The 113192-nt window shown below is 62.7% G+C and carries 107 protein-coding genes and 6 tRNA genes (2 of these 113 only partly in view); 74 read left to right on the top strand and 39 right to left on the bottom strand.

The features are described from left to right. Nucleotides 1-303: the start of a ribosome biogenesis factor YjgA gene (yjgA, locus tag ACZCWR_RS14345; RefSeq protein ID WP_487301395.1), read on the bottom strand. The gene continues 318 nt to the left of window position 1, outside the view; only the first 303 of its 621 coding nucleotides appear in the window; the start codon lies at nt 301-303; its stop codon lies beyond the left edge, outside the window. A gap of 246 nt (nt 304-549) precedes the next feature. Here yjgA and pmbA point away from each other — a divergent pair, with 246 nt between their 5' ends. Continuing rightward, nucleotides 550-1920: a metalloprotease PmbA gene (gene pmbA, locus ACZCWR_RS14340; RefSeq protein ID WP_487301394.1), complete on the top strand. Its 1371-nt coding sequence runs from the start codon at nt 550-552 to the stop codon at nt 1918-1920. Nucleotides 1921-1978: 58 nt separating this feature from the next. Here the strand turns inward: pmbA and ACZCWR_RS14335 are convergent, their stop codons facing one another. After that, the gene (locus ACZCWR_RS14335; protein WP_487301393.1) at nt 1979-2485 is read right to left on the bottom strand and encodes a dihydrofolate reductase; all 507 of its coding nucleotides are present in this window, start codon (nt 2483-2485) and stop codon (nt 1979-1981) included. Between the two features lie 52 nt (nt 2486-2537). Beyond that, nucleotides 2538-2774 (bottom strand): hypothetical protein, encoded by a 237-nt coding sequence (locus tag ACZCWR_RS14330; protein WP_487301392.1) that lies wholly within the window; start codon nt 2772-2774, stop codon nt 2538-2540. A gap of 657 nt (nt 2775-3431) precedes the next feature. Between ACZCWR_RS14330 and ACZCWR_RS14325 the strand changes: the two genes are divergently transcribed. Next, nucleotides 3432-4811, top strand: a complete 1380-nt coding sequence (locus ACZCWR_RS14325; protein WP_487301391.1) for a sigma-54 dependent transcriptional regulator — start codon at nt 3432-3434, stop codon at nt 4809-4811. Between the two features lie 146 nt (nt 4812-4957). Continuing rightward, nucleotides 4958-5929 (top strand): thymidylate synthase, encoded by a 972-nt coding sequence (locus tag ACZCWR_RS14320; RefSeq protein WP_487301390.1) that lies wholly within the window; start codon nt 4958-4960, stop codon nt 5927-5929. Nucleotides 5930-5999: 70 nt separating this feature from the next. Here ACZCWR_RS14320 and ACZCWR_RS14315 read toward each other — a convergent pair whose 3' ends face one another. Then, nucleotides 6000-8192, bottom strand: a complete 2193-nt coding sequence (locus ACZCWR_RS14315; protein WP_487301389.1) for a DUF6600 domain-containing protein — start codon at nt 8190-8192, stop codon at nt 6000-6002. 133 nt (nt 8193-8325) lie between these two features. Beyond that, nucleotides 8326-9072, bottom strand: coding sequence for an ArsR/SmtB family transcription factor (locus tag ACZCWR_RS14310; protein ID WP_487301388.1), 747 nt, complete (start codon nt 9070-9072; stop codon nt 8326-8328). 139 nt (nt 9073-9211) lie between these two features. On the opposite strand from ACZCWR_RS14310, the gene ACZCWR_RS14305 reads away from it, so the two are divergent. Together ACZCWR_RS14305 and ACZCWR_RS14300 are read left to right on the top strand one after the other, a co-directional pair. Next, a complete protein-coding gene (locus ACZCWR_RS14305; RefSeq protein WP_487301387.1) occupies nt 9212-9355 on the top strand; it encodes a hypothetical protein in 144 nt (47 codons plus the stop codon). Nucleotides 9356-9426: 71 nt separating this feature from the next. Then, on the top strand, nt 9427-9948 hold the full coding sequence (locus ACZCWR_RS14300) for an acyl-CoA thioesterase (RefSeq protein ID WP_487303333.1): 522 nt from the start codon (nt 9427-9429) through the stop codon (nt 9946-9948). Between the two features lie 13 nt (nt 9949-9961). Here ACZCWR_RS14300 and fumC read toward each other — a convergent pair whose 3' ends face one another. Together fumC and ACZCWR_RS14290 are read right to left on the bottom strand one after the other, a co-directional pair. Then, nucleotides 9962-11350, bottom strand: coding sequence for a class II fumarate hydratase (gene fumC / locus ACZCWR_RS14295; RefSeq protein ID WP_487301386.1), 1389 nt, complete (start codon nt 11348-11350; stop codon nt 9962-9964). A 26-nt stretch (nt 11351-11376) separates the two neighbouring features. Then, on the bottom strand, nt 11377-12969 hold the full coding sequence (locus tag ACZCWR_RS14290; RefSeq protein WP_487303332.1) for a phospholipase D family protein: 1593 nt from the start codon (nt 12967-12969) through the stop codon (nt 11377-11379). 434 nt (nt 12970-13403) lie between these two features. Between ACZCWR_RS14290 and ACZCWR_RS14285 the strand changes: the two genes are divergently transcribed. The 7 genes from ACZCWR_RS14285 (at nt 13404) to ACZCWR_RS14255 (ending at nt 20711) form a co-directional block, all read left to right on the top strand. Next, on the top strand, nt 13404-14876 hold the full coding sequence (locus tag ACZCWR_RS14285) for a sensor histidine kinase (protein WP_487301385.1): 1473 nt from the start codon (nt 13404-13406) through the stop codon (nt 14874-14876). Then, nucleotides 14861-16246 (top strand): sigma-54-dependent transcriptional regulator, encoded by a 1386-nt coding sequence (locus tag ACZCWR_RS14280; RefSeq protein ID WP_487301384.1) that lies wholly within the window; start codon nt 14861-14863, stop codon nt 16244-16246. Before ACZCWR_RS14285 ends, ACZCWR_RS14280 begins: the two co-directional genes overlap by 16 nt. 147 nt (nt 16247-16393) lie before the next feature. Continuing rightward, nucleotides 16394-17128: a hypothetical protein gene (locus ACZCWR_RS14275; protein ID WP_487301383.1), complete on the top strand. Its 735-nt coding sequence runs from the start codon at nt 16394-16396 to the stop codon at nt 17126-17128. A gap of 37 nt (nt 17129-17165) precedes the next feature. Further along, nucleotides 17166-17720 (top strand): hypothetical protein, encoded by a 555-nt coding sequence (locus tag ACZCWR_RS14270; protein ID WP_487301382.1) that lies wholly within the window; start codon nt 17166-17168, stop codon nt 17718-17720. Between the two features lie 7 nt (nt 17721-17727). After that, nucleotides 17728-18984, top strand: a complete 1257-nt coding sequence (locus ACZCWR_RS14265) for an MFS transporter (RefSeq protein WP_487301381.1) — start codon at nt 17728-17730, stop codon at nt 18982-18984. Beyond that, entirely contained in the window at nt 18981-20231 is a 1251-nt protein-coding gene (locus tag ACZCWR_RS14260; protein ID WP_487301380.1) for an arsenic transporter, read from the top strand. The genes ACZCWR_RS14265 and ACZCWR_RS14260 overlap by 4 nt, the downstream gene beginning before the upstream one ends. Before the next feature lie 33 nt (nt 20232-20264). Further along, on the top strand, nt 20265-20711 hold the full coding sequence (locus ACZCWR_RS14255) for a DMT family transporter (protein WP_487301379.1): 447 nt from the start codon (nt 20265-20267) through the stop codon (nt 20709-20711). 13 nt (nt 20712-20724) lie between these two features. Here ACZCWR_RS14255 and ACZCWR_RS14250 read toward each other — a convergent pair whose 3' ends face one another. Both ACZCWR_RS14250 and ACZCWR_RS14245 read right to left on the bottom strand, forming a co-directional pair. Beyond that, nucleotides 20725-22170, bottom strand: a complete 1446-nt coding sequence (locus ACZCWR_RS14250) for an MATE family efflux transporter (RefSeq protein ID WP_487301378.1) — start codon at nt 22168-22170, stop codon at nt 20725-20727. 117 nt (nt 22171-22287) lie between these two features. Next, nucleotides 22288-22509 carry an RNA-binding S4 domain-containing protein gene (locus tag ACZCWR_RS14245; RefSeq protein WP_487301377.1) on the bottom strand — a complete coding sequence of 74 codons (222 nt, stop codon included), beginning with the start codon at nt 22507-22509 and terminating at the stop codon, nt 22288-22290. 303 nt (nt 22510-22812) lie between these two features. Between ACZCWR_RS14245 and ACZCWR_RS14240 the strand changes: the two genes are divergently transcribed. From ACZCWR_RS14240 to ACZCWR_RS14225, 4 genes are all read left to right on the top strand, one after another. After that, nucleotides 22813-23208: a hypothetical protein gene (locus ACZCWR_RS14240; RefSeq protein ID WP_487301376.1), complete on the top strand. Its 396-nt coding sequence runs from the start codon at nt 22813-22815 to the stop codon at nt 23206-23208. 19 nt (nt 23209-23227) lie between these two features. Next, complete coding sequence (locus ACZCWR_RS14235) at nt 23228-23467, top strand: hypothetical protein (protein WP_487301375.1); 240 nt, start codon at nt 23228-23230, stop codon at nt 23465-23467. A gap of 207 nt (nt 23468-23674) precedes the next feature. Beyond that, nucleotides 23675-24001: a hypothetical protein gene (locus ACZCWR_RS14230; RefSeq protein ID WP_487301374.1), complete on the top strand. Its 327-nt coding sequence runs from the start codon at nt 23675-23677 to the stop codon at nt 23999-24001. 204 nt (nt 24002-24205) lie between these two features. Beyond that, entirely contained in the window at nt 24206-26338 is a 2133-nt protein-coding gene (locus ACZCWR_RS14225; RefSeq protein ID WP_487301373.1) for an ATP-dependent helicase, read from the top strand. Between the two features lie 9 nt (nt 26339-26347). Here ACZCWR_RS14225 and ACZCWR_RS14220 read toward each other — a convergent pair whose 3' ends face one another. The 6 genes from ACZCWR_RS14220 to ACZCWR_RS14195 form a co-directional block, all read right to left on the bottom strand. After that, nucleotides 26348-27118 (bottom strand): DUF4088 family protein, encoded by a 771-nt coding sequence (locus ACZCWR_RS14220; RefSeq protein ID WP_487301372.1) that lies wholly within the window; start codon nt 27116-27118, stop codon nt 26348-26350. A gap of 165 nt (nt 27119-27283) precedes the next feature. Continuing rightward, complete coding sequence (locus ACZCWR_RS14215) at nt 27284-27607, bottom strand: AzlD domain-containing protein (protein ID WP_487301371.1); 324 nt, start codon at nt 27605-27607, stop codon at nt 27284-27286. Continuing rightward, nucleotides 27604-28284, bottom strand: coding sequence for an AzlC family ABC transporter permease (locus ACZCWR_RS14210; protein ID WP_487303331.1), 681 nt, complete (start codon nt 28282-28284; stop codon nt 27604-27606). Before ACZCWR_RS14210 ends, ACZCWR_RS14215 begins: the two co-directional genes overlap by 4 nt. Nucleotides 28285-29263: 979 nt before the next feature. After that, nucleotides 29264-30085, bottom strand: a complete 822-nt coding sequence (locus ACZCWR_RS14205; protein WP_487301370.1) for a helix-turn-helix domain-containing protein — start codon at nt 30083-30085, stop codon at nt 29264-29266. Between the two features lie 63 nt (nt 30086-30148). Further along, nucleotides 30149-30622 (bottom strand): CreA family protein, encoded by a 474-nt coding sequence (locus tag ACZCWR_RS14200; RefSeq protein ID WP_487301369.1) that lies wholly within the window; start codon nt 30620-30622, stop codon nt 30149-30151. A 298-nt stretch (nt 30623-30920) separates the two neighbouring features. Further along, on the bottom strand, nt 30921-31691 hold the full coding sequence (locus tag ACZCWR_RS14195) for a FadR/GntR family transcriptional regulator (RefSeq protein ID WP_487301368.1): 771 nt from the start codon (nt 31689-31691) through the stop codon (nt 30921-30923). Nucleotides 31692-31809: 118 nt separating this feature from the next. On the opposite strand from ACZCWR_RS14195, the gene ACZCWR_RS14190 reads away from it, so the two are divergent. From ACZCWR_RS14190 to ACZCWR_RS14180, 3 genes are read left to right on the top strand one after another with little or no spacing between them, the layout of a single operon-like run. Continuing rightward, on the top strand, nt 31810-32553 hold the full coding sequence (locus ACZCWR_RS14190; RefSeq protein ID WP_487301367.1) for a (Fe-S)-binding protein: 744 nt from the start codon (nt 31810-31812) through the stop codon (nt 32551-32553). Beyond that, nucleotides 32550-33941 carry a lactate utilization protein B gene (locus tag ACZCWR_RS14185; protein ID WP_487301366.1) on the top strand — a complete coding sequence of 464 codons (1392 nt, stop codon included), beginning with the start codon at nt 32550-32552 and terminating at the stop codon, nt 33939-33941. The genes ACZCWR_RS14190 and ACZCWR_RS14185 overlap by 4 nt, the downstream gene beginning before the upstream one ends. Continuing rightward, nucleotides 33938-34516 carry a LutC/YkgG family protein gene (locus ACZCWR_RS14180; RefSeq protein WP_487301365.1) on the top strand — a complete coding sequence of 193 codons (579 nt, stop codon included), beginning with the start codon at nt 33938-33940 and terminating at the stop codon, nt 34514-34516. Before ACZCWR_RS14185 ends, ACZCWR_RS14180 begins: the two co-directional genes overlap by 4 nt. Here ACZCWR_RS14180 and lpxO read toward each other — a convergent pair. From lpxO to fdxA, 4 genes are all read right to left on the bottom strand, one after another. Beyond that, complete coding sequence (lpxO, locus tag ACZCWR_RS14175; protein ID WP_487301364.1) at nt 34513-35415, bottom strand: lipid A hydroxylase LpxO; 903 nt, start codon at nt 35413-35415, stop codon at nt 34513-34515. The two genes, ACZCWR_RS14180 and lpxO, sit on opposite strands and share 4 nt — an antisense overlap. 187 nt (nt 35416-35602) lie before the next feature. After that, nucleotides 35603-35678, bottom strand: a tRNA-Asn gene (locus ACZCWR_RS14170). A gap of 89 nt (nt 35679-35767) precedes the next feature. After that, nucleotides 35768-35843: transfer RNA gene (locus ACZCWR_RS14165), tRNA-Asn, on the bottom strand. Between the two features lie 114 nt (nt 35844-35957). Next, nucleotides 35958-36281 carry a ferredoxin FdxA gene (gene fdxA / locus ACZCWR_RS14160; RefSeq protein WP_487301363.1) on the bottom strand — a complete coding sequence of 108 codons (324 nt, stop codon included), beginning with the start codon at nt 36279-36281 and terminating at the stop codon, nt 35958-35960. A gap of 309 nt (nt 36282-36590) precedes the next feature. Between fdxA and pncB the strand changes: the two genes are divergently transcribed. From pncB to ACZCWR_RS14140, 4 genes are all read left to right on the top strand, one after another. Continuing rightward, nucleotides 36591-37781, top strand: coding sequence for a nicotinate phosphoribosyltransferase (pncB, locus tag ACZCWR_RS14155; protein WP_487301362.1), 1191 nt, complete (start codon nt 36591-36593; stop codon nt 37779-37781). A 123-nt stretch (nt 37782-37904) separates the two neighbouring features. After that, complete coding sequence (locus ACZCWR_RS14150; RefSeq protein WP_487301361.1) at nt 37905-39257, top strand: sodium:proton antiporter; 1353 nt, start codon at nt 37905-37907, stop codon at nt 39255-39257. Between the two features lie 9 nt (nt 39258-39266). Then, on the top strand, nt 39267-40247 hold the full coding sequence (locus tag ACZCWR_RS14145) for a 2-hydroxyacid dehydrogenase (protein ID WP_487301360.1): 981 nt from the start codon (nt 39267-39269) through the stop codon (nt 40245-40247). Further along, nucleotides 40244-41695: a DNA recombination protein RmuC gene (locus tag ACZCWR_RS14140; RefSeq protein WP_487301359.1), complete on the top strand. Its 1452-nt coding sequence runs from the start codon at nt 40244-40246 to the stop codon at nt 41693-41695. The genes ACZCWR_RS14145 and ACZCWR_RS14140 overlap by 4 nt, the downstream gene beginning before the upstream one ends. Nucleotides 41696-41699: 4 nt before the next feature. On the opposite strand, the gene ACZCWR_RS14135 is transcribed toward ACZCWR_RS14140, so the two are convergent. The 6 genes from ACZCWR_RS14135 to ACZCWR_RS14110 all read right to left on the bottom strand — a co-directional run bounded on the left by ACZCWR_RS14135 (nt 41700) and on the right by ACZCWR_RS14110 (nt 49119). Next, nucleotides 41700-42179 carry an N-acetyltransferase family protein gene (locus ACZCWR_RS14135; RefSeq protein ID WP_487301358.1) on the bottom strand — a complete coding sequence of 160 codons (480 nt, stop codon included), beginning with the start codon at nt 42177-42179 and terminating at the stop codon, nt 41700-41702. Beyond that, nucleotides 42176-42451, bottom strand: coding sequence for a hypothetical protein (locus ACZCWR_RS14130; RefSeq protein WP_487301357.1), 276 nt, complete (start codon nt 42449-42451; stop codon nt 42176-42178). Before ACZCWR_RS14130 ends, ACZCWR_RS14135 begins: the two co-directional genes overlap by 4 nt. 68 nt (nt 42452-42519) lie before the next feature. Next, the gene (moeA, locus tag ACZCWR_RS14125; protein WP_487301356.1) at nt 42520-43830 is read right to left on the bottom strand and encodes a molybdopterin molybdotransferase MoeA; all 1311 of its coding nucleotides are present in this window, start codon (nt 43828-43830) and stop codon (nt 42520-42522) included. A 120-nt stretch (nt 43831-43950) separates the two neighbouring features. Next, nucleotides 43951-44505 (bottom strand): molybdenum cofactor guanylyltransferase MobA, encoded by a 555-nt coding sequence (mobA, locus tag ACZCWR_RS14120; protein ID WP_487303330.1) that lies wholly within the window; start codon nt 44503-44505, stop codon nt 43951-43953. A gap of 66 nt (nt 44506-44571) precedes the next feature. Next, nucleotides 44572-45678: a GTP 3',8-cyclase MoaA gene (moaA, locus tag ACZCWR_RS14115; protein WP_487301355.1), complete on the bottom strand. Its 1107-nt coding sequence runs from the start codon at nt 45676-45678 to the stop codon at nt 44572-44574. Nucleotides 45679-45915: 237 nt separating this feature from the next. Continuing rightward, a complete protein-coding gene (locus ACZCWR_RS14110; RefSeq protein WP_487301354.1) occupies nt 45916-49119 on the bottom strand; it encodes an Rne/Rng family ribonuclease in 3204 nt (1067 codons plus the stop codon). A gap of 897 nt (nt 49120-50016) precedes the next feature. Here ACZCWR_RS14110 and rluC point away from each other — a divergent pair. Genes rluC through ACZCWR_RS14090 form a run of 4 tightly spaced genes read left to right on the top strand, consistent with a single transcriptional unit; the run spans nt 50017 to nt 53095 of the window. Further along, entirely contained in the window at nt 50017-51036 is a 1020-nt protein-coding gene (gene rluC / locus ACZCWR_RS14105) for a 23S rRNA pseudouridine(955/2504/2580) synthase RluC (RefSeq protein WP_487301353.1), read from the top strand. After that, nucleotides 51037-51696 (top strand): HAD-IA family hydrolase, encoded by a 660-nt coding sequence (locus ACZCWR_RS14100; protein WP_487301352.1) that lies wholly within the window; start codon nt 51037-51039, stop codon nt 51694-51696. Next, complete coding sequence (locus ACZCWR_RS14095; protein ID WP_487301351.1) at nt 51693-52076, top strand: Rieske (2Fe-2S) protein; 384 nt, start codon at nt 51693-51695, stop codon at nt 52074-52076. The genes ACZCWR_RS14100 and ACZCWR_RS14095 overlap by 4 nt, the downstream gene beginning before the upstream one ends. A 26-nt stretch (nt 52077-52102) precedes the next feature. After that, nucleotides 52103-53095: a S49 family peptidase gene (locus ACZCWR_RS14090; protein ID WP_487301350.1), complete on the top strand. Its 993-nt coding sequence runs from the start codon at nt 52103-52105 to the stop codon at nt 53093-53095. A 7-nt stretch (nt 53096-53102) separates the two neighbouring features. On the opposite strand, the gene ACZCWR_RS14085 is transcribed toward ACZCWR_RS14090, so the two are convergent. Next, nucleotides 53103-53822, bottom strand: coding sequence for an SAM-dependent methyltransferase (locus ACZCWR_RS14085; protein ID WP_487301349.1), 720 nt, complete (start codon nt 53820-53822; stop codon nt 53103-53105). Then, entirely contained in the window at nt 53819-54442 is a 624-nt protein-coding gene (locus ACZCWR_RS14080) for a Maf-like protein (protein ID WP_487301348.1), read from the bottom strand. The genes ACZCWR_RS14085 and ACZCWR_RS14080 overlap by 4 nt, the downstream gene beginning before the upstream one ends. Before the next feature lie 305 nt (nt 54443-54747). Here ACZCWR_RS14080 and ACZCWR_RS14075 point away from each other — a divergent pair, with 305 nt between their 5' ends. The 22 genes from ACZCWR_RS14075 (at nt 54748) to nagZ (ending at nt 74665) form a co-directional block, all read left to right on the top strand. Then, nucleotides 54748-55371 carry a DUF177 domain-containing protein gene (locus tag ACZCWR_RS14075; RefSeq protein ID WP_487301347.1) on the top strand — a complete coding sequence of 208 codons (624 nt, stop codon included), beginning with the start codon at nt 54748-54750 and terminating at the stop codon, nt 55369-55371. A 128-nt stretch (nt 55372-55499) separates the two neighbouring features. Beyond that, the gene (gene rpmF / locus ACZCWR_RS14070) at nt 55500-55679 is read left to right on the top strand and encodes a 50S ribosomal protein L32 (RefSeq protein WP_066485423.1); all 180 of its coding nucleotides are present in this window, start codon (nt 55500-55502) and stop codon (nt 55677-55679) included. 136 nt (nt 55680-55815) lie between these two features. Further along, nucleotides 55816-56919, top strand: coding sequence for a phosphate acyltransferase PlsX (plsX, locus tag ACZCWR_RS14065; RefSeq protein WP_487301346.1), 1104 nt, complete (start codon nt 55816-55818; stop codon nt 56917-56919). After that, nucleotides 56919-57908, top strand: a complete 990-nt coding sequence (locus tag ACZCWR_RS14060) for a beta-ketoacyl-ACP synthase III (RefSeq protein WP_487301345.1) — start codon at nt 56919-56921, stop codon at nt 57906-57908. Before plsX ends, ACZCWR_RS14060 begins: the two co-directional genes overlap by 1 nt. 143 nt (nt 57909-58051) lie before the next feature. Further along, nucleotides 58052-58984 (top strand): ACP S-malonyltransferase, encoded by a 933-nt coding sequence (gene fabD, locus ACZCWR_RS14055; protein WP_487301344.1) that lies wholly within the window; start codon nt 58052-58054, stop codon nt 58982-58984. Nucleotides 58985-58994: 10 nt separating this feature from the next. Beyond that, the gene (fabG, locus tag ACZCWR_RS14050; protein WP_487301343.1) at nt 58995-59735 is read left to right on the top strand and encodes a 3-oxoacyl-ACP reductase FabG; all 741 of its coding nucleotides are present in this window, start codon (nt 58995-58997) and stop codon (nt 59733-59735) included. Between the two features lie 249 nt (nt 59736-59984). Next, a complete protein-coding gene (gene acpP / locus ACZCWR_RS14045) occupies nt 59985-60224 on the top strand; it encodes an acyl carrier protein (protein ID WP_004197638.1) in 240 nt (79 codons plus the stop codon). A gap of 155 nt (nt 60225-60379) precedes the next feature. Beyond that, nucleotides 60380-61618, top strand: a complete 1239-nt coding sequence (gene fabF / locus ACZCWR_RS14040; RefSeq protein ID WP_487301342.1) for a beta-ketoacyl-ACP synthase II — start codon at nt 60380-60382, stop codon at nt 61616-61618. 22 nt (nt 61619-61640) lie between these two features. Further along, nucleotides 61641-62093: a protein YgfX gene (locus tag ACZCWR_RS14035; RefSeq protein ID WP_487301341.1), complete on the top strand. Its 453-nt coding sequence runs from the start codon at nt 61641-61643 to the stop codon at nt 62091-62093. 94 nt (nt 62094-62187) lie between these two features. After that, the gene (gene rpoE / locus ACZCWR_RS14030; protein ID WP_277184115.1) at nt 62188-62787 is read left to right on the top strand and encodes an RNA polymerase sigma factor RpoE; all 600 of its coding nucleotides are present in this window, start codon (nt 62188-62190) and stop codon (nt 62785-62787) included. A gap of 84 nt (nt 62788-62871) precedes the next feature. Further along, the gene (locus ACZCWR_RS14025) at nt 62872-63501 is read left to right on the top strand and encodes a sigma-E factor negative regulatory protein (RefSeq protein ID WP_487301340.1); all 630 of its coding nucleotides are present in this window, start codon (nt 62872-62874) and stop codon (nt 63499-63501) included. A 4-nt stretch (nt 63502-63505) separates the two neighbouring features. After that, the gene (locus tag ACZCWR_RS14020; RefSeq protein WP_487301339.1) at nt 63506-64549 is read left to right on the top strand and encodes a MucB/RseB C-terminal domain-containing protein; all 1044 of its coding nucleotides are present in this window, start codon (nt 63506-63508) and stop codon (nt 64547-64549) included. 17 nt (nt 64550-64566) lie between these two features. Next, complete coding sequence (locus tag ACZCWR_RS14015; protein ID WP_487301338.1) at nt 64567-66141, top strand: DegQ family serine endoprotease; 1575 nt, start codon at nt 64567-64569, stop codon at nt 66139-66141. Between the two features lie 7 nt (nt 66142-66148). After that, complete coding sequence (locus ACZCWR_RS14010; RefSeq protein WP_487301337.1) at nt 66149-66409, top strand: glutaredoxin family protein; 261 nt, start codon at nt 66149-66151, stop codon at nt 66407-66409. A 145-nt stretch (nt 66410-66554) separates the two neighbouring features. Next, complete coding sequence (gene lepA / locus ACZCWR_RS14005; RefSeq protein WP_487301336.1) at nt 66555-68345, top strand: translation elongation factor 4; 1791 nt, start codon at nt 66555-66557, stop codon at nt 68343-68345. Between the two features lie 96 nt (nt 68346-68441). Continuing rightward, nucleotides 68442-69335 (top strand): signal peptidase I, encoded by an 894-nt coding sequence (gene lepB, locus ACZCWR_RS14000; protein ID WP_487301335.1) that lies wholly within the window; start codon nt 68442-68444, stop codon nt 69333-69335. A gap of 164 nt (nt 69336-69499) precedes the next feature. After that, nucleotides 69500-70606: a ribonuclease III gene (gene rnc, locus ACZCWR_RS13995; protein ID WP_487301334.1), complete on the top strand. Its 1107-nt coding sequence runs from the start codon at nt 69500-69502 to the stop codon at nt 70604-70606. A 108-nt stretch (nt 70607-70714) separates the two neighbouring features. Further along, nucleotides 70715-71578, top strand: a complete 864-nt coding sequence (gene era / locus ACZCWR_RS13990; protein WP_487303329.1) for a GTPase Era — start codon at nt 70715-70717, stop codon at nt 71576-71578. A 25-nt stretch (nt 71579-71603) separates the two neighbouring features. After that, the gene (gene recO, locus ACZCWR_RS13985; protein WP_487301333.1) at nt 71604-72425 is read left to right on the top strand and encodes a DNA repair protein RecO; all 822 of its coding nucleotides are present in this window, start codon (nt 71604-71606) and stop codon (nt 72423-72425) included. Beyond that, the gene (gene pdxJ, locus ACZCWR_RS13980; protein ID WP_487301332.1) at nt 72422-73192 is read left to right on the top strand and encodes a pyridoxine 5'-phosphate synthase; all 771 of its coding nucleotides are present in this window, start codon (nt 72422-72424) and stop codon (nt 73190-73192) included. Before recO ends, pdxJ begins: the two co-directional genes overlap by 4 nt. A gap of 10 nt (nt 73193-73202) precedes the next feature. Then, nucleotides 73203-73631: a holo-ACP synthase gene (acpS, locus tag ACZCWR_RS13975; protein ID WP_487301331.1), complete on the top strand. Its 429-nt coding sequence runs from the start codon at nt 73203-73205 to the stop codon at nt 73629-73631. A gap of 5 nt (nt 73632-73636) precedes the next feature. Continuing rightward, the gene (nagZ, locus tag ACZCWR_RS13970) at nt 73637-74665 is read left to right on the top strand and encodes a beta-N-acetylhexosaminidase (protein WP_487301330.1); all 1029 of its coding nucleotides are present in this window, start codon (nt 73637-73639) and stop codon (nt 74663-74665) included. Between the two features lie 59 nt (nt 74666-74724). Here the strand turns inward: nagZ and ACZCWR_RS13965 are convergent, their stop codons facing one another. The 4 genes from ACZCWR_RS13965 to earP form a co-directional block, all read right to left on the bottom strand. Further along, a complete protein-coding gene (locus ACZCWR_RS13965; protein WP_487301329.1) occupies nt 74725-76113 on the bottom strand; it encodes a sigma-54-dependent transcriptional regulator in 1389 nt (462 codons plus the stop codon). 258 nt (nt 76114-76371) lie between these two features. Further along, nucleotides 76372-76668, bottom strand: a complete 297-nt coding sequence (locus tag ACZCWR_RS13960) for a BON domain-containing protein (RefSeq protein WP_487303328.1) — start codon at nt 76666-76668, stop codon at nt 76372-76374. A gap of 310 nt (nt 76669-76978) precedes the next feature. Then, on the bottom strand, nt 76979-77536 hold the full coding sequence (gene efp, locus ACZCWR_RS13955) for an elongation factor P (RefSeq protein WP_487301328.1): 558 nt from the start codon (nt 77534-77536) through the stop codon (nt 76979-76981). Between the two features lie 211 nt (nt 77537-77747). After that, nucleotides 77748-78917 carry an elongation factor P maturation arginine rhamnosyltransferase EarP gene (gene earP / locus ACZCWR_RS13950; RefSeq protein ID WP_487301327.1) on the bottom strand — a complete coding sequence of 390 codons (1170 nt, stop codon included), beginning with the start codon at nt 78915-78917 and terminating at the stop codon, nt 77748-77750. A gap of 138 nt (nt 78918-79055) precedes the next feature. Between earP and uvrC the strand changes: the two genes are divergently transcribed. The 6 genes from uvrC (at nt 79056) to ACZCWR_RS13920 (ending at nt 82959) form a co-directional block, all read left to right on the top strand. Further along, nucleotides 79056-81062, top strand: a complete 2007-nt coding sequence (gene uvrC, locus ACZCWR_RS13945) for an excinuclease ABC subunit UvrC (protein WP_487301326.1) — start codon at nt 79056-79058, stop codon at nt 81060-81062. Between the two features lie 124 nt (nt 81063-81186). Then, the gene (pgsA, locus tag ACZCWR_RS13940) at nt 81187-81783 is read left to right on the top strand and encodes a CDP-diacylglycerol--glycerol-3-phosphate 3-phosphatidyltransferase (RefSeq protein ID WP_487301325.1); all 597 of its coding nucleotides are present in this window, start codon (nt 81187-81189) and stop codon (nt 81781-81783) included. Nucleotides 81784-81954: 171 nt separating this feature from the next. Then, nucleotides 81955-82030 (top strand) — tRNA-Gly (locus ACZCWR_RS13935). 94 nt (nt 82031-82124) lie between these two features. Then, a tRNA-Gly gene (locus tag ACZCWR_RS13930) sits at nt 82125-82200 on the top strand. Between the two features lie 82 nt (nt 82201-82282). Continuing rightward, nucleotides 82283-82356: transfer RNA gene (locus tag ACZCWR_RS13925), tRNA-Cys, on the top strand. Between the two features lie 108 nt (nt 82357-82464). Then, nucleotides 82465-82959, top strand: a complete 495-nt coding sequence (locus tag ACZCWR_RS13920) for a GNAT family N-acetyltransferase (protein WP_487301324.1) — start codon at nt 82465-82467, stop codon at nt 82957-82959. On the opposite strand, the gene ACZCWR_RS13915 is transcribed toward ACZCWR_RS13920, so the two are convergent. Beyond that, nucleotides 82954-83826 (bottom strand): cytochrome c oxidase assembly protein, encoded by an 873-nt coding sequence (locus ACZCWR_RS13915; protein ID WP_487301323.1) that lies wholly within the window; start codon nt 83824-83826, stop codon nt 82954-82956. The two genes, ACZCWR_RS13920 and ACZCWR_RS13915, sit on opposite strands and share 6 nt — an antisense overlap. Then, nucleotides 83823-84428 (bottom strand): SCO family protein, encoded by a 606-nt coding sequence (locus ACZCWR_RS13910; RefSeq protein WP_487301322.1) that lies wholly within the window; start codon nt 84426-84428, stop codon nt 83823-83825. Before ACZCWR_RS13910 ends, ACZCWR_RS13915 begins: the two co-directional genes overlap by 4 nt. A 248-nt stretch (nt 84429-84676) precedes the next feature. Between ACZCWR_RS13910 and otsB the strand changes: the two genes are divergently transcribed. Further along, a complete protein-coding gene (otsB, locus tag ACZCWR_RS13905; protein ID WP_487301321.1) occupies nt 84677-85429 on the top strand; it encodes a trehalose-phosphatase in 753 nt (250 codons plus the stop codon). Next, nucleotides 85426-86808 carry an alpha,alpha-trehalose-phosphate synthase (UDP-forming) gene (otsA, locus tag ACZCWR_RS13900; protein WP_487301320.1) on the top strand — a complete coding sequence of 461 codons (1383 nt, stop codon included), beginning with the start codon at nt 85426-85428 and terminating at the stop codon, nt 86806-86808. The genes otsB and otsA overlap by 4 nt, the downstream gene beginning before the upstream one ends. Nucleotides 86809-86869: 61 nt before the next feature. Here otsA and ACZCWR_RS13895 read toward each other — a convergent pair whose 3' ends face one another. Then, nucleotides 86870-88693, bottom strand: coding sequence for an ABC transporter ATP-binding protein (locus ACZCWR_RS13895; protein ID WP_487301319.1), 1824 nt, complete (start codon nt 88691-88693; stop codon nt 86870-86872). 928 nt (nt 88694-89621) lie between these two features. On the opposite strand from ACZCWR_RS13895, the gene ACZCWR_RS13890 reads away from it, so the two are divergent. The 3 genes from ACZCWR_RS13890 to ACZCWR_RS13880 all read left to right on the top strand — a co-directional run bounded on the left by ACZCWR_RS13890 (nt 89622) and on the right by ACZCWR_RS13880 (nt 92283). Next, a complete protein-coding gene (locus ACZCWR_RS13890; protein WP_487301318.1) occupies nt 89622-90686 on the top strand; it encodes a glycosyltransferase family 4 protein in 1065 nt (354 codons plus the stop codon). 249 nt (nt 90687-90935) lie between these two features. Then, a complete protein-coding gene (locus ACZCWR_RS13885) occupies nt 90936-91769 on the top strand; it encodes a hypothetical protein (protein ID WP_487301317.1) in 834 nt (277 codons plus the stop codon). Between the two features lie 40 nt (nt 91770-91809). Beyond that, entirely contained in the window at nt 91810-92283 is a 474-nt protein-coding gene (locus tag ACZCWR_RS13880; protein WP_487301316.1) for a DUF2214 family protein, read from the top strand. Nucleotides 92284-92377: 94 nt separating this feature from the next. Here ACZCWR_RS13880 and ACZCWR_RS13875 read toward each other — a convergent pair. From ACZCWR_RS13875 to ACZCWR_RS13860, 4 genes are all read right to left on the bottom strand, one after another. Then, nucleotides 92378-92452, bottom strand: a tRNA-Val gene (locus tag ACZCWR_RS13875). A 67-nt stretch (nt 92453-92519) separates the two neighbouring features. Beyond that, nucleotides 92520-93260 carry a DNA polymerase III subunit epsilon gene (gene dnaQ / locus ACZCWR_RS13870; RefSeq protein WP_487301315.1) on the bottom strand — a complete coding sequence of 247 codons (741 nt, stop codon included), beginning with the start codon at nt 93258-93260 and terminating at the stop codon, nt 92520-92522. 30 nt (nt 93261-93290) lie between these two features. Then, the gene (gene rnhA / locus ACZCWR_RS13865; RefSeq protein WP_487301314.1) at nt 93291-93749 is read right to left on the bottom strand and encodes a ribonuclease HI; all 459 of its coding nucleotides are present in this window, start codon (nt 93747-93749) and stop codon (nt 93291-93293) included. Next, nucleotides 93742-94569, bottom strand: coding sequence for a class I SAM-dependent methyltransferase (locus ACZCWR_RS13860; protein ID WP_487301313.1), 828 nt, complete (start codon nt 94567-94569; stop codon nt 93742-93744). The genes rnhA and ACZCWR_RS13860 overlap by 8 nt, the downstream gene beginning before the upstream one ends. 64 nt (nt 94570-94633) lie before the next feature. On the opposite strand from ACZCWR_RS13860, the gene gloB reads away from it, so the two are divergent. From gloB to ACZCWR_RS13825, 7 genes are all read left to right on the top strand, one after another. Beyond that, entirely contained in the window at nt 94634-95452 is an 819-nt protein-coding gene (gene gloB, locus ACZCWR_RS13855; RefSeq protein ID WP_487301312.1) for a hydroxyacylglutathione hydrolase, read from the top strand. 159 nt (nt 95453-95611) lie between these two features. After that, nucleotides 95612-97231 carry a transglycosylase SLT domain-containing protein gene (locus ACZCWR_RS13850; protein WP_487301311.1) on the top strand — a complete coding sequence of 540 codons (1620 nt, stop codon included), beginning with the start codon at nt 95612-95614 and terminating at the stop codon, nt 97229-97231. Between the two features lie 113 nt (nt 97232-97344). After that, entirely contained in the window at nt 97345-98589 is a 1245-nt protein-coding gene (locus ACZCWR_RS13845; protein ID WP_487301310.1) for an MFS transporter, read from the top strand. A 346-nt stretch (nt 98590-98935) separates the two neighbouring features. Further along, nucleotides 98936-100078, top strand: coding sequence for a glutamine-hydrolyzing carbamoyl-phosphate synthase small subunit (gene carA, locus ACZCWR_RS13840; RefSeq protein WP_487301309.1), 1143 nt, complete (start codon nt 98936-98938; stop codon nt 100076-100078). A gap of 22 nt (nt 100079-100100) precedes the next feature. Next, nucleotides 100101-103355 (top strand): carbamoyl-phosphate synthase large subunit, encoded by a 3255-nt coding sequence (gene carB / locus ACZCWR_RS13835; RefSeq protein ID WP_487301308.1) that lies wholly within the window; start codon nt 100101-100103, stop codon nt 103353-103355. A gap of 114 nt (nt 103356-103469) precedes the next feature. Then, complete coding sequence (gene greA / locus ACZCWR_RS13830) at nt 103470-103946, top strand: transcription elongation factor GreA (RefSeq protein WP_487301307.1); 477 nt, start codon at nt 103470-103472, stop codon at nt 103944-103946. Beyond that, a complete protein-coding gene (locus tag ACZCWR_RS13825) occupies nt 103946-104461 on the top strand; it encodes a DUF4149 domain-containing protein (protein WP_487301306.1) in 516 nt (171 codons plus the stop codon). The genes greA and ACZCWR_RS13825 overlap by 1 nt, the downstream gene beginning before the upstream one ends. Before the next feature lie 30 nt (nt 104462-104491). Here ACZCWR_RS13825 and ACZCWR_RS13820 read toward each other — a convergent pair whose 3' ends face one another. Beyond that, on the bottom strand, nt 104492-105031 hold the full coding sequence (locus ACZCWR_RS13820) for a YhbY family RNA-binding protein (protein WP_487301305.1): 540 nt from the start codon (nt 105029-105031) through the stop codon (nt 104492-104494). Nucleotides 105032-105306: 275 nt separating this feature from the next. Between ACZCWR_RS13820 and ACZCWR_RS13815 the strand changes: the two genes are divergently transcribed. The 7 genes from ACZCWR_RS13815 to pstA form a co-directional block, all read left to right on the top strand. Continuing rightward, a complete protein-coding gene (locus ACZCWR_RS13815) occupies nt 105307-105981 on the top strand; it encodes an RlmE family RNA methyltransferase (RefSeq protein WP_487301304.1) in 675 nt (224 codons plus the stop codon). Nucleotides 105982-106153: 172 nt separating this feature from the next. Next, complete coding sequence (gene ftsH, locus ACZCWR_RS13810; protein WP_487301303.1) at nt 106154-108040, top strand: ATP-dependent zinc metalloprotease FtsH; 1887 nt, start codon at nt 106154-106156, stop codon at nt 108038-108040. Between the two features lie 130 nt (nt 108041-108170). Next, nucleotides 108171-109046 (top strand): dihydropteroate synthase, encoded by an 876-nt coding sequence (gene folP, locus ACZCWR_RS13805; protein ID WP_487301302.1) that lies wholly within the window; start codon nt 108171-108173, stop codon nt 109044-109046. Nucleotides 109047-109141: 95 nt separating this feature from the next. Further along, nucleotides 109142-110500: a phosphoglucosamine mutase gene (gene glmM / locus ACZCWR_RS13800; RefSeq protein ID WP_487301301.1), complete on the top strand. Its 1359-nt coding sequence runs from the start codon at nt 109142-109144 to the stop codon at nt 110498-110500. 217 nt (nt 110501-110717) lie between these two features. Then, complete coding sequence (pstS, locus tag ACZCWR_RS13795; RefSeq protein WP_487301300.1) at nt 110718-111749, top strand: phosphate ABC transporter substrate-binding protein PstS; 1032 nt, start codon at nt 110718-110720, stop codon at nt 111747-111749. Nucleotides 111750-111877: 128 nt separating this feature from the next. After that, on the top strand, nt 111878-112861 hold the full coding sequence (pstC, locus tag ACZCWR_RS13790; RefSeq protein WP_487301299.1) for a phosphate ABC transporter permease PstC: 984 nt from the start codon (nt 111878-111880) through the stop codon (nt 112859-112861). After that, a protein-coding gene (gene pstA / locus ACZCWR_RS13785) for a phosphate ABC transporter permease PstA (RefSeq protein ID WP_487301298.1) crosses the window boundary here: on the top strand, nt 112858-113192 show its 5' portion. Its footprint extends 553 nt past the window's final position; only the first 335 of its 888 coding nucleotides appear in the window; its start codon is at nt 112858-112860; its stop codon lies off the right edge, out of view. Before pstC ends, pstA begins: the two co-directional genes overlap by 4 nt.

Below are 113192 nucleotides of genomic sequence, written 5' to 3'. Positions count from 1 at the left end.
CAGCGCGGCGATTTCTTCTTCGGCGAGCGAGCGCATGACCTTGCCCACGTACTGCAACTGCCGCCGCCGGCCTTCGTGATCCGTGATGCGGCGTGCTTCGCGCACGGCGTCATCGAGATGTTCGGGCATGGGCATGCGCTTGAGCGCGTCTTTTGGCAGCTCGATGAGCGCCACGCCCAGCTCCTGAAGCGCGTGCATGTCGCGCTTGAGCTGGGATTTGCTCGGCCGGTCGTAGCGCGAATCTTCGGCTTCGTCGCTGGCGTCGTTCGCGCCGATAGGTTGAATGCGGGTTTTACGGTTCATTTCGACATTGTAGCTTGCGCTCCGACGCGCTTCGGCCCACACGCACACATGCGGGCGCGTTTTCAATACGTGAATGGATCGGTGAAGCCGGGCGCTCCTTGCTATGATCGTGCGATGACTCGAAGCACTTGAATTCGCCGCTTGGCCGTTTGAGAGGCAGCGGCAACGGATACCACGGCAGCGGGCGCGACAAGCGCTCGCTCACTCGGGCGCGACCCGGCCAACGAACCTAGGGCAACGACAAAAATGGCAGCAGACATGGATGTCAGGCAACGCTACTTTCCGCATACGCAGGACGAACTCAAGGAGATCGCCTCCGATATCCTGCGCCACGCAAAAGAACTCGGCGGGACCGATGCCGCCACCGAAATCTCCGAAGGCGACGGCCTTTCGGTAAGCGTGCGGCGCGGCGAAGTGGAGACGATCGAGCATAACCGCGACAAGATGGTCGGCGTGACGGTGTTCATCGGCAAGAAGCGCGGCAATGCGAGCACCGCGGACTTCTCGCGTCAGGCGTTGCGCGATACGGTCGCGGCGGCGTACAACATCGCGCGCTTTACAGCAGAGGACAGCGCGGCGGGGCTCGCGGAAGAAGATCTGCTGGAGAAAGCGCCGCAGGATCTCGATCTCTACCATCCGTGGGACATCGACGCGGAAGAAGCCGCCGAGATTGCGCGGCGCGCGGAAGCAGCGGCGTTCGCGGTGGATAAGCGCATCACAAATTCCGAAGGCGCGAGCGTGTCGGCGCAGCATTCGCAGTTCGTGCTGGCCACCTCGCGCGGTTTTCTGGCGGGCTATCCGTATTCGCGGCATTACATTGCGTGCGCGCCGATTGCGGCAAGCGGGCGCGACATGCAGCGCGACGATTGGTACACATCGCGCCGCAGCAGCACCGAGTTGGCCGATCCCGAAGCGGTCGGACGTTACGCCGCCGAACGCGCGCTCGCTCGGCTGAACGCCAGGAGTCTCGACACGCGCAAGTGCCGCGTTTTGTTCGAAGCGCCGCTGGCCGCGGGCATTCTCGGCGCGTTCGTGCAGGCCGTGAGCGGCGGCGCGCTGTATCGCAAGACCACGTTTCTCGTCGATAGCCTCGGCAAGCCGGTGTTCGCGCCGCATGTGCAGATCGTCGAAGATCCGCATGTGAAGGGCGGCATGGGCAGCGCGCCGTTCGACGAGGAAGGCGTGCGCACGCATCAGCGCAGTGTCGTCGAGGATGGCGTCGTGCAGGGCTATTTTCTTTCGACGTACTCCGCGCGCAAGCTCGGCATGAAGACCACGGGCAACGCAGGTGGCTCGCACAACCTGACCATGACGAGTTCGCACACGAAACCCGAAGACGATTTCGAAGCGATGCTCAAGAAGCTCGGCACCGGCCTTCTGCTGACCGAACTGATGGGGCAGGGCGTGAACTACGTCACCGGCGACTATTCGCGCGGCGCGTCGGGTTTTTGGGTGGAGAACGGCAAGATCGTGCACGCGGTGGAGGAAATCACGGTGGCGAGCACGTTGCAGGAGATGTTCCGCCATATCGAAGCCATCGGCGCGGATACGGTCGTGCGCGGCACGAAGGAAATCGGTTCGGTGCTGATCGAGCGGATGACCATCGCGGGACAGTGATTCGCACCGCTTGAAAGAACGAAGGCCCCGGCAATGTCCGGGGCCTTTTTGTTTTTTCTTACGCGCTCGCGAAAGACGACGCGATGCGCTCGTAAGTAACAAACGCGAAGTCGAAGTCATTCGGCGCGCCCGCGCGATGCGCTTCCCGCGCCACTTCACGCCACAACTCATGATCGGGCGCCGGAAAGCGCGTGTCGCCGTCGAAATCGGCGTCGATTTCGGTGACGATCATTTTGTCGGCGCGCGTCAGGCCATCCTGATACAACTGCGCGCCGCCGATCAGAAACGCTTCCTTGACCGGTTCCAGCGCCAGCGCGTCTTCGAGACTCGCCACGACGTCGCAACCTTCATAGCGCCGCGTGGCATCGCGAGAAACGACGATATTGCGCCGTCCCGGCAGCGGCCTGCCGATCGACTCGTGCGTCTTTCGGCCCATGATGATCGGCGCGCCCATCGTCGTGCGCTTGAAGAAAGCGAGGTCTTCGGGCAGGCGCCACGGCAATTGGTTGTCGCGTCCGATCACGCCGTTGCGCGCGCGGGCGACGATCAGGGTCAGCATCGTCATGAAAGTCCGGAAGTGAGCGGGAGTCGCGACGATTCTAACCGACGCGAACCGTTCAACCGTCCGAACGATCTCCAGGCGAATCGCGCATGGCGAGCGGCGCGGGTGCGGCTTCATCCCACAAGGTCACGCTCACCGGCATATCCGAAGTTCGGTCCCGATCCGACGACGCGTTGTCGTGGACATTCATCCGATCTCTCGGATGCGTCCAACTCGTTTCATCCGTGATCTCACGATTTTGCGCGGTGGCGGCGTCGTGTTCGCCGCGTGAGGAAAAACGATCGAAAGACATCTTGACGACAAATCCCGAGGTAACTATTCCCGGAGAAAGAAATCCGGAATAAATCGATCGACCGAATAGTAACCACGTCGGTGGATCAATCGAATGTAATGGTGGGAGCAATAAAGACATGTTTCCGACGAATCCGGTAAGACTCGTCATGCACGAATGTTCGAGCGAGAGGCATGCCAACACCGCGCCATGCCTGTGGGGCTTGCCTGTCGAACAAAGGCGGCAAATTCTTCCTCTTCAAACCGCTTGAAAACGTTTCACACATGAAACATACGGCCAGAAAAACATGAATTCCAGTTGAAAGCGGTATAAGATTTTGTCTTATTAAAGCGGGCGGCAAGCTTTTAATAAAAGTGTGAGAAATTCTTTCTATTGGCACTGGAAGCAGGATTTGTAGCTAATCTCAACCCCTGTGCCGATATTTGTTTGCCAGTTTTCTGGGTTATAGTAGTCTCTCAAAAACAGCTCAGAATCAGACAAAAAGGTTTCGCGAAGGGTGCGCAGAGGAGAGGCGCCGCACCCGCCTCCGGGGCAACAAATCGAGATGCATTTACCGCTCGCCACCACTTCCCATCGGGCGAGGGCTAAGTCTTCAATGCAGCGAGAGCCTGACACACGCGACCTTTTTCAACGAACGTTGAACCAAGGATCTGAATAATGGACGTCGCTCGGCGGCAACTCATCTATGTGACTCGCGACCCCAGCGAGACGCTGTGCGCGCGGTTCCAGGAGCGCGGGTGGCACATCGAAATCGTGTCGAGCGCACGCGAAACGCGCAAGGCGCTGCGTCAGGACATGGCGATCGGCGGCTTGCTGGACCTGTCGAGTCATTTCGAATCGCACGAACTGGCGGCGTTCGAATCGTCGCTGACCATGACAAACGTGGGCTGGGTCGCCGCCACCGTTTCCGGACAACTGGAAGACGCGGCGGTCCGCCGTCTCATCCGCGATTATTGTTTCGATTATGTGACGCTGCCGACGTCGAACGACCGCGTGGTCGATTCGGTCGGTCACGCCTATGGCATGGTCGCGCTGCATGACGCCGCCTCGAACGATGGCCGCAGCGAAGGCCGCGCCGAAGGCGAAATGGTCGGTTCGTGCGATGCCATGCTCGCGTTGTTCCGCTCCATTCGCAAAGTCGCCATGACCGATGCGCCCGTGTTCATTTCCGGCGAATCGGGCACGGGCAAGGAACTCACGGCGGTCGCCATTCACGAACGTTCGGCGCGTCGCGATCAGCCGTTCGTCGCGATCAATTGCGGGGCCATTCCCGCGCATCTGCTGCAATCGGAACTCTTCGGGTACGAACGCGGGGCGTTTACCGGCGCGAATCAGCGCAAGATCGGCCGCGTGGAAGCCGCGAATGGCGGCACCTTGTTCCTCGACGAAATCGGCGATCTGCCGCTCGAAAGCCAGGCGAGCCTGCTGCGTTTCTTGCAAGAGCGCAAGGTCGAGCGTCTCGGCGGCCACGGCTCCACGCCGGTCGATGTGCGCATCATCTCGGCGACGCACGTCGATATGCAGACCGCGATGATCGAAGGGCGGTTTCGCGCCGACTTGTACCACCGCCTTTGCGTGTTGCAGATCGACGAACCGCCGTTGCGCGCACGCGGCAAGGACATCGAACTGCTTGCCAAGCACATGCTCGACCGCTTCAAGAAGGATGCGAGCCGCCGGTTGCGCGGTTTTTCGCCGGACGCCATCGCGGCGATTCACAACTACGGCTGGCCGGGCAATGTGCGCGAGTTGATCAACCGCGTGCGGCGCGCCATCGTCATGTCGGAGGGGCGGCAGATTACCGCGCGCGATCTCGAACTCGGCGAATACGTGGAAGTCGCGCCGGTGTCGCTGGCGCAGGCGCGCGAGGCGGCGGAGCGGCAGGCGATCGAACTGGCGTTGCTGCGGCATCGCGGGCGTCTTGGCGATGCGGCGCACGAATTGGGAATTTCGCGTGTCACACTGTATCGGCTGCTGAGCGCGCACGGCATGCGTCATATCGAAGTCGATGTCCCGCCGGAGCACGCCACGCGGGTCTGATCCGGCTGACGCCATCTTCCGGAACGGGCGCTGCGGCGCCCGTTTTTCATGGTCCGGCGATGAGCGTGCACATCCCGCGCTTGGTAAAATCCGTCTTTCCGCCTCTTTTGCACGGCATCGCACGTCGTGCGCGCAAGGAACATCGAATGAAACAGTACCTCGAGCTCGTCCAGACGATTCTCGATACCGGCACGTGGCAGGAAAACCGCACGGGCATCCGCACCATCAGCATGCCGGGCGCGATGCTCCGCTTCGATCTGCAGCAGGGCTTTCCCGCCGTCACCACCAAGAAGCTCGCGTTCAAGTCGGCCATCGGCGAGATGGTGGGCTTCTTGCGCGCGGCGAAGAGCGCGGCGGATTTTCGCGCGCTCGGCTGCAAGGTGTGGGACGCGAACGCCAACGAGAATCCGCAGTGGCTCGAAAACCCGTATCGGCAGGGCACGGACGATCTCGGCGACGTGTACGGCGTGCAGTGGCGCAAGTGGCCCGCGTACAAGCTCGTCGATGCTCAGGCCAACGATCAGATCGCGGACGCCACCAATCGCGGTTACCAGCTCGTGTCGAGTTTCATGGAGAACGGGCGCGAGCAGGTCTTGCTCTACAAGGCGATCGATCAGTTGCGCCAGTGTCTGGACACGATCATCGAGCGTCCGACCGACCGGCGCATTCTGTTTCATGCGTGGAACCCCGCGAAGCTCGACGAGATCGCGCTGCCTGCGTGCCATTTGCTGTATCAGTTCATCCCGAACACGGTGACGCGCGAGATTTCGCTGTGTCTTTACATTCGTAGCAACGATGTCGGTTTGGGTACGCCGTTCAATCTTGCAGAAGGCGCGGCGTTGCTGCATCTCGTCGGACGGCTGACGGGGTTCACGCCGCGCTGGTTCACGTATTTCATCGGCGATGCGCATATCTACGAGAATCAATTCGACATGCTTCAGCAGCAGTTGAAGCGCGAGCCGTTGCCTGCGCCGCAGCTCATCATCTCGGATCGCGTGCCGGATTATGCGCAGACGAAGCGCTATGAGCCGGAGTGGCTGGAAAAGATCGAGCCTTCAGACTTCGCGCTGGAAGGATATAAGCATCACGAAGCATTGACGGCGCCGATGGCGGTTTAAAGGTATAGCGGTTTCAATGTTGAAAAAGCGCGGCTTGAGGCCGCGCTTTTTTTTCGTGCGTTTGAAATGCTCAACCGTGCGGACGCTCGCCTCCGCCATGCGATTGCTGCGCCTGTTCTGGATGCGGCTGTTGATGCGGCGGTTCCTGGTGAATTTGCGGTTGCGGAGCTTGTGCGTGCATGGGCGCAGGCGCGGGCTGATGTGGCGCTTCCATGTGCTGCGGATGGAATTCCTGCGCGTGGGGTTGCGGCATCGGTCCATGCTCGTTGTTGATGTGCGGCTGCGGCGCTTCATGCGCCTGCATCGGCATATTCGGTGCGGCATGTTGCTGAATATGCGGTTGCTGCGCGGCTTGCATGGGCGGTGCGCCGCGTTCGATACGTGGCGCGTTGGCCGTCGGCTGCGCGGCATGAGGATGCTGAAACGCCTGCTGCGGCGCACGCGGCTCATGCCCTTGCGATACCTCATCGCCCCGATAAACACGCGGTTGCCCTGCGCCAGCCTGCTGCGCATTCTGCGGCGGATGCGGCACGCCATTTCCACTCGCTTGCGGCGCAGGCTGCACGCTCGCGATGCCCGGACGCGGCCCGCCATTTCCAACGGGACGCGGCGCTTCCTGCACGCTCGCGACGCCCGGATGCGGCACGCCATTTCCAACAGGACGCGGCGCTTCCTGCACATTCGCGACACCCGGATGCGGCGCCCCTTCATGCGGCGTGATAACCGCCCGCGCCGGTCCATGCGTCGCGACAACGTGAACGTCATTGAATCCTCGCGGCACCTTCGCGCCTGAATCACGCCCCTGAAACATAACCGGCGCACGCGTCGCCACCACCGGACGCCCGAACCCACCCTGCGGCGGCCGATAATCCGTCCGGCGCACACCCGGCGCATAACTGTCCCGCGTCGGCGCAATCGCAGGCGCGCCCGCCAAAAAGCGCGGGTTGCGCCAGCGCGACGGATCGACCGACACCGGCTGATGCCCCGCCGCCTGTCCGCGCACGAAGCCGCTCGCGGGCATCGCCGTCAATCCACGCGGCGCGCGATAGTTCACGTACGTGTTGTTGATATGCACCGACCGGTCGTTATAGACATTGCGATTCACCTGCTCGTAATAACGCGGACTCCATCCATCGTGATGCGGATGCCACGGTTCGCCCGGCCCGAGCGCGAACCACGCGACGCCCGCCGCCGCGACGCCGCCCACCGTCAGCGCCACGTTCCAGTCCACACCGCCACCGCCATCGCCGACGAAGCCCACCAGCGCGGGCGCATACGCGGGCGGTGGCGCGCTCGCGACCATCGGGCCCGGCACCCATGCCCATTGCGAGCCGACATACGCCCATCGGCCATAGTGATACGGCGCGAAGCCCCACGGCGCATCGTCGATCCACGTCCAGCCCCAGGGCGCTTGCCACACCCAATGACCTTCGCGATACGGCGCCCAGTCCGCCGAGACCGCTGTCGGCGTCCAGATTGCGCCATAGGTCGGGTCGTTGCGCCACGTGCCGTTCGCATCGAGATCCTGATAACCGGGGATGTCGCGCGATACGTAACGCGCCGAGACCGAGCGGTCTTCCGCTGCATCGCGGCTCGCGGTCCATTGATCGAACGCATCGGGTGCGGGCGCGGCGTTGGCGGCCGCTTGCTGGAGATTCGTGCCTTCGAACGTGATCTGCTGACCGGGCGACAGTTGCAGCGAGCCGCCATCGCCATAAGCGACGACGCCGCCACTGCGCACCGTGACCGTGGTCGCGTGCCCGTCCGGCGCGACATCCACGCGCATGTCGGCGGGCTGCGTGACGGTGAACGCAGCGTTCGGCGTGTCGATCTCGTAGCCGCTGCCCGGCGCGTTTTCGCGCACGCGCATCGACAACGTGCCTTGCGAGACCTTCAACTGCGCGTGCGCGTCGTCGAGTGCGAGAACGGCCAGTGACGTAGATGAACCGAGCCGCAACGCCGTCGAGCCGATATGCAGTTCGGAGCGCGCGTTCTGATCGTTCCAGAGTTGATCGCCGGTTGTGAGCGGACGGTTGATCTGCGCATAGGCCCAGTCGGATGCGCCCGCCGGTTCCGTCGTGACCGTGCCCGCCGTGTAGTTCAGACGCGCGACGCGGCCGGGCGGATCGGCCTGAGTCTGGGCTTGCGCCTGAGCCTGCATGTCGGGCGATGCCGCCACCCCGGGCGGCGTTTGCGCCAGCGCGTGAACGGACTGCATGGAAAGCAGCGCGAGCATGGCGGCGGTGAGCGTACGCATCTTCATCTTCTTCTCCGGCGGCCGCGCGTGTTGGCGTGATGTTGTGACGGCCTCCGAATCAATGTATCGCCCGCGCTTGTATCCATGCGATGGCGTTTGTAACCGCCGCACGCTGCGCGTAACAAAGCTTTGCCGCGCGTCATGTTCGCGTCAGGAAGCCCTCGAAATGCTGCCTTCCGGCAGGCGTCACCCGCAGAACGCGCCGCTTCGCCGTGTGTTCGATCCAGCCGTGCGTCGCGCACGCATCGAGAAAGGCCGCGCCCAACGCACCGCCCAGATGCGGCCGCCGCTCGCTCCAGTCGATGCACGTACACGCGAAGCGCCTTCGCCGCGCCCGCTGCGCCTTCATGTCGATGCCGAGTTCCGCGAACGCCCGCGCGCCTTCGGGCGTGGCATCGAGCGGCGTCGCGCCTCGTTCGGCGGTGCGACCTTCGGCGCGCACGAGCCAGTTGCGCGAAAGCATGCCATCGAAGATTTGCACCGCGAGTTCGCCCGCCAGATGGTCGTAACACGTTCGCGCGAAACGCATCTCCACCGGCACCGCGCTTGGCGGGCGCTCCGGCTCGCGCTGCGGCGCGCTCACCCGCGCAAGACTCGCAAGCGATTCGATGGCAGCCGCGATATCCGGCGTCGCGATTCGGTAATAGCGATGCCGTCCGCTCACTTCCAGCGCCAGCAGCCCGCCTTCCGTCAGCCGCGCCAGATGCCCGCTCGCCGCCGATGGCGACACGCCCGCGATCATCGTGAGTTCGCCGGCGGGGCGCGCGGTGCCGTCCATCAGCGACCAGAGCATGGCGGCGCGGCCCGGATCGGCGAGCAGCGCGCCGATGCGCGAGAGACCGGGGAAATGGCGCGAACGCGTGTCTTCATCGAGAAGGGAGTTCATGGTCTGAGCATTCCAGTCGAAGATGTCGATATGCCCACTCTAGCGCGCCCGCGCAACCGATGTTTCACCGCGTGCCGAAATGTCGATGCGAACCGCCTGAGACTAGAATGGAACGCTTGAAAGCAGCAGGAGAGTGCCGATGTCCAGAATCCTTTTCGCGGCCGTGTTCGGCTGCATCGTGCTGTGCGCGGGATGCGCCGGTGCGCCGTCGTCATCCTCGGGCAATGGCGCGAGCATCACCATGTACGGCACCATCGATCAAGGCATCAGCGTGCGGAATTAACGCGCTTTATTGGGTCTTTATAATCGCGATTGCGCGCCTGGCCGGGCGCGCTCATCGAATATAAAATGCCCATGAATACGCCGACCGCTTCGCCCATTCCCGCCGCCCCGAAAAGCCGCGCCGAAACCACTTTCCGCTTTCTCGCCGAACCGACTTCCGTCAATTTCGGCGGCAAGGTCCACGGCGGCGCGCTGATGAAGTGGATCGATGAAACCGCGTACGCGTGCGCCGCCATGTGGTCCGGCCGATACGCGGTGACGGTGAGCGTCGGCAATATCCGCTTCAGGCGGCCGATTCTCGTCGGCAATCTGGTTGAGTTGCGCGCGCGCGTGGTGAGCACGGGCCGCACGAGCATGCACATCCATATTTCCGTGCATGCGGGCGACCCGAAAGTAGGCGAACTGGAACAGACCACCGATTGCCTGATGGTCTTCGTCGCCGTCGATGAAAAAGGCCAGCCCACGCCCGTGCCGTCCTTCGTGCCGGAAACCGACGAAGAAAAGCGCCTTGCCCGCTACGCGATGGACGTGAAAGACGCGCTCGATGCGATCGTCGAACTGAAGCCGGAAGAAGTGGCGGCGGGCAAGGTCTGAGCGGCGAGGGCGGTTACTTCCCGACCATGTCCTGCGGCTTCACCCATTCATCGAACTGCTGTTCGGTGACGAAGCCCAGCTTCAGCGCGGATTCCTTAAGCGTCGTGCCTTCCTTGTGCGCCTGCTTGGCGATCTTCGCGGCCTTGTCATAGCCGATGTGCGGATTCAACGCCGTCACGAGCATCAGCGATTCGTTCAGCAGACTATCGATCCGCTTCTCGTTCGGCTCAATGCCCACCGCGCAGTTATCGTTGAAACTGAGCGCGCCATCCGCGAGCAGGCGGATGGATTGCAGCACGTTGTGCGCGATCATCGGCCGGAACACGTTCAGTTCGAAGTTGCCGCTCGCGCCGCCGAAATTCACCGCCACGTCGTTGCCGAACACCTGACAGCACAGCATGGTGACGGCTTCGGATTGCGTGGGGTTGACCTTGCCCGGCATGATCGAACTGCCGGGTTCGTTCTCCGGAATCGACAGTTCGCCCAGACCGCAGCGCGGGCCGCTCGCGAGCCAGCGGATATCGTTGGCGATCTTCATCATGCTTGCCGCGACGGTCTTCAGCGCGCCGTGCGCCGCCACGAGCGCGTCTGCACCCGCCATCACCTCGAACTTGTTCGGCGCAGTCTCGAACGGCAGACCCGTGAGCTTGCCGATGGCCGCCGCGACCTTCACCGCGAACTCCGGATGCGCGTTCAAACCGGTGCCGACCGCCGTCCCGCCTTGCGCCAGTTGATACAGATGCGGCAGCGTCGCTTCCACATGCCGGATGCCCTGATCCAACTGCGCCACGTAACCTGAAAACTCCTGCCCGAGCGTGAGCGGCGTCGCGTCCTGCAAATGCGTGCGGCCGATTTTCACGATCTTGTCGAACGCCTTAGCCTTCTTGTCGAGCGTATCGCGCAGCGTCTTGAGCGACGGCACCAGATGTTTGACGATGCCCACCGCCGCCGCGATATGCATGGCAGTCGGGAACACGTCGTTGGACGACTGGCCGCGATTCACGTCATCGTTCGGATGCACGAGGCGTTCTTCGCCGCGCTGCCCGCCGAGAATCTCGCTCGCGCGGTTCGCGATGACCTCGTTCAGATTCATGTTGCTCTGCGTGCCCGAACCGGTTTGCCACACCGCCAGCGGGAATTCATCCGGATGCTTGCCGTCGATGATTTCCTTCGCCGCGTCCATGATGGCGCGCGCCTTCTTCGCGTCGAGCACCTTGAGGCCTTCGTTCACTTCGGCGGCGGCGTACTTGACGGTGGCGAGGGCATCGATCAGTTCGGGCGACTGCTTTTCCGTCGAGATCTTGAAGTTTTGCAGCGAGCGCTGCGTTTGCGCGCCCCAGAGTTTGTCGTTCGGCACCGCGATTTCGCCGAACGTGTCTTTCTCCATGCGTACGTTGCTCATGACGATCGATTCCTTGCGAAGTTGGATCAAAGCTGTTTGTCGACGGGCAACAGCGTGAAGATGCCCGTCATCACATTGCGATAAAAGCCGGCCTCGGGATCGTAGTAATACATGACGGGCGCGCCGTTTTCCTCGGTCGTCCAGACGAGTCCCGACTGCGGCGAGCCCGTGCGCGCCAGCGACGCCTGCACCGCCTGACTCGCGAGTTCGACGCGCCAGCTTGCGCCCGGCGTGATGCCGCGATCGAACAGACCGGCGGCTTGCCCGGCGATCGGCTTGCTGTGGATCACCAGCGCCAGTTCGGTATTGAGCGAGGCCGAGCGCGGGTCGAGGTTCATCGAGCCGATCACGAGGATACTCCGATCGATCATATACGCCTTGGCGTGCAGGCTCGCGCGCGACTTCGAGCCGAACAGACCGGCGGTCGGGCGGCCTTCGCCGCGCTCCTGAATCGGCTTGAATTCGTACAACTCCACACCGTTTTGCAGCAGCGGAATGCGGTAGGGCGCGTAGCCCGCCTGCACGGCGACTGCATCGGTGGCGGCGAGCGAGTTGGTCAACACGGCCACGCGCACGTGGCGTTTCGTGAGCGCGGAAAGCGCGTTGACGCCTTCGTCGTGCGGCACGAAGTAGGGCGAGAGGATGAGGAATTCCGTCTGCGCCTGTTTGACGAGTTCGGCCAGACGATCCATCGGCGGGCTTTTGTAGTCGTCGCTCGGATGCGAGATTTTGGTGGGCGAATCCGCCCAGAATTCGGTTTGCGCCCAGGTCAGGCCGAGTTCGTCGCGCGCGATTTGTTGCGCGAGCGGCGTCGCGTTGAGCGGACGCGCGTTCAGCGGATCAGCCTGCGCTCGCCAGTGCGCGCGCAGGTCTTCGCGGGTGCGGTCGAGTTCGGCGGCATCGAACTGTTGCTTGTTGAGCGCGCGCAGCGGATAAGCGATCGAACTGTTCCAGTACTCGTCGAAGCTCGCGGAGATTTTTTGCGTCACCGGGCCCGCGCAGAACACGTCGAGATCGCGGAACTGGAGCGTCGGGCTGGCGCTGAAGTATTCGTCGCCGAGATTGCGTCCGCCGACGATGGCGATCTGGTTGTCCGCGATCATCGCCTTGTTGTGCATGCGGCGCGTGAAGTGATCGATCTGACTCAGGAACGTGCGTTGGGAGAAGCTGCGCTGGGCGCTGCCGAACGGGTTGAACACGCGAATCTCGATCTTGTCGTGCGAATTCAGCGCCGCCATGATCTTGTCGATGTCCTTGAAATTCAGATCGTCGACGAGCATGCGCACGCGCGCACCGCGATCGGCCGCATACAGCGCGGCGGCGAGCAGCAGCTTGCCCGAGTTGTCCTCGTTCGCGATGTAGTACTGCATGTCGAGCGTTTTCGTCGCGGCGCGCGCCAGCGCGATGCGGGCTTGCAGCGCGTCCGTGCCGGTTGGCAGGAGCCGGACGCCGGATTCATCGGGATGATGTTTTTCGAGCGGTGCGAGCGCGGTGCCGAGCGGTGTTTGGTCGCTTGCCGGGAGCGCGTGCGTGACCGGGCGATCGAACGCAGTCGCGGGCGGGCGCGTGGCGCACGCGGCAAGCGTGCAGAGCGTGGCGGTGATGAATACGCCGCGCAGGAATGCCGCGACCGTTCGTTTTGGTTGATGCGCGACTTCGGTACTTCCCCGTTGTTCCAACACTTCGGTTCCTCTTTTTATTGGTCGTTGGCGCGGAGTGTTCGTCTGTGCGAACGGCCGTGCGCGGTTTTACGCCTTAGCAATTTTCGTTCTTGAAGGCGGTTGTCTCGAAAATATTCTAGGGGATGTGGGGGCTTTCGTTCCTGACGTTGGACGAAAAAAAGCCCGCTCGGAAGAGCGGGCTGGAACCCCTGTCAATGGAGTCTCAAGGAAGAGACGGGTTCATCGTACGCAATCGGGGAATGTCGGACAAACAAGGAATTGAGATTTGTATTTCGGGGGTGGGGTGGGGTGCTTATGGACGTTCAGGCCTCGTCCCTTACGTGGCCAGCTTCTTGCTCCACATCGCGCCACCATCGCGCTCTCCCATTCCCATGCCAAGGCCGTCCTTCTCCACTCAGCTCTACGCGCTCTGGCTCCTCGTCGCGGTGCTATGCGGCCTGTTGACCGCCGCCGTCTGGCTCATGCTGTCTTCCGCGCTCGGCGAACGCGCCATCTCCGCGAAGCAGCAAGCGGCCGCAGCCTGCACCGCCGTCGCATCGCGCTACGATCTGTCGATGCAGCGTCCCGGCGAAGCCAACGTCGATCTCATGCACGCCGTGCTCGATCTCGTGCTGATCCGCACGGAGGGCATCGAAGGCGGCTTTTGGAGCACAGCGCCGAACGGCTTCCTCGCCTACGCCTTCCCGACCTACGAAGGCAGTGGCGTGAAGCGCGACATCCCCGAGGCGGAAACGCCGCTGATCCTGCGCACACTTCGAAACGTAGCCCGCACGGCGCAAACGCAGGCCGATGTCGTCTCCAGCGGCGCCGATGCCGTGATCGCCGTCGCCTGCCCCGTGCCGCGTCACTCGGGCCTGCTCGCCTGGACGCTCACCCGCGCACGCCCGCCGCTCGGCCCCTACGGCGAACGCGCGGCGACGATTCTCGCAGGCGTGCTCGCGATCATCGTCGTGCTCGCGCTGTTGCTCGCCATGACGTTGCGGCGCTGGAAGCGCAATCTCACGCGTCTCGAACAGGCGCTCGCACCCGCCGGCGGTCTCGAAAAGTGCAAGCGGCTGGACCGGCTGGGCGAACGCGATCTGGATCACATCGTCGATGCGCTCAACCGCTACGTCGAACGCGCCGAGCGTCTGCAGCGCGAGACCAACGACCTGAGCACGCAACTCGCGCAGGCCGAACGCTTCGGCACGCTCGGCAAGATGGCCGCGCAGATCGCGCACGAGATCCGCAATCCCGCTGGCGCGATGCGTCTGAAGGCCGAGAACGCGCTCGCGGGCGACGACACGCGCCGCAAGGCCGCGTTGCGCACGATCATCGAGCAGGTGGGGCGTATCGAGGCGCAGGTGACGAGTCTGCTCGCGCTCACGCAGCCGGTGACCGTGCAGGCGCGCGAGGTCGATCTCCGCGCGTGGCTCGACGACATCGTTCACACGCACGAATCGCAGGCGGAAAACCGCGCGGTCACGCTGAAAGCCGACGCAAACGAAGCCCACCAAACGCCGCCCGTCTTCGATCCCGCGCAACTGGCGCGCGCGCTCGACAATCTGATCGTCAACGCGCTGCGGCATGTACCGGCAGGCGGTCATGTGACGGTGCGCGGAACGAGCGCATCATCGGAGGCGGGCGAGCGGCTGCGGCTCGAAGTCATCGACGATGGTCCCGGCGTCGACGCCACCGAACGCGAGCGCATCTTCGAGCCGTTCGTGACGGGCCGTGCGGACGGATCGGGCCTGGGCCTGGCCGTCGTGCGCGAGATCGCGTCGGCGCATGGCGGGCGTGCGTGGCTCGCGGAGGATTCGAATGTCACTCGTTTCGTGATCGACTTGCCATGGCGACCCTACTGATCATCGACGACGACGACGCCTTTCGCGACGGCCTCGTCGAAACCATTCAAGACCTCGGACACACGCCGCTCGAAGCGCGTTCCGGCGAGGAAGCGCTCGACTTATTGAGCGAACATCCGCGTCCCGACTGCATCTTTCTCGACTTCCGGCTGCCGGGCGCGGACGGCCTCGCGGTGCTGGCTGCATTACGCGAACGCGACGGCCTGCAACACGTCCCCGTCGTCATGCTCACCGCCCACGCGACCAGCGACAACACCATCGGCGCGATGCGGCTCGGCGCGTTCGAGCATCTGACCAAACCCGTCGGACGCGATGAAATCGCCGCCTTGCTCGACCGTATCTTCGCGGCACATCCCGACGCGCCCGCCGCCGATCCGACCCACACTTTCGCCGATGAACCGTCCTCCCGCGAGCCGCAACTGCTCGGCATCAGCGCGGCCATGCGCGATGTGCAGAAGCGTCTGGGACGCGCGGCGAGCACGCACGCGACGGTGCTCATCACCGGCGAGACGGGCACGGGCAAGGAAGTGGCGGCGCATGTGCTGCATCGCGCGTCGGCGCGCGCGGGCGGGCCGTTCGTCGCGGTGAACTGCGCGGCGATTCCCGACGATCTGCTCGAAAGCGAACTGTTCGGTCACGGCAAGGGCGCGTTCACGGGCGCGCATGCCGAGCGGCGCGGACGCTTCGAGGAAGCGAACGGCGGCACGCTCTTTCTCGATGAAGTCGGCGACATGCCGCTCGCCATGCAGGCCAAGCTGCTGCGCGTGCTTCAGGAACGGCAGGTCACGCCGCTCGGCTCGAACCGGCCGATTGCCGTCGATGTACGCGTGGTCGCCGCGACGCATCGCGACCTGCCCGCGATGGTCGCCGCCGGAACGTTTCGTCAGGACTTGCTGTACCGGCTCAACGTGATTCCGCTGCACATGCCGCCGTTGCGCGAGCGCGTGGCGGACATCGTGCCGCTCGCGGAGCATTTCCTCGCGACGGCGGGGGCATCGCCGGAGACGGCGCGCAAGCGTCTTTCCGCCGATGCGCAACGTCTGCTCCTCACCTTCGCGTGGCCCGGCAACGTGCGCGAACTGGCGAACGCCATCGAACGCGCGAGTGCGCTCGCACCGGGCGCGCTGCTCACGCGCGATGACTTCGCCTTTCTCTTCGATGCCGCCGTCGGCGCCACGGATGCAGTGCCCGTCCACCTCGCCGAACTGCCGCTCAACGAGGCGCTCGCGCAACTCGAACGCGCGCTGATCGCGCGGGCGCTCGCGCTCACCGATGGCAACCGCGCCGAAGCCGCGCGCAGGCTCGGCATCAGCCGTCAGTCGCTTTATACGCGGCTGGCGAACCTCGGCATGTCCGACTCCGACGCGTAGGCACGCGAGTGTCGGGAAAGCGGACGGCGCGTGTCCGTTTCATTGACGATCCACGCGCGTTTTCGCTGCCGATCCATGCTCCATCAAGGCTTCCGGCAAATGGCACGACCTTTGCAGAGTACTTCGTGTCTCTTGAAGGAGTAGACCATGCAATCGACTTTGAAACACCGGACCCAACGCATCATCGGCGCGATGAGTATCGCGGCCATGCTCGCAGCAAGCGGCGGATGCGCGGCACAAGCTCAACCGCAACCGCAACCGCAGCCCGGCGCGATGCCGCCCCCGCCGCCCGCCGCGATGCAACCCGCGCCCGACGCCGGCCCGGCGATCACCGCGCAAGCCACCGTCGCCCGTTTTCTCACGAACCCCGACGGCGACGTCGATGGCTTCCTGACCAGCGACGGCGCATTCGTGCATTTCCCGCCGCACATGAGCGCGCAGCTCACCTCGGCGATCAAGCCCGGCGACAGCGTGAACATCACCGGATGGCGCGATGCGAGCGGCAACCTCAAGGCACAGCGCATCGCCGACACGAAAAACGGCCAGCAGATCGTCGATCAACCGCCGCTGCCGGGCACGCAACCCATGCCGCGTGAACTGCGAGGCGCGGGCCTCTCGCGTCTTTCCGTGCAAGGCCAGGTCGCGCACATCACGACCGCGCCGCGCGGCGAACCGGATGGCGTGATCCTCGCCGATGGCACGGTCATCAAGCTGACGCCGCCCGTCGCCCAGCAATTCCCGACGCTCGTGCAGACCGGCGCGAAGGTCTCCGCGCAGGGCTACGGCACGCGCAATCAGTACGGCACCTCGCTTCAGGCCACGGCGTTCGGTGCGCCGGGCAACCTCACGCGGCTCTATGACCGCGCGCCGCCGAATCCCTGAAATCAACGCTCAACGCACAACTAACGAGGACAACACCATGCATTGGATCGACGCCGACAGCCTTCCCGAAACGCGCGGCACCGTCACACGTTTCCTGCTCAATCCGCACGGCGAGCTCGATGGCTTCGTCATCGGCGCGCGTCAGCTTCGGCAGGTTCACTTTCCGCCGCATCTGTCGAAGCAGATCGCGCGGCTCGTCGGCATCGGCGATGAAGTGCGCGTGCGCGGCATCAAACCGCGCGGCGTGGACATGATCGCGGCCGTTTCGCTCACCACGAAAAGCGGCAAGGTGATTCTCGACGAAGGTCCGCATCACGATGGCGCGCATCACGAAAAGCCGCACGTCGAACACAAGCCGATGGAAGCAAGCGGCGAAGTCATCCTCTCGCTGCACGGGCCGAAGGGCGAACTGCGCGGCGCATTGCTCGACGATGGCACGTCGCTGCGCATGCCGCCGCACGCCGCCGCCGAACTGGCGTCGTATCTCACGCCGGGCGCGCATGTGCAGGCGTGGGGCGGCGGCATCAAAAACAAGCTCGGACGGACGATCGAAGTTCACGAGATCGCCGAACTGACCGACGCGGCGGCTTAAACGAACCATGAACCCCAATTACGCGCTCGAAGGACTGAATTTCTTCATGGCCGATGTGCAAGCGGGCATCGGGCCTTTCCTCGGCGTGTATTTGCAGGCGCATGGCTGGCATCCCGCCGCCATCGGCACGGTGATGACGCTCGGCGGCATCGCGGGCATGCTCGCGACGTCGCCGGCCGGCGCGCTGGTCGATGCCACGCGTCACAAGCGCGGCATCATCGTGGCGGCGGGTGTGTTGACGACGCTTGCATCGCTCGTGCTGTGGGTGTCGCATACGTACTGGATGGTCGCGGCATCGCAAATCTTTACCGGCGTGACGGGCGCGGTGCTCGGTCCGGCAGTCGCGGGCGTCACGCTCGGCATGGTGCGCGAGCGCGGCTTCGACCGGCAGTTCGGACGCAATCAGGTGGCGAATCATGCGGGCAACGTGGTGGCGGCGGCGCTGTCGGGCTGGCTCGGCTGGCGCTATGGATTCGGCGCGGTGTTCGCGCTCGCGGGCATTTTCGGCGCGATGACGGTCGTCTCCACGCTGCTGATTCCCGGCGATGCGATCGACCATGACAGCGCGCGCGGGCTCGGCTCGTCCTCGTCGTCTTCCAACGAACACGCCAGCGGCTTCCGTGTCCTGCTGACATGCAGACCGTTATTGTTGCTCGCCGCCGCGCTCGCCATGTTCCACCTCGGCAATGCCGCGATGCTGCCGCTCTACGGCCTCGCGGTCGTCGCCGCGCACAAGGGCGATCCGAGCGCGTTCACCGCGCAGACCATCGTGGTCGCGCAACTCGTCATGGTGGCCGCGGCGTTCTTCGCGAGCCGGTTGATCGGGCGTTTCGGCTACTGGGGCGTGATTCTCATCACGTTCCTTGCATTGCCGTTGCGCGGGCTGGTCGCATCGATGTTCATCAACGAGTGGGGCGTGTGGCCAGTGCAGGCGCTCGATGGCATCGGCGCGGGGCTGCAAAGCGTGGCCGTGCCTGCGCTCGTCGTGCGCTTGTTGCAGGGAACCGGACGCGTGAATGTCGGGCAGGGCGTGGTGATGACGGTGCAAGGCATCGGCGCGGCGCTGAGTCCGGCGCTGGGCGGCGCGCTCGCGCAACACATCGGATATTCGACCGCGTTTCTCGTACTCGGCGCCATCTCGACGGGATCGCTCGCGCTGTGGCTGTGCTTCGGGGCATCGCTCAGAAAGGCATGCGGCGTGTGCCGCGATCTCACCGACGACGACAACGACAACGCATCCAACAATAAATCCCTCGCTACATGAATCCGACTTTTCTTTCCTGGGGCATCGCGTTCGCGGCGACGGCTGGTGTGATCCTGCGGCCGTTTCGCTGGCCCGAAGCGATCTGGGCCGTGACGGGCGCGATCCTGCTCGTCGCGCTCGGCTTGCTGCCGATGAACCTCGCGTGGCAGGCAGTCGGCAAGGGCACCGACGTTTATCTCTTTCTCATCGGCATGATGCTGCTCTCCGAACTCGGCCGCCGCGAAGGGCTGTTCGACTGGATCGCGGTGCTCGCGGTGAATCGCGCGAAAGGTTCGCCGCGCACGCTGTTTCTGCTGGTGTATCTCGTCGGCGTGGTGGTCACGACGTTTCTTTCGAACGATGCCGCCGCCGTCGTGCTCACGCCCGCCGTGTTCGCCGCCGCGAAGAAAGCGAATACGAAGCCGCTTCCGCTGCTGTACGTGTGCGCGTTCATCGCCAATGCGGCGAGCTTCGTGTTGCCGATATCGAACCCGGCGAACCTCGTGCTCTACGCGAATCACACGCCCGCGCTCGGTGCGTGGATCGCGCGTTTCGCGGTGCCTTCGGTGCTGTCCATCGTTGCGACGTTTTTCATGCTGCGCTGGACGCAACGCCGCGCACTCGAAGGCAGTTGCGAATCTGATCTGCCGGTCGGAAAGCTGAGCGCGAACGGCAAGGTGACGCTGGCGGGCATCGGCGTGACGGCGGTGGCGCTGCTCGTCGTGTCCGCGTTCGACATGCAACTCGGCTTGCCGACCGCGATTCTCGGCATCCTCACGGCGCTGGTGGTGCTGGTGAAGGAGCGTCAGTCGCCGCTCGAACTGGTGAGCGAGATTTCGTGGAGCGTGCTGCCGCTCGTCGCGGGTCTGTTCGTGCTGGTGGAGATGCTCGCGCATACCGGCGTGGTCGCGCAGCTTTCGCATCTGCTCGCGATGGCGGCGAAGCAAAGCGAACCGGTCACGGCGGCGGTGTCGGGGCTGATCGTCGCGTTCGGCAGCAACGCGATCAACAACTTGCCTGCGGGACTCATCGCCAGCGCGACGGCCTTGCAAGCGCACAGCCCCGAGCGCGTGATCGATGCCTTGCTGATCGGCGTGGACCTCGGTCCGAATCTGTCGATCACCGGCTCGCTCGCGACCATTCTCTGGCTCGCCTCCATCCGCCGCGAGGGCGAGGAAGTGAGCTTCATGCAGTTTTTGAAAGTGGGCGCGGTCGTCATGGTGCCCGCGCTGGTGCTCTCGCTCGGCTCGCGGCTTTTGATCTCGTGACGGGCATGGAAGAACAACATTCGGAGAACAACGATGAATCAGGCGTGGATCTATCCGTTCATCATCATCGGCGGGATTTTGCAGGCGGCGGGTGCGCCGATCAACGGTCAGCTCAAGGGCGCGCTGGTCAATCCGTGGCTGGCCTCGGGCGTCTCGTTCCTGCTCGTGACGTTTCTCGCCGTCGCGCTGTTCTTCGTTCAGCCGATGCCGCTCCCCACGCTCGACGACTTGCGCAACATGAAATGGTGGGCGCCGCTGGGCGGCATCGTCGGTGCGGTGGCGGTGTTCGCCGGGTTGACGCTGGTGGAGAAGGTGGGCGTCGGCACGCTCAACGGGCTGACCATCTGCGCGAATCTCGTGGCTTCGGTCGCCATCGATCATTTCGGTTTGATCGGCGTGGCGGAACATCCCATCACGTGGCTGCGCTTGCTTGGCACTTTGCTGATGGTCGGCGGCGTCGCGCTCGTCATGCGCTTCTGAACGCCGCCGCCCGTCAAACCGTTCCGCGCGATGCCGCGACCTTGCCGCCGTCATCCGCCGTCGCGCGCTCGCCCGCCAGCACGAACCGCTGGCTGATGCGATGGAACCGCAGCGTCATCAGCACGGCGACGCTCGCCAGCCCCGCCGCGAGCCCCCACCACAGGCCGCGCGCGCCCAGTTCGAAGTGGAACGCGAGCACGTAGCCCACCGGGAAGCCGACGCCCCAGTAGCCGAACGCGGCGGCGAGCATCGGCACGCGCGTGTCTTTCAGGCCGCGCAGGCAGCCCGAGCCGACCGTCTGCATGCCATCGACGATCTGAAACACCGCCGCCACGCCAAGCAATGACGCCGCGAGCGACACGGTGTGCGCGTTGGCGGGATCGTCCAGATGCAGATAGAGCCCGACGATGGCGTGCGGCACCGTAATCAGCACGAGCCCCGAGCACATCATGAAGCCGACGCCCAGCGCCAGCGCGACGAACCCCGCATGGCGCGCCGCGACCGGCACGCCCGCGCCGACCCAGAACCCGACCCGCACGTTCGCTGCCTGACCGATGGCCAACGGCACCATGAACGCCACCGACGCCACGTTCAACGCGATCTGATGCGCCGCGAGCGGGGCTTCGCCGAGCAGTCCGACCATCAATCCCGTCGCGAGAAAGAGCATGGATTCGACGCCGTACGTGATCGCCACCGGCCAGCCGATGCCGAACAGTTCGCCCATCAACGGCCAATGCGGACGCGCCCGCACGACGAAATGCCGGTAACGCGGCCGCAAATGCAGGATCGCGACGAGGGCAAGCGCCGTGAGCCACACGGTGATGCACGTCGCCATGGCCGAGCCGAGAAAGCCTTCGCGCGGCAGGCCGTACGCGCCGTGAATCAGCCCGTAGTTGAGGAACGCATTGATGAACACGCCGCCGATCGACACCCACAAGAGCCGTCGCGCCGCGCCGATGGCGGGCAGGAACGCGCGCATCATGCCAACGCCGATCAGGCTGCCGGGCGTGCCCCAGCGCAGGACCGCGCAGTATTCGCCGACGTTCTTCGCCAGCAGCGCGGGCTCGTGGAACGCGCTGAGAATTTCCTCGGCATAACTCAGCAATACGAACGCGGGCACGGCGAGCAACACCGACAGCAGCAGCCCGGTCCAGTAGATGTGCGGCACGCGTTCTTCATCGTTCGCGCCGCGCGCATGCGCGACGGACACGCTCACGGAAGTCAGCACGCCCTGCAACAGCGTCACCACGACGAAAAACAGATTCGCGCCGAGACCGCCCGCCGCGAGCGAATCGGGGCCGAGCGAACCGAGCAGGATGGTGTCGGTCACGCCCATCGCCATCTGCGAGAGTTGCGCGATGGCGAGCGGGGCGGCGAGCCGCGCGGTGTCGGCGGCATGGCGCGACAACGACGGCGGAGTTTGACGAGCGCGCGTGATGCGCGAAAGGGGCGATTGCATGATCGAAGCCGAAACGGGATGGAACGCTGCGCTACGTTCCCGCGCAGAAATCCTGCAGAAAGGTATCTAGCTTATTGGTTCGCGCGAGGCATGTCGATGCCGCGCAGCCGATGACGGCTATTCCGCCGCCCGCACGCGGATAGTCTGCCCGTCGAGTTTGACAACCTGACCCGCGCGAATCTTTGCGGTCTTGCGCAGTTCCACTTGACCATCGACGATGACATCGCCCATGGCGACGCGCGCTTTCGCCGAGCCGCCGCTGTCCGCGAGGCCCATGAGCTTGAGCAGGTTATGCAGTTCGACGTAGTCGCCGGTAAGCGTGAATTGAAGTGGCGGCATGGCAAGTCGAAACGTAAAGAAGCGGTTGAACGAGGCCCGCCATCATAAAGCACCATCGTTCGATGGCACGCGTCCTGCTGGTGCAAGCGGACCGCATCGCGCGAGGGAATCTTCAAATTGTAGCCAAGTGAAACCACGGGTAACAATGACTGATTCCGGCGAACTTGCTTTCGCGCGATCCGGTCAGACGTTTTGATCGATGCAGCTTCGATCGACGTCAAACCTTCAATCGATAAAGCCGTGCAGCGCACCTCGTTTTCGACGAGCACCGTTCGCCGGCGTTCATTAAGAGAGGAATCGCTCATGACTCGCGCTCGAATCCTGATGATCGGCACCGCCATCGCCACGCTGACTGCTGGCAGCGCTTACGCCCAGACGGCGCAACCCGCCGCCGACCCCGCTCAGTTGATGCAGGCACAACCCGCGACGCCCGCGCCGCAGAATCTCGTCGCGCCCGCGCCGACTGATCCGCTCGTGCAGAAGCGCAATGCCAACGCGCAGGCAAACGCGGAATACAGCGCATCGAAAAAGGCTTCAAAGGCGGAGCTGAAGGCCAACAATCAGCAGGCCAAGGCTGAGTACAAGGAGCAAGTAAAGAACGCGAAGATCAACCGCAAGGCGGACAAGGATGCCGCCAAGGCGCAACTCAACGAAGCCGTGGATGGACAGGCGCCGAAGGATTCGGGCGAGGCTCATTAAAACGTAAGGGGAGAACATCATGATCCGACGCAATTCCATTTTGCTGGCCACGCTCGTTGCGGGTGCGCTGAGTAGCGCCAGCATGGCAACGCTCGCGCAGACATCCGCCGATCAAAAGGCATCGAAGGAACAGACGAAGGCCGATAAAAAGGCCGCCGTTGCACAGGCGAAGGCCGACAAGCAAAAGACCGAGGCACAGTCGAAAGCGGACGAAGCCGCCGCCGACGCCAAGGTCAAGAACGCAAAGAGCGCGGATTAAACGCGGCTGCTGAGCATTGCGGCGGGGCCACGCGGCCTCATCGTCCGGACGGGCGATGAGGCCGCTTTTCATCGTAAGCAAGGAATAAGGCGCGGATCGGCGGAGTTCGATGCAAAGGAGACGCGGCACGCGCATTGCTGAAGTGCTTACCGTGCAGACGGCAATCGTCTGCGTCCGTCATTCAATCCGATCAAGGAGACATAGATCATGAGCAAGACACTCAGCACATTGATCGCGGCGGTGGCCGCACTCACGCTGTCGGGCGGCGCGTTCGCACAGGCGGCCGGCGGTGCAGGTGGCGCGGGCGGCGCAGGCGGTGCGGGCGGCAGCACGGCCAGTCCGTCGAATCAATTGAACGGCGTGTCGGGCGGCTACGGCACGCCGGGCATGACCAATTCGGACAGCGGCATGGGCCGCGCAGCGCCGAATTCGGGCCTGCCGAGCGGCAATGCCCAGCCTGCCAATTCGACGCCGCCTGCCGCCACGAACAACACGCTGGCTACGCCGAGCGTGAAGTCGCCTGCTGCGCAGTAACGGTGTAAAGGCCGGGTTTCCGGCCTCGAGGGCTCGCCAGAACCGCTGTCTTCTCAGGCAGCGGTTTTTTTGCGCCCGTTTTCAGCGGCTTTGTAAATTGGTCATATGCGCGGTCGACAAAACCTGACCGCGGGCAAGAACTTGCGGGTGAGGCTTGTATGGATATACAGTGCTTGGCACGCCAATTCGTCACAAATCTTGCCTGTGTCCACGCTCCCCGAAACCGACGCCGAACCCGTCTGCGCGAAAAACGATCAGGCCGCTGCGGCCTATCTTGCGAAGCTCAATGACGCGCAGCGCCGCGCCGTGGAATTCGGCATCGATGAACCGGGGCACTGCGGCGGGCCGCTGCTCGTGATCGCGGGGGCGGGATCGGGCAAGACCAATACGCTTGCGCATCGCGTGGCGCATCTGCTGGTGAAGGGCGCGGACCCGCATCGGATTTTGCTGCTGACATTCTCGCGGCGCGCGGCGCAGGAAATGACGCGGCGCGTGACGCGTATTGCGACCGCTGCGCTTGGGAGCAGAAGCGCCATCGCGCAAGGCTTGACGTGGTCGGGCACGTTTCACGGCATCGGCGCGCGGCTGTTGCGCGATTACGCGGATCTCGTCGGGCTTGCGCCGTCGTTCACCATCAACGACCGCGAGGATTCCGCCGATCTGATGAATCTCGTGCGGCACGAACTCGGGCTGTCATCGAAAGAGAAGCGTTTTCCCGCCAAGTCCACGTGCTTCGCCATCTACTCGCGCGTGGTGAACACGGGCGTGTCGCTCGCCACCGTGCTCGATCAGTCGTTCCCGTGGTGCCGCGAGTGGGAAGCCGATCTCAAGCGTCTGTTCGCCGCCTACGTCCACGCGAAGCAAACCCAAAGCGTGCTCGATTACGACGACCTGCTGCTTTACTGGTCGCATCTCGCGATGGAGCCGAGCGTCGCCGCCGACTTGTCCAGCCGCTTCGATCACGTGCTCGTCGACGAGTATCAGGACACCAACCGCCTGCAAGCCACCATCCTGCTCGCGATGAAACCCGACGGGCGCGGCCTCACCGTCGTCGGCGACGATGCCCAGTCCATCTATTCGTTTCGCGGCGCGACGGTGCGCAATATCCTCGATTTCCCGCAGCACTTCGACCCGCCCGCCGCGACCGTCACGCTCGATCGCAACTATCGTTCGACGCAACCGATCCTCGAAGCCTCGAACGCGGTGATCGATCTCGCCGCCGAGCGTTACACGAAGAATCTCTGGACCGACAAGGCATCGGCGCAAAAGCCGCGCGTGGTGTCCGTCGCCGATGAAGCGGATCAGGCGCGCTATGTCGTCGAGAAAGTATTGGAAGCGCGCGAGGCGGGCATGAAGCTGAAGGCGCAGGCGGTGTTATTCCGCGCGGCGCATCACAGCGCGACGCTCGAAATCGAACTCACGCGCAAGAACATTCCGTTCGTGAAGTTCGGCGGCCTCAAGTTCCTCGATTCCGTGCACGTGAAAGACGTGCTTGCCGTGCTGCGCTGGGCGGAAAATCCGCGCGATCGCGTGGCGGGTTTTCGCGTCGCGCAACTGCTGCCGGGCATCGGGCCTGCGATTGCCGGGCGTTTGCTCGATAGCGTGAGCGCGCCGGACGCGGTTGCATCGGGCGCGATTGCGGCGTTCCATGCGCCCGCGAAAGCCAGCGAGGACTGGCCGCGCTTCGTCGGACTCATGGCAAAACTCTGCGGACGCGAAACCGGCTGGCCCGCCGAGTTCGAGATGATCCGCCGCTGGTACGAGCCGCATCTCGAACGCAATCATGAAGATGCGGCCATCCGTATCGGCGATGTCTTGCAGATGGAGAGCATCGCGTCCACGTATCCGACGCGCGAGCGCTTTCTCACCGAACTCACGCTCGATCCGCCCGATGCGACCAGCGACGAATCCGGCGTGCCGCTCATCGACGAGGATTATCTGATTCTCTCGACCATCCATTCGGCGAAGGGTCAGGAATGGCACAACGTGTTCGTGCTCAATGGCGTGGATGGCTGCATTCCGTCCGATCTCGGCACCGGCAGCGATGAAGAAATCGACGAGGAACGGCGGCTTTTATATGTCGCGATGACGCGCGCGAAGGAAGACCTGCACGTCATCACGCCGCAGCGCTTCTACGTGCACAACCAGACGCATCTCGGCGACCGGCACGTCTGGGCGCAGCGCACGCGCTTCATTCCGCAAGGCTTGATGGACAAGTTCGAAGCGGCCGCGTGGCCGCCGGTGATCGCGCCCGTCGCGCCGACGGCGGCGGGGCTGGCCGCGGCGGCGAAGGCGAAGATCGACATCGCGGCGCGGCTCAAGGGGATGTGGGAGTAGCGCTGGCGTTCAGCGTTGCTGCGCGCGCGCCGTCGTCCGTTGCAGCTTGGGCGCGGGCGTGAAGATGTTGCGCAGCCAGGCGGCGAAACGCGTGAAGCCGTCGTACGGTTCATCGACGAACAACTCCGGGCGAATCGAGCGCATGTATTCGAGCACTTGCTGCGCTTCCTGCTTTTGAATCGACCCATAGTAGATGCCCAGCCGCAGCAAACAACGCAACTCGCCGAGCTTCTCGCGCGCGTTCGAACCCACGCTGTTTTCCACCGCGATCTTCGTGTCGTACACGCGCTGACGCAGCGATTCCGCCAGACGCCACGATGGCGTGTGCATCTTCGCTTCGACATCGCGGATATCTTCGGCGGACGACTTGATCTGCGTGGCGAGCCGGTCGATCTGCGATTCATCGCCCTTGGCTTCGGTGACGATGGCCGTCGCCCACGCGCGCGACGCGTTGACGAGATCCTCGGCGGTCCATTCCGAACGCACCGCGACCGCGAAGCCATGTTCCGCCGCGTGACGAATCAGAATCTCCACGACCTCCGGAAATTCCTTGTCGAGCGCGCGCTTGGCCCATGCATATTGACCGTGCGTGAGCATGCGCTGCACTGCCTGCTCGGTGAGCGGCATGGCGTTGTCGAGCAACTTGGCCCTGAGAAAATCCTCGAACGACGGTGTGACGAATTGCGGGTCGAGCTTGAGCGATAGCCGCAAGAACGACTCGAAATCGCGATTCAGCGAAGAGAGGGTTTCTTCGCGAAACGTAAGGGTGATTTGACGCATATGAGTTCCCGTTTCCGCGTCCGACGGCCGTGCGCGGGTTGCTCGGCGCCGCTCTCTTGGCGGAGTCCGTTCGTTACTGATATCGGCGCGCGGCGGGGGAACTTGAGGGGAACATGAAAGGGACGTGTTTGCCGTGCATAAACGTTCGGCCGGCGGGCAGAAACATCATCGCAAAACGACGAACTGCCACACGAAAAAGACCGCGAGCGACACCGCGATGGTAAGCAGCGGACGCTTCGTGACGATGCACACGGCAAGCGCCGCGAGCGCGCCGATCAGTTGCGGATTGCGCCACGTGATCTCCGCGTTCTGGCCGTGCGGCGAGACCGTCATCGGCACGATGATGGCGGTCAGCACCGTCACCGGCACGAATGACAACGCATTGCGCACCAAGGGCGAAAACGTGAGCCGTTCACCCAGCACGAAGACGGCCGCGCGGATCTGAAACGTGAGCATCGCCATGCCGAGGATCAGGATCACATAGTTCATTGCGTGCGCTCGTTTGTCTTGCCGTTGGCCTGATCATTCGATGCCAGCATCGTCAGCAGCATGCCGGTCAGCACGCCCGCGATCACCGCCGCGAGCAAACCGAGCTTGTACGGCCAGCCTTGCCACGCGAACGAGAGCACGCCCGAGGCCAGCACCGCCGCGACGAAGCGCACGGCCACGAGCTGCGGCAGGATGATCGCGATGAACGTGGCGACCATCGCGAAGTCGAGCCCGAGCGACTTGAGGCCGGGAAACGCTGCGCCGAACAGCAGGCCGAGCAGCGTCCACGCTTGCCAGTTGAGGTACATCGACAGACCCGAGCCGAAGAAGTAGTGCGGGCCGATTTCGCCTGCCGGGCGCTTTTGATAATGCGCATAGGCGACGGCGAAGACTTCGTCCGTCAGCAGTCCCGCGAGCGCCCAGCGCCAGCGCGCGGGCAGATGCGCGACGTAGGGCGCGAGCGTCGCCGAATACAGAATGTGGCGCAGGTTCACGACGAAGGTCGTCGCCCAGATCACGGCGAAGCTCGCGTGTCCCGCGATCAATCCGACTGCGATGAATTGTGCGGAGCCTGCGAAGACCGCGAGCGACATGAGTTGGCCGTGCCAGAGCGTGAGCGGGCTGGCGGTGACGAGTGTGCCGAAGATGACGCCGAAAGGCGCGGCACCGACCATCATCGGGATGGTGTCGCGGGAGCCGGCGGCGAGTTCTCGCCAGTCTTGGTTGTTCAAAATGTCCTCCTTTTGGGTGGAGGATAAATGAGGTTTTGGTTGTTTCGCTTGTACGTTCTTGCGGTGGGGTTTTGATGTTTTATATGTCGTGCAAGGGGCTGCTTCTGTTTGTGCTGCTTTTTCAGTAGCCGCCTCCCCGGCGGGGGGGTAACTTTCTTTGCTGCTGCAAAGAAAGTCACCAAAGAAAGCAGCTTTTACCCCCATGCTCGCTGGCTGGAAAGGGTGGTCTGGTTTAACCATACAGTGGCCGCAATAGGACTTTCCACGCATGACAAACCGCTTAGGCAACCTCGCGATTTCCCGTTCGAAGAATCAACGTTTAGTGGCTCGCGCTCATTCTTTCGGCCATGCGCTGCGCGCGCCGAGACAGTAAGAACGGAATCCCGCAGCGTATCAGCGCCCAGCCACCTCACACTTTCCCGCAAGATTGCTATTCGGCCGTACCTTGGTTAGTGCTCCGACTAAAAGGTGACTTGCGTTGGCGTGTGCGCTTTGCTCAGAAGCGCTTACTAAGGTTGGGCCCAATGGGAGAGGTGCGGCGCGGTGTGATGTAGCTGGGCGCTGATACGCTGCGGGATTCCGTTCTAAAGCTCTCGGCGCGCGTAGCGCATGGCCGAAAGTATGAATGCGGTCCACTGAGCGTTGATTTTTCGAGCGCGTGATCGCTAGGTTGCCTAAGCGACTCGATATGCGTGGCAAGTCCTATTGCGGCCACTGTGTCCGTTAATCCAGACCAACACTTTCCAGCCAGCGAGCATGGGGTAAAAAGCTGCTTTCTTTGGTGACTTTCTTTGCAGCAGCAAAGAAAGTTACCCCCCCGCCGGGGAGGCGGCTACTGCAATAAAGACACAACCAACAGCAGCCCTTTGCGCGAAGGAACAACAAGAGCTAAACGAACATCGTCCGTCAGGTCAAATCAAAAGGATCACCGCCACCGCCCCGGCGGCACACCAAACACCCGCTTGAAATGACGCGTGAAATGGCTCTGATCAGTAAAGCCGCTCGCCGCCGCGACATCGGTAACAGACACGCCTGCGCGCAAAGCAGGCAACGCCCGCACGATACGCAGTTGATTGCGCCACGCATGCGGCGCGAGTCCAGTTTCGCGCGTGAACAACCGCGCAGCATGAAAAGTGGAAAGGCCGACGGTCTCAGCAAGTTCCGTGAGCGTAAGCGCCGTAGGAAGATCATCAGCAAGACGCGACTTCATGATTTCAACGCGCCGCGCATCCGTCGCCAGCGCAATGCCTGAAGTCCGCTCCGACGCATGACGCGCAATCAAAGTGGTGACCGCATCGACAAGCGCGATTTCAGCGTTAAGAGGATCAGCCCGCGCCTCAAGCACACGATGCGCATGCAACAACCGTCCCGCGAGGTCATCGTCATGAATGATGCCCACGGGAAACCACGGCGATGCCGCATTCGCCCCGAACACATCGCGCGCGAGTTCCTCGACGAACGGCACCGGCAGATAGAACACGCGATAACGCCAGCCGGATTCCACCGCCCGCGCGCCCGTATGCAATTCACCCGGATTGATGACCGGCACCGAACCCGCCTCCGCCACATGATGCGCGCCGCGATAGTCATAACATTCCGCGCCCGCCTCGATCACGGGAACGGTGTACGCGTCATGCCAGTGCGGCGTGAATTCGTGGTCGTAATACTCGGCGGTAACCATGTCCGCATCCGGCACGAGCGGCGAGCGCCAGTACCGGGCTGCGTTGCGAAAACGAGCGGCGTTCATTTGCGTGTGCTTAAGATCAAGACCGGGAACGGTGGATCGACCAGTCTACAACTTTCGCGCGGCTTATTTGACGGGGATGGTCGTGCCTTCGGGCATCGGCACGGCGGTGACGCTGTTTTTCGGGCTGCCGGTCGCGATGCGGTCGCTATACGTGAGATACACGAGCGTGTTGCGCTTGGCATCGACCACGCGCACCACATGCAGCGTCTTGAAGATGAACGACATGCCCGCGGAGAACACATCGGTCTTTTGCTTGAGCGGCTGCGTGATTTTGATCGGCGCGACCTGACGGCAGGCAATCGAGGCCTCGCTCGGATCTTCGGCGATGCCAAGTGTCCCCTTCACGCCGCCCGTGCGCGCCCGCGAGACATAGCAGGTGACGCCTTGCACCAGCGGATCGTCATACGCCTCGACCGTCACGCGATCGGAGCCGGTGAAGCGGAAGTTGGTGTTGACGCTGGCAATTTCCTCGGCCTGCGCGCACGCGGCGCCGGTGAGCATCGCGACGGTCGCGGTGAGAGTGAGGGCGCGTTTCATCGGAATCCTTTGGATCAGCCAAAAAGAGAAAGGGCGTCGTATTGTAACGACGCCCTTCGATGATCCGATAAGCACGATACCGCCCGCGTGGCTCAATGAAAAATCAGATACAGAATCACGAGCACGACAACCGGCACACCCAGCAACCATCCGAGAAGATAAGGCATGTCACCCTCCAATCCGTGTTTGTTTTCGACGGTTCCAGTATCGCGAAAACGAAAGCGGGTCGTTAGCCGTGGGTGTCCGAAACTCGTGTAGGCGTCGTCCTATCCGTCATTACGAGCGCGTTACGCTTTCATCATTTGATAGACGTGGAGAGCAGCGTTTCGCGCGGCTTTTTCGATTTCGCGGGACGGTCGTGGTAAAGCGTTCGAACGTAGTCGAGATGCGCACCGGCGCATTCGCGGGCGCGGGGGGCATCGCGCGCAACGATCGCTTCGAAGATCGCGCGATGCTGCGCGAGGAGCTTCGATTCCACTTCATCGTCGTAATCGACCAGACGGTGCGATGTCAGCATGGATTCGCGCACCAGTTCGTTCAGGCCATGCATGACATGCGTGAGCGCGACATTGTGCGTCGCATCCGCGATGGCGAGATGGAATGCCGCGTCCTTCTCCGCGATGCGCGCGTTCTTCTGTCTGACCGCCAGTTCCAACGCCTCGAACGCCGCCGCGATGCGCGCGAGATCGCTTGGCGTCGCGCGCTCGGCGGCGTAAGCGGTCGCGAGCGTTTCGAGACCGTGGCGCAGTTCGAGGACATCGGCGCTTGCATCGGGCTGTTGTTCGAGCAAAGCGGCGAGCGGACGCGAAACGAGCGGCGCAGTCACATCCGACACGACGAAACCCCCGCGCCCCGCCGCGCGAATGAATCCGTCTGACTCCAGCCGAATCAACGCCTCGCGCAGCGACGGACGCGAGACGTTCAGTTGCTCGGCCAGATCGCGCTCGGCGGGCAGGCGCTGGCCGGGCAGCAAACTGCCGTCGGAAATCAACTCGCGAATCTGACCCGAGACGACATCGGACAAACGAACGCGCGCATAAGCGTGAGGATGGACGGGCTGAAAAGTCATTTTTAACGGCTGGATAACATCGGTTCGACGTAGTTTGACACGATCTCGCAGGCTCGTTACAGTCTTGGTCAGACCAAGCTTACCAAAAGCGTCCGCTCCCCGCGATCCCCATGCCCCTATGAAAGTCGCCCTTTTCGTTCCCTGTTTCATCGATGCGTTCTATCCACAGATCGGCATCGCCACGCTCGAATTGCTCGAACGCCTCGGGCTGGACGTGGATTACCCGCAAGATCAAACCTGTTGCGGCCAGCCGATGGGCAACAGCGGCGCGCACAAGGAAGCGGCCGGCGCTGAACGCGTATTTGCGCGCAACTTCGCGGATTACGATTACATCGTCGGGCCATCGGCGAGTTGCACGCATCATGTGCGGGAACATTTCACGGCCATCGAGCAGACGAGTGCAGTGCAGAAAGTCCGGCGGAACACGTATGAACTCGTCGAATTTCTGCATGACGTGTTGAAGGTGCGCGATTTTCCCTGGGCTGAATTTCCGCATCGTGTGGGATTGCATAACAGTTGCAGCGCGGTCAGGCATCTGCGGGAGACATCGAATTCGGAAGTGGCGGGCGCGCGCTTTTCCAAGCCGCGTGCGTTGTTGGAAGGCGTGAAGGGCATCGAGTTTGTGACGCCCGAGCGGCCCGATGAATGTTGCGGTTTTGGCGGCACGTTCAGCGTCACGGAAGAAGCAGTGTCGGTGCGCATGGGTCAAGACAAGGTGCGCGATCATGTCGGCGCGGGCGCGCAGTACATCGTGTCGGGCGATATGTCGTGCCTCATGCATCAGCAAGGCTGCGCCGAGCGCCTGAAGCTCGATGCCAAGTTCATCCATATCGCGCAGGTTCTCAACGGAGCGCGCGCATGAGCAAGACCGTTCGAATCGATCACGCCAAGGCAGCGGGCGCATTCCTGCAAAAGCCCGATCACGTCGCGTTCCACGACAAGCGTCTCTGGGATTTGCGCAGCAAGCGCGATGCGCAGGCGCAAAGCATCCCCGAATGGGAGACGATGCGTGAGTTGGCCTCGCGCATCAAGGAACACACGCTGTCCAATCTCGCGGAGTATCTCGCGCAGTTCGCGGATCAGGCCGAGAAGAACGGCGTGGTCGTGCATTTCGCGGCGGATGCGGAGGAACATAACGCGCTCGTCCACAAGTTGATGAGCGAGCGCGGCATGACATCGCTCGTCAAGAGCAAGTCGATGCTCACTGACGAATGCTATATGCGCGACTATCTGGAGCCGCGCGGCATCACCGTGATGGAAACCGATCTGGGCGAGCGCATTCAACAGCTCGATCATCAGGACCCGAGCCATATGGTGGTGCCCGCTGTTCACAAGTTGCGCGCGGATGTGGCCGAACTGTTCGGCAAGACCATCGGCACAGATCCGAAGAACAGTGACATTCACTATCTCGCGGAAAGCCAGCGCATGAACACGCGGCCGTACTTCGTGCGCGAGAAAACGGCGGGCATGACGGGCTGCAATTTCGCGGTGGCGGAAACGGGCACGGTGGTCGTCTGCACGAACGAGGGCAACGCGGATTTGTCGGCGAACGTGCCGCCGCTGCATATCGCGTCGATTGGCATCGAGAAGTTGATTCCGTCGATTGCCGATCTCGGCGTGTTCGTGCGGATGCTCTCGCGCAGTGCGCTTGGTTCGCCGATCACGCAATACACGTCGCACTTTCGCGCGCCGAGGCCGGGCACGGAGATGCACTTTATCCTCGTCGATAACGGGCGCTCCGAGCGGCTCGCGATGGAGGATTTCTGGTTCTCGCTCAAGTGCATTCGCTGTGGCGCGTGCATGAATACGTGTCCTGTCTATCGGCGCAGCGGAGGGTTGTCGTATGGCGGCACGTATTCGGGGCCGATCGGCGCGATCATCAATCCGACTTACGATCTGAAGCGCTATAGCAGCTTGCCGTTTGCATCGACGTTGAATGGCAGTTGTACGAACGTTTGCCCGGTGAAGGTGAATATTCACGAGCAGATTTATAAATGGCGCGCGGTGATCGCGGAAAAGCACGAGGTGCCGTTCGTCAAGCAGGAAGTGCTGAAGATGGCGGGGCGTTTGCTCGCCAGTCCGACGCTTTATCGCGCGACGGTGGCATCGCTCGGCGGCGCGCTCAAGCGGCTGCCGAACTTCGTGCTGTATAACCCGCTCAACATTTGGGGCCGTCAGCGCGATTTGCCCGAAGCGCCGGGCGAGACTTTTCATGAGTGGTACAAAAAGAACCGGAAGCCCGCGAAATGACGACTCGTGAAGCGTTTTTATCGAAGATTCGCGCGGCGCAACCGGACTCGCGTCCGCGTCCTGAGTTGCCGATTTTTCCCGCGCCGGAAGGGGATTTGCGTGAGCGTTTTGTCGCTGCGTTGACGCCGATGGGTGGCACGTGCGTCGAAGCCGCGAGCCTTAGCGATGTGAACGCGTTGATCGCCTCGCGGTTCGGGGCGGATGCGGTCGTGGCATCGGCGGTGCCGGGTGTTGTCGGCACGCGCGAACTGAACGCGGATACCGTGCCGGCATCGCTCGAAAACGTGGATGTGGGCGTGGTGCGGGCGCGCTTCGGCGTCGCGGAAACCGGCTCCGTGTGGTTCAGCGAGAAGGAGTATGTGGTCAACTCGATCGGCTATATCGTGCAGCATCTCGTCGTGCTGCTCGATCCGTCGCAACTGCTCGAAGGCTTGCAGCAGGTCTATCGGCGCGACGACTTCAAGACCGCGCGTTATGCCGCGCTCGTGACCGGGCCATCCGCGACAGCGGATATCGAAGGCGTGCTGATTCGCGGCGCGCAGGGCGTGCGCTCGCTTACCGTGGTGTGGATTTAGTAGCGCCAGAAAATCGCCACGCCAATGCCCACGAACAACAGCCATTTCACGATGTAATACACGGTCCGGTTCCACGCCTTCAGCCGCTTGCCGACGAGCCGGATCTGATACAGATACTTGAACGCGCGATTCAACCCGCCCGTGCGGTCGCCGGCTTCGTTCGGCGACGCCGCCGCGCGCATCAAAAACACACCCATCGCGTGATTCACAACCTGCGCCCAGCGATATTTCATCGGCCGCTCGATATCGCAGAACAAAATGATGCGGTCCTTCTCCGTCTTGTTTTCCGCCCAGTGCAGATAGGTTTCGTCGAACACGACGGACTCGCCATCGCGCCACGAATAGCGTTCGCCATCCACGACGATCGCGCAGCCATCGTCGTTCGGCGTGTCCAGTCCGAGGTGATAGCGCAGCGAACCCGCATATGGATCGCGATGCAGCGTGAGCGTGCCGCCGGGTGGGAGCATCGCGAACATCGCGGCTTTGACGGTGGGAATGCGCTGGAGAATGGCGAGCGTTTGCGGGCACATCGCCTGAGCGGACGGATGCGGGCGGTCGTACCACTTGAGGTAGAAGCGCCGCCATCCGCGCCTGAAAAACGAGTTGAAGCCGATGTCGTTGTACTTGCCCGCCGCCTGAATCTTGCTCGCTTCATGCAGCGCGACCGCCTCCGCGCGGATGGTCTGCCATTGCGCCTCGATCGGCGCGAGATCGGGAAAGAGCGACGGCTTGAGATACGGCGTCGAAGGCACGCTTGAGAACAGATAGACGAAACTGTTCACCGGCGACATGAACGTCGAATGATCGGAAAGCTGGCGAAAGAAACCGTGCCGAACCTTGCCGCGCCAATGCGTGTAAGCCGCGCACGCAATGAAGATCAAGAGAATCACCCAGCGCATGGTTATGCCCCTTCGTATCTAATCGAGTCCTAAGTCGACGTATCTCGAAATTATACAAACGGTCACAATAAGCTTGCTTGGATCGCAGAGCGAAACGCTGGCGTAAGGGGAAGGATGGTGCGAGCGGGCGCGCAGAAAAGCAAAAAGCCCGGTCGAATGAACGACCGGGCTTTTTGGCAGAAGCACTTGGCTCCCCGACCTGGGCTCGAACCAGGGACCTACGGATTAACAGTCCGGCGCTCTACCGACTGAGCTATCGGGGACCATCTACAACGAAAACTGGCTGACTAAAAAGCCCAGTCGAAAAACTAACTGGGCTTCATTGCAACCTGGGTGAAGCGAGTGATGTTCTTGGCTCCCCGACCTGGGCTCGAACCAGGGACCTACGGATTAACAGTCCGGCGCTCTACCAACTGAGCTATCGGGGAACATCAACAACAGAGAAGCGGAATTATAGGGACCGTTGCATGTCCTGTCAACGCTCATTCCTCATTCAATACGGCTTTAAACAGCAGCACGAACGAAGTCCGAAGACAGGACGATCAACGTTCCAGCAAGTTCAGCTTGTCGGTCACGTCCTTGAACTGGTCCGAGTCGGGCAGCGGCGCCTTGGTCTTGGTGATGCTCGGCCAGTCGCGCGCCAGTTCGGCGTTGAGTTCGGTGAAGTGCTGCTGATCGCTGGGTACGTCTTCTTCGGCGTAGATCGCATTGACCGGGCATTCGGCCACACACACGGCGCAGTCGATGCACTCGTCCGGATCGATCGCGAGAAAGTTGGGACCTTCGCGGAAGCAGTCCACCGGGCACACGTCCACGCAATCGGTGAACTTGCACTTGATGCAGCTTTCGGTCACAACGTGAGTCATTCAGGCTCCTGCATGCGGAATTCGTGGGGGCGGCGACCGCGGGCTACTTGGGCGCCGGGTTCGTCCTGGGTTCGGGATTCGGCGCAAACAGGCTCGCGCGCCAAAGCGCATATTGTAGCGTAATGGTAAAACCCGACATGGGTCGGCCCGGCCGTGCTTTATATCGATTGGTGATGTATGTATATGCGCGATTCTTAAAAGGGTCGGCCTGTTCCGTGTCGCGATGCACATTCGGGTAACATGAGTTCAAGGCGCGCGGCCCGGAGACAAGCCTGCGCGTCACCCTGCGTCGAAGTTCCAGTCAGAACCATGATCATCAATTCGCTGCTCGATACCGACCTCTACAAATTCACGATGATGCAGGTGGTCCTGCATCACTTCCCGGCGGCGCACGTCGAATACAAGTTCCGCTGCCGCACGCCGAACGTGGATCTGGTGCCGTACATCGACGAGATTCGCGACGAAGTGCGCCAGCTCTGCAACCTGCGCTTCAAGGAAGAAGAGCTGGACTATCTGCGCAAGATGCGCTTCATCAAGAGCGATTTCATCGACTTCCTCGCGCTCTTTCACCTGAACGAGAAGTCCATTCGGATCGCGCCGTCGGCCAAGGGGAACGGCGAGATCGACATCGATATCAAGGGGCCGTGGCTGCACACGATTCTCTTCGAGATTCCGGTGCTCGCGATCGTCAACGAGGTGTACTTCCGCAACACGCAGCGCGTGCCGGAGTACGAAACCGGCCGCACGCGCCTGCGCGAAAAGATCAAGCTGCTCGCCACGCCGCCCGAATATTCCGACTGCAAGATCGCGGATTACGGCACGCGCCGGCGCTTTTCCGGGCAATGGCACGAGGAAGTGGTGCTCCGGCTCAAGGAAGGTTTGAGCGAACAGTTCGCGGGCACCAGCAACGTCTATTACGCGATGAAGCACGGGCTGCGACCGCTCGGCACCATGGCGCACGAATACTTGCAGGCGTGTCAGGCGCTCGGCCCGCGCCTGCGCGATTCGCAGATCTTCGGCTTCGAGATGTGGGCGAAGGAATATCGCGGCGATCTGGGTATCGCGCTGTCGGATGTGTACGGCATGAAGGCGTTCTTGCGCGACTTCGACATGTACTTCTGCAAGCTCTTCGATGGCGCGCGCCACGATTCCGGCGATCCGTTCGACTGGGGCGAGCGCCTCATCCGCCATTACGAGGAAAACCGCTGCGATCCACGCACCAAGGTGCTCGTGTTCTCGGATGCGCTCGATATCCCGAAGGTACTGCAACTGTACGAACGCTTTCGCGGACGCTGCCAGCTTGCGTTCGGCGTCGGCACTAATCTCACCAACGATCTCGGTTATCAGCCGCTTCAGATCGTCATCAAGATGGTTCGATGCAACGGCCAGCCTGTCGCCAAGCTGTCGGATTCGCCCGGCAAGAATATGTGCGACGACAAGGCGTACCTCACGTATCTGCGGCAGGTGTTCGGCATCCCGCAGCCGGTCGGCGAGGACTGAGCGCGCGTGCTTTTGGCTTATGCCATTCGGCCGAGGTTCGTATTCGATATGCGCTCGCTATAATTTCGACGCATCTCTCGACACGACACCCCGCGTCACGCACGCATTCAATAGGACGGCACAATGACCACATCGGCGGTTTCGCTCGATGGCGCTGCGCTCGCGCCCGCATGGGGCATTCCGTTCGCGGGCGTGCTGCTGTCCATCGCGGTGTTGCCGCTGATCGCGGGGCGGTTCTGGCATCACCATTACGGGAAGGTCGCGGCGCTTTGGGCGCTTGCGTTTCTCGTGCCGTTTGCATTGGCGTTCGGTTTCGGCACGGCATCGGGCGTGCTCGTTCATGCGCTGCTCGAAGAATACATACCGTTCATCGTGTTGCTGGCGTCGCTTTATACGGTGGCGGGGGGTATTTGCGTGCGTGGCGATTTGCGCGGGTCGGCATGGCTGAATACGGGGATGCTCTCGCTCGGCACGGCGCTCGCGAGCATCATGGGCACGACGGGCGCGGCTATGCTGCTGATTCGTCCGCTGCTGCAGGCAAACGAAGGGCGCAGGCATGCGGTCCATGTGGTCGTGTTCTTCATCTTTCTGGTGGCTAACGCGGGCGGCTCGCTCACGCCGTTGGGCGATCCACCGTTGTTCCTCGGCTTTCTGAATGGCGTCGGTTTCTTCTGGACGACGATTCATCTCGCTTGGCCCATGTTGTTCGTCTGCGTGATTTTGCTCGCGCTGTTTTATGCGCTCGATAGTCATTACTGGCGCACGAAGGAAGAACGGTTCGCACGCGTGAGGAAGCCCGCGCCCGTCACGATCGAAGGCAAGATCAACTTCCTGTTGCTCGCCTTCATTCTCGGCTTGGTGCTGATGAGCGGCATTTGGAAACCCGGCATCGAATTCGATGTGATGGGCACGCACGTCGCGCTGCAAAACCTCTTGCGCGATGTCTTGCTGATCGTCGTGCTGCTGGCGTCGCTCGTACTCACGCCGCCAGGCGCACGCAAGGGCAACGCGTTCGACTGGGCGCCGATTACCGAAGTCGCAAAGCTGTTCGCGGCGATCTTCATCACCATTGCGCCGGTCATCGCGATGCTTCGCGCGGGCGAGGCGGGCGCGTTCGCCGGCATCGTGCATGCGGTGACGGATGCACACGGCAAACCCATCGACATCGCTTACTTCTGGGCCACGGGCCTCTTGTCCTCGTTCCTCGACAACGCGCCGACCTACCTCGTCTTCTTCAATCTCGCGGGCGGCGACGCCCACACGCTCATGACCACGGACGCCAGCACGCTCGTCGCCATTTCGGCGGGCGCGGTCTTCATGGGCGCGAACACGTATATCGGCAACGCGCCGAATTTCATGGTGAGGGCAATCGCGCAGTCGCGCGGCATCCGCATGCCGGGGTTCTTCGGCTATATGGCATGGTCGGGCGTCGTGTTGCTGCCGCTCTTTGCCGTCATGGGCTGGCTATTTTTCTAGGAGCATTCGATGAAGAAAGTTCTGGTTGCGCGTCCCACGTTTCCCGATGTGATCGAACGCCTCAAGCAATATTTCGATGTCGATGTGAACCCCGGCGACGTGCTGCCGCAAGCGGAATTCGCGCAGCGCCTCGCGGACAAGGACGGCGCGTTCACGGCGGGCGAAATGGTCGGCGAAAAAGAACTCGCGGGCGCGCCGAACCTGAAAGTGGTCGCCAACATGGCGGTCGGCTACAACAACTTCGACATGCACGCGTTCGATGCGCACGGCGTGCTCGGCACCAACACGCCGAACGTGCTGAACGAAACCACCGCCGATTTCGGCTGGGCGCTGATGATGGCGGCGGCGCGGCGCGTCACCGAATCCGAGCATTTCCTGCGCGCGGGCAAGTGGCAGAAGTGGTCGTTCGATTCGTTCCTCGGCAGCGATGTGCATGGCGCGACGCTCGGCATCATCGGCATGGGGCGGATCGGGCAGGCGCTGGCGCGGCGCGCGATGGGCTTCGACATGCGCGTGATCTATCACAACCGTTCGCGCGTGTCGGCGGAGATCGAGTCGAAGCTCAACGCCGAGTATGCGTCGAAGGAAGACTTGCTCAAGCGCGCGGATCACGTCGTGCTCGTGCTGCCGTACACGAAGGAGAACCATCACACGATCGGCGCGGCCGAACTGGCGCTGATGAAGCCGACCGCCACGCTGACCAATATCGCGCGCGGCGGAATCGTCGACGATGCAGCGCTGATCGATGCGTTGCGCCATCAGCGGATCGCGGCGGCGGGCATCGACGTGTTCGAGGGCGAGCCGAACTTCCATCCCGATTTTCTCGTGCTCGATAACGTGGTGCTGACGCCGCATATCGCGAGCGCGACCGAAAGCACGCGCCGCGCGATGGCCAATCTCGCCGCGGACAATCTCATCGCCGGTCTTGGCGAAGGTCCGCGCGCGGGCAATCCGCCGAACCCGATCAACCCGGATGTGCTGAAAAAATGACGGAATGGCTGTACGGCGCGATAGCGCTGCTGGCGCTCGCGCTGCTCGTCGTGTCGATCGGTTGGTTCATGGCGCTGCGGCGCGGTTCGAACGCGGAAGTGCTCGACGAATTCGCGTCGCTCGCCGACCACATGCACGAGACGGGCGAAGCGCACGCGCGCACGCAGGAGCGGCTCGAACGCGGCTTGCGTGGCGATATTGCCGAGAGCGCGCGCGTGTCGCGGATGGAATCGCAAAGCGGCTTCGCGCAGTTTCATCAAACGCTCGCGACGCAATTGGCGAGCACGTCCAACGTGCAGAACGCGCAGTTCGATTCGCTGGCGCAGCAGCTTGCGCATCAGAGTCAGCAGGCGCGCGAGGATCAGAGCAACGCGCTCAAGCGCTTCGCCGATTCGATGGCGCTGCATCTCGGGCAGATGTCGGAGGCGAACGAGCGGCGGCTGGCGGAAGTGCGCGCGACGCTCGAAGCGCGGCTGAAGGACATCGAGGCGAACAACGCGCAGAAGCTCGACGAAATGCGCCGAACCGTCGATGAAAAACTGCACGCGACGCTGGAGCAACGGCTGGGCGAATCGTTCAAACTCGTTTCGGATCGGCTGGAACAAGTGCATCGCGGATTAGGTGAGATGCAGACGCTGGCGGCGGGCGTCGGCGATCTGAAGAAGGTTCTCACCAATGTCAAGACGCGCGGCACATGGGGCGAAGTGCAGCTCGAATCGCTGCTTGAACAACTGCTTACGCCGGATCAGTACGCGAAGAACGTCGCGACCGTGCCGAAAAGCGCCGAACGCGTGGAGTTCGCCATCAAGCTGCCCGGAAGGCACGACACGCCCGGCATGCCCGGCGACGTCGCTACGCCAGTCTGGCTTCCCATCGACGCGAAGTTTCCGCGCGAGGACTACGAACGCCTGATCGATGCGCAAGAGCGCGCGGACCCGGTGGGGGTCGAGGAAGCATCGCGGGCGCTGGAGGGGCGGCTGCGCGCGGAGGCTCGCGCCATCGCGCAGAAATACGTCGCGCCGCCGCACACGACGGACTTCGCGCTGCTGTTTTTGCCGACAGAAGGTTTGTATGCCGAAGTATTGCGACGTCCCGGTTTGACCGATGCGCTTCAGCGCGAGCATCGCGTGACCATCGCCGGTCCGACCACGCTCACCGCCTTGCTCAACAGCTTGCAGATGGGCTTTCGCACGCTCGCCATCGAGAAGCGGTCGAGCGAGGTCTGGCAGGTGCTCGGTGCGGTAAAAACCGAGTTCGGCAAGTTCGGCGAAGTGCTCGCGCGCACCAAGACGCAACTCGAAACCGTCACGCGTTCCATCGAGGCGGCGCAGACGCGCACGCGCCAGATGAACAAGCGTCTGCGCGATGTGGAAGCGTTGCCGGGAGAGCAGGCGGCCGGCCTGCTGGGAGATGCGTCGTCGCCGGAAGAAGCGGGCGACGAGCCTTGATGATTTACTTCGCGAGAAGACTGAGCGCGTCGCCCGTCATGCGAACGATGCGCCAGTCCGGCAGCACGGTCGCGCCCATCTTTTCATAGAAGTCGATGGCGTTCTGGTTCCAGTCGAGCACCGACCATTCGAAACGGCCGCACTGACGTTCCACCGCGAGCGCGGCGAGATGCTTGAGCATCATGGTGCCGAGGCCGCTTCCGCGCATCGACGGACGCACGTAGAGGTCTTCGAGATATAGACCGCGCTTGCCGAGAAAGGTCGAGAAGTTATGGAAGAACAGCGCATAGCCGACGATCTCGCCCGCGTGTTCCGCGACCATCGCTTCCGCTGACGGGCGCGCGCCGAACAGGGCGTCGTGCACACCTTCCTTCGTCGCGATGAACAAGTGCGTGAGCTTCTCGAATTCGGCGAGTTCGAACATCAGCGCGAAGATCGCGCCGACATCCGCGGGCGTGGCCGGGCGAATCGACGCGCCGCTCATGCTTCCTCCACGGCATCGGACAAGACGATTTCGATGCCGCCGAAGCGCGACGCCACCCAGTTGTACGCGTGGCACGCAATCCACAACAAAATGAAGCCGAGGATCGCGTTGAGCAGCAGCGCGCTCGTCACGGTGCTCACTTCCACCGAGCCGAATCGCACGAACGCGACCACCACGGCGAGCAGCACGATGGGCACGCTGAAGGTGAGATACACGAGGATCAGCGCCTTGGCGGTCGGTCCCGGTGCAATGGATGTGATTTGCTTTTTCATGGAAGTAAAGCCCCGTCTATCGATGAAAATAAAGTCATTGTGATGGCGATGCCCGCGCGCGACAGGCGTCAGATAAGGCCGTCGAACGGCACGATCTCGACTTCTTCGCCGGGTTCGATGTCGCCGCGCGCCTGTTCGAGCACGATGAAGCAGTTCGCTTCGCTCATCGAACTGAGCACGCCCGAGCCTTGCGGGCCGGTCGTGACGACGTGCCAGATGCCATCTGCGCCGCGCGTGGCGATGCCGCGCTGGAATTCCGTGCGGCCAGCGCGCTTTTTAAGCGGCACTTCCGCTTGCGCGCGGATGACGGCCACCGGTTGGCGTTCGGCGCCCGACATCGCGAGCAGCGCTTCACGCACGATGAAGTAGAACGTCGCCATGACCGCGACCGGATTGCCCGGCAGACCGAAGTAAAGCGCCGAGCTTCCCGTGCCTGCGCGCGGACCGGACCACAAGCGCCCGAAGGCGAGAGGACGGCCCGGGCGCATGGCGATCTTCCAGAACGCGACATCGCCGAGCACGTTCATCAACTCGCGCGTGAAGTCGGCATCGCCCACGGAAACGCCGCCCGACGAGATCACGACATCCGCCGCTTCGGTCGCTTGCCGCAGCGCTTTTTCGAGCGATGCGCGATCGTCCCGCACGATGCCGAGATCGATCGTTTCCACGCCCAGACGTTTGAGCATGGCGAACAGCGTGTAGCGGTTGCTGTCGTAGACGCTGCCCGGCGCGAGCGGTTCGCCGACCGAGCGCAGTTCGTCGCCCGTCGAAAAGAACGCCACCACGATCCGGCGATGAACCGGCACTTGCGCGATCCCGAGCGATGCCAGCAAGCCAAGATCGGATGCCCGCACGATGCGCGCCGCACGCAACGCCGGCTTGCCGCGCGCGAGATCCTCGCCCGACAGACGACGGTTCTGGCCCGCGCGCACGGCGTTCGATGGGAAGTGGATGGCGTCGCCATCGCGCGTGACGAGTTCCTGTGGCACGACCGTGTCGAAACCGGACGGCATGAGCGCGCCGGTCATGATGCGCACGCATTGATCCGCGCGCGCCGTCGCGCTGAACGGACGGCCCGCGAATGCCGTTCCCGCGACATGCAGATCGAGCGTCGCGCCGTTATCCGCGAGCGCCGCGCCGGAAAATGCGTAACCGTCCATCGCGGAGTTGTCGAAGGCGGGCACGTCGATGGGCGATACCACGTCTTCAGCCAGCACGCGGCCCAGTGCATCGAACAGGTTGACGTGCTCGATGCGTGCATCACGCTCAGCCGAGCGCGGCAACGCCCACTGACGCACGATTTCCTGCGCGGCCTCGACGGGCAGCGCGTTCGGATCGTACTGCGTGACGCAATCGGAAAATGGCCTGAGCGTGGTCATGAATGGGAGCGGGTCGCGGCCGGACCGGAAGGCGCGGCGCATGGGCCGCACGAAGAAAATCCGTTTCGTACTTCTGTGCTTTCTTGCATGAGCGGCGAACTCGCCGAACAGCCCGCGTTGCTATTCGCGTTCCAGTTCCGCCAACTGATACAAATCATTGATATTGTAAAACGCACGCTCTTGGTGAAATGCCACTTCCACCGCGTTGTGGCGCGCGTACCACGCGCGTACCTTGCGTTCACCGGCATCGAGCCAGGCATCGAGATCATCGGCGAGCGATGTGCGCACGAGCGCGAAAACCGGATGCACGGTGCGCGCGCCGTCGGGTGCGACGGTCGCTGCATAGGCGATGTTTGCATCGGCTGAGTGCAACGCGTGCATGAGCGTCGCGCCGAGGTGTGGATCGAGAAACGGGGCATCGCATGGCGCGCACAGGACGAACTCGGTGCGCGCGGTGTGCAGCGCGGTCGCGAGACCGGCGAGCGGGCCGGGATAGTCGGCGTGGGTATCCGCGATGACTTGTGCATCGAAGGGCGCGGCGAGTTTTGCGTAAGCATCGGCGCTGCGGTTTGCGCTGATGAGCAACGCGCTTGTTTGCGGTGCGAGCCGGCGCAAGACATGAAGCGCGAGCGGTTCGCCGCGAAACGGTTGCATGCCCTTGTCGACACCGCCCATGCGTGACCCGCGTCCGCCTGCCAGCAGCAGACCGGTGACGTCGGAAAGCGGAGCCGAGGCCAAGCGTCAGCCGCCGATGTACGACATCTCGACGCGACGCCCTTCGTCCGGCTCCGTCGCCGACGCGCTGCCGCGCAGTTGCGAATAGCGATCGCCGCGCGCCTGCCAGATGCGGGCGACGGCGGTGGCGACCTCTTCATCGCTTGCGCCATTGCGGATCAACGCGCGCAGATCGTGGCCCGAACTCGCGAACAGGCAGAGATACAGCTTGCCTTCGGTCGACAAACGCGCGCGCGTGCAATCGCCGCAAAACGCGCGCGTCACACTCGAAATGACGCCGATTTCGCCGCTGCCATCGAGGTATCCCCAGCGTTGCGCGGTCTCGGCGGCGGAATGCGCATCGAGCGGTGCGAGCGAAAAGTGCTCGCCGATACGGTCGATCACCTGCGACGACGGCAACACTTCGCTCATGTTCCAGCCGTTGGATGCGCCCACATCCATGTATTCGATGAAGCGCAGCACCGCGCCGCTGCCCTTGAAGTGACGCGCCATCGGCACGATTTCGTGATCGTTCGTGCCGCGCTTGACGACCATGTTCACTTTCAGCGGAGACAAACCCACGGCCTGCGCGGTTTCAATGCCCTGAAGCACGTCGCCGACAGCGAAATCCGCGTCGTTCATGCGGCGGAACAGGGCGTCGTCGAGCGCATCGAGGCTCACCGTGACGCGCGACAGACCGGCGTCTTTCAGCGCGCGAGCCTTGCGCGCCAGCAGCGAACCGTTGGTAGTGAGCGTGAGATCGAGCGGGCGTCCTTCCGGCGTGCGCAACAACGCGAGCCGTTCGATCAGGAATTCGATGTTCTTGCGCAGCAGCGGCTCGCCGCCCGTGAGCCGGATTTTCTCCACGCCATGCGCGACGAACACGCGCGCCAGCCGTTCGATTTCCTCGAAGGAGAGCAGCGCCGCGTGCGGCAAAAAGCGGTAGTCCTTGTCGAACACTTCGCGCGGCATGCAGTAGACGCAGCGGAAGTTGCAGCGATCCGTGACCGACACGCGCAGGTCGCGCAACGGACGCGCGAGCGTGTCCGTGAGCCATCCCGATGGCGACGCCGCCACGCCGGAGAAATCCGGAATCGCGCTGATGTCGGCAAGTGGAATGACGCGTCGGGACATGGTGGCTTCTGGTTTTCCGGTGCGGCCGGTCGGGCCTTGTTGGAATAGGGGCGAGATGTTCATTCTAGCGGATGCCGCGTGCATGAGGGCATCGCGCGAACTGATGCCCGGCCTCAGGCTTTTCACTGATTTTTCAGGCACTTGAGCCGTGAAAACAAAAACGCCATCGATGTGGGTCGATGGCGTTTTCACTACTTTTGCGTTCGCCCGGCCACGAAGGCCGGGTTGCTTCACCGGTCAGAGAGTGCTTTTGCCGGTTTCCACTTGCTGCATCGGCGTGGTGTCGGCAGGCGGCAGCGCGCGGCGTTCGCGCGGAACGCGGGCCGGCGTTGCTTCGCTGGCCGCTGACGCAGCGGCTTCGCGCAGCTTGTCGCTGTCCGTGTTGACCCAGACCAGACCGGCGCTTTCCAGCATCGGCTTGAGGGCTTCCGTGGACATCGGCGTAGCGGGGCGCGGGGCCGGAGCCGGGGCCGGAGCTTGAACCGCTTGCGGGGCAGGTTCGAACGTCTTGACCGGCTCCGTCTCAACCACTTCGGCAGCAGACACTACGACGACCGGTTCTACCGCAGTAGCCTCAGGCGTCGGCGCGACGGCGGCGACCTTCACCGGCTCGGCGGGCGTGGCTTCGACCGATTCCGGCGGCGCTACTTCGACCGGTTTCGGCGCTTCCACAGCTTTAGGCGCTTCCGACTCCACCTGCACGAACGGGTCGGCGGGTTTGGCTTCGGCAACCTTCGGCTCCGGTCCGAACGGATTGTCGATCGACGGCGTGCCGGACGGCTTCGCGAAGAATTCAGGCGCTTGTTCAGGCGTGTGAATCTCCGGCTCTGCCCGCGTCGGCTCAGGCTGAGGCGCAGGCGCTGCTTCCTGCGTACGCGCTTCGACCTGCTCGACCACCGGCTGCGGCGTCGGTTCATGACGCGGTTCGCGGCGAGCAGCGGCTTCCTGCGCGGCTTCGGTATCGAACACACCGGCTTGCGCGGACACGCTTTCCGAGCCATCGGCCTCCGCCACATCGGCAGCGTGATTCACCGTCATGCCGTCTTCTTCGCGCTCACGGCGACCACCACGGCGGCCACGGCGACGACGACGACGCTCCTCACCCTCACGCGCTGCTTGTTCGGCCTGCGCATCCAAACCCGGCTGACCGGCGACATCCAAACTGACCTGCGACGTTTCGACGATTTCCGACGCCACGGTTTCGCCTTGCGTCAGTGCTTCGACGGCGGCTTCCGGCTGCGGCTTGCGGCGCTCGCCGCGTTCTGTGCGCTCGGGACGCTCGCGGCGTTCCTGACGCTCGGCGCGTTCCCCGCGTTCCGGACGCTCCGATCCTTCCGTGCGCGCCACGCGTTCGCGCGGCTCGCGTGCTTCACGTGACTCACGCGGCTCGCGAGTTTCACGCGGCTCACGTGCCTCGCGCGGTTCGCGGTTCTCACGCGGCTCGCGGACTTCGCGCAACTCACGGCCTTCGCGGCCTTCACGTCCTTCCCGCGCCGGACGCGGTTCGCGCTCCTCACGACGCCCACCTTGCCCCTGACGACCCGACGCCCCATTCGCGCCCGCGCCACCCACCGCCGCGCCATCGCGATTCGCGCCGCTGCGACGGTTACGGTTACGGTCACCGCCGCTACGTTCGGTGCGCTCGCGCTGCGGCTTCTGCACCGGCTGCGCTTCGACCGGCGCAGGCGCCGGCGCTTTCACCTCGGGCTGAATGCCGAACAGATTCTTGATCCACGCGATGAACCCGCCGCTCGCCGGCACCGGCGTGGCAGCAACCGGCGCTTCGACCGGCGCGGCTTTAACCGGCGCGCTCGGCGCGGGCTTCTCGGGCGTGATGCCCTTGACCGCCGCTTCCTGCTTCGGCTTCACTTCCTCGGACCGCTTGCTGTAGCCCGTTTCCGACTCCAGCTCGGTCGCGGCTTCCACGGCCATCTTCCACGAGGCGCGCGGATCGTCCAGACGGGCATCGTCGTGACGCAGACGTTCCAGCTTGTAGTGCGGCGTCTCCAGATGCTTGTTCGGGATCAACACCACGTTGACCTTGAAGCGCGACTCGATCTTGTTGATTTCCGAGCGCTTTTCGTTCAGCAAGAAGGCAGTCACCTCGACCGGCACCTGGCAATGGATCGCCGCGGTGTTTTCCTTCATCGCTTCTTCCTGAATGATCCGCAGCACTTGCAGCGCGGACGATTCGGTATCGCGAATATGACCCGTGCCGTTGCAACGCGGGCACGTCACATGGCTGCCTTCCGACAGCGCCGGACGCAGCCGTTGACGCGACAATTCCATCAGGCCGAAGCGCGAAATCTTGCCCATTTGCACGCGCGCACGATCGTGCTTGAGCGCATCTTTCAGGCGTTGTTCGACTTCGCGCTGGCTCTTGGCCGATTCCATGTCGATGAAATCGATCACGATCAGCCCGCCCAGATCGCGCAGACGAAGCTGGCGCGCGACTTCGTCGGCGGCTTCGAGATTGGTGCGCGTGGCGGTTTCCTCGATATCCGCGCCCTTGGTGGCACGCGCCGAGTTCACGTCGATGGCGACCAGCGCCTCGGTGTGGTCGATCACGATCGCGCCGCCGGACGGCAGCGGCACCGTGCGCGAGTACGCCGTTTCGATCTGATGCTCGATCTGGAAGCGCGAGAACAGCGGCACGTCGTCGTGATAACGCTTCACCTTCGAGACGTTATCGGGCATCACGATATCCATGAAGGCGCGCGCCTGGTCATGGATTTCGGTCGTATCGATCAGAATTTCGCCGATGTCCGGCTGGAAATAGTCACGAATCGCGCGGATGACGAGGCTCGATTCGAGATAGATCAGCATGGGCTGACCGGCCACGCCGCTCTGCGACGCCGCTTCGATCGCGCGCCAAAGCTGCATGAGATAGTTCAGATCCCACTGCAATTCCTCGGCCGACCGGCCGATCCCCGCCGTGCGCGCGATGATGCTCATGCCTTCCGGCAATTCGAGCTGCGCCATGGTTTCGCGCAGTTCCTGCCGCTCGTCGCCTTCGATCCGGCGCGACACGCCGCCGCCGCGCGGGTTGTTCGGCATCAGGACGAGATACCGTCCGGCCAGCGAAATGAACGTGGTGAGGGCCGCGCCCTTGTTGCCGCGTTCTTCCTTTTCGACCTGAACGATCAGTTCCTGGCCTTCGCGCAGCGCGTCCTGAATGCGCGCGGAGCGCATTTCGACGCCATCGCGGAAATACTGGCGGGCGACTTCCTTGAACGGCAGAAAGCCGTGGCGATCCTCGCCGTAGTTGACGAAGCAGGCTTCGAGCGACGGCTCGATGCGGGTAACGACTCCCTTGTAGATGTTGCCTTTGCGCTGTTCGCGCCCGGCGGTTTCGATGTCGATATCGATGAGCTTCTGCCCATCGACGATGGCGACGCGCAATTCTTCTTGCTGCGTCGCGTTAAACAGCATGCGTTTCATGAAACGGCTCCAGAGTGGCTCCGCGGGTCCTCGTCGGGCGAATCGGCGCAGGTGATGCGAACGTCATGCGCGCGAAGCAAGAGGGCGGGCGTGCCACGCTTTTTGTGTGTTGTCACAAAGCACGCTGGAGCGGGACTTCTGGCGGGAGAATTGCCGAAAGCAAGCGCGGGCCGCCGACGTGTTGAAGGGCGGCCGCGCCAAGGGGCACGGGCGGATAATCGAGAGGCGCCGACGCGATGGGCCGCGCGGCCGAGGATGAACGGCGGCGCCGGGATCTCGCGCGTCTCAAAATAGACGCGCCGAAACCGCAGCGCTCTTACAAAAGCCAAAACCCTCCAAACGGCGGCAGGGCGACAGTCAAGCCTGGGCGGACGCGCGCCATTGCTCGCGCTTTCCGTTCGGCCTGCTGTGTTTCCTTGCCTTGCCGCGCCGATGTCACCGCGGGTTTTCCTGTCCCGGCGGCTCGACCGTGTCTCGCCTCTATGCGACGTTCTCGCGCTTCGCAGCAAACAGCGCAGCAGCGGGTGCGTCGTCGATTATTCGCCACCGGCGAGTGGTGGGCCGGGTCGCCCGCATGCTGGCTGGGCCGATCCGGCTGACATCCGATTACGATCCGGATGTCGTCATCGCTCACCGATAAAATTCTTTTTGACCAAAAATCCGTTACCGTCGGCGATCGACACGACCGAACGCGCCTGTGGGCTCCGTCCCTGCCGGTGATATCGCCGTGCGTGCAACTTGTTGCTCGATCTTCCGGGTGAGCAACCGACCCTGTGCGCAAGTAAAATGATGGTTTATCGCTTGCGCCGTTACAGTCTGACCAATCCCGGTCGCGACCCGGTTTTTAACCAGTCACCGACTCCGACCTTTTCAGGCTGCTCGCAAATTATATTCAGAATGAATGAGTTAGGCAAAACATCCCATAAACAGGTCGCGAGCGAGCAGGTGTCGTTGATCGAGATCGACGAGACCGCTGCCGGACAGCGCATCGACAACTTTTTGCTGCGCGTCTGTAAGGGTGTGCCCAAAAGCCACATTTACCGGATTCTCCGCAGCGGTGAAGTGCGCGTCAACAAAGGGCGGATCGATGCCGCCTACCGTCTGGAGCAGGGCGATCTCGTGCGCGTGCCGCCCATCCGCGTGGCGCAGCATGACGAAACGCCGGTGTCGTCCAACGCGCCCGCCGCCGAATTTCCGATTCTTTTCGAGGACGATCACCTGATCGTGATCGACAAACCTTCGGGGGTCGCGGTGCATGGTGGCAGCGGCGTGGCGTTCGGTGTCATCGAACAGCTTCGGAATGCGCGGCCGCATGCGAAATTTCTTGAGCTCGTGCATCGGTTGGACCGCGAGACGTCGGGCGTGTTGATGCTCGCCAAGAAGCGCGCGGCGCTCGTCAATTTGCACGAGCAGATTCGCGAGAACCGCATCGACAAGCGCTATTACGCGCTCGGCTACGGCGAGTGGCAGTCCGATTGGGGACGACGGCGCGTGGTCAAGGCACCGCTTCACAAGTACGTCGCGGCGGACGGCGAGCGGCGCGTGCGCATTCAGGAAAACGGCTTGCCGTCGCACACGGTCTTCAATCTGATCGAGCAATGGGACGATTACGCGTGGCTCGAAGCGGAACTGAAGACCGGGCGCACGCACCAGATTCGCGTTCACATGGCGAGCATTGGCTTGCCGATTGCGGGCGATGCCAAGTACGGCGACTTCGCGTTGAACAAGGAACTGGCGCGGCCGAACGCGAAACCATCGCTCAAACGCATGTTTTTGCACGCTTATCGCTTAAAAATTACGCATCCGGCGACGGGTGAACCGCTGCAACTTGAAGCACCGCTGCCTGCGGAATGCCGGCGCGCCATCGAGCAATTACGGCAGGCCAGCGAAAACCATAATCAAAGAGAGACAAGCTAAATGGCACGGAGGCAGTTCGATCTGATCGTTTTCGACTGGGACGGCACGCTGATGGATTCGACCGCCCACATTACACGCAGTATCCAGTCGGCTTGCCGCGATCTGGGCTTGCCGGTGCCGGCGGATTCGTCGGCGAGCTTCGTCATCGGGCTGGGGTTGAAGGATGCGCTGCAAATCTGCGCGCCCACGCTCGACCCGTCCGATTACCCGCGTCTGGCGGAACGTTATCGCTTCCATTTCCTGACAATGGGCCAGAAAACCGAATTGTTCGATGGCGTGCGCGAACTCCTTCGGGAATTGCGCGGCGAAGGTTATTTTCTCGCCGTGGCGACGGGCAAGAGCCGCGTCGGGCTGAATCGCGCGCTGGACGAAGTGCGGCTCATGAGCGCCTTCGACGGCACGCGCTGCGCCGATGAAACCTTCTCCAAGCCCAATCCCGCCATGCTGCTTGAACTCACGCGCGAACTCGGCCAGGACCTGTCGCGCACGCTGATGATCGGCGACACCACGCACGACCTGCAAATGGCGATCAACGCGGGCGCGGCGGGCGTGGGCGTGGGCTACGGCGCGCATCCGCTCGACTCGCTGAAGGCGCTCGAACCGCAGTTTTGCGCGGATTCCGTCGAATCGCTGGCGGGCTGGCTGCGGGAGCACGCATGAGCGATCCGGCGACGGACGCCGTGCGCGTGTGCGCATCGGACGAACTGGTGGATGGCGGCGCGGGCGTGCGTGTCGGCGCGGCGGATGCGGGCGGCGAAGCGGTCGTCTTCTTCGTGCGCTATGACGGCAAACCGTACGGCTACCTCAACCGCTGCGCGCATGTGCCGATGGAACTCGACTGGGTCGAAGGGCAGTTCTTCGAAAGCTCGGGCCTATACTTGATGTGCGCCACGCATGGCGCGATTTACGAGCCCGACACCGGCAAGTGCGTCGGCGGGCCGTGCCGGGGCGCACGCCTGCGCGCGGTCGCCGTCGAGGAGCGCGACACGCCGGAGGGCCGCGCGGTCTTCTGGCTGCCGGACGACGCGCTTCATCGCTGATTCCTTTTTTACGATACCCATCACGCATGTCCGACAACTTTCCGCCCGACCGGTCCGATTCCCGTCCGCCCGCGACCGGCGACGCAAACTGGGAGCGCGCGGCGCTCGAACGCATTGCGCTGGCCGCCATTCGCGAGCAGCGCGCGGCGCGGCGCTGGCGCATCTTCTTCCGCTTCGTGTTTCTCGGCGTGATTGCGCTGGTCGCGTTCGGCATCTTCAATTACGCGGGCGGCGACCGCGTGGCGAAGGGCGCGAAACATACCGCGCTCATCGATCTGCAAGGCGAGATTTCGGCCAATGGCGATGCCAGCGCCGACAACATCGACGGCGCGCTGCAATCCGCGTTCGAAGATGACGCAACGGCGGGCGTGATCCTGCGCATCAACAGTCCGGGCGGCAGTCCGGTGCAGGCGGGCATCATGTATGGCGAGATTCGCCGGCTGCGCGCGAAGTATCCGAAAACGCCGCTGTACGTGGTGGTGGATGACATGTGCGCGTCGGGCGGTTATTACGTCGCGGCGGCGGCGGACAAGATTTACGTCGACAAGGCGAGCATCGTCGGGTCGATCGGCGTGCTGATGGACAGCTTCGGCTTCACCGGTTTGATGGACAAGCTCGGCATTCAGCGCCGCATGCATATTTCCGGCGACAACAAGGGCGCGTTCGATCCGTTCTCGCCCGAAACGCCGCAGATGACCGCGCACGCGCAGGACATGCTCGACCAGATTCACGCGCAGTTCATCGACGCGGTGAAACAAGGGCGCGGCAAGCGTCTGAAGGACGATCCGGAAATGTTCTCCGGCATGTTCTGGACCGGCGCGAAATCCGTCGATCTGGGTCTCGCGGATGGTTTCGGCGACGCGAATTACGTGGCGCGCGAGATCATCAAGCAGCCGGATATCGTCGATTACACGCAGAAGGAGAGCATCAGCGAGCGCGTGGTGAAGCGCTTCGGTGCGTCGATCGGGGATGCCGCCGTGCGTGCGCTCACGCTCGGCGACAAGGTGCATCTGCGTTGATTGTTGATTAAGACGCGAGCAGCAGAAAGATGGCCGGACGCTTGTGCAGGTCCGGCGCATCCGCTTTTTTCCAGTTCGACACCGTGCGCGTGACGACGGTTTCGCCCGGCAGCGTGAGATCCACTGCGACGCAGATCAGCGTCGAAGGCGCGCATGTCGCCACCAGCGTGTCGAGCATCGCGCGGTTGCGATACGGCGTTTCGATGAAAATCTGCGTCTGATTGGCCTTGCGCGACAGTTGTTCGAGTTCGCGCAGGCGCTTGCCGCGCTCGGCGGCACCGACGGGCAAATAGCCGTTGAACGCGAAGCTCTGGCCATTCATGCCGGAGGCCATCAGCGCGAGCAGGATCGAACTCGGTCCGACGAACGGCACCACTTTCACGCCGCGCTCATGCGCACGACGCACCAGCAGCGCGCCCGGATCGGCCACGGCGGGACAACCGGCCTCCGACACGAGACCCGCGTCCGTGCCCGCGAGCACGGGTGCCAGCAGCCGGTCGATTTCCCCTGGCGGCGTGTTCACGTTCAACTCGCGCACGTCGATTTCCTGAATCGGCCGCGTGGTGCCGACTTTCTTCAGGAACGCGCGCGTGGTCTTCGCGTTTTCGCCGATGTAGTACGCCAGCGCCGCCGCCTGCGCGCGCACCGGTTCGGGCAGCACGCTTGCGAGCGCAGCGGCGTCGCCATCGCCGAGCGTGTTCGGGATCAGATAGAGGACGCCGCTCATGCTGTTTCCTCGCCGAGAATAGGGAAGCGGGCGGCGCGCAGCATCGCGCTCAACGCGATCAGCGGCAGGCCGATCAGCGCGGTCGGATCGTCCGATTCGATGCCTTCCAGCAGCGCGATGCCCAATCCCTCTGCTTTCGCGCTGCCCGCGCAGTCGTACGGCGTTTCCGCGCGCAGATAGTGTTCGATCCCCGCGTCGGAATAGTTGCGAAAGCGCACGCGAGTCACGATATCGGCGGACTGAACGTGGTCCGTGCGGCTGTCGAGCAGGCAAAGCGCGCTGTGGAATTCGACGGTGCGTGCGCGCATCGCGCGAAGTTGGGCGACGGCGTTCTCGTGCGTGCCGGGCTTGCCGATTTGGTTGCCATCGAAAGTCGCGACCTGATCGGAGCCGATCACGAGCACGCCTTCGGGGCGCGAAAGGCGGCTGGCAGCGGCGCGCGCCTTGGCAACCGACAGCCTGAGCGCGGTCTGCTCGGGCGTTTCGTCTGGGAGCGGTGCTTCATCAATATCAGGCGATACGGTTTCGAACGGCACGCGCAGCCGTCCCAGCAACTCACGGCGATACGGAGAACTTGACGCCAGAACCAGAACAGGCGGCGCAGAAGACACTTCGAACATGACGAAATCAGCAAAAATAGGATGAAAAAACGAGGCGAGTCTTATGTACCGATACCGCGAGTTTAAGTATTTGACTCGAAAGAATAAAGCCGATATGATTTTGGGCTTTTCATCGGTATGCAAGTTCGTTGTTGAACGTTGCGCTCGATGAAGCGGTGAAGGACGGCAACGGTGTTACAGCACGATTGCCGGCGCCATGCAAATCCGGGCAAGCCACGTCTGCCCATGGAAAGCATCGCGGCGCATACTGAATAAATCAGTCCGTCACCGAAAGCACGAACCATGAAGGCCATGCAGGAGCGCACATGACTCAAAATCCTGGCAAACCTGCGAGTCCGGCCGATCCGCGCTCGCTCGACCTGTACGATTTCGCCGAGCGGGGCAGGCAGGCTGCCGGCGCGCTGCATCTCTCGCAGATGCCGCGCATGTTAGCCGAAGTGCCGGCGGACGCGCCAGACCGCGACACCGTCTTTACCTGGCAGGGCGAAGGCTCGACCCAACCGGAATTGCAGGACAACGGCACGGAAGCACCGCAGCCGTATCTGCGTCTCGCGGTGCACGGTTCGGTGTGGCTCACGTGTCAGCGCTGTCTTCAGCCGTATTCGCAACATCTCGATGTCGATGCAACCTATCGGATCGTGGCGACGGAGGAAGAAGCAAACGAGTTTCCGCTCGACGACGATGAGGTGGATGTGATCGTAGGCTCGCGCCAGTTTGATCTCGTCGACCTGATCGAAGAAGAATTGTTGTTGTCCCTGCCGCTCGTGCCGAAGCACAACGTCTGCCCCGAGGTGCACGAAAGCCTGCTCCCGGCCAGCGACGATGCCGAAGCCGAAGCGGGAGAAGAAGAGGGCGATGGCGGCAAGCCGAACCCCTTCGCGGTGCTGGGAAAGCTCAAGCCGCCCGGCCCGGACGACAAGAAGCACTGAACGAGATTTGGCAGCACGCAACAAAAAGGTAGCGCGATGCGCACTCGACCAACCCGGCGCCCATGCGGTCCAAGGGGCGTCGGCGAATCGGGCTGTGTTAGAATTCGCAAAATTTTTCTGGAGTAATCATGGCAGTTCAGCAAAACAAGAAGTCGCCGTCCAAGCGCGGCATGCATCGTTCCCACGACTTCCTCACGACCTCGCCGCTGGCCGTCGAGCCGAGCACGGGTGAAGTGCATCTGCGTCACCATGTGAGCCCGAACGGCTACTACCGTGGCAAGAAAGTCGTCAAGACGAAGAACGACTAAGCGTTTTACGCTTGGCCTGCCTGCGCGTCACCGTTTCGCGGTTGGCCGCGACTGGCACGCTTTTGACACTTTCCCGGTACGACAAGAAGGCGGCATTTCACTGCCGCTTTTTTGTGCCTGAAATTCGTCGCTTTCCATGACCGTAAAGATAACCATTGACTGCATGGGAGGCGACCACGGTCCGGCCGTGACCGTGCCCGCTGCCGTCAATTTCGTGCGCGCGCATCCCGATGCGCATCTGATGCTTGTCGGCATCGAACAGACCATTCGCGCGCAACTCAAAAAGTGCCGGGCGTCGGACGAACCGCGTCTGACCGTTGTCGCCGCGACTGAAATCGTCACGATGGACGATCCGGTCGAAGTCGCGCTGCGCAAGAAGAAAGATTCGTCGATGCGCGTCGCGCTCAATCTCGTGAAAGAGGGGCAGGCGCAGACCTGTATCTCGGCGGGCAACACCGGCGCGCTCATGGCGGTATCGCGCTATGTGCTCAAGACGCTCGCGGGCATCGAGCGGCCGGCGATCGCCTTCGCCATGCCGAGCCAGAAGGGCTACACCACGGTGCTCGATCTGGGCGCCAACGTCGATTGCGAACCCGAACATCTGCTGCAATTCGCCGAGATGGGACACGCGCTCGTGTCCGCCATCGAAGGGCGTGAGCGTCCGACCATCGGGCTGCTCAATATCGGCGAGGAAGTCATCAAGGGTAATGAAACCATCAAGCGCGCGGGCGAACTGCTGCGCGCGAGCACGCTCAACTTCTACGGCAACGTGGAAGGCAACGACATCTATAAAGGCACGACGGATGTGGTGGTGTGCGATGGCTTCGTCGGCAATGTCGCGCTGAAGACGTCCGAAGGGCTCGCGAAGATGCTCGCGGACATCATCAAGGAAGAGTTCAGCCGCTCGCTGCCAAGCAAGCTGATGGCGCTGGTTGCCATGCCCGTGCTCAAGCGCTTCAAGAAGCGCGTCGATCCGGCGCAGTACAACGGCGCGGCCTTGCTCGGATTGCGTCACCTCGTCATCAAAAGTCACGGGTCTGCCGAGGCCTTCGGGTTTGAGTGGGCTATCAAACGCGGGTATGATGCCGTCAAAAATGGCGTGCTCGAACGCCTGGTGCGCGCGATGGAAGAAAACACGCTTCCGGCACGCGCAGCCGGCGTGGGCACGCCTTCACCCGACGCAGCACCGGCTTCGCAGAATCCGCCGGGCGCCGATCCCGCGCTACACTCGAAGGCATAATGGCTCAATCCAATCTTTACGCTCGCGTGCTCGGCACCGGCAGTTACCTGCCCTCCGAGCGTGTCACGAATCAGGCATTGGCGGATCGTCTCGCGCAACAAGGTGTCGAGACGAGCGACGAATGGATCGTCGCGCGCACCGGCATTCACGCACGGCACTTCGCTTCGCCCGATCAGACCACGAGCGATCTCGCGCTGGTCGCATCGAACCGGGCCATCGAGGCGGCGGGCATCGATCCGCAGAGCATCGATCTCATCATCGTGGCGACCTCCACGCCGGACTTCGTGTTTCCGAGCACGGCGTGTCTGTTGCAGAACAAGCTCGGCATCAAGAATAACGGCGCGGCGTTCGACGTGCAGGCCGTGTGTTCCGGTTTCGCTTATGCGGTGGCGACGGCGGATAGTTTCATTCGCAGCGGCATGAATCGCACGGCGCTGGTCGTCGGCGCGGAGACGTTCTCGCGCATTCTCGATTTCAAGGATCGCACGACCTGCGTGCTGTTCGGTGATGGCGCGGGCGCGGTGATTCTCCAGGCATCCGATGAACCCGGCGTGTTGTCGAGCGCGCTGCACGCGGACGGCAGCTATTCGAACATTCTCTGCACGCCGGGCAATGTGAACGGCGGTGTCGTGAGCGGCAGCGCGTTCCTGCACATGGACGGTCAGGCCGTCTTCAAGCTCGCGGTCAACGTGCTGGAGAAGGTCGCCATCGAGGCATTGGATCGTGCGCAGTTGTCGGCGCAGGACATCGACTGGCTCATTCCGCATCAGGCCAATATTCGCATCATGCAGAGCACGTGCCGCAAGCTCGGCTTGCCGCAGGAGCGCATGGTCGTGACGGTCGGCGAGCACGGCAACACGTCGGCGGCGTCGATTCCGCTCGCGTTCGATGTCGCCGTGCGCGATGGCCGAATCCAGCGCGGTCAAAACATTCTGATCGAAGGCGTGGGCGGCGGCTTCACGTGGGGCGCATCGGTCATTCGCTACTGATCTCCGTCGATCAAACTCAGATCCCTCCATCCATTCGTAACTGATCCCGTCTTCAAGGCAGTCGCCGCGCGCAGCACTTGCGCGCGCGGTCAGCAGGCAGACACCGAAGACCGCGCGGATCATTCCAATTCAACGAGGACGATATGAAATTTGCGTTCGTTTTTCCGGGCCAGGGCTCGCAATCGATCGGCATGCTGAACGCGTTCGCCGATCACGCCATCGTGCGCGACACGCTGCAACAGGCGTCCGACGCGCTCGGTCAGGATCTCGGCAAGCTGATCGCCGAGGGTCCGGCCGAAGAACTGAATCTCACGACCAACACGCAGCCGGTCATGCTGACTGCGGCGTATGCGATCTACCGCGTGTGGGAACAGGAAACGGGCCTCAAGCCCGCGCTGGTCGCCGGTCATAGCCTTGGCGAATACACGGCGCTGGTGGCCGCTGGCGCGCTGGCTTTTTCCGATGCCGTGCCGCTCGTGCGCTTTCGCGCGCAGGCCATGCAAAACGCGGTGCCGGTCGGCGTGGGCGGCATGGCCGCCATTCTCGGCCTCGATGACGACACGGTGCGCGCGGTCTGCGCGGAAGCCTCGTCGGCGGGCGTGGTCGAAGCGGTGAACTTCAATGCACCGGCGCAAGTGGTCATCGCGGGCAGCAAGGCGGCGGTCGAGAAGGCGTGCGAAGTGGCCAAGGCGAAGGGCGCGAAACGCGCGCTGCCGTTGCCGGTGTCCGCGCCGTTTCATTCATCGCTGTTGAAACCGGCTTCGGATCAGTTGCGCGACTATCTCGCGAAGGTCGAAATCCAGACGCCGAAAATTCCGCTGATCAATAACATCGATGTCGCCACGGTTTCCGAGCCTGCCGCGATCAAAGATGCGCTCGTGCGTCAGGCCGCCGGTCCGGTGCGTTGGGTCGAATGCGTGCAGGCGATGGCCGCGCAAGGCGTGACGCATATCGTCGAATGCGGTCCGGGCAAGGTGCTCGCGGGACTGACCAAGCGCATCGACGGCAATCTCGTCGGTGCTTCGATCTTCGATCCGGCATCGCTCGAAGAAGCGCGCAAACTGATCGCTGGCTGAGGAACACGACATGAATCTCGACAATCAGGTGGCGATCGTCACGGGCGCATCGCGCGGAATCGGACGCGCGATCGCGCTCGAACTCGCGAAGCAGGGCGCGACGGTCATCGGCACGGCGACCAGCGAAAGCGGCGCGGCGGGCATCAGCGAGGCGTTGCAGCAGGCGGGCGCGAAAGGGCGCGGCGCGGTGCTCAACGTCAACGACGCAGCCGCCGCCGACGCGTTCATCGACGCGACCATCAAAGAGTTCGGCGGACTGAACATTCTCGTGAACAACGCGGGCATCACGAAAGATCAGCTTGCCATGCGCATGAAGGACGACGAGTTCGATGCAGTTATCGATACCAACCTTCGCGCCGTATTTCGTCTGTCGCGCGCGGTGCTGCGCCCGATGATGAAGGCGCGCGGCGGGCGCATCATCAATATCACGTCGGTGGTCGGCTCGTCGGGCAATCCCGGTCAGGCGAACTACGCGGCGGCGAAGGCCGGCGTGGCGGGCATGACGCGCGCGCTCGCCCGCGAGATCGGCAGCCGGGGCATCACGGTGAACTGCATCGCGCCGGGTTTCATCGATACGGACATGACCAAGGTGCTGCCCGAAGAACAGCGCACCGCGCTGACCGCGCAGATTCCGCTCGGGCGGCTCGGCGCGCCGGAAGATATCGCGCATGCGGTGGCGTTCCTGGCTTCGCCGTTCGCCGGATACATCACCGGCACGACGCTGCACGTGAACGGCGGCATGTACATGTAATGGCGCGATAGGCATTTCGCCGAATTTCGCTTAATATCCGCGCCGGGACGGGCGCGCAAAATGCTCGAACGGCATGGCGCGCACGGCTCGCAGCGCGACAGTGAAGAATGCATGCGAAGCCCCGGCAGCCCTCTTGATGAAGCGCACCGGACGGTAGAGCATGGAACTGACGCGCCGTATTTTGCGGGTCCAAACCTGATAAAATGCGCGCACTCGTATTTTTGAACTTTTTTCCCCTCGGAGGGCTGCATGGACAACATCGAACAGCGCGTGAAGAAGATCGTCGCCGAACAACTGGGCGTGGCGGAAGCCGAAATCAAGAACGAAGCATCGTTCGTGAACGATCTGGGCGCTGACTCGCTCGATACCGTCGAACTGGTGATGGCGCTCGAAGACGAATTCGGCATGGAAATCCCCGATGAAGAAGCCGAGAAGATCACCACGGTTCAGCAAGCAATCGACTACGCTCGCGCCAACGTCAAGGCCTGAGGCCGGACGCGTCAGCGACTCAACGCCTTACCGGCTCCACGAGCTTGACAGGCCGTCGCTGCAGAGACCGATATAACAGCCACAGGGCACACAGGGCGGTTTCCTGTGGCCGCTGTGGCTTTTGTTTTTCGTCATTCTATGGATAAGGGGTTACCGTGAGCCGTCGTCGAGTTGTTGTTACAGGCCTTGGGCTCGTTTCGCCTGTCGGCAATACCGTTGCCGACGGCTGGGCCAATCTGGTGGCGGGCAAGTCGGGCATCGCCAACATCACGAAGTTCGACGCCACGAACTTCTCCACGCGTTTCGCGGGGGAAGTGAAGGGCTTCAACATCGAGGAGTACATGCCCGCCAAGGAAGCGCGCCATATGGATACCTTCATCCATTACGGGTTCGCGGCCGGCGTGCAGGCCATGCAGGACAGCGGCCTCGAAATCACCGAGGAAAACGCCGAGCGCGTGGGCGTGGTGGTTGGCTCGGGCATCGGCGGCTTGCCGATGATCGAAGTCACGCAGACCGAACTGCTCAATCGCGGCCCGCGCCGCATTTCGCCGTTCTTCGTGCCGGCCTCGATCATCAACATGATCTCGGGGCATCTGTCCATTCGCTTCGGCTTCAAAGGTCCGAACCTGTCGATGGTCACGGCCTGCACCACGGGTCTGCATTGCATCGGCGAAGGTTCGCGTCTGATCGAGTATGGCGATGCCGACGTGATGATCGCGGGCGGCGCGGAAGCGACCGTTTCGCCGCTGGGCATCGGCGGTTTCGCGGCGGCGCGCGCGCTCTCGCAGCGTAATGACGATCCCGCAACGGCCAGCCGTCCGTGGGACACCGATCGCGATGGTTTCGTGCTCGGCGAAGGCGCGGGCGTGATGGTGCTCGAAGAGTACGAACATGCGAAGAAGCGCGGCGCGAAGATTTACGCCGAAGTGCTCGGCTACGGCATGAGCGGCGACGCGTACCACATGACCGCGCCGCCCGAAGATGGCGACGGCGGCCGCCGCGCCATGGTCAACGCGCTGAAGAACGCGCGGGTCAACGCGGATCAGGTGAACTATGTGAACGCGCACGGCACCTCCACGCCGTTGGGCGATATCGCGGAAACGATCGGCATCCGGCGCGCGCTGGGCGATGCGGCAAAGCAAGCGGTCGTGAACTCCACGAAGTCGATGACCGGCCATTTGCTGGGCGGCGCGGGCGGACTGGAATCGGTCTTCACCGTGCTCGCGATCCACAATCAGGTGTCGCCGCCGACCATCAACATCTTCAATCAGGACCCGAAGTGCGACCTGGATTACTGCGCGAATACTGCGCGGGAAATGAAGATCGACGTCGCGGTAAAAAATTCGTTCGGCTTCGGCGGAACGAACGGCTCACTGGTTTTCAAGCGCCACTGAGCCAACACGGGGCGCTCGTCGAATGGAAACAGGGTTGACGGGCGCACGCGTGGAACGGCCGCATCGTGAACAGCGTGTCGCGATGCGGCCGTCGCGTTTTCTTTGGGTATCGTTGCTGGCGTTCATTGGGATTGCGGGTGCGGCGGTGTTTCGCACGGTTGGCGGTGTTCATGGCGTGGTCGCCGCGCTCGTCGCCATCGCCACGCTTGGGCTGGCCGCGCGTGTCTGGGCGCGCAGGCAACCGGTCGCCATTTCCCATTTCGCCGATACGCTTACCACGTGGAATCGCGCCGGTCAGGAACGTGCGTGGCGCATCGTCGGCTGCGCGCAATGGAGCGGATGGCTGCTCGCGTTGTCGCTATCTGATGGCCGAAGCAGGCCGCAAACCCTGCTGATTCCCGCCGACGCCATCGATCCCGACACCTTCCGCCAGCTTGCCGTGAGCGCCCGCCGCGCCGCCAGCGCTTACCTGTAAAGACTGTAACCGCAGATAAGCATCCGGGATAACGCCGAGGCGTGGACGTTACAATACCCGTCCGCGAACAGCCCAAGCCAAACGGACTTCCCAGGTGAGTGAAAAAGAAATCGACCAAGTGCTGGTCGAGCGTGTGCAGAAAGGTGACAAAGCCGCGTTCGAACTGCTGGTCGCCAAATACCACCGCAAGATCATTCGACTGATCTCGCGCCTCGTGCGCGACCCCGCCGAGGTCGAGGACGTCGCCCAGGACGCCTTCATCAAGGCCTACCGCGCGCTGCCGCAGTTTCGAGGCGAATCCGCCTTCTACACATGGCTGTACCGGATTGCGGTGAACACCGCAAAGAACTACCTTGCCACTCAGGGCCGTCGCGCCCCCACTTCTACCGAGGCAGATGCAGAAGAAGCGGAAACTTTCTCCGATGCCGACCAACTAAGGGATATCAACACGCCCGAATCGATGTTGATGAGCAAGCAGATTGCCGAGACGGTCAACGCTGCGATGGCGTTGCTGCCGGAAGAACTGCGCACCGCCATCACGCTCCGGGAGATTGAAGGGTTGAGCTACGAGGAAATCGCCGAGATGATGGATTGCCCCATTGGCACCGTCAGATCCAGAATTTTTCGTGCTCGCGAGGCCATTGCGGCAAAATTGCGTCCGTTGTTGGACACTCCCGAAGGCAAACGCTGGTAAAGCAGCGACAATGCACGGGGCAAGGGCGCGATATCTGGGTTAGGTGGTGTCACTTCGGCGTAGTGTCTAAGGATGGGGAGCATCATGGGGTCGGCTTCGACGCAAAAGCAGGCGCAGGGTCAAACGATGTCGCGTGGCGAGCGCCTGTCGGCGTTCATCGACGGGGAATCGTCGGGAGATTTCGGCAATCTCGGTCAGTTCCTCGCGGAAATGACAAAACAGGACCGCGATTCGTGGTCCGAATATCACCTGATCGGCGACGCCTTGCGTTCGGACGATCTCGCGGTAAGCCCCGCGCGCAGCAGCGCGTTCATGGCGTCGTTCTCGACGCGTCTGGAATCCGAAGCGCACGTTCTGGCGCCGGCTGCATTGGCGGTCAAATCGCGCGGCGGCGTGTTCCGCAAGCGTTTCGTGCCGGCCTTCGCGGTGGCGGCGGCTGCGGCCACGCTGACTTGGATCGTCGTGCCGCAACTGCAACGTGTCGATAGCCACGCTGGTGCGCAGGTCGCAAGCGTGAGCGACGCCTCCGTGCAGCGCGTCGCCATGGCGCCGGTTCCGACAGCCAACACGCGCTTGCCGGTAGTGGAAGCGAACATCATCCGCGATGCGGATCTCGACCAGTATCTGGAAGCGCATCAGCAATTCTCACAGCAGCCGTCGATGCCGGGGTCCATGCCCCTGATCCGAGCGGCCGCGGTGTCGCAGGGTCAATAATTTGATGCAGCGTGTGCGGTTCAATAAAACGAGAATGTGGGGGCGGCTGCCGGCGTTGATGCTTTGTGCGGCCGCGTTGCTGACGGCGGCGCACGAAGCATCCGCGCAAAGCGGGGATTCCGCCGCCCAGCGCAAGACCGCCGCCGCGCTGCTCAATCGCATCCACGATGCGGCCCAGCAGCAAAACTACGAGGGCACCTTCGTCTATCAGCGCGGCGCGACGGTTCAGTCGTCGCGTATCGCGCATGCCGCCACGCGCAACGACGGCGAATACGAAGCGCTCGAGAGCCTCGATGGCGCGCCGCGTCGCATGCTGCGTCACGACGACGACATGTACACGTTCGTGCCGGAGCGGCATCTGCTCGTGATCGAGCATCGGCTGAGCAAGGACCAGTTTCCCGCGCTTTTGTCGAACAGCGGCGATCAGGTTCTCACGGTCTACGATCCGAAGTTATTGCCCAATGACCGCGTGGCTGGTGTCGACAGCCAAGTGCTCGAACTCGATCCGAAAGATTCCTATCGATTCGCCTACAAGCTCTGGGCCGATGCCAAGACCGGCCTTTTGCTGCGCGCGCAAACGCTCGACCCCGACGGCACCGTGCTCGAACAGCTTTCGTTCTCGCAGGTGCGCATCGGTCAGCCCGTGGACAAGGTGTCCATTGCGAAGGACATGCGCTCGACGACCGGATGGACCATCGTCCGCCCGCCCGTGCAGACGGTGGACATGCAGGCGCAGGGCTGGAAGCTGGCGCCCGATATTCCCGGTTTCCGGTTGATTCGCGAACTGCGCCGGCCAATGGCGTCGAGCCAGCAAGGCCAGCCGAACATTCCGGTAGATCAGGCGGTGTATTCGGATGGCATCGCCGCGATCTCGGTTTTTGTCGAACCGGTCGAGAAGAATTCGAAGAAGGAAGGCGCGGGCAGCAACGGCGCCACGCATGTGCTGGTGAAGAAACGCGGCGATTTCTGGATTACTTTGCTGGGTGAAGTGCCGCAAGCGACGTTGCAGCAATTTGCTTCTACCATAGAATACAAGCCTTCCAAGTAATTCTCGGCCTCCAAGACATGAGCAATTTCTCGCTGCGCAAGTTCATCGCGGCTGCGGCACTCGCCGTGTGCCTGCCTTTCTACATGGGCGCGGGAACGGCGACAGCGGCAGTGCCCACGGTGACGCTGCCCGACTTTACGGTGCTGGTCGACAAAGTCGGGCCGTCGGTCGTGAACATTCGCACGACATCGCGCGTCGGTTCGTCGAGCGACTTGCGCGGCCTGCCGCCGGGTCTCGATGACGGCGATATGTCCGAGTTCTTCCGCCGCTTCTTCGGCATTCCGATGCCGGGCACGCCGCCGCGCGGCGGTGGAGGCGGCGGTGGCGGAAATAACGGCGGCGGCAACAACGGCGGCGGAAGCGGCGATCAAGGCAAGGGCGATCAGGGCAAGGGCGGCAGCCGCACACCCGACGACAGCCAGGACAACTCGGAACAAAGCAGCGGCGTGGGCTCGGGCTTCATCCTCTCGACGGATGGCTACGTGATGACCAACGCGCACGTCGTCGACGATGCCGACACCATCTACGTCACGCTCACCGACAAGCGCGAGTTCAAGGCGCGTCTGGTCGGCGTCGATGAACGCACGGACGTGGCCGTCGTGAAGATCAACGCGTCGAATCTGCCGGCCATCACCATCGGGGATTCGAACAAGGTACGCGTGGGCGAATGGGTGCTCGCCATCGGCTCGCCGTTCGGGCTCGACAATACCGTGACGGCGGGCATCGTCAGCGCGAAGGGGCGCGATACCGGCGACTATCTGCCGTTCATCCAGACGGATGTGGCGGTGAATCCCGGTAACTCGGGCGGTCCGCTCATCAACATGGCGGGCGAAGTCATCGGCATTAATTCGCAGATTTACAGCCGTACTGGCGGCTTCATGGGCATTTCGTTCGCGATTCCGATCGATGAAGCCATCCGCGTGGCGGATCAGTTGAAGACGACGGGCAAGGTCACGCGCGGGCGCATCGCGGTGGCGATCGGCGAAGTGACGAAGGATGTCGCGGATTCGCTCGGCTTGCCCAAGGCGCAGGGCGCGCTCGTGTCGAGCGTCGAAGCGGGCGGTCCGGCCGACAAGGCGGGCATTCAGCCGGGCGACATCATCACGAAATTCAACGGCGTGAGCGTGGATACGGCGACCGACCTGCCGCGCATGGTTGGCGATACCAAGCCGGGCACGAAGACGTCGATCACCGTCTGGCGCAAGGGTTCGTCGCGCGATCTGCCGATCACCATCGCCGAGATGCAGCCGGACAAGGTCGCGAAGACCGAGCAGAAGAAGCCGCCGCAGCCGAAGGAACGCGCGAGCAATTCGCTCGGTCTTGCGGTGAGCGACATTCCCGCCGACCAGAAGAAGGCGCTCAAGCTGACGAGCGGCGTTCAGGTCGATGCCGTCGAAGGGCCGGCCGCGCGCGCGGGCTTCCAGAAGGGCGACATCGTCATGCGCATCGGCGACACGGACATCACCGGCGCGAAGCAGTTCGAGGAAGTCGCGGCGGGGCTGGATGCCAGCAAGATGGTCGCGATTCTCGTGCGACGCGGCGACAACACGCAGTTCGTGCCGGTGCGTCCGCGCGTGCCAACGCAGAAGTAACACGCCGATGACGTCAACACCGGACGCCCCGTTCATTCTCTACGGTCGCGTCTGGTGTCATCTCTGCGAAGAGATGCGCGCGGCGCTCGAACCCATCGCGCAGCGCTTCGGCGTGGCCATCCAAAGCGTCGATATCGATGCCGATCCGGCGCTCGTCGCGCGTTACGACGAACTCGTGCCCGTGCTGACGCTGGACGGCATCGAACTATGCCATTACCGGCTGGATGCGCACGCGGTCGAAGCGGCGCTTCAGGCGCGTCCACGTTGACGCGTTCCTTACAATCGGCGAAAGGCGAAAAGCGCCGGGCCGACGCCGATTTCAGCTAAAATGCTGAGGTTTTCCCCCAATTTTCAAGGCGTGCTCCGCATGTGTGAGGGCGCGCCTTTTCGCTTTTTCGCCCGATCGGTACTGAATGGATCATATTCGTAACTTTTCGATCATCGCGCACATCGATCACGGCAAATCCACGCTGGCCGATCGCATCATCCAGCTCTGCGGCGGCTTGTCCGACCGCGAGATGGAAGCGCAGGTGCTCGATTCGATGGACCTGGAACGCGAGCGCGGCATCACCATCAAGGCGCAGACGGCGGCACTCTCTTACAAGGCGCGTGACGGCAAGGTCTACAACCTCAACCTGATCGACACGCCGGGTCACGTCGATTTCTCCTACGAGGTCAGCCGTTCGCTGTCCGCGTGCGAAGGCGCGCTGCTCGTCGTCGATGCCTCGCAAGGCGTGGAAGCGCAGACGGTCGCGAACTGCTACACGGCCATCGAACTCGGCGTGGAAGTCGTGCCGGTGCTCAACAAGATCGACCTGCCGGCCGCCAACCCCGAAAACGCGATTACCGAAATCGAGGACGTGATCGGCATCGACGCGACCGATGCCGTGCATTGCAGCGCCAAGACGGGTCTGGGCGTGGCGGACGTGCTCGAATCGCTGATCGCGAAAGTGCCGCCGCCCAAGGGCGACACGGAAGCGCCGTTGCAGGCGCTCATCATCGATTCGTGGTTCGATAATTACGTCGGCGTCGTCATGCTGGTGCGTATCGTCAACGGCACGCTCAAGCCGAAGGACAAGATCAAGATGATGGCGACCGGCGCGCAATATCCGGTCGAGCATCTGGGCGTGTTCGCGCCGAAATCCACCAACCTCTCGCAGTTGTCGGCGGGGCAGGTGGGCTTCGTGATCGCGGGCATCAAGGAACTGACGGCGGCGAAAGTGGGCGATACGGTCACGCTCTCCACGCGTCCCGCCACGGAACCGCTGCCGGGTTTCAAGGAAGTGAAGCCGCAGGTTTTCGCGGGGCTTTATCCGGTCGAGGCGAACCAGTACGACGCGCTGCGCGAATCGCTCGAAAAACTCAAGCTCAACGATGCCTCGTTGCAATACGAACCGGAAGTCTCGCAGGCGCTGGGCTTCGGTTTCCGTTGCGGGTTCCTCGGCTTGCTGCACATGGAAATCGTGCAGGAGCGGCTCGAACGCGAGTTCGACATGGACCTCATCACCACGGCGCCCACGGTGATTTACGAAGTCGAGCAGCGCGACGGCACGACCATCTCGGTGGAAAATCCGGCGAAGATGCCGGAGCCGCAGAAGATCGAGGAAGTGCGCGAGCCGATCGTCACCGTGAACCTGTACATGCCGCAGGAGTATGTCGGTTCGGTCATCACGCTGTGCACGAACAAGCGCGGCTCGCAGACCAACATGCAGTACCACGGCCGTCAGGTGCAACTGACCTATGAAATTCCGATGGCGGAGATCGTGCTCGATTTCTTCGACCGGCTGAAGTCCACGTCGCGCGGATATGCGTCGATGGACTACGAGTTCAAGGAATACCGCGCGGCGGATGTCGTCAAGGTGGACATGCTCATCAACGGCGACAAGGTGGATGCGCTATCCGTCATCGTGCACCGTTCGCAGAGCCAGCATCGCGGTCGCGAAGTGGCGGCGAAGATGCGCGAACTGATCCCGCGCCAGATGTACGACGTGGCCATTCAGGCGACCATCGGCTCGAATATCATTGCGCGCGAGAACATCAAGGCGCTGCGCAAGAACGTGCTGGCCAAGTGCTACGGCGGCGACATCTCGCGCAAGAAGAAGCTGCTCGAAAAGCAGAAGGCCGGCAAGAAACGCATGAAGCAGGTCGGTTCGGTCGAGATTCCGCAGGAAGCCTTCCTTGCGATCCTTCGCGTGGACGATTGATGACGATGTCGGTATCGCAACTCGAATCGATCTCGCGCACGTTCGCGCAGCCCGTCTCGCCTTCGGGCGAAAAACGATAACAACCGGAAGCGATTGATGAATTTCGCACTTATTCTTTTGATCCTCGTCGTGCTGACGGGTATTGCCTGGGTGCTCGACAAACTCGTGTTCGTGCCGGGCCGCCGCCGCGCGGCCGATGCCGCCGTCGCCGAGTTCGACCGTCAGCAGGAACGCGTGGGCGAGCGCTTCGCCGATGAAAACGCCGACCAGACCCGCGCGCGTCTGCGCGACGAAAAGCTGCGTCAGCCGTGGTGGCTCGAATACACGGCGAGCTTTTTCCCCGTGATTCTCGCGGTGTTCGTGGTGCGCTCGTTCATCGTGGAGCCGTTCAAGATTCCGTCGGGTTCGATGGTGCCGACCTTGCTCGTGGGCGACTTCATCCTCGTGAACAAGTACGACTACGGTCTGCGCATGCCGATCACCAACACGAAGATGACGGAAGGCCGTCCGCTCGAACGCGGCGATGTCGTGGTGTTCCGCTATCCCAAGGATGAGTCGGTGGACTACATCAAGCGCGTGATCGGCCTGCCGGGCGACACTGTGACGTACGCGGACAAGAAGCTGACGATCAACGGCAAGCCGGTTCCCGAAATGCCCTTGCCCGATTACTTCGACGAAGAACGCGTGGGCTACGCGAAGCAGTTCGAAGAGGATCTCGACGGCCGCAAGAACGCCATCCTGAACAATCCGCAAGTGCCGCCTTACGTCATGGGCGTGGAAGACTTCCCGTTCCGCGACAACTGCAACTACAACGCGCAAGGCGTGACGTGCAAAGTGCCGCCGGGCAATTACTTCATGATGGGCGATAACCGCGACAACAGCGCCGACAGCCGTTACTGGGGCTTCGTGCCGGACAAGAACATCGTCGGTCGTGCGTTCTTCATCTGGATGAACTTCGCCAATCTGAAGCGCATCGGCGCGTTCCACTGAACGCCGTGACGCCGGTTTCCGTTCTGCATGCGAAGCCGGCGTTCTGCACCATCCAACTTGCTTCGAAACGGCGTGAAGAAGCGCGGCTAACACCGTCTCGCCACGCGGTTTCCGGTCTGGCCTGGCGAAATCGTCGCCTCAGGCGCCCGCGTTATACTGTCTAAATGCCATCTTCTCCGTTGGAAAGCCGGCTGCGGTACGAATTTCGCAATGCGGAATTACTGCGCCAGGCGATGACCCATCGCAGTCACAGCGCCACGCACAACGAACGGCTCGAATTTCTGGGCGATTCCGTTCTAAATTGCGTGGTGGCTGCGCTTTTGTTCCAGCGATTCGGCAAACTCGACGAAGGCGACCTGTCTCGCGTGCGGGCGAATCTGGTCAAGCAGCAATCGTTATATGAAATCGCGCAGGCGCTGAATGTGTCGGAAGAACTCCGGCTCGGCGAAGGCGAACTGCGCAGCGGCGGCTTTCGCCGTCCTTCCATTCTGGCGGACACGCTCGAAGCCATTTTCGGCGCGATCTTCCTCGACGGCGGATTCGACGCCGCTCATACCGTCATCAAGCGGCTCTATACGCCGGTGCTCGATCACATCGATCCGCGCACCATCGGCAAGGACGCCAAGACGCTGCTTCAGGAATATCTGCAAGGCCACAAGATCGCGCTGCCGACTTATACCGTCGTCGCCACGCACGGCGCGGCGCATAACCAGCAGTTCGAAGTCGAATGCACGGTGCCCAAGCTCGACGTGAAAGTGTCCGGCTCCGGCGCCAGCCGTCGTGCGGCGGAACAAGCGGCGGCGAAGAAGGCACTCGATGAAGTCGCGGCCGCCGCGCCTACGCTCGGCGTCAAGCCCAAGCGTCGTGGCGCGCGCGCGGCGAAGCTCAACGAGCTGGAAGTCGTGCCGGGCGTGACGGGCGTGCAAGGCGCGCTCGATCTGCGTTCGCCGGACCGGCGCGAACGTGAACGCGAGCGGGAGAAGCATCATCACGCGGCGCATGCGTCGTCCGGAAGCGATGAGCGCGCCCCGCTTGCCGTGATCCGTGCCACGCATGTGGAACCTTCCGCTGCGGCGTATGCGGCGGCAGAGAAGGCAGAAAAAGCCGATCGTCAGGTTCTTCACCGTCCGGAAAAAGCAGAAAAACCTGCAAAGAACGACGCCCCGGCAGCGGACAACGCATCCGAAAGACCGAACACCGAAGGCCGCGGCAGCGCCACCGTGGAAGCACCTGCGAGCCGCGTCGCGCGCGCCGCCGATGCCGGCCACTGACGCCGCCGCATTCGCGCATCGCTTATCGCGACTCAGGCCGCGCTCACCCGAATCCTGCTGCACATCATCATGACAAACGCTCCCACTTCCTCCGGTTTTCGCTGCGGCATGGTCGCGATCGTCGGCCGCCCGAACGTCGGTAAATCGACGCTCATGAACGCGCTCGTCGGCCAGAAGGTCAGCATCACGTCGCGCAAGGCGCAGACGACGCGGCATCGCATCACCGGCATCAACACGGTGGACGACGCGCAGTTCATCTTCGTCGATACGCCCGGTTTCCAGACGCGCCACAGCGGTGCGCTCAACCGCTCGCTGAATCGCGCGGTCACGTCCACGCTGACTTCGGTCGATGCCATTCTCTTCGTGATCGAAGCCGGCCGCTTCGGCCCGGACGACCAACGCGTGCTCGACCTCATTCCCGCTGGCACGCCGACGCTGCTCATCGCCAACAAACTCGACCGCGTGAACGACAAAGAGAAGCTCTTTCCGTTCATGCAGCAGATGTCCGCGCTGCGCGACTTCCGCGAGATCGTGCCGATGGCGGCGACGCATCCCGACGACATCAAGCGTCTGCTCGCGGTCATCAAGAAGTATCTGCCGGAAGGCGAGCCGATCTACGGCGAGGACGATCTCACCGACCGCAGCGAACGTTTTCTCGCGGCGGAAATCCTGCGCGAGAAAGTGTTCCGCTGGACCGGCGACGAGTTGCCGTACACGAGCACCGTGCTGATCGACAAGTTCGAAACGGAAGGTCGGCTGCGGCGCGTGTTCGCGACCATTCTCGTGGATCGCGACGGCCACAAGGCGATGATCATTGGCCAGAAGGGCGCGAAGCTGAAGCAGATCAGCACGGAAGCGCGCATCGACATGGAAAAGTTGTTCGATGGCCCGGTGTATCTGGAAACCTTCGTCAAGGTAAAGAGCGGCTGGGCCGACAACGAAGCGGGCCTGCGCGCATACGGTTACGAATAACGCACGTGATGCCCGGACAACGCGCATGGACGACGGCCCTGACGACGCGCGGATGAATGCGCCCGCCGATGACGACTTCGAGGACGCGAGCGAACCCGCCGCGCCGAAGCGTCGGCGTGCCGCGCCGCGTTCGGATTTGCGCATCAACGAACAGCCGGGTTTTGTGCTGCATAGTTATCCGTATCGCGAGACGAGCCTCATCATCGATGTGCTGTCGCGCGATCATGGGCGCATCGCGTTGGTCGCGAAGGGCGCGAAGCGTCCGCATTCGGCGTTGCGCGGCGTGTTGCAGACGTTTCAGCCGCTCGGTCTTTCATGGACTGGAAAGGGCGAACTCCGCACGTTGACGAAGGCCGAATGGGTCGGCGGCATGCTGCCGCTCGCGGGCGATGCGCTTCTGTGCGGCTTTTACGTCAACGAACTGCTCGTTAAGTTCTGCGCGCGCGAAGATGCGCATCCCGCGTTGTTCAATCATTACGTGCTGACGCTCTCGCGTCTCGCGCACGACGAACCCGCCGTTCAAGTATTGCGCTCGTTCGAAACCGTGCTCCTGCGCGAAACCGGCTACGCGATGAACCTCACGAACACCGTCACGCGCCAGCCGGTAACGCCGCAAGGCCGCTACGTGTTCGATCCCGATCGCGGCGTGCGCGAGGCATCGGACGAGTTCCCGCCGCAGTGGCCGGTGATCGCCGGGCAAACGCTCATCGACATGGAACGCGACGACTATTCGCTTCCGCAAACCGCCGCGCAAAGCAAAACCCTCATGCGCTTTCTGCTCAACCATCATCTGGGCGGTGCGCCGCTCGCTACCCGTCAAATCCTGATCGACCTGCAAAACCTATGAGCTTCTTTCTCACTTCGGCCGCGAACGTGATCGATCTCGGCGTGAACATCGATCATGTCGCGACTTTGCGCAATGCGCGCGGCACGTCCTATCCCGATCCGATCCGCGCGGCGCTCGCCGCTGAAGAAGCGGGCGCGGACGCCATCACATTGCACTTGCGCGAGGATCGCCGCCATATCGTCGATGCGGATGTGCGCACGCTGCGTCCGCTGCTGAAAACACGCATGAATCTGGAATGCGCGGTGACCCGCGAGATGCTCGATATCGCGTGCGAAATCCGTCCGCACGACGTTTGCCTCGTGCCCGAAAAACGCGCAGAACTGACGACCGAAGGCGGTCTCGATGTCGCCGGCCAGTTCGAAGCGGTCAAAGCCGCCTGCAAGCAACTCGCGGATGCGGGCGCACGCGTGTCGCTGTTCATCGATCCGGACGAAACGCAGATTCGCGCCGCGCAGGAAGCAGGCGCGCCGGTGATCGAACTCCACACGGGACGCTACGCCGAAGCGCACGAGGAACCCGAGCAAAAGCGCGAGTTCGAACGCGTGGCGAAAAGCGTCGATCTCGGCAATTCGCTGGGCCTGAAGGTCAACGCGGGCCACGGACTGCATTACACCAACGTGCAGGCAATCGCCGCGTTGCCGGGCATCGTCGAGCTGAATATCGGGCATGCGATCGTCGCGCATTCGATCTTCGCCGGATGGGACAACGCCGTGCGCGAGATGAAGGCGATCATGGTCGCGTCGCGGCTCGCGTCGCTCAACGCATAAGGCGCGCGTCATGGCGATCTACGGAATCGGCACGGACCTCGTGCAGGTGAGCCGCGTGGCGGCGGTCATGGAGCGCACGAAAGGGCGCTTCGCCGAGAAGGTGCTCGGGCCGGACGAATTGCGCGTCTATCACGCACGCAAGGCACGCTCGGAAGTGCGCGGCCTCGCGTTTCTCGCCACGCGCTTTTCGGCCAAGGAAGCGTTTTCCAAGGCGATTGGCCTCGGCATGCGCTGGCCGATGACCTGGCGCGCGCTGCAAACGCTCAACGAGCCGAGCGGCAAGCCCATGTGCGTCGCGTCCGGCGAACTCGCGCAATGGCTCGACGCGCGCCACATCACCGCGAAGGTGACGGTGACGGACGAACGCGATTACGCGGTGTCCTTCGTGATCGCCGAAGTGCCCGACTCTTCCACTCATCAAGAAAGCAAAGCCAATTGAATCCGATGAAACGCACTCCCGGCCCCGTCATGTTCGATGTGGCTGGCACCACGCTGAGCGATGCGGATATCGATCGCCTCGTCCATCCGATGACGGGCGGCATCATCCTGTTCGCGCGGCATTTTCAGGACCGCGCGCAACTCGTCGCGCTCACCGATGCAATCCGCGCCGTGCGCGACGATATCCTGATCGCGGTCGATCACGAAGGCGGGCGCGTGCAGCGCTTTCGCACCGATGGCTTCACGGTTCTGCCCGCGCCCGGCACGCTCGGCGCGCTGTGGGACCGTGACGTGCTCGCGGCCACCAAGGCGGCGACCGCGTTCGGTTACGTGCTCGCGGCTGAGTTGCGCGCGTGCGGCATCGACATGAGTTTCACGCCGGTGCTCGATCTGAACTACGGGCAATCGAAGGTGATCGGCGACCGCGCGTTGCACAGCGATCCGCGCGTCGTCACGATGCTTGCCAAGAGTCTGAATCACGGTCTTGCGCTGGCGGGCATGGCGAACTGCGGCAAGCACTTTCCGGGGCACGGTTTCGCCAGCGCGGATTCGCACGTCGCGCTGCCGACCGACGATCGTCCGCTCGACGAAATCCTCAACGCGGATGTGCGCCCGTACGACTGGCTCGGCATGTCGCTCGCGTCCGTCATTCCGGCGCACGTCATCTACACGCGTGTCGATGACAAACCGGCGGGCTTCTCGCGCATCTGGCTGCAGGATATTTTGCGTGGCCGGCTCGGCTTCAACGGCGCGATTTTCAGCGACGATCTTTCGATGGAAGCCGCGCGCGCGGGCGGCACGCTCACCGAAGCGGCCACGGCTGCGTTACATGCGGGCTGCGACATGGTGCTGGTGTGCAACCAGCCGGAAGAGGCGGGCCGTGTGCTGGAACAGTTGCGCTTCAAGCCATCGAAGGCATCTGAACAGCGCATCCGGCAGATGCGTCCGCGTGGCAAGGCGCTGCGCTGGAGCAAGCTGCAAGGCAACGCCGATTATCTGGCGGCAAGGGCGCTGGTGAAGGAATCTTTAGGCTAAGAAAAACGCCGCGGTTTGCAAGACCGCGGCGTTTTTTTCGAAGCGATGCGAACCACGCATCACGACGATTCCAGCTTCATCCGCTGAAGTTTGTTGTAGAGCGTCTTCGGGCTGATGCCGAGCAGCGTCGCCGCGCGATGCCGCGTGCCGCCCACGGCTTCTAGCGTCGCGCGAATCAGCATGTCCTCGACATCGGCGAGCGCGGTGCCGACCGTCACCTGCACGCTGCTGCCGTTCAGGCCGCGTCCGCCGACGCCGCCTTGCTCATCCACCCGCAACGTTTCGATGGTTTCGCCCGACGCGTGATACGCGCGCCGCACGCGTTCGCGCAGTTCGCGCACATTGCCCGGCCATTCGCTCCCGATGCATTCACGCAGGAACGTCGGACTGATGCGCTTGGGCGAGCCGCTCGTGATCCCGGCGATGTGATTCTCGCGATTCAGTTCATCGACGAATTCCTCGGCGATCAACGCGATGTCGTCGTCGCGATCTCGCAGCGGCGGCAACATGATCGACGACGCCGACAAGCGCTGGAACAAGTCCTCACGCAACGCGCCGCTCGCCACCGCGTCGCGAACCGGCGTGCGCGAAGCCGCGATCAGCCGGAAGTCCGTCATGATGCGGTTGCTTCCACCGACGCGCATGAAGGTCTGCGAATCGATGGCGCGCAGCAGCGCTTCCTGTTGCGGCGCGGGCAGCGAATCGATCTGATCGAGGAACAACGTGCCGCCGCCCGCCTGTTCGAGCAGACCCGGCTCGCGATTCTCCGCGCCCGCATACGCGTTGCGTTCGTGTCCGAACAGGATGCTTTCCATCGAGCGCGTGGTGTTGTCGCGCGCGGCGGAGCAATCGAAGGTCACGAACGGCCCCTTGCGGCGACGGCTCAACTCGTGGATGGTGCGCGCCGCGATCTTCTTGCCCGTGCCCGCCTCGCCGCAGATCAGCACGGCGGCTTCGGTCGGCGCGGTGTGCTCGATCAGATCGTAGACGTGCTGCATCACCGCGCTGCGGCCGAGCATGGTGCCGAAGTGGCCGAGATCGCGCAGCGTCGAGCGTAACGACTGCACTTCCTCCGTCAGTTCGTAAGGTCGCGGAATCCGCGCGAGCAAGCTGCGCAAACGCGGAATGTTGACCGGCTTGAGCAGGTAGTCCCATATGCCGTGCCGCAAACCCTCGATCGCGCTTTCGACCGTGGCGTTGCCGGTCATCACGATCACGGGCAGGGCGCCGTCGGGCGCGTGCGAGGGAAGGCTTGGCAGCAGGTCGAGACCGCTGCCGTCGGGCAAGTTCAGATCGATCAGCACGACATCGGGGATGAAGCGCGTGAGCGCGGAGCGGGCCTCGGCGAGGGTCGTCGCCGTATCGACGGAGAAACCGTCGGCGGTGAGGATCGCGGAAAGGCCGGACAGGCTGTTGGGATCGTCTTCGACAATCAGTGCGTGTGGCATGGCAGACACAACGTATCAAAGTGGACTGTAATCCGCCGTCGCCGCATGCATCGCCTGACTGGTGCCTGGCGAACGCATGGAGCTAGGGCGCTCGTGGGCGGACCTCGACTGCCTGACGCCTGAGTGATGCACGAGGCGCGTGAAGTGCCGCTGCGTGTGTTCTTCGTCCTGCGCTATTGCTATCGGTTGTTGGTTAGTGTTGGAAGCAAGTGAAGCGTCAAAAAAGGCGATGCGGAATACAGTTTCGAGGGCCGATCCTCACTTCGGCCTGACGTACAGATCGTTGTTGACGGATTGCACGCCCGGCACGCCGCGCGCCACCGCGATGGCCTGTTGCAGTTGAGCATCCGTGTCGACGTAACCGGACAACTGCACGGCGCCGCGATACGTGGCGACACTCACCGGCAGCGGACGCAGGCCCGGGTCGGACGCCAGCGCCGTCTTCACGCGCGCGGCGAGCGAGGCGTCGTCGGTCGGTTGCGTCGCTGGAGCCGCCTGCGCAGGCGGTGTCGACGTGCAACCGGTCATGGAGACGAAGCCAGTCAGGGCGAACATTGTCACGACCCACATCCGGCTTACGTTGAAAGGCGTATTTCGCATGTCGATCCTGTCATCCACATTTCGCTGATCGAGCAGGAACCGTGCCAATGAGTTGAATTTTCCGATGCTGTGCGCCAGACCCTTACGCATCGGCCTCGTTCCAGAAGCAACGGATTTCTAAGCGATCACTGAGCGGTAAAGTTTGCCTGAATTTGTCAAAAAATTCATGCAAAAGAAAAAAGCGCCTGCGATGAGGCGCTTTTTCTTCAGACGGACACGCACGGAATGCTTACCGCGCGGCCCTCATGCAACTGCGATGTAAGACTTAGGCGCGGCTGCGGTATTCGTTGGTGCGGGTGTCGATTTCGATCTTGTCGCCGATGTTGCAGAAGAGCGGCACCTGCAATTCGAAGCCCGTGTTGAGCTTGGCGGTCTTGAGCACCTTGCCCGAGGACGTGTCGCCCTTGACGGCCGGTTCCGTGTAGACGATCTCGCGCACCAGCGTGGTCGGCAATTCGACCGAGATGGCCTTCTCGTTGTAGAACACGACTTCGCACGCCATGCCGTCTTCGAGGTAGTGGAGCGCGTCGCCCATCATCTCGGCTTCGACTTCGAACTGGTTGTAGTCGGCGTCCATGAAGACGTACATCGGGTCGGCGAAGTACGAGTAGGTGACTTCCTTGCGGTCGAGCACGACGACATCGAACTTGTCGTCGGCCTTGTAGACCGATTCCATGCCGGCGTTGGTCAAGAGGTTCTTGAATTTCATCTTGACGACCGCGGAGTTGCGGCCCGACTTGTTGTATTCGGCGCGTTGCACGACCATCGCGTCGTTGCCGATCATGACGACGTTACCGACGCGGAGTTCCTGTGCGATCTTCATAAAACTGGTCCTGTACGATTGATTTGGCTTGAATGCCTGGAAAACGGGTGGATCTTTGATTCTGACGGCGGCGCGGTGCTTCTTGCTGCGACGCTGTGCTGATTTTCGAGGGATTGGAATGGCGCGCTTGGGCGCATGTAATACCTCGGATAACCGCTTATTTTAACTGAGTTTTTGCCTGCTTGGCCAGTTGGTGCAGGTCCGGCAATCATCAGCGCGCGAGGCGGGAGCGCACATGCGCGACGAGATTGCCAGCCAGATCGCCGATGCTCGCCAGTTCCTTCGCCCAGCTTTTTGCGCGCGCCTCGAACGCCGCGCGATGCGCCTGAAACGCCGCCCAATCCGGCGTGCCCGCGCCGTTCCACGCGTGCCAGAAGCGGCGCAGCGCATCGCCGGCGGGCGCGGGAAGGGCGTGCGTGATGTGGTCGAGCGCGGCATCGAGTTTCGGCAGATGCGCGTCGTCGCTTTGCGGATAGATATGCCAGACGAACGGCTTCTTCGCCCATTGCGCACGAACGAACGAATCTTCGCCGCGCACGAAGTTGACATCGGCGGCCCAGAGAAGCTCGTCGAAACGCGGTTGCTCGACGAAGCCGAGCGCATGCGCTTCCAACGCGCCCACGCTTGCCGATGCGCCCGCGGCGAACGCAGGCATGCCGAAGAATCGCGCGAGTGCGCCGGAGATGCGTCCTTCGGGCACGAGCAGCACGACCGGCGATGCGCCATCCCGCCACTGTTCGAGCAGCGCGCCGACTGCCGGATTCTCATACGCGAACAGCGAGACGATCGTCGCATCGCCTGAAGGCCGTTCGATGCCGACGCGCTCGCGCCACCAAACATCTACATCGAACTGCTGACGGCGCGTGTCGATATCGGCTTCGCGGATCACGCCGCCCGTGCCCGCGCCCAGTCCCGGAAAGAAGAAGCTCTTTCCCAGCGCATAGCGCGGATGCGGCGACGGCCGCAGATGAAAATCCGCGACCCAGTCCTCGCCGCTCAGATATTCGAGATTGATCCACACCGGCTTGCGTTCGCGACGCGCCATCGCGGCGATATACGCATGCGGGATTTCACACGCGAACGCTTCGATGACGACATCCGCGATTTCCAGCGTCTCGCCCGCGTGATCCGGTGCGTGCCAGTGCTCGATGGTCACGCCCGCCGCTTTCTGACGCGCAAGCGATGCATCGACTGCGGGGCAAAGCGCGTGAAAAACCCTGAGGTCGTCGACGAACAAACGCACGCGCCAGCCATGCTCCGCGCGCAACTGACGCGCGAGCCGCCAGCACACGCCGATGTCGCCGAAATTGTCGACGACCGCGCAAAAGAGGTCGCAGGCGAGGTCGGATGCGGGTTCGGCACAAGCAGCGAGAGTGGACATGGCACGCGTCGGTTGCCGCCGAGTACGTGGCGGAATGATCTAAACTGGCGATTCTAAGACACGGCCCGACCGTGTGGCTCAACGCGCGGCCGATGGCCGCCCACGCACCTCGCGCCCGATGCATCCGTTCCTCGCAGCATGACGAAAACAGACGCCTCCGAACCCGATTTCGATCCGAAAAAGACGCTCGCGCAATTGCCCAATCTGCCCGGCGTCTACCGCTATTACGACGGCGAGAGCAACGTGCTCTACGTCGGCAAGGCGCGCAACCTGAAGAAGCGCGTGTCGAGCTACTTCACGAAGACGCTGCACTCGCCGCGCATCGCGATGATGGTCACGCGCATCCGCAAGATCGAGACGACGGTCACCCGCTCCGAAGCCGAAGCGCTGCTGCTCGAAAACAATCTCATCAAGGCGCTGACGCCGCGTTACAACATCCTGTTTCGCGACGACAAGTCGTATCCGTTCCTCAAGCTCACCGGGCACACGTTCCCGCGCATGGCCTATTACCGGGGCGCGGTGGACAAGAAGAACCAGTATTTCGGGCCGTTCCCGAGCGCGTGGGCGGTGCGCGAGAGCATCCAGATCTTGCAGCGCGTATTCCAGTTGCGCACCTGCGAGGATTCGGTCTTCAACAATCGCACGCGGCCGTGCCTGCTGCATCAGATCGGGCGATGCACCGCGCCGTGCACCGGCCTCATCAACGAGGAAGATTACGCGCGCGATGTGGCGAATGCGTCGCGCTTTCTGCTCGGCCGTCAGGGCGAAGTCATGAAGGAGCTTGAGCAGAAGATGCACGCCTTCGCCGCCGATCTCAAGTTCGAGCAGGCCGCCGCCGTGCGCAATCAGATGAGTTCGCTGTCGACCGTGCTGCATCAGCAGGCGATCGAAGTGGGCGGCGAAAGCGATGTCGATATCCTCGCGGTCGTCGCGCTGGGCGGCAAGCTGTGCGTGAATCTGGCGATGGTGCGCGGCGGGCGTCATCTGGGCGACAAGGCGTATTTTCCGGCGCATGTGGAAAGCGCGATTGCGCTCGTGGACGAGGACGAGCTTCCCGAAGTCGTTTCCGTCGATGAAGAAGCGCCGGAAGAAGCGCCCGAAGAAGCCGAACCCCGCGAAGGCGCGTTCGAATCCGAAGTGCTCGAAGCCTTCATGGCGCAGCATTACATCGGCAATCGCGTGCCGCCGGTGCTGGTCGTGAGTCACGCGCCCGCGAGCCGCGAACTGATCGACTTGCTGACCGAGCAGGCCGGGCACAAGGTCACGCTGCTGCGTCAGCCGCAGGGGCAAAAGCGCGTCTGGCTCTCGATGGCCGAACAAAACGCGAAGCTCGCGCTCGCGCGTCTGTTGTCCGAACAAGGCTCGCAGCAGGCGCGCACGCGTTCGCTTGCCCAAACGCTCAGCATGGACTTGGACGATCTCGCGCAATTGCGCATCGAGTGCTTCGACATCAGCCACACGATGGGCGAGGCGACGCAGGCGTCGTGCGTGGTGTTTCATCATCACAAGATGCAGTCGGGCGAGTACCGTCGCTACAACATCAACGGGATCACGCCCGGCGACGATTACGCCGCCATGCGTCAGGTGCTCACGCGCCGCTACGAGAAGATGGTCGCGCAGGCCGCCGCCAACGCCAACGACGAAGCCGCGACGCTGCAACCCGAAGACGCCGCCGAGCCGGTCGCGGCTGCCGGTGCGCTGTTGCCGAATATCGTGCTGATCGACGGCGGCAAGGGTCAGGTCGAGATCGCGCGGCAGGTCTTCTCCGAGCTGGGACTGGATCACGGCATGCTCGTCGGCGTCGCGAAAGGCGAGGGGCGTAAGGTCGGCCTGGAAACGCTGATCTTCGCCGATGGCCGCGCGCCGCTCGAACTCGGCAAGGAAAGCGCGGCGCTCATGCTGGTCGCGCAGATTCGCGACGAGGCGCACCGCTTCGCCATCACCGGCATGCGCGCGAAGCGGGCCAAGACGCGTCAGACTTCGCGGCTGGAGGAACTGGAAGGCGTCGGCGCGAAACGCCGTCAGCGGCTGCTGTCGCGCTTCGGCGGCCTGCGCGGCGTGCAGGCGGCGAGCGTCGAGGATCTGGCGAGCGTCGAGGGCATCTCACTGGCGCTGGCGCAGCAGATTTACCGGCAGTTGCATTGAATTGCTTTGGTATTGGCCGGGCGGCCCGCGATGGCCGTCCGCCACGTGGGCCGTTTCCTTGTGAGCGCCGGACCGACGCGGCACAATGGCGGCTCCCTTACATGTCCCTCACTCGCTCTCGCCCATGCCGTTCAACTTACCGATCTTCCTGACATGGCTGCGAATCGTGCTGATTCCGCTCGTCGTGGGCGTGTTCTATTTGCCGGACATGATGATGAGCCTCGAGCATCGGAATTTGCTCGGCATGATCGTTTTCGTGATGGCGGCGCTGACCGATTGGTTCGACGGCTTCCTCGCGCGCAAGCTCAATCAGACTTCCTCGTTCGGCGCGTTCCTCGATCCCGTCGCCGACAAGCTGATGGTGACCGCCGCCTTGCTCGTGCTCGTGCAGTTCGCGCGGCTCAACGCGGTGATCGCGCTGGTGATCGTCGGGCGCGAGATCACCATTTCCGCGCTGCGGGAATGGATGGCGCAGATCGGGGCATCGAAAAGTGTGGCGGTGAATCAGCTCGGCAAGTTCAAGACCGTTTGCCAGATGGTCGCGATTCCCATGCTGCTGTTCTACGGGCCGCTCAAGATCACCGGCACGCAATGGGTGATCGACACGCGCGTCTGGGGTCTCTGGCTCATCGATGTCGCCGCCGTGCTGACCGTCTGGTCGATGCTCTACTACATGAAGCTCGCGTGGCCGCAGATCCGCGAACGCGGCGGCATGCTGTGAAATACCGGCAATGCGCCGGTCATTGCAAAAGATTGCGTCGAACCAGAAGAATCCACTCGAAAAACAGTTGACAGGTCCATTTGGCTTCTACATAATCTCGTTTCTCTGATGTACGGCACGGCGAAACTGGCGTAGCGGTAACGTCGAAGCAGCAGAGAAAAGCAGCAAAATGCGGGAGTAGCTCAGTTGGTAGAGCGCAACCTTGCCAAGGTTGAGGTCGCGAGTTCGAGACTCGTCTCCCGCTCCAGTTTCAAGAATTCGGTGTGAGCAGCGCGAGTGTTAGCGAGTGTCAAGCGGCAAGACGCTGGCGAAGCGGCATCGAAAAGAAGTAGCAGGATCATGCGGGAGTAGCTCAGTTGGTAGAGCGCAACCTTGCCAAGGTTGAGGTCGCGAGTTCGAGACTCGTCTCCCGCTCCAGTCAAAGGGGAAGCCAGGCTTCCCTTTTTGTTTGGTGCAGCAAGCCGTTTAAAACGGCCCACGTATCAACAACACTGTATAAGGCGCGGTAGCAAAGCGGTTATGCAGCGGCCTGCAAAGCCGTTTAGACCGGTTCGACTCCGGTCCGCGCCTCCAAAACAAAAAGCCCTGACCCTTCAGTCAGGGCTTTTTGTTTTTCCGCTGCGCCGCGCGCGGGGTGTCGCGCGGCATAATTGCCTCTCTTTGCTGGCAGGCACGATCTTCATGACCGACTCACTCTCCGACATCGAATGGCGCTGGAAGCGCTTCGACGATCTCACGACCACCGAGGTCTACGACATGCTGGCCGCCCGCAGCGCGGTGTTTGTCGTCGAGCAGAACTGCGTATATGGCGATATCGACGGGCTCGATCCGCACGGCTGGCACTTGCTCGCATATGGCGCGGGCGGCACGCGTCCCGCGCTTGCGGGCTATCTGCGCGTATTGCTGCCGGGCTTTCCGGATGACGAGGAGAAAGACGTGCGCATCGGCCGCGTGCTGACGACCGCGAAGTTTCGCGGCCTCAAGCTCGGCAACGCCATGCTCGAATACGCGCTCGAACGCATCCTCGCGCAGTGGCCGGACGAGCCGGTCAGCCTGCACGCGCAGGCGCATCTACAGAAGTTTTATGGGGCGTTCGGCTTCGTGCCTTCGTCCGGCATTCACGATGAAGACGGCATTCCGCATGTCTGGATGCGCCGCCCCGGCTTTCCTTCATGATGTCGCGGGTTTGACCGGCGCTTGCCTGCCGCGCGCGCCGCGTTCCGTGCGCAGGCGCGAGCGCGCCGACAAACGCATCCAGTGGCGCAAGGCGATCAGCGCGCCGATCACGCTCATCATCGAGCCGGGGATCCATAGCAGCAAGCCGCCGATTTGCTGGTCGCGCATGGGCGTGATCCAGGTGAAGGCGCGGCCGCAGATCGAGTAAATCGGATACAACTCGTGCGGCGTGAAGAAGATATACGCGCCGAGCAGAATCTGCGGCGGAATCGCCGCGATCACGACGAGAATTCGCCGCCCCGGCGCGAGCCGCGCGGGCGGTGCCGGACGCGGATCGAGCACGAGCCACCAGAACAGCAGGCCGTCGATCGTCATGCTCCAGTTCATCGCGCGGTAGAGCCGCCAGTCGAGCATCGCCTTGAAGTGGATGGGCGAGAGCAGCCAGAAATAGATGAGCCCGACGAACAGCGTCACGGCGACGACCGGATTGAACACGACATCGGAACATAAACGCGCGATTCGGCTTTGCGCGGCAGGCCGCAGCCAGCGTTGCCGCCACGCGAACGGAACGCCCGCGCGCAACGCCGCGCCCGGATACGACAACGCGATCAAAAACGGCCCGAGATGATGCAGCACCAGATGCTGCAACCGATGCATGAAGAACTCGTGCTCGAAGAAGTAATCCAGCCGCGTATGCAGCGCGACGTACAGCGCGCTCAAGCCTAGCCAAAACGAAATGCGCCGCGCGATCGACACCCGCGCATGCCGCGCGCCGCGCGCGAACAGAATCGCCGCGACGAGCACGCAGATCATGACCGTTGGCGACGGCTCCCACGGATCGAGCCAGTAAAGCAGCGTCGCAATCATGACGATTCCTTCGCGTCGATCACGCGTTTGAGGTCGCTGGCGATGGCATCGATGGAATCGTGGTCTGTCGCGAGCAGGCGCGCGTGGCCATCACGATCGAAGATGTACACGGCGGAACTGTGCGTCACTTCATACGCGCCGGACGGGTCGCGCTTTTCCATCTGATACGCGACGCGATAGCGCTGCGCGACCGCTTCGATTGCGCGATCCGTGCCGGTCAGGCCGACCGCGTGACGGTCGTCGAACGCGCGCACGTACGAGCGCAGGAGCGCGGGCGTATCGCGCGCGGGATCGACGGAAATGAACACGATGCGCGTGCGGTCCGCGTCCGGCCCCACGCGTGCAAGTACCTGCATGAGCCGCGCCATGGTTTCGGGGCAGACATCGGGACAGTGCGTGTAGCCGAAGTACACGAGCGTCGTGCGGCCCGCGTAATCGCGCGCGGTGACGGGCGCGCCGCCATCGTCGGTGAGAGAAAAAGCCAGGTCCGGCAAATGCCCGGAAACATCCGTGAGATGCCACGGTTCAGCGAGTTTCGAACAGCCGGCGAGGGCGCCAAGCGCGAGCAGAGAAACAAAGAATCGAAGGAACAAAGCGTGCATCGGAGAAAGTTTAAGCGGATTCGTCAAACGCAAAATACACGCCTTTGACGATCGATGAGGCGCATCATCTCCCTTGCGGCGTATTTTTGAGACAATTGGCCGCACGGCGTCAAGCTTGTGGAAAGGCAGCCGGACCGAGACGTAAGCGGAAACCTTTCGAATCTGCAGGGCGGCGGCGGTAAGATGCGCGCCATCGCGCGTCGCGTTCTCCGCGCGCCATCACAGGCAAAACTTCAGGTCCACGATCGATGCAAATTCTTCCCGATTCCCTGTCTCTTGCCGAGACCGCGTTTTTCTTCGACTTCGACGGCACGCTCGTCGAACTCGCTTCCACGCCGGACGGCATCTTCGTGCCGCGCTCGGTGCCGGACATTCTCGCCGCGCTCAGACGCGCCACCAACGGCGCGGTCGCCGTGGTGTCGGGACGCGGCATCGACAATATCGATTCGTTCTTGCAGATGCCGGACTTGCCCGTCGCGGGCATGCACGGCGCGGAACGGCGCGATTCGAACGGCGATGTTCAGCGCATCGGCTTCAACGACGAACGGCTTCTGCGCATGGAACACGCGCTGGAAAAGGTCGTGAGCGCGAACCCCGGCATGCTGCTCGAAATCAAGGGCGCGGCGCTGGCGCTGCACTATCGCAATGCGGCAGAGCGCGAACCGGCCGCGCGCGCGGCCACCGAACGGCTCGTCAAGGAATATGCCGATGCCTATGTGCTCCAGCCCGGCAAGATGGTCTACGAAATCAAGCCGAAGGATGTCGACAAGGGCCGCGCGGTGCGCGCGTATCTGAGCGAGCCGCCGTTCACGGGCCGCAAGCCGGTGTTCATCGGCGACGATCTCACCGACGAGAAAGGCTTCGCGGTGGTCAACGAATTCAACGGGCTGTCGGTGAAGGTCGGTCCGGGCGACACGGTGGCGCGGGCGCGCATCGAATCGGTGGAACTGCTGCTCGACTGGCTTCAGGTGATCGCGGGAACGGCGGGGAAGCACGCGTGAGCCGGCTCGTCATCGTGTCGAACCGGGTCGCGCCGATTTCCGAAGGCGGCCCGGCGGCGGGCGGTCTCGCGGTCGGCGTGTACGACGCGCTCAGGGAAACCGGCGGCGTGTGGTTCGGCTGGAGCGGCGACGTGCTCGATGCCGAACCCGCCGCGATTCGACTGGAGGAGCACGGGCCGGTCACGTTCGCGACCATCGGCTTGGCGAAGCGCGATTACGATCAGTACTACCGCGGCTTTTCCAACGCGACGCTTTGGCCCGCGTTTCACTATCGCCCGGACCTGATCGAATTCGATCGCGAGGAATACGACGGCTATTGCCGCGTGAATCGCTGGCTCGCCGCGCAACTCGCGCCGCTGCTTCGGCCGAAGGACGTGATCTGGGTGCACGACTATCACCTGATTCCGTTCGCGCAGGCCTTGCGCGCGCTGGGCGTGAAGAACCGCATCGGCTTCTTCCTGCACATTCCGTTTCCCGCGACGCAGATTTTGTTGAGCGTGCCGCGTCATCGCGAACTCGTCGAAGCGATGTGCGCGTTCGACTTGCTCGGATTTCAGACGGAGCCGGATTTGCGCGCGTTCTGCGATTACATCGAATCCGAAGCGGGCGGCACGTTCACGCGCGATGCCGCTCAGCCTACCCATGTGCGCGCGTTTGGCCGTGAATTGCGGGCGGCGGCGTATCCCATCGGCGTGTATCCGGATGAGATCGCGTCGCTGGCGAAGGACGGCGAGAAGGGGCGCGACGTCGAGATCGTCAAGGCGACGCTGCATGCGCGCAAGCTCGTGATGAGCGTCGATCGGCTGGATTATTCGAAGGGGCTGGTCGAGCGTTTTCGTTCGTTCGAACGGCTCATCGAGCACGATCCGAAGCAGCGTAACAACGTGTCCTTTCTCCAGATCGCGCCACCCACGCGCACGGACGTCGATGCGTATCGCGACATTCGTCTGCAACTGGAAGCGGAATCGGGGCGCATCAACGGGCGTTACGCGGAGCTGGACTGGACGCCGATTCGCTATATCCATCGGCAATACGAGCGGCCGGTGCTGGCCGCGCTGTTTCGCGAGGCGCACGTGGGGCTGGTCACGCCGTTGCGCGACGGCATGAATCTGGTGGCGAAGGAATACGTGTCGGCGCAGGACCCCGACGATCCCGGCGTGCTCGTGCTGTCGCAATTCGCCGGCGCGGCGCGCGAACTGACGGCGGCGCTGATCGTGAATCCGCTCGATATCGACGGCATGGCGGACGCGCTTGCCGCCGCGCTCTCCATGCCGCTCGACGAACGCAAATCCCGTTACGAAGAGATGATGGCGCTTCTGCGCAAGAACAACGTCTCGGTCTGGCGGGACAACTTCATGCGCGATCTGAAGGCGGACTAAGAAAAAGCCGCTGTCCTTTCGGAACAGCGGCTTTTTTGCTTCCGGCGCAACAAGAAACGCGTCAGGCAGGCTGCTTGTGCGGCGTCGCGACGATCGACGGCAACTTGCCATGCTGCTTCGCCAGCAATTCCCGGTACAAGCCCGGACGATCGCGCAATTCCTGCGGCGAGCCATCGTCGATGACCTTGCCCGAACTCATCACGATGATGCGGTCGAAGTTCTGCAGCGTCGACAACCGGTGCGCGATGGCGATCACCGTGCGGCCGACCATCAGCCGGTCGAGCGCTTGCTGAATGGCTTCTTCCGATGCACTGTCGAGCGCGGACGTGGCCTCGTCGAGCAGCAGAATCGGCGCGTTCTTCAAGATGGCGCGCGCAATCGCGATCCGTTGCCGCTGACCGCCCGAGAGCTTCACGCCGCGATCGCCGACGATGGTGTCGAAGCCTTCCGGCATCGCCTCGATAAAGTCCGTGCAGCGCGCTTCGCGTGCGGCGGCAAGCACTTCCTCGCGGCTCGCATCCGGGCGCCCATACGCAATGTTCTCGAACACCGTGCGGTGAAACAGCGAGATATCCTGCGGCACCAGCGCGATAGCCTGACGCAGGCTGTCCTGCGTGATCGCGTTGATATCCTGCCCGTCGATCTTGATGCTGCCTTTCTGCGTCTCGTAGAAGCGTTGCAGCAGCGCGAGCACGGTCGATTTCCCCGCGCCCGACTTGCCGATCAGCCCGACGCGCTGACCCGGCTCGATATGAATATGGAAGTTGTCGAGAATCGGCCGGCGGCGCGGATAGGCGAAGGTCACGCCTTCGAAATCCACGCGTCCGCCTTCCGGCACGAGTTCGGTGGCGTCCGAACGGTCGGGCATGCCGTGCGGCTCCAGCAGCGTTTGCACCGCTTCGGCGAGTCGCGCGACGTGTTGCGTGACATCGACGAGCGCCACGGCGAGATCGCGCGTGCCGTGCAGGATGGTGAAGCCGAGCGAGCTGACCAGCACGATATCGCCGGAAGTGGCCTGACCCTTCGACCACAGCCACAGCGCCCAGCCGAGCAAACCGGCCGAGAGAATCGCGGTGATGACCGCGTGCAGCAGGCGCAGCTTTTCCAGATAGAGCAGGCTTTGCTGACGCGCGACCATTTCGGCCTTGACCGTCGAGCCGAAGCGTTTTTGCTCGCGGAAGGTCATGCCGAACGCGCGCACCAGCGCCATGTTGCCGATCACATCGACCAACTCTCCATCGACCGATGCCGCCTTCGATGCAAAGCTGTGATGCCGCGCCGAACCGCGCTTGGCGAGCCGGTACAGGATGAACGCGAGCACCAGCGAACAGAACATGAGGCCCGCGGCCATCAGCGGATTGACCGCCACGATCATGATGATTGCGCCCAGCACCGCGATGCACGGCGGCAGGACGTTCCACGCCATCACGTTCTCTGACGTGTAGATGGCGTTCGATGTCGCGGTGATCCGGCTCGCGAGCATGCCAGGCTGTTTCTCGGAGAAGTACGTGGGCGAATGGCCGCTCAGATACGAGAACAGATCGCGGCGCAAATCGCCGGTGACGAGCACGAAGACGTGCGCGCCCACCCAGCCGCCGACGCGCCACAGCATGTTGTCGGCGGCGATCAGGCCGACCAGGATCATGAACGCGCCCCATAGCGGGCCGGGATGACCGCGCCCCTGACCGAGCACATCGATCAGATGCTTGATGGCGTATTGGGAGGCGAGCGCGCAGCCGACGGCGGCGAACACACTGCAAAGCACGATAGCGTGCGCCACCGGATGCCGGCGGATGTAACGCAACAGGAACGCGAGCGGGCGATGCGCGTAGCTCGATAGTTTCTCGTTGTGCGCGTTACGTTGGGAGACGGTGAGTTGGTCCAATGGTCTTTTTCGTCGTAGAGCGGTTGAGCGTGTGTTGCGCCTTCGGGCCCGTCCAAACAACTGGCATGGCGGCTTCCTCTGAACCCAACATCCGATCGCGGTGTCGTCGCCCTTGACGGACGAGGCAGCGCGGCGCCGTCTCCATCTCCGGATTGTAGCCAGTAAAGGAGAGGGCAAGCGTCTCACGGGACAACGATGTTCGGCGTACTGTCGCCTTTCGAACACGTTGCCAGACAAAAGCGTGCTGCGCACAGGGTTCGCGTACCGCTTGCCGCGTGCCTGACAGTGTCGCGCATCCCGTTTCGGTCATGGGCGCGCATTGTAAGCATTTTGCGCGGCTTTTAGCGATGGCGCGTGATTGCTGATCTTTGCAGGCTCGTGCATCGCTGGAAGCGCGACGTTCGAAGCTTGGTCCGGACACCAAAAGCATGTCGCGCGCCAGAAGCGCGTGCTGCCGTGAATTTTGACGTGCAAAGTTCGAAGGTCAGGCGATCATTCGTTCGCAGCACGGACCCAATGTAGAACAACCTTAATAAACAGGGGTTTGCAAAATGTATCCCCCTTGTAACAAGGTAAATAAGTTGAAATGCCTACGATGGCGACCGTGTAAAAGGCTCCATAATTCGCTCCGGGTTTTCACCTAAGTTTTTTGACACGTTTCTGTAAGACGCAGTCAACCACGGAAGCAGATGCGCGTTTATTGCTCGTGCGCGGATGTTTTCGAGATATTGGCCCCGGAGTTGCTTTGTGCTGCAACGCCAGCCAGCCGTCCGTGCAGAACCCAAGTGATCAGCGACCGCGCTTTTTCACTCGTGCACCAGCTCTTGCGCCGCGGCCTTCGCGCCGCGGAAAGCTTCGCCCGAGCCGAGCGATTCGCCCAACGTCAACAAGACAAGTTAGCCAGACCTTTAATCAGGAGTTTCACGACATGCGAATCGCTCAAATCGCGCCCCTCCACGAAGCTGTTCCGCCCAAACTCTATGGCGGCACGGAACGCGTGGTGTCTTATCTGACCGAGGCACTCGTGGATGCCGGACACGATGTCACGCTCTTCGCGAGCGGTGATTCGCAAACATCCGCCAAGCTCGAAGCATTCTGGCCGCAGGCGCTGCGCCTGGACCCGACCATCCGCGACACGATGGCGCCGCATATGCTCTTGCTCGAAGAAGTGCGCCGCCGCGCGGAAGAATTCGACGTGCTGCATTTCCACATCGACTATTACCCGTTCTCGCTGTTCGCCCGCCAGCCGGTGCCGTTCCTGACGACCATGCACGGCCGTCTCGATCTGCCGGAACTGCAGCCGGTGTTCAACACGTTCAGCGACGTGCCGGTCATTTCGATCTCGGACAATCAGCGTCAGCCGTTGCCGCAGGCGCACTGGCTGTCGACCGTCTATCACGGTCTGCCGGAAAACCTGCTCACGCCGATCCCGAACGTGAAGCCCGGCTACCTCGCGTTCCTCGGCCGCATCTCGCCGGAAAAGCGCGTGGATCGCGCGATCCGCATCGCGCAGGCGGCGGGCATGAAGATCAAGATCGCGGCGAAGCTCGACAAGGCCGACCGCGCGTACTACGAAGAAGAGATCAAGCCGTTGTTCGCGCTGCCGCATGTGGAGTACATCGGCGAAATCAGCGAAGCGGAAAAGACCGAGTTCCTCGGCAACGCGCATGCGCTGCTGTTCCCGATCGACTGGCCGGAGCCCTTCGGTCTGGTGATGATCGAAGCAATGGCTTGCGGCACGCCGGTGATCGCGTTCAATCGCGGTTCGGTGCCGGAAGTGATCGAAAACGGCGTGTCGGGTTACGTCGTGGAAGATGAACTCAGCGCGATCGCGGCCGTCAAGCGTCTGGACCAACTGCCGCGCGAGAAGGTTCGTCAGGCGTTCGAACAACGTTTCTCGTCGAAGGTGATGGCGCAGAATTACGTCACCGTGTACGAAGAACTGCTGCGTCAGAAGCGTCGCACGGTGCTTCGCGAAGTCAACGCGAGCTAAGGACTGCGCGCCGCGGTGTGATCGCGGCATCGCCTGAAAAAAACAACGCCCCGCGCGCCTCAAGGCACGCGGGGCGTTGTCGTAATAACACAATGGGAGCGCTTGCGAGCGCCAGACCGCGCAGCGCGTGTGAAACCTCTGACGAGACGGGCAATCTCCCTATAATGACCGGGCTTTGGCTTTCGTTTGCGCCTGCGTGCGTACAAGCGTAAAGCTGGCAGTGTGCAATATCGTGTTCAGGAGTGTTCTTTGGCGAGACCCAAGCAAATCAGCGCGAGCCCTGCGCCGGGCGCGGGCACCGTGTTCGCATTGCGGGCCATCGGTCTGGTGCTCGCGGCGCGGTGGGCGTTATCGATGTCGCAGATGGGCTATTTGTCCTCGTTGCGCGCGATGACCTCCTCGCCGTGGGCGTGCGTCAATCTCGTGCTCATCTTTCTGCTGGTCGTGCTGCCGGGCGCGAAGCCGCGTGCGGAACGGCCGCTGCATCCGCTACCGCAATGGCTGCGGCAGGCGTTGCGTCTGCTCGGACTGCTGACCTTTGCGTTCGCGGTGTTTTCGGTGTGCGCGTTCGTGTGGGAATCGGGCTGGCGCAACTTCGTTCATGCGCTCGCGCAAACCAATGGCTGGCTGCTCGTTGGCCCCGCGCTCTACGCGGTGGTGATGTGGATCTGCCGGCCGCGCGCGCTGTGGCGCACGAACATCGCGGCGCGGCGGTTTTCCATCGGCCGTTATGCGATTTCGATGGACCCGGTCGCCCGCACCGCGACAGTCTGGGCCGAAAGCCGCAAGCTCGGCCAGTACGATGCGCGCGAGCTATCGGTGAAGTGGCCGGAGCCGCCGGTGTCGAGCGTGCCGTCCATGCCGTCGACGGCCGTGCTCGCCACCGATCCGCCGACGCCCGTCATCGATGCGAGCGGCGAAGTGCGTCGCGGGGTGTTCGCGCGTCGTCCGAAGATCGAATTGCAATGGCATTCGCCGGCGGCGGCGGGGCACAATCGGACCGTGGTGTTTCGCACGCCGCTTGCGAGCGTCGCCGACCGCCATGCTGCGAAGGCGCTCGATATTTCGCTGCGCCAGATCTAGAAGCGTTTTCGCCGTTGTCGTCGATGACCGGAGGAAAGGGATGCTGATACGTTGGTTGCTCGCCGCGATTCATCTGCTTGCCTTCGGTTTCGCGCTCGGCTCCGTGCTGGCGCGAGCACGCGCGCTGCGGCGGCTCGATGTCACGCAATCGGTGCAAGCGAACGAGATGCGTCTGCGCGACGTGTTTCGCTCGGACGCGGTCTGGGGCATCACGGCGATCGTGTTGATCGTGACCGGCGTGACGCGCGCGTTCGGCGGCTTCGAAAAGGGCGCTTCGTACTATCTGCACGAGCCGCTTTTCCATCTGAAGATGACGGTGCTCGTGCTGATCTTGCTGATCGAAGTTTCGCCGATGCTCGCGCTGATCCGCTGGCGCGTCGCGGTGGCGCAGGGCGGGGCGATCGACCTGACGCGCGCGAAACGCTTCGCGTGGATGAGCGATCTCGAAGCCGGTCTCGTGATGGTGATGGTGATAGCCGCAAGCGGGATGGCGCGCGGCGTGTGGGCTTCGTGATCGTTTGGACGTGAGCCGCAAATGAAAAAAGCCCAAGTCGCAAGACTTGGGCTTTTTGGTCTTCGGTGTCTTGGCTTTACCAGCACCAGAATTCTGGTGGGTAGTACTGGGATCGAACCAGTGACCCCTGCCGTGTGAAGGCAGTGCTCTACCGCTGAGCTAACCACCCGAAGAAACGAGATTATGTCAGCCAATCTGCGTTTCGTAAAGTGGTTCTTTAAGCACCTTCGAAAAAATTATGCAGCGACGACATCGCCTTCGGCTTTCGCCGGTTCGGCGTGCCACACGCTTGCTGCTTTGTTGGCTTTGTCGAGGTCGTTCAGCACCGCTTGGTGTGCGGCGAGTTCGTCCGCGCTTGCCGCGAGCACGGGCAGATCGAGATCGTCCAGTGCAATGCGCGAAGTCGAAATCGAGCCCGACAGCGAAGGCGCATCGCCCAACATGTCGATGACGAGACTCTCCTGGCCGCGCGTCATCGACAGATAGACTTCGGCAAGCAGTTCCGAGTCGAGCAGCGCGCCGTGCAGCGTGCGATGCGCATTGCTGATGCCGAAGCGGTCGCACAACGCATCGAGCGAATTACGCTTGCCGGGGAACATCTGCTTGGCTTGCGCGAGCGAATCGATCACGCCGACGCAGGTTTCTGCCACCTTCGGCAAGCCGAGCAGCGCGAACTCCATGTCGAGAAAACCGACGTCGAAGGGCGCGTTGTGAATGATCAACTCCGCACCGCCGATGAACTCACGCAACTGCGCCGCGATCTCCGCGAACTTCGGCTTGTCGCTCAAGAACTCCGTGGTGAGACCGTGGACGGCAAGCGCGCCCGGATCGCTGTCGCGCTCGGGATTCACGTAGAGGTGCAGATTGTTGCCGGTGAGCCGGCGATTGATCAGCTCGACGCAGCCGATTTCGATGATCCGGTCTCCGGTCCTGAAGTTCAGGCCGGTGGTTTCGGTGTCCAGTATCAGTTGGCGCATGAATGTCGGTTTGTGTGGTGTTGGCTGTGCTTAACTGTCCGCAAGCGATGTCACGCCGCGATTGGCGAGCGCATCGGCGCGTTCGTTCTCGGGATGCCCGGCGTGGCCCTTGACCCAACGCCATTCGATCTGATGCTGCACGACGAGCGCGTCGAGCCGCTTCCACAGATCGGCGTTCTTCACGGGCGTTTTCGCGGCGGTCATCCAGTTCTTCTTTTTCCAGCCGTGAATCCATTCGCTGATGCCCTTCTGGACATACTGCGAGTCGGTATGGATGACGGCGCGGCACGGACGCTTGAGCGCTTCGAGCGCGGCGATCACCGCCATGAGTTCCATGCGGTTGTTGGTCGTCGCGGCCTCACCGCCGAACAGTTCCTTTTCGAGCGTGCCGAAGCGCAGCAACGCGCCCCAGCCGCCCGGACCGGGATTGCCCTTGCAGGCGCCGTCCGTGTAGATGTCGATTATGTTGTTCGAATCGGAGTCAGTCATCGATCTCGTTGCGAGTGTGCGGAGCGGCGACAGGCGCGAGTCCTGGCGCGAGCGCGGGTTTCTTGAGTTTGCGCGGGCCGATGAGCCGCATGCCGCGCACGCGCTTGACCGCCGTGATCATGTAGGCCGCGCCGAAGATGGGCCACCAGCGGTCGCCGGCCGGCTCCATGAATTGATAGCGTTGCAGCCATTTGTCGGTGACGAGCGGCGGACGATAGCACCCGAAGCGCCCGCGTTCAAGGTCGAAGCCGAGCAGCTTTATCCAGTCCTTGATGCGCGTGAACGCGATCATCTCATGCGCTTCCGGCACGAACGGCCGTCCCGCCACCTTGCCGAGCGATTGCCGAGCGCCCCACAGACTCAACGAATTGAAGCCGAGGATGATGAGCTGACCTTCCGGCACCAGCACGCGTTCGGCTTCGCGCAACAGACGATGCGGATCGCGCGAAAATTCGAGCGTATGCGGCAGCACGAGCAGATCGACGCTTTGCGCCTCGAAGGGCAGGTCGAGCAAGTCGCACCACACCGTGCTGCGCCCGTCCGGCGCGCTCGCGGCGGGCAACGCACTTACGCCCGGCGATGCCGCCAGCGGCAAGGTATAAGGCGCACTCGCGCCGCTTTCCGCATCCAGCACGAGCGCGCGGCCCGTCATGCGGTTCTCGCGCAGCGCGTCGAGCTGAGGCATGCCGAGCTGCAACGCGTGATAGCCGAAAATGTCCGACACCACGCGATCGAGTTGCGCCTGCTCCCAGTCCAGCACGTAGCGTCCGGGCGCGGAGCTCGTCCAGGAGGGCCAGTCTATAATCGATCGGTCTGACATGTTCGGGTTGCCGCGTTGATTCACGTTGAAGACGCCACATTAAAAGATCGGTCACGGAATCGCTATGAATTCACCTGCCCAGAATGCGCTTGAATACGTGCCGGTTCCGGCGTTCGAAGACAACTACATCTGGGTCGTGTCCGACGGGCGCCATGCCGTCGTGGTGGACCCCGGCGATGCCGCGCCGGTAGAGGCGTATCTCGCCGAACGAAGCTTGCGGCTGACCGCTATTTTACTCACGCACCATCACCACGACCACGTCGGCGGCGTGAAAACGCTGCTCGATAGCCGATCGGACGAGGGCAACATTCCCGTCTTCGGCCCGGCGACCGAGCGCATCGAGCATCTCACGAAACGCTTGTCGGGCGGGGATCGGATCAGCATCGAGACGCCTGCGATGGACTTGTCGGTGATCGATGTTCCGGGTCACACAGCCGGCCATATTGCCTACTTTCAGGCAAGCGATGCACGCGGCACGCCGCATCTTTTTTGTGGCGATACGCTGTTTGCCAGCGGCTGCGGGCGTCTTTTCGAAGGCACCGCCGAGCAAATGCTGAACTCGCTCGATGCACTCGCCGCGCTGCCCGATAACACGCTGGTGCACTGCGCGCACGAATACACGCTCTCGAACATCCGTTTCGCGCGCGCCTGCGAGCCGAACAATGCAGCGCTCGTCCGCTGGAACGACGACGCGCAGGCGCTCCGAAATGCCGGCCGGCCAACTTTGCCTACTACCATCGGCCATGAAAAGGCGGTGAACCCGTTTCTGCGTTCCGCTGTGCCCGCCATTCAGGCAACACTTTCCGGGCAAGCTGGACAGGCCATTTCCGACCGCCTGGAAGCGTTTCGCGTGATGCGCGCTTGGAAGGATAAGTTCCGTTAACACGATGCAATTGCGGCGAACTTAATCCGAAAAGTAGGAAACGTACTTAGATGCCGGATTTTGCAGGGGTTTTGCGCTCATTCTTATTGACGTCTTAAGTGTGGTTCCGTACCATCGGCTTCAAATTTCCAAGCAATATTTCTGGAAGCCGGAACGTTCATGCGACTAACTTTAAGCGCGCTTTCCGTCCTCACGCTGGCCGCCTGCGCCAGTCAAGGACCGACAGCGCCCACCGCCAGCACAGGCAACGCCACACCCACCGAAGCATCGCAGCAAAAAGTCGCCGATACCATTCGCCGCACCGCCGCAGCCAAGGAAACCATCGACGTAGACAAGACGCCCGTCACCTCGCTTGCCGGGTCGGCCGATTTGTGGGCGCGCATTCGCAACGGCTATCAGATTCCCGATCTGCAAAGCGATCTCGTCGATATGCAGGTCAACTGGTACGCGCAGCGGCCCGACTACGTCGAGCGCATGACTTCGCGTTCGCAAAAATATCTGTATCACATCGTCGAGGAACTTGAGCAGCGGCACATGCCGACCGAACTGGCGCTGCTGCCGTTCATCGAGTCCGCGTACAACCCGCAGGCATTGTCGGTCGCAAAGGCCGCAGGCATGTGGCAGTTCGTGCCGGGCACCGGCCGCGACTACAACCTCAAGCAGAACATGTGGCAGGACGAGCGCCGCGACGTGCTGGCATCGACCAGTGCCGCGCTCGATTACCTCTCGCGCCTGCATGACATGTTTGGCGATTGGCATCTCGCGCTCGCGGCGTACAACTGGGGCGAAGGCAACGTGCAGCGCGCTATCGCGCGCAACGAAGCGGCGGGCTTGCCGACGGACTACGAAAGCTTGCGCATGCCGAACGAGACGCGCAACTACGTTCCGAAGCTGCAGGCGGTTAAAAACATCATCGGCAATCCGCAGCAATACGGGTTGTCGCTGCCGGACATTCCGAATCACCCGTACTTCGTGACGGTGACGACCGCGCGCGACATCGACGTGACGATGGCCGCGAAGCTCGCTGGCATGAGCGTCGAGGAATTCCGCTCGCTGAATCCGTCGTTTGCGAAGCCGGTCATTCTTGGCGCAACCAATCCGCAGATTCTCCTGCCGTTCGACAACGCCACCACGTTCCAGCGCAACCTCGCGTCTTATACGGGCGCGCTGTCGTCGTGGACTACGTACACAGTGACCGAGCGTGCGCGTCCTGCCGCCATCGCCGAAAAAATCGGTGTCGATGCGACCACGCTCATGTCGGTCAACCGCATTCCGGCGGGCATGCGCCTGAAGCCGGGTTCGACCATCGTCGTGCCGCGCACGGATGACGACGATGAAGACATCAGCGCCGATGTCGCCGCGAACGCCATGCTCGCGGTCGAGCGCGACGTGCCGGACACGCGCAAGATGCTGATCCGCGTGCGCCGTCAGCAGTCGATCGCCGTGCTGGCCAGTCGCTATAGCGTATCGGTCGCGCAGATTCGCGCGTGGAACCGCACGCATCGCGAGACGTTCATGCCGGGGCAGGTCGTCGTGTTGCACGTGCCGTACGGTCGCGCGGTTCCGGCAGAACCGGGTCCGGTGCGCGTCGAAACCGTGTCGGCGTCGAGCCGGTCGGCAGGCGGCGTGTCGAAGATCGGCACGCGCGTGCCGGGCGGGCATGCTTCGGGCAAGGTCAAGAAGGTGTCGGCGTCGGGTGCTTCGCACGCGGCGAAACCCGTTGTAACCAAGCCTGCCGCCGTGAGCCATTCGACCACGACGAAGCACAAAAAGAAGTAAGCGTCGCATCATCGTCACGCTTTCTCCACGCCGTCACCGAGGTGACGGCGTTTTTATTTGGCGAGCGCAGTTAAACTAGCGTTTCAAAAAATCGCCGAAATCCGCTCCCTCGCATGTCGTCCTCACTCCGCCTCCGGGTCTTCTGCCTTTTCGCCGCCGGATATTTCGTCTCGTACGTGTTCCGCGGTGTCAATCTGGGCTTTGCGCCGCTCATCACGCATGATCTCGGTCTTTCGGCCGCCGATCTCGGTCTGCTGACTTCGCTGTATTTCATCGGCTTCGCCATGGCGCAGATTCCGATCGGCGTGTTGCTCGACCATTACGGACCGGCGCGTGTGACGGCGGGCATGCTCGTGTTTGCGGCGGTCGGGATTTGGATTTTCGGCGCGGCGCACGGTCTAGCTGGCTTGATGATCGGGCGTTTGCTCATCGGCGTGGGCGTGGCGGTTTGCCTTGGCGCAGCGTTCAAGGCGTCGGCGCAGCATTTTCCGGTCGCGCGGCTGCCGCTCATCAATGGTTTGACGATGGGCGTCGGCGGGCTCGGCGGTGTCGTCGTCGGGTCGCCGCTGGCGTCGCTGCTGCATGTGGCGACATGGCGTGAGGTGTGCGTCGGACTCGGCGTGTTCACGCTGATCGTGGCGGCGTCGATCGGCCTGTTCGCGCCGCGCAGCAATGGGGCGCGCCATCAAGTCACCATCGTCGCTCAGTTCAAGGGCACGTGGCAGATCATGAAAAGCCCGGCGTTCTGGAAGATCGCGTCGTTTCCCGTGGTGTCGCAAGGCGTTTTCTACGCGATGCAATCGCTCTGGATCCGCCCCTATCTGCTCGACGTGATGAACCTCGCGCCCGCGCACGCGGCAGCGCTGGTCTCCGTGCTCGGCTTCGCGATGATGTTCGGCTGCGTCTTTTTCGGCGCGGCGGCGCGCGGACTGGAGCGGCGCGGCGTGCCGGTGTACGTGTTCTGCGGCGCGGGCATGGCGCTTTTCGTCGTCACGCAAATATTGATGGTGCTGCGCGTGCCACTTCCGCCCGGTTTGCTGACGGCGGCGTACGGCATGTTCGGTGGCACGGGCATTCTGGCTTACGCCATCGTCACCGAATATTTTCCGACGCACGTCATCGGCCGCGTGCATACCACGCTCAACCTCGTGATTTTCCTGCTCATCTTCGGCTTCCAGGTAGGCGTCGGCGCGATGCTCTCTCACTGGCCGGTCGAAGGCGGGCGCTTCCCGGCGTCGGCGCACCTGACGGTATGGGCCGGACTGATCGCGCTGCAAGTGGCGAGCGCCGTGTGGTACTTCCTGCCGAGCCGCGTCCTGCACAAACTCAGCGACGAAACGCCGGGCGTGCCGTTGTAAAAACGGAGATGCAAGCTGTCCGACAGGCAAGCGGACGGCTCCCAAACTTGGCGAATGTGACGAAATAACGCTATAATTCGAAGGTTTGAGCATATCAACCCACACCCTAGCGCCTACCCCCATACACCGTTCGTTAGCAGCGCCGAGTCTTGCGCGCCGCATTGCCGCCGATCGTCCGAACAGAGCCTTCGCCCACCGCGAATCGCGCCTCGGAACGCCTTCCAAGCCGGCCTTGCGCGACGCCCGCCGCACTCGTGCCAAAGGAACCCGCGAACTCGCATCGCGGGCTCAAGCCTGAATTTCGGACAAACAGGTCGGTAACAGGGTGTCCCCCAAGGAGCCTTCCGTGTTGCCGTCATTTTCCCCAGCACTTCTCGCACTTGCCGACGGCACGGTCTTTCGTGGTCAATCGATCGGCGCGCCCGGTTCGACGATCGGCGAAGTGGTGTTCAACACCGCCATCACCGGCTATCAGGAAATCCTCACGGACCCGAGCTACGCCCGCCAGATCGTCACGCTGACCTATCCGCACATCGGCAATTACGGCGTAAACGCCGAAGATGTCGAAGCCACCAAAGTCCATGCCGCCGGTCTCATCATTCGCGACCTGCCGGTGCTCGCGTCGAACTTTCGCAGCGAGCAGACGCTTTCCGATTACCTGAAGGCGCAGAACGTCGTCGCCATTTCGGGGATCGACACGCGCAAGCTCACGCGCATTTTGCGTGAGAAGGGCGCGCAGAACGGCTGCATTCTCGGCGGCAGTGACGATGAATCCAAGGCGCTCGGCCTTGCGCGTTCGTTTCCGGGCCTTTCGGGCATGGACCTCGCCAAAGTCGTATCCACTGAAAAGAGCTACGAGTGGACGCAGACCGAATGGCGTCTGGGCAGCGGCTACGGCACGCAGCAAGCGCCTAAGTTCCGCGTCGTCGCGTTCGACTATGGCGTGAAGTACAACATCCTGCGCATGCTGGCCGAGCGCGGTTGCCACGTCACCGTGCTGCCCGCGCAAGCCACGGCAGCGGACGCGCTCGCGCTGAACCCGGACGGCATCTTCCTGTCGAACGGTCCCGGCGACCCGGAACCGTGCGATTACGCCATCGCCGCGACGCGTGAATTCATCGAGCGCGGCATTCCGACCTTCGGCATCTGCCTCGGGCATCAGATCATGGGTCTCGCCGTCGGCGCGAAGACCATGAAGATGAAGACCGGCCACCATGGCGCGAACCATCCGGTGAAGGACATGGAAGACGGCCGCGTGGTCATCACGTCGCAGAATCACGGTTTCGCCGTCGATGCCGCCACGCTGCCCGCCAACGCGAAAGTCACGCACGTCTCGTTGTTCGACGGCACGCTGCAAGGCTTCGCGCTGACCGACAAGCCCGCGTTCTGCTTCCAGGGCCATCCGGAAGCGTCGCCCGGCCCGCACGACATCGCGTATCTGTTCGACCGCTTCATCAAGTTGATGGAGTCGGCGAAGGTCGCCGCTTAAAGAACACAGACAGAGAGCAGTTATGCCGAAGCGCACAGACATCAAAAGCATCCTCATCATCGGCGCGGGTCCGATCATCATCGGCCAGGCGTGCGAGTTCGATTATTCGGGCGCGCAGGCGTGCAAGGCGCTGCGTGAGGAAGGCTACAAGGTCATCCTCGTCAACAGCAATCCGGCGACGATCATGACCGACCCGAACACGGCGGACGTCACGTATATCGAGCCGATTTCATGGGAAGTGGTCGAGCGCATCATCGCCAAGGAGCGGCCCGATGCGATCCTGCCGACCATGGGCGGACAGACTGCGCTCAATTGCGCGCTGGACCTGTTCCATCACGGCGTGCTGGAGAAGTACAAGGTCGAACTGATCGGCGCATCGCCGGAAGCCATCGACAAGGCGGAAGACCGTCAGAAGTTCAAGGACGCGATGACGAAGATCGGCCTCGGTTCGGCCAAGTCGGGCATCGCGCATTCGATGGAAGAAGCGCTCACCGTGCAGGCGCAGATCGCGGAAGCAACCGGCAGCGGCGGCTATCCGACCGTCATTCGCCCGTCGTTCACGCTGGGCGGTTCGGGCGGCGGCATCGCCTACAACAAGGAAGAGTTCGAGGAAATCTGCCGTCGCGGTCTCGATCTTTCGCCCACGCGCGAACTGCTGATCGAAGAATCGCTGCTCGGCTGGAAAGAGTACGAGATGGAAGTGGTCCGCGATAAGAAGGACAACTGCATCATCGTGTGCTCGATCGAAAACCTCGATCCGATGGGCGTGCATACGGGCGATTCCATCACCGTCGCGCCCGCGCAAACGCTCACCGATAAGGAATATCAGATCCTGCGTAACGCGTCGCTCGCGGTGCTGCGCGAGATCGGCGTGGATACGGGCGGCTCGAACGTGCAGTTCGCGATCAACCCGAAGGACGGCCGCATGGTCGTGATCGAGATGAACCCGCGCGTGTCGCGTTCGTCGGCGCTGGCATCGAAGGCGACGGGTTTTCCGATCGCGAAGGTCGCGGCCAAACTCGCATGCGGTTACACGCTCGACGAGTTGAAGAACGAAATCACCGGCGGTCAGACGCCGGCATCGTTCGAACCGACCATCGATTATGTCGTGACGAAGGTGCCGCGTTTCGCGTTCGAGAAATTCCGCGAAGCCGATTCGCGCCTGACCACGCAGATGAAGTCCGTCGGCGAAGTCATGGCGATGGGCCGCACGTTCCAGGAATCGTTCCAGAAGGCGTTGCGCGGTCTGGAAGTGGGCGTCGATGGTCTCGATGAAAAGACCACGAGCCGCGACGAAGTCATCCGCGAAATCGGCGAGCCGGGCCCGGACCGTATCTGGTATCTGGGCGATGCCTTCCGTCTCGGCCTCACGATGGAAGAGATCTTCGAAGAGACCTCCATCGATCCTTGGTTCCTCGCGCAGATCGAACAGATCATCCTGAAGGAAAAGGCGCTCGAAGGCCGCATGCTGGAAAGCCTGACGCGCGATGAAATGCTCTATCTGAAAAAGAGCGGTTTCTCGGATCGGCGTCTCGCGAAGCTCACGGGGTCGAAGCAGGACGATGTGCGCAAGAAGCGCCACGCGTTGAAGGTGCGTCCGGTGTACAAACGCGTGGATACGTGCGCGGCCGAGTTCGCAACGAAAACCGCGTACATGTACTCGACGTATGAAGACGAGTGCGAAGCGAACCCGACGGACAAGAAGAAGATCATGGTGCTGGGCGGCGGCCCGAACCGGATTGGGCAGGGCATCGAGTTCGACTATTGCTGCGTGCACGCCGCGCTCGCCATGCGCGAGGACGGCTATGAAACCATCATGGTCAACTGCAATCCCGAAACGGTTTCGACCGACTACGACACGTCCGATCGTCTGTACTTCGAATCGCTGACGCTCGAAGACGTGCTCGAAATCGTCGATCTGGAAAAGCCGGTCGGCGTGATCGTGCAGTACGGCGGTCAGACGCCGCTCAAGCTCGCGCTCGACCTCGAAGCGAACGGGGTGCCGATCATCGGCACGTCGCCAGACATGATCGATGCCGCCGAAGATCGCGAGCGCTTCCAGAAGCTGCTCAAGGATCTCGATCTGCGTCAGCCGCCGAATCGCACCGCGCGCGCGGAAGACGAAGCGCTCAAGCTCGCCGAAGAAATCGGTTATCCGCTCGTCGTGCGTCCTTCGTATGTGCTCGGCGGCCGTGCGATGGAAATCGTCCACGAGCCGCGCGACCTCGAACGCTACATGCGCGAGGCCGTGAAGGTATCGAACGATTCGCCGGTGCTGCTCGACCGCTTCCTGAACGATGCGATCGAATGCGATGTCGATTGCATCTCCGATGGCGAGGACGTGTTCATCGGCGGCGTGATGGAGCATATCGAACAGGCGGGCGTGCATTCGGGCGATTCGGCGTGCTCACTGCCGCCGTACTCGCTGTCGCAGGACACAGTCGATGAACTCAAGCGTCAAACCGCCGCGATGGCGAAGGCGTTGAACGTGATCGGTCTGATGAACGTGCAGTTCGCGATCCAGCAAGTGCCGCAGGACGATGGCTCGAAGAAGGACGTCATCTACGTGCTGGAAGTGAATCCGCGTGCATCGCGCACGGTGCCGTATGTGTCGAAGGCAACCGGCTTGCCGCTCGCGAAGATCGCCGCGCGCGCGATGGTCGGCCAGAAGTTGAAGGCGCAAGGCGTGACGAAGGAAGTCATTCCGCCGTACTTCAGCGTGAAGGAAGCGGTGTTCCCGTTCGTCAAGTTCCCGGCGGTCGATCCGGTTCTCGGACCCGAGATGCGCTCGACCGGCGAAGTGATGGGCGTGGGCCGCACGTTCGGCGAGGCGCTGTTCAAGTCGCAACTGGCGGCAGGATCGCGTCTGCCGGAATCGGGCACGGTGCTGTTGACTGTCATGGACGCGGACAAGCCGAAGGCCGTCGAAGTCGCGCAGATGCTGCATGAACTGGGCTATCCGATCGTCGCGACCAAGGGGACGGCCGCGGCCATCTCGGCGGCGGGCGTGCCGGTGAAGGTCGTCAACAAGGTGAAGGACGGCCGGCCGCATATCGTCGACATGATCAAGAACGGCGAGATCGCGCTGGTCTTCACGACGGTGGACGAAACGCGCGCCGCGATCGCCGATTCGCGCTCGATTCGCATGAGCGCGCAGGCCAACAAGGTCACGTACTATACGACCATGTCGGGCGCGCGCGCGGCCGTCGAAGGTCTGCGTTATCTCCGCGATCTCGAAGTCTATGATTTACAAGGCCTGCATGCTCGCCTAAACTAAGGCTTCGATTACCAGTCTAAGTATCACGAGCCGCGGTTGAGCGGCGTCTCCTTTCATCGGGAGATGCGCTTAACCGCGGTAATTTTTTTGGACGTTTTTGTTTGTGGGTTGTCTATGAGCACGATTCCTTTGACCAAGCGCGGCGCGGAGTTGCTGCGCGACGAATTGCAACGCCTGAAGTCGGTGGAACGTCCGGCAGTCATCACCGCGATCGCCGAAGCGCGCGCGCAAGGCGATCTGTCGGAAAACGCGGAATACGATGCCGCGAAGGAAAAGCAGGGCTTCATCGAGGGCCGCATCGCGGAACTCGAGTCGAAGCTGGCCGCCGCGCAAGTGATCGATCCGACGCAAGTGGAAGCCGATGGCCGCGTGGTGTTCGGCGCGACCGTGGAACTGGAAGATCTGGAGTCGGGCGACATGGTCACCTACCAGATCGTCGGCGATGACGAAGCCGACATCGATCACGGCCTGATCTCGGTGAGTTCGCCCATCGCGCGCGCGTTGATCTCGAAGACGGAAGGCGATGTGGCATCCGTGCAGGCGCCGAGCGGTGCCCGCGAGTATGAAATCATCGCTGTGCGCTACGTCTGATGGAGCACAAGCTCTTTCGAATGGTCAGCATGGTCTGGGTCGGCAGCTTGCTGAGTCTCGGGCTCATCGCCGCGCCGGTGCTGTTCTCCATGCTCGACAGCATGCAGGCCGGCGCCATCGCGGCGCAGCTTTTCATGATCGAAGCCATCATCGGTGTGATCAGCGCACTGGTGCTGATCCTCATGGGCAATCGCTTCGTGAAGAGCGGCATCGTCGATTACAAGCGCGTGCGGTGGATCGTCGCGGTCATGCTTGTGTGCGTGCTGGTGGGCTACTTTGCCCTGCAGCCGTTCATGAGTTCGCTGCGCATGGCCGCGCTCGAAGCGGGCACCGATCTCGCCCATTCGCCGGGCGCGACGCAGTTCGGCATTCTGCATGGCATATCGAGCACGATCTATCTGATCGAATGCCTGTTCGGCGTGGCGCTGTTGTGGCGTTTGCCGGGCGCGGCGCCGGTCAAGATCGTGCCGAAGAACAAGTCGGCCAGGATGGCGGCCAAGCGCGCGCGTAGTTGATTTCAGCGCGCGCTGTCGGCTTCGTTCTGCTTACTTCGCCGATTGGTGCTGGCGCTTGGAACTCGGCAGACGCTTCTTCGCGCGCTTGACGTTGCCGCCCGCGGTGACGCGTTCGTTACCAAGCACGCGCAAGGTCTGCTTCTTCGGCTTCTTGAAGGCCGGTGCATCGCGCGAAATCTTCACAGCCTTGACGATGCGCGGCGCACGTCCGCGCGTGGTGCTGTCCGACACTTCGCCCGCGCTCGGCGGCATGGTGCTGCGGGTGCGCGTGGCGCGGGTCTTCGCGGGCGCGGCGCCTTCCGGTCTCCAGATCACCAGCAGCTTGCCGATGTGCTGAATCGGCGCGGCGTTCAGCCGGTCGCAGATTTCGTCGTACACGGCCACGCGCGACTCGCGCTCATCGCCGAACACGCGAACCTTGATGAGCTGATGCGCGCCCAGATGCACTTCGATCTCTTTGAGCACGGCATCGGTCAGACCTTCCGCGCCGACGAGCACGACGGGCTTGAGCGCGTGGGCCTGGGAGCGCAAATCGGCGCGCTGGGCGGGGGAGAGTTTCAGTGCTGGCATGAGAAAATAGGGACTCGACTAGAATGTGGGCGGCGCGCGAGGTCCGCGCAGGCCTGCCGGCGTGGGGCGCGTGCAGAAAAATCAGATCGCGCCGCTGCCCGAACAAAAGAATTGGGCCGGATGCCGGGCGGGCGCGCAAGCGCCTCGCGACCGGTCCGGCCGACAAGACGCGTATTATCCGCTAAAAGCTTCCCGCAATGGAGCAAATTGCGCACCGGATGCGCCACGCTCACCCTGCGCGGCGCGGCTGGCTGCGTCACCCGAGTTCAGTTTCGATGGCAAAGAATCGCTTCAATCATTCGTGGTTGCATGACCACATCAACGATCCCTACGTGAAGATGGCGCAGCGCGAGGGCTATCGCGCGCGCGCCGCCTACAAGCTCAAGGAGATCGACGAGCAGGACAAGCTCATCAAGCCGGGCATGGTGATCGTGGATCTGGGCTCGACGCCCGGAAGCTGGAGCCAGTACGCGCGCAACAAGCTCACGTTGAGCACCAAGCGCGACGCGGAGCGGCAGGGCGGCATCGACGGCACGATCATCGCGCTCGATCTTCTGCCGATGGAACCCATCGCGGACGTGACTTTCATTCAGGGCGACTTCCGCGAAGATGCCGTGCTGAGTCAGCTCGACGAAATCGTCGGCGATCGTCAGGTCGATCTTGTTATTTCCGACATGGCCCCCAACCTCTCGGGAGTGGCGAGTGCGGATGCGGCTCGCATCGAGCATCTTTGCGATCTGGCGCTGGAGTTCTCCCAGAGCCATCTGAAACCGGACGGCGCGCTGCTGGTCAAATGTTTTCATGGCAGCGGGTATAGTCAGATCGTTGAGAAGTTCAAGCACCAGTTCAAGGTGGTGGCACCGCGCAAGCCCAAGGCGTCTCGGGACAAATCCTCCGAGACTTTTATTCTCGGTCGCCGGCTCAAGCATCCGGCCGCCGACCCGGCCTGAGTCATTTTGGCGATATTCGACGGCAATTTCGTCAAATATGCCGAAAAAAGGGCGTTTGCCGCCAGTCCGGCGGCTGCAAACCTTATGGCAGGGGTTAGCGGTCTGGATTAGAATGCTTTGGTGGCGCCGCAAGGTTTATGTAGGCGCCCGTCTATGAGTGAGGAGTGGTGCTTTGAACAACAATATGTTCTCTAAGGCGGCAGTGTGGCTCGTGATCGCACTGGTGCTGTTCACGGTGTTCAAGCAGTTTGACAAGCCTCGCGTCCAGGAAGGTGTGTCCTATTCGCAGTTCATGGACGACGCGAAGAACGGCAAGGTCAAGAACGTCACCGTTCAGGGCCGCAATCTCACGGTTACCCCGGCAGATGGCCAGAAGTACCAGATCGTGTCGCCCGGCGACATCTGGATGGTCGGCGATCTGATGAAATACGGCGTTCAGGTCAGCGGCAAGGCTGACGACGAACCCAACGCGCTGGTGTCCGCGCTGTACTACCTCGGGCCGACCATCCTGATCATCGGTTTCTGGTTCTACATGATGAGGCAGATGCAGGGAGGGGGCAAAGGCGGGGCGTTTTCGTTCGGTAAGTCGCGAGCGCGGCTGATCGACGAGAACAACAACGCCATCAACTTCACTGACGTCGCCGGCTGCGACGAAGCCAAGGAAGAAGTCTCCGAACTGGTGGACTTCTTGCGCGATCCGCAAAAATTCCAGAAGCTCGGCGGGCGCATTCCGCGCGGCGTGCTGCTCGTCGGCCCTCCGGGTACGGGTAAGACGCTGCTGGCGCGTGCCATCGCGGGCGAAGCGAAGGTGCCGTTCTTCAGCATCTCGGGTTCGGACTTCGTGGAAATGTTCGTCGGCGTGGGCGCGGCCCGCGTGCGCGACATGTTCGAGCAGGCCAAGAAGCATGCGCCGTGTATCGTGTTCATCGATGAAATCGATGCGGTCGGTCGTCATCGCGGCGCGGGCATGGGCGGCGGCAACGACGAGCGCGAACAGACGCTGAACCAGATGCTCGTCGAAATGGACGGCTTCGAGGCGAACTCGGGCGTGATCGTGATCGCGGCGACCAACCGTTCGGACGTGCTGGACAAAGCGCTGCTGCGTCCGGGCCGTTTCGACCGTCAGGTGTATGTGGGATTGCCGGATATTCGTGGCCGCGAGCACATCATGAAGGTGCATCTGCGTAAGGTGCCTATCGCAAATGACGTGGATGCATCGGTCATCGCGCGGGGCACGCCGGGTTTCTCGGGCGCGGATCTCGCGAACCTCGTGAACGAGGCGGCGCTGTTCGCGGCGCGTCGCGGCAAGCGCATCGTCGAAATGCAGGACTTCGAAGATGCCAAGGACAAGATCTTCATGGGTCCGGAGCGCAAGTCGGCTGTCATGCGCGAGGAAGAACGTCGCAATACGGCGTACCACGAGTCGGGTCACGCCGTGGTGGCGAAGCTCCTGCCGCATGCCGATCCGGTGCACAAGGTCACGATCATGCCGCGTGGCTGGGCATTGGGCGTGACGTGGCAGTTGCCGGAGCATGACCGCGTGAACTTGTATCGCGACAAGATGCTTGAGGAAATCGCAATCTTGTTCGGTGGCCGTGCAGCGGAAGAAGTGTTCCTGAACTCCATGTCCACGGGCGCTTCGAACGACTTCGAGCGTGCGACCAAGATGGCGCGCGACATGGTGACGCGTTACGGCATGTCGGATGTGCTCGGCACCATGGTCTACGTCGATACGGAACCGGATGGCATGTTCGGCAAGCTCGGTTCGAAGACGGTGTCCGAAGCCACGCAGCAGAAGGTCGATACGGAAATTCGCCGCATTCTGGACGAACAATACGCACTCGCCCGCAAGCTGCTGGAAGACAACCGTGCGCGCGTCGAAGCCATGACGAAGGCGCTGCTCGAATGGGAAACCATCGACGCAGACCAGATTACCGACATCATGTCGGATCGTCCGCCGCGTCCGCCGAAGAACCTGCCGCCGCCGTCTGGCGACACGCCTTCGGGTGGCAACAGCGGCGCCGAGGTCAAGCCGGGCAACGCGCCCGCAACGGCCTGAGGTTAGAGCAACGAATGAAATGGGCTGGCGTGCATTGCATGCCGGCCCATTTCCGTTTTTGGTCCTGCTTCGCCGCGTGCGCGCTGACGTAAGCAGCGATTCTTCCATCCACCGCTTTCGCCCGATTCGCTTGAGCACTTCGACATCACTCGCCCAACCGCTTCAATGCGGACGCTTCACGCTGACGTTCGAACGCCCGCTCGTGATGGGCATTCTCAATGTGACGCCGGATTCGTTTTCCGATGGCGGCCGCTTCCTGTCCCGCGACGACGCGCTCGCCCGCGCGCAACGCATGCTCGACGATGGCGCGGATCTGATCGATATCGGCGGTGAATCCACGCGTCCAGGCGCGCCGCCCGTGCCGCTCGACGAGGAACTCGAACGCGTCATCCCGATAGTCGAAGCCCTGCGCGCGATGAACGTTCCGCTCTCCGTCGATACCTACAAGCCCGCCGTAATGCGCGCCGCCCTGAACGCAGGGGCCGACATGATTAACGATATCTGGGGTTTTCGTCAGGAAAGTGCGCTGGATGCCGTTAAGGACAGTACGTGCGGTCTCTGCGTGATGCACATGCTCGGCGAGCCGCGCACGATGCAAATTCACGAACCTGTGTACACCGATGTCCTCGCAGATGTCCGCACGTTCTTCAACGAGCGTATCGACGCCATCGCGCAGGCGGGCATCGCAATGGAACGCGTGAGCCTTGATCCGGGCTATGGCTTCGGCAAGACGGTCGCGCATAATTACGTTTTGCTGGCCCGACTGACCGCGACCTTGCCCGCCGGCACGCGTTTTCCGCTGCTGGCAGGCATGTCGCGCAAGTCGATGCTCGGCGCAATCACCGGCCGCAGCGCAGGCGATCGGATGGCGGCGAGCATCGCGGCAGCGGTGTGCGCGGCCGAGCGAGGTGCTTCGATCATCCGCGTGCACGATGTCGCGGAAACCGTCGATGCCCTGAAGGTCTGGCAAGCGACGCGAGACGCGCTGCATCAGGCGTCGCATTGAACACAACACACAAGGCGCGCGGCGCACGCGTCGGCATTCAACATGATCGCGGACAACCATAAGCGCCCCGAGTCCGCGAGGAGGGCTGTACTGCAATGGCACGTCAATATTTTGGAACGGACGGCATCCGTGGCCGCGTCGGTGTCGCACCGATCACGCCGGATTTCGTATTGAGGCTGGGTTACGCGGCGGGCAAGGTGCTCGCGGGCGGCAATCGCTTGTCGCACAAGGGCGGCCGGCCCACGGTGCTGATCGGCAAGGACACGCGCGTGTCCGGCTACATGCTCGAAGCCGCGCTGGAATCGGGCTTCTCCGCAGCGGGCGTCGACGTGATGCTGGCCGGCCCGATGCCCACGCCCGGCGTCGCGTATCTGACGCGCGCGCTGCGGTTGTCGGCGGGCGTGGTGATCAGCGCATCGCACAATCCGTACGATGACAACGGCATCAAGTTTTTCTCCGCCGATGGCAACAAGCTGCCCGATGAGGTCGAGCATCAAATCGAGGCACAACTCGAACTACCGATGGAGTGCGCGCCGTCCGAGCGTCTGGGCAAGGCACGCCGGCTGGACGACGCGGGCGGCCGTTACATCGAGTTTTGCAAGAGCACGTTCCCCGCAAACTTCGATCTGCACGGCATGAAGATCGTGCTGGACTGCGCGCACGGCGCGGCGTATGACGTCGGCCCGCACGTGTTCCACGAACTCGGCGCGGAAGTCGTGTCGATCGGCGTGTCGCCGAATGGCTTCAACATCAACGACAAAGTGGGCGCGACCGCACCCGACGCGCTCGTGCGCGCGGTGCAGAAGCACAAGGCGGATATCGGCATCGCGCTGGATGGCGATGCCGACCGCTTGCAGATTGTCGATTCGGCGGGGCGTCTCTACAACGGCGACGAACTGCTCTACGTGCTCGTGAAGGACCGGATTGCGACCGATGGCCGCGTCGCGGGCGCGGTCGGCACGCTGATGACCAACATGGCGGTGGAAGTCGCGCTGAAGGAAGCGGGCGTGCAGTTCGTGCGCGCGGCAGTGGGCGACCGCTACGTGCTCGAAAAACTGGTCGAGAATGGCTGGCAATTGGGTGCGGAAGGTTCGGGCCATATCCTCTCGCTGGACCGGCATTCCACGGGCGATGGCATCGTGTCCGCGCTGCTGGTGTTGGCAGCGCTTCAGCGCAGCGGCAAGACGCTGGCGCAACTGCTCGAAGGCGTCACGCTGTTCCCGCAGAAGCTCATCAACGTGCGCATGAGCGCGGGCGCGGACTGGAAAGGCAGCGAGGCCATTCGTCGCGCGGTCGAGCAAGCCGAGCGCTCCCTCGAATCGCATGGACGCGTGTTGATTCGCGCATCGGGAACCGAGCCGGTGTTGCGCGTAATGGTCGAAGCCGCCGCGGAGCAAGACGCGGTTAAGCACGCGGAAACGATTGCTCAGGTGGTGAAGGACGCGACTTCGTAGACGTTTACCGATACTCGTCACATTTCACTAAAAGCGGGCCGCGAGCCCGCTTTTTTATTTACTCCGGACACTTGACAAATTACCCGCATCGCTACTTTCAGCCCGTAAGTCAAATGACACGCTTCCTTCACGATTAGTCATATTACTGTCACAGACACCTCCTATATTTCGCCCTGTCGTCTCTCGTATCACACGCACACAAACCCCTGGAGGTCTCATGAAATTGATGCAAACCGTGCTGGCCGGCGTCATTGGCGCAGTGTTCGCCATGTCTGCGCAAGCCGCCGATATCACCGGCGCGGGTAGTACCTTTGCAGCCCCGATCTACACCAAGTGGGCGGATGCCTACCAAAAAACGGGTGGCGGCAAGGTGAACTACCAGGGCATCGGCTCGTCGGGCGGTATCAAGCAGATCATCGCGAAGACGGTGGATTTCGCGGGCTCGGACGCCCCGCTCAAGGATGACGAACTCGCCAAGGACGGCCTGTTCCAGTTCCCGACGGTGGTCGGCGGCGTGGTGCCGGTGATCAACGTGCCGGGCGTGAAGGCCGGTGAAATCACGCTGTCGGGCGAAGTGCTCGGCGACATCTACCTCGGCAAGATCAAGAAGTGGAATGACCCGGCCATCGCCGCGCTGAATTCGAAGGTCAAGCTGCCGGACACGGACATCGCGGTGGTGCGCCGCGCGGACGGTTCGGGCACCAGCTTCATCTGGACGAACTATCTGTCGAAGGTCAACGCAGACTGGAAGTCGAAGGTCGGTGAAGGCTCGACGGTGAACTGGCCGACCGGCACGGGCGGCAAGGGTAACGACGGCGTGGCGGCATTCGTGCAACGTCTGCCGGGCGCGATCGGCTACGTGGAGTGGGCGTACGCGAAGCAAAACAAGATGACCTACGTCGATATGAAGAATTCGGCGGGCACGGTCGTCGAGCCGAAGACGGAGACGTTCAAGGCAGCGGCCGCGGGCGCAGACTGGTCGAAGTCGTTCTACCAGATCCTGACGAACGAGCCGGGCCAGAACGCATGGCCGATCGTCGGCGCGACCTTCGTGCTGCTGCACGCCACGCAAGAGAAGCCGGCGCAAGGCACCGAGACGCTGAAGTTCTTCGACTGGGCGTTCAAGAACGGCACGCAAGCTGCGAACGACCTCGACTACATCTCGCTGCCGGATTCCGTCGTCGCGGAAATCAAGACGCAATGGAAGGCGAAGGTCAAGGACGCATCGGGCAAGGCAGTCGCGGAGTAAGTGCATGATCTGAAACTGTTCTAAGCTGAAGTCAGCCGGGACAGCACAAGCAGTCAGCAGTCAAAAAGCCGCGCGGCGGGCCGAAAGGTTCGCCGCGCGGTCTGACACGTAGCGTAACCAAGGCTCCCATGTCGGACATCAACCTGACGTCGGCGGTACCGGCGGCGCATGCACAGCGCGCCCCCAGCCGTATCGGCGATATTCTTTTCGGCGGTCTCACGCGGCTTGCTGCCGTCGTGACGCTGCTCCTGCTCGGCGGCATCATCGTTTCGCTCCTCGTGGCGTCGATGCCGACCATCCAGAAATTCGGTCTCTCGTTCCTGTGGCGCTCGGAATGGGATCCACCCAGCGAGTTGTTCGGCGCGCTCGTGCCCATCTACGGCACGATTGCGACGTCGATCATCGCGCTTGTGATAGCGGTGCCGGTGAGCTTTGGTATCGCGCTGTTTTTGACGGAACTGTCGCCTGCGTGGCTGCGCCGGCCGCTCGGTGTCGCCATCGAACTGCTCGCGGCGATTCCGTCGATCGTGTACGGCATGTGGGGTTTGCTCGTGTTCGCGCCGATCTTCGCCGAATACTTCGAGAAGCCGCTCGGTCATCTGCTGGGTAATGTGCCGGGCATCGGGATCTTCTTTCAGGGGCCGCCGATCGGCATCGGCATCCTGTGCGCGGGTGTCATTCTCGCGATCATGATCATTCCGTACATCGCCTCGGTCATGCGCGACGTGTTCGAAGTCACGCCGGTGCTGCTGAAGGAATCGGCGTATGGCATTGGCTGCACGACCTGGGAAGTGATGTGGAAGATCGTGCTGCCGTACACGCGTGCCGGTGTCATCGGCGGCGTGATGCTGGGTCTGGGCCGCGCGCTTGGCGAAACCATGGCGGTGACCTTCGTGATCGGCAACACGAATCTGCTCGATAACGTGTCGCTGTTCTCGCCGGGCAATAGCATCACCTCGGCGCTCGCGAACGAATTCGCTGAAGCGAGCCCGGGTCTTCACACCTCGGCGCTGATGGAGCTTGGCTTGATCCTCTTCGTGATTACTTTCTTCGTGCTGGCCATCTCCAAGCTGATGCTGCTGCGCATGGAACGCGGGGAGGGCGTGAAATGAGCCGTCCCGCTACGTTTAGCCAAGGTTCCGCGCAAGAGCAGGCCGTGCGCGTCAAGCTGCAAGGCCGCCGTCGCGGCACCAATGCGCTCGCGCTCACGCTGTCGCTTGCCGCGATGATCTTCGGCCTCGTCTGGCTCGTGTGGATTCTCTATACGACGCTCAAGCTCGGCATCGGCGGTTTGTCGGTGGAACTGTTCACGCAGTCCACGCCACCGCCGAACACCGATGGCGGCGGTCTGGCCAACGCCATCGTCGGCAGTCTGATGCTCGTGGTGCTGGCGACCTTTGTCGGCACGCCGCTCGGCATTCTCGCGGGCGTGTATCTGGCCGA

It is taken from the genome of Caballeronia sp. A2-2, from assembly GCF_057612605.2.
The sequence above is the reverse complement of the archived record's forward strand: the minus strand, read 5'-3'. Positions and strand labels throughout refer to the sequence as shown.

Excerpts from the sequence above, each read along its gene's own strand:
- pmbA (WP_487301394.1), top strand. The coding sequence starts at position 550 with ATGGCAGCAGACATGGATGTCAGGCAACGCTACTTTCCGCATACGCAG.
- ACZCWR_RS14335 (WP_487301393.1), bottom strand. The coding sequence starts at position 2,485 with ATGACGATGCTGACCCTGATCGTCGCCCGCGCGCGCAACGGCGTGATC.
- ACZCWR_RS14330 (WP_487301392.1), bottom strand. The coding sequence starts at position 2,774 with ATGTCTTTCGATCGTTTTTCCTCACGCGGCGAACACGACGCCGCCACC.
- ACZCWR_RS14325 (WP_487301391.1), top strand. The coding sequence starts at position 3,432 with ATGGACGTCGCTCGGCGGCAACTCATCTATGTGACTCGCGACCCCAGC.
- ACZCWR_RS14320 (WP_487301390.1), top strand. The coding sequence starts at position 4,958 with ATGAAACAGTACCTCGAGCTCGTCCAGACGATTCTCGATACCGGCACG.
- ACZCWR_RS14315 (WP_487301389.1), bottom strand. The coding sequence starts at position 8,192 with ATGAAGATGCGTACGCTCACCGCCGCCATGCTCGCGCTGCTTTCCATG.
- ACZCWR_RS14310 (WP_487301388.1), bottom strand. The coding sequence starts at position 9,072 with ATGAACTCCCTTCTCGATGAAGACACGCGTTCGCGCCATTTCCCCGGT.
- ACZCWR_RS14305 (WP_487301387.1), top strand. The coding sequence starts at position 9,212 with ATGTCCAGAATCCTTTTCGCGGCCGTGTTCGGCTGCATCGTGCTGTGC.
- ACZCWR_RS14300 (WP_487303333.1), top strand. The coding sequence starts at position 9,427 with ATGAATACGCCGACCGCTTCGCCCATTCCCGCCGCCCCGAAAAGCCGC.
- fumC (WP_487301386.1), bottom strand. The coding sequence starts at position 11,350 with ATGAGCAACGTACGCATGGAGAAAGACACGTTCGGCGAAATCGCGGTG.
- ACZCWR_RS14285 (WP_487301385.1), top strand. The coding sequence starts at position 13,404 with ATGCCAAGGCCGTCCTTCTCCACTCAGCTCTACGCGCTCTGGCTCCTC.
- ACZCWR_RS14280 (WP_487301384.1), top strand. The coding sequence starts at position 14,861 with ATGGCGACCCTACTGATCATCGACGACGACGACGCCTTTCGCGACGGC.
- ACZCWR_RS14275 (WP_487301383.1), top strand. The coding sequence starts at position 16,394 with ATGCAATCGACTTTGAAACACCGGACCCAACGCATCATCGGCGCGATG.
- ACZCWR_RS14270 (WP_487301382.1), top strand. The coding sequence starts at position 17,166 with ATGCATTGGATCGACGCCGACAGCCTTCCCGAAACGCGCGGCACCGTC.
- ACZCWR_RS14265 (WP_487301381.1), top strand. The coding sequence starts at position 17,728 with ATGAACCCCAATTACGCGCTCGAAGGACTGAATTTCTTCATGGCCGAT.
- ACZCWR_RS14260 (WP_487301380.1), top strand. The coding sequence starts at position 18,981 with ATGAATCCGACTTTTCTTTCCTGGGGCATCGCGTTCGCGGCGACGGCT.
- ACZCWR_RS14255 (WP_487301379.1), top strand. The coding sequence starts at position 20,265 with ATGAATCAGGCGTGGATCTATCCGTTCATCATCATCGGCGGGATTTTG.
- ACZCWR_RS14250 (WP_487301378.1), bottom strand. The coding sequence starts at position 22,170 with ATGCAATCGCCCCTTTCGCGCATCACGCGCGCTCGTCAAACTCCGCCG.
- ACZCWR_RS14245 (WP_487301377.1), bottom strand. The coding sequence starts at position 22,509 with ATGCCGCCACTTCAATTCACGCTTACCGGCGACTACGTCGAACTGCAT.
- ACZCWR_RS14240 (WP_487301376.1), top strand. The coding sequence starts at position 22,813 with ATGACTCGCGCTCGAATCCTGATGATCGGCACCGCCATCGCCACGCTG.
- ACZCWR_RS14235 (WP_487301375.1), top strand. The coding sequence starts at position 23,228 with ATGATCCGACGCAATTCCATTTTGCTGGCCACGCTCGTTGCGGGTGCG.
- ACZCWR_RS14230 (WP_487301374.1), top strand. The coding sequence starts at position 23,675 with ATGAGCAAGACACTCAGCACATTGATCGCGGCGGTGGCCGCACTCACG.
- ACZCWR_RS14220 (WP_487301372.1), bottom strand. The coding sequence starts at position 27,118 with ATGCGTCAAATCACCCTTACGTTTCGCGAAGAAACCCTCTCTTCGCTG.
- ACZCWR_RS14215 (WP_487301371.1), bottom strand. The coding sequence starts at position 27,607 with ATGAACTATGTGATCCTGATCCTCGGCATGGCGATGCTCACGTTTCAG.
- ACZCWR_RS14210 (WP_487303331.1), bottom strand. The coding sequence starts at position 28,284 with ATGATGGTCGGTGCCGCGCCTTTCGGCGTCATCTTCGGCACACTCGTC.
- ACZCWR_RS14205 (WP_487301370.1), bottom strand. The coding sequence starts at position 30,085 with ATGAACGCCGCTCGTTTTCGCAACGCAGCCCGGTACTGGCGCTCGCCG.
- ACZCWR_RS14200 (WP_487301369.1), bottom strand. The coding sequence starts at position 30,622 with ATGAAACGCGCCCTCACTCTCACCGCGACCGTCGCGATGCTCACCGGC.
- ACZCWR_RS14195 (WP_487301368.1), bottom strand. The coding sequence starts at position 31,691 with ATGACTTTTCAGCCCGTCCATCCTCACGCTTATGCGCGCGTTCGTTTG.
- ACZCWR_RS14190 (WP_487301367.1), top strand. The coding sequence starts at position 31,810 with ATGAAAGTCGCCCTTTTCGTTCCCTGTTTCATCGATGCGTTCTATCCA.
- ACZCWR_RS14185 (WP_487301366.1), top strand. The coding sequence starts at position 32,550 with ATGAGCAAGACCGTTCGAATCGATCACGCCAAGGCAGCGGGCGCATTC.
- ACZCWR_RS14180 (WP_487301365.1), top strand. The coding sequence starts at position 33,938 with ATGACGACTCGTGAAGCGTTTTTATCGAAGATTCGCGCGGCGCAACCG.
- lpxO (WP_487301364.1), bottom strand. The coding sequence starts at position 35,415 with ATGCGCTGGGTGATTCTCTTGATCTTCATTGCGTGCGCGGCTTACACG.
- fdxA (WP_487301363.1), bottom strand. The coding sequence starts at position 36,281 with ATGACTCACGTTGTGACCGAAAGCTGCATCAAGTGCAAGTTCACCGAT.
- pncB (WP_487301362.1), top strand. The coding sequence starts at position 36,591 with ATGATCATCAATTCGCTGCTCGATACCGACCTCTACAAATTCACGATG.
- ACZCWR_RS14150 (WP_487301361.1), top strand. The coding sequence starts at position 37,905 with ATGACCACATCGGCGGTTTCGCTCGATGGCGCTGCGCTCGCGCCCGCA.
- ACZCWR_RS14145 (WP_487301360.1), top strand. The coding sequence starts at position 39,267 with ATGAAGAAAGTTCTGGTTGCGCGTCCCACGTTTCCCGATGTGATCGAA.
- ACZCWR_RS14140 (WP_487301359.1), top strand. The coding sequence starts at position 40,244 with ATGACGGAATGGCTGTACGGCGCGATAGCGCTGCTGGCGCTCGCGCTG.
- ACZCWR_RS14135 (WP_487301358.1), bottom strand. The coding sequence starts at position 42,179 with ATGAGCGGCGCGTCGATTCGCCCGGCCACGCCCGCGGATGTCGGCGCG.
- ACZCWR_RS14130 (WP_487301357.1), bottom strand. The coding sequence starts at position 42,451 with ATGAAAAAGCAAATCACATCCATTGCACCGGGACCGACCGCCAAGGCG.
- moeA (WP_487301356.1), bottom strand. The coding sequence starts at position 43,830 with ATGACCACGCTCAGGCCATTTTCCGATTGCGTCACGCAGTACGATCCG.
- mobA (WP_487303330.1), bottom strand. The coding sequence starts at position 44,505 with ATGGGCGGTGTCGACAAGGGCATGCAACCGTTTCGCGGCGAACCGCTC.
- moaA (WP_487301355.1), bottom strand. The coding sequence starts at position 45,678 with ATGTCCCGACGCGTCATTCCACTTGCCGACATCAGCGCGATTCCGGAT.
- ACZCWR_RS14110 (WP_487301354.1), bottom strand. The coding sequence starts at position 49,119 with ATGAAACGCATGCTGTTTAACGCGACGCAGCAAGAAGAATTGCGCGTC.
- rluC (WP_487301353.1), top strand. The coding sequence starts at position 50,017 with ATGAATGAGTTAGGCAAAACATCCCATAAACAGGTCGCGAGCGAGCAG.
- ACZCWR_RS14100 (WP_487301352.1), top strand. The coding sequence starts at position 51,037 with ATGGCACGGAGGCAGTTCGATCTGATCGTTTTCGACTGGGACGGCACG.
- ACZCWR_RS14095 (WP_487301351.1), top strand. The coding sequence starts at position 51,693 with ATGAGCGATCCGGCGACGGACGCCGTGCGCGTGTGCGCATCGGACGAA.
- ACZCWR_RS14090 (WP_487301350.1), top strand. The coding sequence starts at position 52,103 with ATGTCCGACAACTTTCCGCCCGACCGGTCCGATTCCCGTCCGCCCGCG.
- ACZCWR_RS14085 (WP_487301349.1), bottom strand. The coding sequence starts at position 53,822 with ATGAGCGGCGTCCTCTATCTGATCCCGAACACGCTCGGCGATGGCGAC.
- ACZCWR_RS14080 (WP_487301348.1), bottom strand. The coding sequence starts at position 54,442 with ATGTTCGAAGTGTCTTCTGCGCCGCCTGTTCTGGTTCTGGCGTCAAGT.
- ACZCWR_RS14075 (WP_487301347.1), top strand. The coding sequence starts at position 54,748 with ATGACTCAAAATCCTGGCAAACCTGCGAGTCCGGCCGATCCGCGCTCG.
- rpmF (WP_066485423.1), top strand. The coding sequence starts at position 55,500 with ATGGCAGTTCAGCAAAACAAGAAGTCGCCGTCCAAGCGCGGCATGCAT.
- plsX (WP_487301346.1), top strand. The coding sequence starts at position 55,816 with ATGACCGTAAAGATAACCATTGACTGCATGGGAGGCGACCACGGTCCG.
- ACZCWR_RS14060 (WP_487301345.1), top strand. The coding sequence starts at position 56,919 with ATGGCTCAATCCAATCTTTACGCTCGCGTGCTCGGCACCGGCAGTTAC.
- fabD (WP_487301344.1), top strand. The coding sequence starts at position 58,052 with ATGAAATTTGCGTTCGTTTTTCCGGGCCAGGGCTCGCAATCGATCGGC.
- fabG (WP_487301343.1), top strand. The coding sequence starts at position 58,995 with ATGAATCTCGACAATCAGGTGGCGATCGTCACGGGCGCATCGCGCGGA.
- acpP (WP_004197638.1), top strand. The coding sequence starts at position 59,985 with ATGGACAACATCGAACAGCGCGTGAAGAAGATCGTCGCCGAACAACTG.
- ACZCWR_RS14035 (WP_487301341.1), top strand. The coding sequence starts at position 61,641 with ATGGAAACAGGGTTGACGGGCGCACGCGTGGAACGGCCGCATCGTGAA.
- ACZCWR_RS14025 (WP_487301340.1), top strand. The coding sequence starts at position 62,872 with ATGGGGTCGGCTTCGACGCAAAAGCAGGCGCAGGGTCAAACGATGTCG.
- ACZCWR_RS14020 (WP_487301339.1), top strand. The coding sequence starts at position 63,506 with ATGCAGCGTGTGCGGTTCAATAAAACGAGAATGTGGGGGCGGCTGCCG.
- ACZCWR_RS14015 (WP_487301338.1), top strand. The coding sequence starts at position 64,567 with ATGAGCAATTTCTCGCTGCGCAAGTTCATCGCGGCTGCGGCACTCGCC.
- ACZCWR_RS14010 (WP_487301337.1), top strand. The coding sequence starts at position 66,149 with ATGACGTCAACACCGGACGCCCCGTTCATTCTCTACGGTCGCGTCTGG.
- lepA (WP_487301336.1), top strand. The coding sequence starts at position 66,555 with ATGGATCATATTCGTAACTTTTCGATCATCGCGCACATCGATCACGGC.
- lepB (WP_487301335.1), top strand. The coding sequence starts at position 68,442 with ATGAATTTCGCACTTATTCTTTTGATCCTCGTCGTGCTGACGGGTATT.
- rnc (WP_487301334.1), top strand. The coding sequence starts at position 69,500 with ATGCCATCTTCTCCGTTGGAAAGCCGGCTGCGGTACGAATTTCGCAAT.
- era (WP_487303329.1), top strand. The coding sequence starts at position 70,715 with ATGGTCGCGATCGTCGGCCGCCCGAACGTCGGTAAATCGACGCTCATG.
- recO (WP_487301333.1), top strand. The coding sequence starts at position 71,604 with ATGGACGACGGCCCTGACGACGCGCGGATGAATGCGCCCGCCGATGAC.
- pdxJ (WP_487301332.1), top strand. The coding sequence starts at position 72,422 with ATGAGCTTCTTTCTCACTTCGGCCGCGAACGTGATCGATCTCGGCGTG.
- acpS (WP_487301331.1), top strand. The coding sequence starts at position 73,203 with ATGGCGATCTACGGAATCGGCACGGACCTCGTGCAGGTGAGCCGCGTG.
- nagZ (WP_487301330.1), top strand. The coding sequence starts at position 73,637 with ATGAAACGCACTCCCGGCCCCGTCATGTTCGATGTGGCTGGCACCACG.
- ACZCWR_RS13965 (WP_487301329.1), bottom strand. The coding sequence starts at position 76,113 with ATGCCACACGCACTGATTGTCGAAGACGATCCCAACAGCCTGTCCGGC.
- ACZCWR_RS13960 (WP_487303328.1), bottom strand. The coding sequence starts at position 76,668 with ATGTTCGCCCTGACTGGCTTCGTCTCCATGACCGGTTGCACGTCGACA.
- efp (WP_487301328.1), bottom strand. The coding sequence starts at position 77,536 with ATGAAGATCGCACAGGAACTCCGCGTCGGTAACGTCGTCATGATCGGC.
- earP (WP_487301327.1), bottom strand. The coding sequence starts at position 78,917 with ATGTCCACTCTCGCTGCTTGTGCCGAACCCGCATCCGACCTCGCCTGC.
- uvrC (WP_487301326.1), top strand. The coding sequence starts at position 79,056 with ATGACGAAAACAGACGCCTCCGAACCCGATTTCGATCCGAAAAAGACG.
- pgsA (WP_487301325.1), top strand. The coding sequence starts at position 81,187 with ATGCCGTTCAACTTACCGATCTTCCTGACATGGCTGCGAATCGTGCTG.
- ACZCWR_RS13920 (WP_487301324.1), top strand. The coding sequence starts at position 82,465 with ATGACCGACTCACTCTCCGACATCGAATGGCGCTGGAAGCGCTTCGAC.
- ACZCWR_RS13915 (WP_487301323.1), bottom strand. The coding sequence starts at position 83,826 with ATGATTGCGACGCTGCTTTACTGGCTCGATCCGTGGGAGCCGTCGCCA.
- ACZCWR_RS13910 (WP_487301322.1), bottom strand. The coding sequence starts at position 84,428 with ATGCACGCTTTGTTCCTTCGATTCTTTGTTTCTCTGCTCGCGCTTGGC.
- otsB (WP_487301321.1), top strand. The coding sequence starts at position 84,677 with ATGCAAATTCTTCCCGATTCCCTGTCTCTTGCCGAGACCGCGTTTTTC.
- ACZCWR_RS13890 (WP_487301318.1), top strand. The coding sequence starts at position 89,622 with ATGCGAATCGCTCAAATCGCGCCCCTCCACGAAGCTGTTCCGCCCAAA.
- ACZCWR_RS13880 (WP_487301316.1), top strand. The coding sequence starts at position 91,810 with ATGCTGATACGTTGGTTGCTCGCCGCGATTCATCTGCTTGCCTTCGGT.
- dnaQ (WP_487301315.1), bottom strand. The coding sequence starts at position 93,260 with ATGCGCCAACTGATACTGGACACCGAAACCACCGGCCTGAACTTCAGG.
- rnhA (WP_487301314.1), bottom strand. The coding sequence starts at position 93,749 with ATGACTGACTCCGATTCGAACAACATAATCGACATCTACACGGACGGC.
- ACZCWR_RS13860 (WP_487301313.1), bottom strand. The coding sequence starts at position 94,569 with ATGTCAGACCGATCGATTATAGACTGGCCCTCCTGGACGAGCTCCGCG.
- gloB (WP_487301312.1), top strand. The coding sequence starts at position 94,634 with ATGAATTCACCTGCCCAGAATGCGCTTGAATACGTGCCGGTTCCGGCG.
- ACZCWR_RS13850 (WP_487301311.1), top strand. The coding sequence starts at position 95,612 with ATGCGACTAACTTTAAGCGCGCTTTCCGTCCTCACGCTGGCCGCCTGC.
- ACZCWR_RS13845 (WP_487301310.1), top strand. The coding sequence starts at position 97,345 with ATGTCGTCCTCACTCCGCCTCCGGGTCTTCTGCCTTTTCGCCGCCGGA.
- carB (WP_487301308.1), top strand. The coding sequence starts at position 100,101 with ATGCCGAAGCGCACAGACATCAAAAGCATCCTCATCATCGGCGCGGGT.
- greA (WP_487301307.1), top strand. The coding sequence starts at position 103,470 with ATGAGCACGATTCCTTTGACCAAGCGCGGCGCGGAGTTGCTGCGCGAC.
- ACZCWR_RS13825 (WP_487301306.1), top strand. The coding sequence starts at position 103,946 with ATGGAGCACAAGCTCTTTCGAATGGTCAGCATGGTCTGGGTCGGCAGC.
- ACZCWR_RS13820 (WP_487301305.1), bottom strand. The coding sequence starts at position 105,031 with ATGCCAGCACTGAAACTCTCCCCCGCCCAGCGCGCCGATTTGCGCTCC.
- ACZCWR_RS13815 (WP_487301304.1), top strand. The coding sequence starts at position 105,307 with ATGGCAAAGAATCGCTTCAATCATTCGTGGTTGCATGACCACATCAAC.
- glmM (WP_487301301.1), top strand. The coding sequence starts at position 109,142 with ATGGCACGTCAATATTTTGGAACGGACGGCATCCGTGGCCGCGTCGGT.
- pstS (WP_487301300.1), top strand. The coding sequence starts at position 110,718 with ATGAAATTGATGCAAACCGTGCTGGCCGGCGTCATTGGCGCAGTGTTC.
- pstC (WP_487301299.1), top strand. The coding sequence starts at position 111,878 with ATGTCGGACATCAACCTGACGTCGGCGGTACCGGCGGCGCATGCACAG.